General features: G+C 35.8%; 115 protein-coding genes and 1 pseudogene (1 of these 116 running past the window's edge). 95 read left to right on the top strand and 21 right to left on the bottom strand.

Translation table 11 applies throughout. The features are described from left to right. Positions 1-45 precede the first annotated feature (45 nt). From ID741_RS15960 to ID741_RS15920, 9 genes are all read left to right on the top strand, one after another. Positions 46-366, top strand: a complete 321-nt coding sequence (locus tag ID741_RS15960; RefSeq protein ID WP_438720723.1) for a DsrE/DsrF/TusD sulfur relay family protein — start codon at positions 46-48, stop codon at positions 364-366. Positions 367-380: 14 nt separating this feature from the next. Further along, positions 381-1,127, top strand: a complete 747-nt coding sequence (locus ID741_RS15955) for a sulfurtransferase (RefSeq protein ID WP_438720722.1) — start codon at positions 381-383, stop codon at positions 1,125-1,127. 157 nt (positions 1,128-1,284) lie between these two features. Beyond that, positions 1,285-2,085 (top strand): SDR family oxidoreductase, encoded by an 801-nt coding sequence (locus ID741_RS15950; protein WP_438720721.1) that lies wholly within the window; start codon positions 1,285-1,287, stop codon positions 2,083-2,085. Positions 2,086-2,103: 18 nt separating this feature from the next. Beyond that, the gene (locus ID741_RS15945; RefSeq protein WP_438720720.1) at positions 2,104-3,954 is read left to right on the top strand and encodes a BglG family transcription antiterminator; all 1,851 of its coding nucleotides are present in this window, start codon (positions 2,104-2,106) and stop codon (positions 3,952-3,954) included. Continuing rightward, positions 3,951-4,436, top strand: a complete 486-nt coding sequence (locus ID741_RS15940; RefSeq protein WP_218325717.1) for a transcriptional regulator GutM — start codon at positions 3,951-3,953, stop codon at positions 4,434-4,436. Before ID741_RS15945 ends, ID741_RS15940 begins: the two co-directional genes overlap by 4 nt. Next, positions 4,436-5,005, top strand: a complete 570-nt coding sequence (srlA, locus tag ID741_RS15935; RefSeq protein ID WP_218325718.1) for a PTS glucitol/sorbitol transporter subunit IIC — start codon at positions 4,436-4,438, stop codon at positions 5,003-5,005. Before ID741_RS15940 ends, srlA begins: the two co-directional genes overlap by 1 nt. Before the next feature lie 19 nt (positions 5,006-5,024). After that, entirely contained in the window at positions 5,025-6,029 is a 1,005-nt protein-coding gene (srlE, locus tag ID741_RS15930; protein WP_438720719.1) for a PTS glucitol/sorbitol transporter subunit IIB, read from the top strand. An 11-nt stretch (positions 6,030-6,040) separates the two neighbouring features. Then, positions 6,041-6,400 carry a PTS glucitol/sorbitol transporter subunit IIA gene (locus ID741_RS15925; RefSeq protein WP_438720718.1) on the top strand — a complete coding sequence of 120 codons (360 nt, stop codon included), beginning with the start codon at positions 6,041-6,043 and terminating at the stop codon, positions 6,398-6,400. 17 nt (positions 6,401-6,417) lie between these two features. Further along, positions 6,418-7,095, top strand: coding sequence for a fructose-6-phosphate aldolase (locus ID741_RS15920; RefSeq protein ID WP_438720717.1), 678 nt, complete (start codon positions 6,418-6,420; stop codon positions 7,093-7,095). A gap of 49 nt (positions 7,096-7,144) precedes the next feature. On the opposite strand, the gene ID741_RS15915 is transcribed toward ID741_RS15920, so the two are convergent. After that, entirely contained in the window at positions 7,145-7,687 is a 543-nt protein-coding gene (locus ID741_RS15915) for a DUF1697 domain-containing protein (RefSeq protein WP_438720716.1), read from the bottom strand. Positions 7,688-7,814: 127 nt separating this feature from the next. Between ID741_RS15915 and ID741_RS15910 the strand changes: the two genes are divergently transcribed. From ID741_RS15910 to dagF, 12 genes are all read left to right on the top strand, one after another. After that, on the top strand, positions 7,815-8,678 hold the full coding sequence (locus ID741_RS15910) for an SAM hydrolase/SAM-dependent halogenase family protein (RefSeq protein ID WP_438720715.1): 864 nt from the start codon (positions 7,815-7,817) through the stop codon (positions 8,676-8,678). A gap of 122 nt (positions 8,679-8,800) precedes the next feature. Further along, entirely contained in the window at positions 8,801-10,504 is a 1,704-nt protein-coding gene (locus ID741_RS15905) for an ABC transporter ATP-binding protein (protein ID WP_438720714.1), read from the top strand. Further along, the gene (locus tag ID741_RS15900) at positions 10,504-11,337 is read left to right on the top strand and encodes an energy-coupling factor transporter transmembrane component T family protein (protein WP_438720713.1); all 834 of its coding nucleotides are present in this window, start codon (positions 10,504-10,506) and stop codon (positions 11,335-11,337) included. The genes ID741_RS15905 and ID741_RS15900 overlap by 1 nt, the downstream gene beginning before the upstream one ends. 297 nt (positions 11,338-11,634) lie before the next feature. Then, positions 11,635-13,488 (top strand): BglG family transcription antiterminator, encoded by a 1,854-nt coding sequence (locus tag ID741_RS15895; RefSeq protein ID WP_438720712.1) that lies wholly within the window; start codon positions 11,635-11,637, stop codon positions 13,486-13,488. Between the two features lie 4 nt (positions 13,489-13,492). Beyond that, positions 13,493-13,825 carry a PRD domain-containing protein gene (locus ID741_RS15890; RefSeq protein ID WP_218325727.1) on the top strand — a complete coding sequence of 111 codons (333 nt, stop codon included), beginning with the start codon at positions 13,493-13,495 and terminating at the stop codon, positions 13,823-13,825. 19 nt (positions 13,826-13,844) lie between these two features. Further along, entirely contained in the window at positions 13,845-14,201 is a 357-nt protein-coding gene (locus tag ID741_RS15885) for a glycine-rich SFCGS family protein (protein ID WP_438720711.1), read from the top strand. Positions 14,202-14,212: 11 nt separating this feature from the next. Further along, positions 14,213-14,572, top strand: a complete 360-nt coding sequence (locus ID741_RS15880) for a DUF4312 family protein (protein ID WP_438720710.1) — start codon at positions 14,213-14,215, stop codon at positions 14,570-14,572. A 17-nt stretch (positions 14,573-14,589) separates the two neighbouring features. Next, the gene (locus tag ID741_RS15875; protein WP_218325730.1) at positions 14,590-15,369 is read left to right on the top strand and encodes a DUF4311 domain-containing protein; all 780 of its coding nucleotides are present in this window, start codon (positions 14,590-14,592) and stop codon (positions 15,367-15,369) included. A gap of 53 nt (positions 15,370-15,422) precedes the next feature. Beyond that, a complete protein-coding gene (locus ID741_RS15870) occupies positions 15,423-16,115 on the top strand; it encodes a DUF4310 family protein (protein WP_438720709.1) in 693 nt (230 codons plus the stop codon). Positions 16,116-16,133: 18 nt separating this feature from the next. After that, positions 16,134-17,240, top strand: a complete 1,107-nt coding sequence (locus ID741_RS15865) for an amidohydrolase/deacetylase family metallohydrolase (RefSeq protein ID WP_438720708.1) — start codon at positions 16,134-16,136, stop codon at positions 17,238-17,240. Further along, positions 17,230-18,321: a DgaE family pyridoxal phosphate-dependent ammonia lyase gene (locus ID741_RS15860; RefSeq protein ID WP_438720707.1), complete on the top strand. Its 1,092-nt coding sequence runs from the start codon at positions 17,230-17,232 to the stop codon at positions 18,319-18,321. Before ID741_RS15865 ends, ID741_RS15860 begins: the two co-directional genes overlap by 11 nt. Before the next feature lie 11 nt (positions 18,322-18,332). Beyond that, positions 18,333-19,070 carry a 2-dehydro-3-deoxy-phosphogluconate aldolase gene (gene dagF / locus ID741_RS15855; protein ID WP_438720706.1) on the top strand — a complete coding sequence of 246 codons (738 nt, stop codon included), beginning with the start codon at positions 18,333-18,335 and terminating at the stop codon, positions 19,068-19,070. A 41-nt stretch (positions 19,071-19,111) separates the two neighbouring features. Here dagF and ID741_RS15850 read toward each other — a convergent pair whose 3' ends face one another. Then, positions 19,112-21,019, bottom strand: a complete 1,908-nt coding sequence (locus tag ID741_RS15850) for a BglG family transcription antiterminator (protein ID WP_438720705.1) — start codon at positions 21,017-21,019, stop codon at positions 19,112-19,114. A gap of 174 nt (positions 21,020-21,193) precedes the next feature. On the opposite strand from ID741_RS15850, the gene ID741_RS15845 reads away from it, so the two are divergent. From ID741_RS15845 to ID741_RS15805, 9 genes are all read left to right on the top strand, one after another. Then, positions 21,194-21,508: a PTS sugar transporter subunit IIB gene (locus ID741_RS15845; protein WP_218325736.1), complete on the top strand. Its 315-nt coding sequence runs from the start codon at positions 21,194-21,196 to the stop codon at positions 21,506-21,508. A 12-nt stretch (positions 21,509-21,520) separates the two neighbouring features. Then, positions 21,521-22,789, top strand: coding sequence for a PTS sugar transporter subunit IIC (locus tag ID741_RS15840; protein ID WP_218325737.1), 1,269 nt, complete (start codon positions 21,521-21,523; stop codon positions 22,787-22,789). 14 nt (positions 22,790-22,803) lie between these two features. Then, complete coding sequence (locus ID741_RS15835; RefSeq protein WP_438720704.1) at positions 22,804-23,151, top strand: PTS lactose/cellobiose transporter subunit IIA; 348 nt, start codon at positions 22,804-22,806, stop codon at positions 23,149-23,151. Between the two features lie 83 nt (positions 23,152-23,234). After that, complete coding sequence (locus ID741_RS15830; RefSeq protein ID WP_438720703.1) at positions 23,235-24,026, top strand: histidine phosphatase family protein; 792 nt, start codon at positions 23,235-23,237, stop codon at positions 24,024-24,026. 79 nt (positions 24,027-24,105) lie between these two features. Next, the gene (locus ID741_RS15825; RefSeq protein WP_438720702.1) at positions 24,106-25,533 is read left to right on the top strand and encodes a glycoside hydrolase family 1 protein; all 1,428 of its coding nucleotides are present in this window, start codon (positions 24,106-24,108) and stop codon (positions 25,531-25,533) included. Positions 25,534-26,022: 489 nt separating this feature from the next. Continuing rightward, complete coding sequence (locus tag ID741_RS15820; protein ID WP_438721240.1) at positions 26,023-27,210, top strand: MFS transporter; 1,188 nt, start codon at positions 26,023-26,025, stop codon at positions 27,208-27,210. A 633-nt stretch (positions 27,211-27,843) separates the two neighbouring features. Next, the gene (locus ID741_RS15815) at positions 27,844-28,038 is read left to right on the top strand and encodes a hypothetical protein (RefSeq protein ID WP_438720701.1); all 195 of its coding nucleotides are present in this window, start codon (positions 27,844-27,846) and stop codon (positions 28,036-28,038) included. Positions 28,039-28,062: 24 nt separating this feature from the next. Beyond that, positions 28,063-28,815: an alpha/beta hydrolase gene (locus ID741_RS15810; protein ID WP_438720700.1), complete on the top strand. Its 753-nt coding sequence runs from the start codon at positions 28,063-28,065 to the stop codon at positions 28,813-28,815. Between the two features lie 22 nt (positions 28,816-28,837). Further along, positions 28,838-29,563: a dihydrofolate reductase family protein gene (locus ID741_RS15805; protein ID WP_438720699.1), complete on the top strand. Its 726-nt coding sequence runs from the start codon at positions 28,838-28,840 to the stop codon at positions 29,561-29,563. Between the two features lie 38 nt (positions 29,564-29,601). On the opposite strand, the gene ID741_RS15800 is transcribed toward ID741_RS15805, so the two are convergent. The 3 genes from ID741_RS15800 to ID741_RS15790 are packed head-to-tail and all read right to left on the bottom strand — an operon-like array spanning position 29,602 to position 31,564. Beyond that, positions 29,602-30,342 (bottom strand): hypothetical protein, encoded by a 741-nt coding sequence (locus ID741_RS15800; RefSeq protein WP_438720698.1) that lies wholly within the window; start codon positions 30,340-30,342, stop codon positions 29,602-29,604. Then, positions 30,339-31,199 carry an ATP-binding cassette domain-containing protein gene (locus tag ID741_RS15795; RefSeq protein ID WP_438720697.1) on the bottom strand — a complete coding sequence of 287 codons (861 nt, stop codon included), beginning with the start codon at positions 31,197-31,199 and terminating at the stop codon, positions 30,339-30,341. Before ID741_RS15795 ends, ID741_RS15800 begins: the two co-directional genes overlap by 4 nt. Next, the gene (locus ID741_RS15790; protein ID WP_218325745.1) at positions 31,196-31,564 is read right to left on the bottom strand and encodes a GntR family transcriptional regulator; all 369 of its coding nucleotides are present in this window, start codon (positions 31,562-31,564) and stop codon (positions 31,196-31,198) included. Before ID741_RS15790 ends, ID741_RS15795 begins: the two co-directional genes overlap by 4 nt. Positions 31,565-31,753: 189 nt before the next feature. Here ID741_RS15790 and ID741_RS15785 point away from each other — a divergent pair, with 189 nt between their 5' ends. The 7 genes from ID741_RS15785 to ID741_RS15755 all read left to right on the top strand — a co-directional run bounded on the left by ID741_RS15785 (position 31,754) and on the right by ID741_RS15755 (position 41,041). Next, positions 31,754-32,698: an AAA family ATPase gene (locus ID741_RS15785; protein ID WP_438720696.1), complete on the top strand. Its 945-nt coding sequence runs from the start codon at positions 31,754-31,756 to the stop codon at positions 32,696-32,698. Continuing rightward, on the top strand, positions 32,698-33,771 hold the full coding sequence (locus ID741_RS15780; protein ID WP_438720695.1) for a DUF58 domain-containing protein: 1,074 nt from the start codon (positions 32,698-32,700) through the stop codon (positions 33,769-33,771). The genes ID741_RS15785 and ID741_RS15780 overlap by 1 nt, the downstream gene beginning before the upstream one ends. Further along, positions 33,768-35,972, top strand: coding sequence for a transglutaminaseTgpA domain-containing protein (locus ID741_RS15775; protein WP_438720694.1), 2,205 nt, complete (start codon positions 33,768-33,770; stop codon positions 35,970-35,972). The genes ID741_RS15780 and ID741_RS15775 overlap by 4 nt, the downstream gene beginning before the upstream one ends. Before the next feature lie 2 nt (positions 35,973-35,974). Next, positions 35,975-36,412 (top strand): winged helix-turn-helix domain-containing protein, encoded by a 438-nt coding sequence (locus ID741_RS15770; protein WP_438720693.1) that lies wholly within the window; start codon positions 35,975-35,977, stop codon positions 36,410-36,412. Positions 36,413-36,896: 484 nt separating this feature from the next. Beyond that, the gene (locus tag ID741_RS15765) at positions 36,897-37,730 is read left to right on the top strand and encodes a PRD domain-containing protein (protein ID WP_438720692.1); all 834 of its coding nucleotides are present in this window, start codon (positions 36,897-36,899) and stop codon (positions 37,728-37,730) included. Between the two features lie 4 nt (positions 37,731-37,734). Then, positions 37,735-39,594 (top strand): beta-glucoside-specific PTS transporter subunit IIABC, encoded by a 1,860-nt coding sequence (locus ID741_RS15760; RefSeq protein ID WP_438720691.1) that lies wholly within the window; start codon positions 37,735-37,737, stop codon positions 39,592-39,594. 16 nt (positions 39,595-39,610) lie between these two features. Further along, the gene (locus ID741_RS15755) at positions 39,611-41,041 is read left to right on the top strand and encodes a family 1 glycosylhydrolase (RefSeq protein ID WP_438720690.1); all 1,431 of its coding nucleotides are present in this window, start codon (positions 39,611-39,613) and stop codon (positions 41,039-41,041) included. 411 nt (positions 41,042-41,452) lie between these two features. Here the strand turns inward: ID741_RS15755 and ID741_RS15750 are convergent, their stop codons facing one another. Together ID741_RS15750 and ID741_RS15745 are read right to left on the bottom strand one after the other, a co-directional pair. Continuing rightward, a complete protein-coding gene (locus ID741_RS15750; protein WP_438720689.1) occupies positions 41,453-42,691 on the bottom strand; it encodes a hypothetical protein in 1,239 nt (412 codons plus the stop codon). 101 nt (positions 42,692-42,792) lie between these two features. Continuing rightward, the gene (locus ID741_RS15745; RefSeq protein WP_438720688.1) at positions 42,793-43,869 is read right to left on the bottom strand and encodes an NAD(P)/FAD-dependent oxidoreductase; all 1,077 of its coding nucleotides are present in this window, start codon (positions 43,867-43,869) and stop codon (positions 42,793-42,795) included. Positions 43,870-44,005: 136 nt separating this feature from the next. On the opposite strand from ID741_RS15745, the gene ID741_RS15740 reads away from it, so the two are divergent. Together ID741_RS15740 and ID741_RS15735 are read left to right on the top strand one after the other, a co-directional pair. Beyond that, positions 44,006-44,329 carry a PadR family transcriptional regulator gene (locus ID741_RS15740; protein WP_218325755.1) on the top strand — a complete coding sequence of 108 codons (324 nt, stop codon included), beginning with the start codon at positions 44,006-44,008 and terminating at the stop codon, positions 44,327-44,329. 7 nt (positions 44,330-44,336) lie between these two features. After that, on the top strand, positions 44,337-45,296 hold the full coding sequence (locus tag ID741_RS15735) for a permease prefix domain 1-containing protein (RefSeq protein ID WP_438720686.1): 960 nt from the start codon (positions 44,337-44,339) through the stop codon (positions 45,294-45,296). Between the two features lie 166 nt (positions 45,297-45,462). Here ID741_RS15735 and abc-f read toward each other — a convergent pair whose 3' ends face one another. Beyond that, positions 45,463-46,953 carry a ribosomal protection-like ABC-F family protein gene (abc-f, locus tag ID741_RS15730; protein WP_438720685.1) on the bottom strand — a complete coding sequence of 497 codons (1,491 nt, stop codon included), beginning with the start codon at positions 46,951-46,953 and terminating at the stop codon, positions 45,463-45,465. Between the two features lie 616 nt (positions 46,954-47,569). On the opposite strand from abc-f, the gene ppdK reads away from it, so the two are divergent. The 4 genes from ppdK to ID741_RS15710 all read left to right on the top strand — a co-directional run bounded on the left by ppdK (position 47,570) and on the right by ID741_RS15710 (position 54,569). Continuing rightward, positions 47,570-50,197 carry a pyruvate, phosphate dikinase gene (gene ppdK / locus ID741_RS15725; protein WP_438720684.1) on the top strand — a complete coding sequence of 876 codons (2,628 nt, stop codon included), beginning with the start codon at positions 47,570-47,572 and terminating at the stop codon, positions 50,195-50,197. A 582-nt stretch (positions 50,198-50,779) separates the two neighbouring features. Further along, entirely contained in the window at positions 50,780-52,192 is a 1,413-nt protein-coding gene (pepV, locus tag ID741_RS15720) for a dipeptidase PepV (RefSeq protein WP_438720683.1), read from the top strand. 87 nt (positions 52,193-52,279) lie between these two features. Further along, on the top strand, positions 52,280-54,208 hold the full coding sequence (locus ID741_RS15715) for an OPT/YSL family transporter (protein WP_218325760.1): 1,929 nt from the start codon (positions 52,280-52,282) through the stop codon (positions 54,206-54,208). After that, on the top strand, positions 54,201-54,569 hold the full coding sequence (locus ID741_RS15710; RefSeq protein WP_438720681.1) for a PqqD family protein: 369 nt from the start codon (positions 54,201-54,203) through the stop codon (positions 54,567-54,569). The genes ID741_RS15715 and ID741_RS15710 overlap by 8 nt, the downstream gene beginning before the upstream one ends. Positions 54,570-54,619: 50 nt before the next feature. Here the strand turns inward: ID741_RS15710 and ID741_RS15705 are convergent, their stop codons facing one another. Then, on the bottom strand, positions 54,620-55,141 hold the full coding sequence (locus ID741_RS15705; RefSeq protein WP_218325762.1) for an HdeD family acid-resistance protein: 522 nt from the start codon (positions 55,139-55,141) through the stop codon (positions 54,620-54,622). 772 nt (positions 55,142-55,913) lie between these two features. Between ID741_RS15705 and ID741_RS15700 the strand changes: the two genes are divergently transcribed. The 4 genes from ID741_RS15700 to ID741_RS15685 are packed head-to-tail and all read left to right on the top strand — an operon-like array spanning position 55,914 to position 59,575. After that, on the top strand, positions 55,914-58,097 hold the full coding sequence (locus ID741_RS15700; RefSeq protein WP_438720680.1) for a hypothetical protein: 2,184 nt from the start codon (positions 55,914-55,916) through the stop codon (positions 58,095-58,097). 12 nt (positions 58,098-58,109) lie between these two features. Further along, positions 58,110-58,652: a hypothetical protein gene (locus tag ID741_RS15695; RefSeq protein WP_438720679.1), complete on the top strand. Its 543-nt coding sequence runs from the start codon at positions 58,110-58,112 to the stop codon at positions 58,650-58,652. Between the two features lie 28 nt (positions 58,653-58,680). Continuing rightward, on the top strand, positions 58,681-59,307 hold the full coding sequence (locus ID741_RS15690; protein ID WP_438720678.1) for a hypothetical protein: 627 nt from the start codon (positions 58,681-58,683) through the stop codon (positions 59,305-59,307). A 28-nt stretch (positions 59,308-59,335) separates the two neighbouring features. Then, a complete protein-coding gene (locus ID741_RS15685) occupies positions 59,336-59,575 on the top strand; it encodes a hypothetical protein (RefSeq protein ID WP_218325764.1) in 240 nt (79 codons plus the stop codon). A gap of 10 nt (positions 59,576-59,585) precedes the next feature. On the opposite strand, the gene ID741_RS15680 is transcribed toward ID741_RS15685, so the two are convergent. Both ID741_RS15680 and ID741_RS15675 read right to left on the bottom strand, forming a co-directional pair. Continuing rightward, positions 59,586-59,801 (bottom strand): hypothetical protein, encoded by a 216-nt coding sequence (locus ID741_RS15680; RefSeq protein ID WP_438720677.1) that lies wholly within the window; start codon positions 59,799-59,801, stop codon positions 59,586-59,588. A gap of 187 nt (positions 59,802-59,988) precedes the next feature. Beyond that, positions 59,989-61,715 (bottom strand): annotated as a pseudogene (locus tag ID741_RS15675) (Na/Pi cotransporter family protein). Between the two features lie 204 nt (positions 61,716-61,919). Here ID741_RS15675 and ID741_RS15670 point away from each other — a divergent pair. From ID741_RS15670 to ID741_RS15600, 15 genes are all read left to right on the top strand, one after another. Further along, a complete protein-coding gene (locus ID741_RS15670) occupies positions 61,920-62,237 on the top strand; it encodes a DsrE family protein (protein ID WP_218325767.1) in 318 nt (105 codons plus the stop codon). Then, positions 62,231-62,749 (top strand): GNAT family N-acetyltransferase, encoded by a 519-nt coding sequence (locus ID741_RS15665; protein ID WP_438720676.1) that lies wholly within the window; start codon positions 62,231-62,233, stop codon positions 62,747-62,749. The genes ID741_RS15670 and ID741_RS15665 overlap by 7 nt, the downstream gene beginning before the upstream one ends. Before the next feature lie 53 nt (positions 62,750-62,802). Then, positions 62,803-63,492: a response regulator transcription factor gene (locus ID741_RS15660; protein WP_438720675.1), complete on the top strand. Its 690-nt coding sequence runs from the start codon at positions 62,803-62,805 to the stop codon at positions 63,490-63,492. After that, positions 63,485-64,504 carry a sensor histidine kinase gene (locus ID741_RS15655; RefSeq protein ID WP_438720674.1) on the top strand — a complete coding sequence of 340 codons (1,020 nt, stop codon included), beginning with the start codon at positions 63,485-63,487 and terminating at the stop codon, positions 64,502-64,504. Before ID741_RS15660 ends, ID741_RS15655 begins: the two co-directional genes overlap by 8 nt. Before the next feature lie 100 nt (positions 64,505-64,604). Beyond that, positions 64,605-65,363 carry an ABC transporter ATP-binding protein gene (locus ID741_RS15650; protein ID WP_438720673.1) on the top strand — a complete coding sequence of 253 codons (759 nt, stop codon included), beginning with the start codon at positions 64,605-64,607 and terminating at the stop codon, positions 65,361-65,363. 2 nt (positions 65,364-65,365) lie between these two features. Then, on the top strand, positions 65,366-67,369 hold the full coding sequence (locus ID741_RS15645) for an FtsX-like permease family protein (protein WP_438720672.1): 2,004 nt from the start codon (positions 65,366-65,368) through the stop codon (positions 67,367-67,369). A gap of 125 nt (positions 67,370-67,494) precedes the next feature. Then, a complete protein-coding gene (locus tag ID741_RS15640) occupies positions 67,495-68,454 on the top strand; it encodes a DUF4097 family beta strand repeat-containing protein (protein WP_438720671.1) in 960 nt (319 codons plus the stop codon). Positions 68,455-68,468: 14 nt separating this feature from the next. Then, positions 68,469-69,131: a TetR/AcrR family transcriptional regulator gene (locus ID741_RS15635; protein WP_438720670.1), complete on the top strand. Its 663-nt coding sequence runs from the start codon at positions 68,469-68,471 to the stop codon at positions 69,129-69,131. Between the two features lie 78 nt (positions 69,132-69,209). After that, positions 69,210-69,854 (top strand): putative ABC transporter permease, encoded by a 645-nt coding sequence (locus tag ID741_RS15630; protein WP_438720669.1) that lies wholly within the window; start codon positions 69,210-69,212, stop codon positions 69,852-69,854. Positions 69,855-69,857: 3 nt separating this feature from the next. Beyond that, positions 69,858-70,502, top strand: coding sequence for a PAQR family membrane homeostasis protein TrhA (gene trhA / locus ID741_RS15625; RefSeq protein WP_438720668.1), 645 nt, complete (start codon positions 69,858-69,860; stop codon positions 70,500-70,502). Positions 70,503-70,966: 464 nt separating this feature from the next. Then, positions 70,967-71,659, top strand: a complete 693-nt coding sequence (locus tag ID741_RS15620) for a DUF969 domain-containing protein (RefSeq protein WP_218325777.1) — start codon at positions 70,967-70,969, stop codon at positions 71,657-71,659. Further along, positions 71,660-72,604, top strand: a complete 945-nt coding sequence (locus tag ID741_RS15615) for a DUF979 domain-containing protein (protein ID WP_218325778.1) — start codon at positions 71,660-71,662, stop codon at positions 72,602-72,604. A gap of 18 nt (positions 72,605-72,622) precedes the next feature. Continuing rightward, positions 72,623-73,267 carry a pyroglutamyl-peptidase I gene (gene pcp / locus ID741_RS15610; RefSeq protein ID WP_438720667.1) on the top strand — a complete coding sequence of 215 codons (645 nt, stop codon included), beginning with the start codon at positions 72,623-72,625 and terminating at the stop codon, positions 73,265-73,267. 13 nt (positions 73,268-73,280) lie between these two features. Beyond that, complete coding sequence (locus ID741_RS15605) at positions 73,281-74,216, top strand: 5-oxoproline transporter, DUF979 family subunit (RefSeq protein ID WP_438720666.1); 936 nt, start codon at positions 73,281-73,283, stop codon at positions 74,214-74,216. 272 nt (positions 74,217-74,488) lie between these two features. Beyond that, the gene (locus tag ID741_RS15600) at positions 74,489-75,535 is read left to right on the top strand and encodes an aldo/keto reductase (RefSeq protein WP_438720665.1); all 1,047 of its coding nucleotides are present in this window, start codon (positions 74,489-74,491) and stop codon (positions 75,533-75,535) included. On the opposite strand, the gene ID741_RS15595 is transcribed toward ID741_RS15600, so the two are convergent. Then, positions 75,466-75,909, bottom strand: a complete 444-nt coding sequence (locus ID741_RS15595) for an Lrp/AsnC family transcriptional regulator (protein ID WP_438720664.1) — start codon at positions 75,907-75,909, stop codon at positions 75,466-75,468. The two genes, ID741_RS15600 and ID741_RS15595, sit on opposite strands and share 70 nt — an antisense overlap. Positions 75,910-76,111: 202 nt before the next feature. Between ID741_RS15595 and ID741_RS15590 the strand changes: the two genes are divergently transcribed. The 3 genes from ID741_RS15590 (at position 76,112) to ID741_RS15580 (ending at position 80,204) form a co-directional block, all read left to right on the top strand. Continuing rightward, positions 76,112-77,293, top strand: coding sequence for an MFS transporter (locus ID741_RS15590; RefSeq protein WP_438720663.1), 1,182 nt, complete (start codon positions 76,112-76,114; stop codon positions 77,291-77,293). A gap of 11 nt (positions 77,294-77,304) precedes the next feature. Beyond that, positions 77,305-78,576 (top strand): kynureninase, encoded by a 1,272-nt coding sequence (kynU, locus tag ID741_RS15585; RefSeq protein ID WP_438720662.1) that lies wholly within the window; start codon positions 77,305-77,307, stop codon positions 78,574-78,576. Between the two features lie 113 nt (positions 78,577-78,689). After that, a complete protein-coding gene (locus ID741_RS15580; protein ID WP_438720661.1) occupies positions 78,690-80,204 on the top strand; it encodes a hypothetical protein in 1,515 nt (504 codons plus the stop codon). Positions 80,205-80,230: 26 nt separating this feature from the next. On the opposite strand, the gene ID741_RS15575 is transcribed toward ID741_RS15580, so the two are convergent. Then, on the bottom strand, positions 80,231-80,410 hold the full coding sequence (locus ID741_RS15575) for a hypothetical protein (protein WP_438720660.1): 180 nt from the start codon (positions 80,408-80,410) through the stop codon (positions 80,231-80,233). A 73-nt stretch (positions 80,411-80,483) separates the two neighbouring features. On the opposite strand from ID741_RS15575, the gene ID741_RS15570 reads away from it, so the two are divergent. The 5 genes from ID741_RS15570 (at position 80,484) to ID741_RS15550 (ending at position 83,561) form a co-directional block, all read left to right on the top strand. Continuing rightward, complete coding sequence (locus tag ID741_RS15570; protein WP_438720659.1) at positions 80,484-80,663, top strand: hypothetical protein; 180 nt, start codon at positions 80,484-80,486, stop codon at positions 80,661-80,663. A gap of 74 nt (positions 80,664-80,737) precedes the next feature. Continuing rightward, positions 80,738-80,917, top strand: coding sequence for a CsbD family protein (locus ID741_RS15565; RefSeq protein WP_218325786.1), 180 nt, complete (start codon positions 80,738-80,740; stop codon positions 80,915-80,917). Positions 80,918-80,992: 75 nt separating this feature from the next. Then, positions 80,993-81,526: an acyl-CoA thioesterase gene (locus ID741_RS15560; protein WP_438720658.1), complete on the top strand. Its 534-nt coding sequence runs from the start codon at positions 80,993-80,995 to the stop codon at positions 81,524-81,526. 69 nt (positions 81,527-81,595) lie between these two features. Next, the gene (locus ID741_RS15555) at positions 81,596-82,240 is read left to right on the top strand and encodes a bifunctional 4-hydroxy-2-oxoglutarate aldolase/2-dehydro-3-deoxy-phosphogluconate aldolase (protein ID WP_438720657.1); all 645 of its coding nucleotides are present in this window, start codon (positions 81,596-81,598) and stop codon (positions 82,238-82,240) included. A 91-nt stretch (positions 82,241-82,331) separates the two neighbouring features. Then, positions 82,332-83,561, top strand: a complete 1,230-nt coding sequence (locus ID741_RS15550; RefSeq protein ID WP_438720656.1) for a serine hydrolase — start codon at positions 82,332-82,334, stop codon at positions 83,559-83,561. A 16-nt stretch (positions 83,562-83,577) separates the two neighbouring features. Here the strand turns inward: ID741_RS15550 and ID741_RS15545 are convergent, their stop codons facing one another. Together ID741_RS15545 and ID741_RS15540 are read right to left on the bottom strand one after the other, a co-directional pair. Further along, positions 83,578-84,459 (bottom strand): helix-turn-helix transcriptional regulator, encoded by an 882-nt coding sequence (locus tag ID741_RS15545; protein ID WP_438720655.1) that lies wholly within the window; start codon positions 84,457-84,459, stop codon positions 83,578-83,580. Positions 84,460-84,586: 127 nt separating this feature from the next. Next, entirely contained in the window at positions 84,587-85,321 is a 735-nt protein-coding gene (locus ID741_RS15540; RefSeq protein ID WP_438720654.1) for an epoxyqueuosine reductase QueH, read from the bottom strand. Between the two features lie 163 nt (positions 85,322-85,484). On the opposite strand from ID741_RS15540, the gene ID741_RS15535 reads away from it, so the two are divergent. The 16 genes from ID741_RS15535 (at position 85,485) to ID741_RS15460 (ending at position 101,368) form a co-directional block, all read left to right on the top strand. After that, a complete protein-coding gene (locus ID741_RS15535; RefSeq protein WP_438720653.1) occupies positions 85,485-87,869 on the top strand; it encodes a Xaa-Pro dipeptidyl-peptidase in 2,385 nt (794 codons plus the stop codon). A gap of 13 nt (positions 87,870-87,882) precedes the next feature. Next, positions 87,883-88,236: a hypothetical protein gene (locus tag ID741_RS15530; RefSeq protein WP_438720652.1), complete on the top strand. Its 354-nt coding sequence runs from the start codon at positions 87,883-87,885 to the stop codon at positions 88,234-88,236. Between the two features lie 180 nt (positions 88,237-88,416). After that, positions 88,417-89,061 (top strand): TetR/AcrR family transcriptional regulator, encoded by a 645-nt coding sequence (locus ID741_RS15525; RefSeq protein ID WP_438720651.1) that lies wholly within the window; start codon positions 88,417-88,419, stop codon positions 89,059-89,061. A 66-nt stretch (positions 89,062-89,127) separates the two neighbouring features. Continuing rightward, positions 89,128-89,661, top strand: a complete 534-nt coding sequence (locus tag ID741_RS15520) for a GNAT family N-acetyltransferase (RefSeq protein ID WP_438721239.1) — start codon at positions 89,128-89,130, stop codon at positions 89,659-89,661. Between the two features lie 119 nt (positions 89,662-89,780). Beyond that, complete coding sequence (locus ID741_RS15515) at positions 89,781-89,906, top strand: hypothetical protein (RefSeq protein ID WP_281419018.1); 126 nt, start codon at positions 89,781-89,783, stop codon at positions 89,904-89,906. A 225-nt stretch (positions 89,907-90,131) separates the two neighbouring features. After that, a complete protein-coding gene (locus ID741_RS15510; RefSeq protein WP_438720650.1) occupies positions 90,132-90,722 on the top strand; it encodes a TetR/AcrR family transcriptional regulator in 591 nt (196 codons plus the stop codon). Positions 90,723-90,826: 104 nt separating this feature from the next. Further along, positions 90,827-92,185, top strand: coding sequence for an aldehyde dehydrogenase family protein (locus tag ID741_RS15505; protein WP_438720649.1), 1,359 nt, complete (start codon positions 90,827-90,829; stop codon positions 92,183-92,185). Positions 92,186-92,193: 8 nt separating this feature from the next. Then, on the top strand, positions 92,194-93,075 hold the full coding sequence (locus ID741_RS15500) for a phosphate acyltransferase (RefSeq protein WP_438720647.1): 882 nt from the start codon (positions 92,194-92,196) through the stop codon (positions 93,073-93,075). 4 nt (positions 93,076-93,079) lie between these two features. Further along, positions 93,080-94,141: a butyrate kinase gene (buk, locus tag ID741_RS15495; RefSeq protein ID WP_438720646.1), complete on the top strand. Its 1,062-nt coding sequence runs from the start codon at positions 93,080-93,082 to the stop codon at positions 94,139-94,141. Between the two features lie 13 nt (positions 94,142-94,154). Next, a complete protein-coding gene (locus ID741_RS15490) occupies positions 94,155-95,273 on the top strand; it encodes an NAD(P)-dependent alcohol dehydrogenase (RefSeq protein WP_438720645.1) in 1,119 nt (372 codons plus the stop codon). An 11-nt stretch (positions 95,274-95,284) separates the two neighbouring features. Beyond that, positions 95,285-95,956, top strand: coding sequence for a hypothetical protein (locus ID741_RS15485; protein WP_438720644.1), 672 nt, complete (start codon positions 95,285-95,287; stop codon positions 95,954-95,956). Between the two features lie 197 nt (positions 95,957-96,153). Then, on the top strand, positions 96,154-97,908 hold the full coding sequence (locus ID741_RS15480) for a carbon starvation CstA family protein (protein ID WP_438720643.1): 1,755 nt from the start codon (positions 96,154-96,156) through the stop codon (positions 97,906-97,908). Positions 97,909-97,990: 82 nt separating this feature from the next. Continuing rightward, positions 97,991-98,863: a LysR family transcriptional regulator gene (locus ID741_RS15475; protein ID WP_438720642.1), complete on the top strand. Its 873-nt coding sequence runs from the start codon at positions 97,991-97,993 to the stop codon at positions 98,861-98,863. Between the two features lie 79 nt (positions 98,864-98,942). Continuing rightward, positions 98,943-100,415, top strand: coding sequence for a UbiD family decarboxylase (locus ID741_RS15470; protein WP_438720640.1), 1,473 nt, complete (start codon positions 98,943-98,945; stop codon positions 100,413-100,415). Between the two features lie 9 nt (positions 100,416-100,424). Continuing rightward, entirely contained in the window at positions 100,425-100,982 is a 558-nt protein-coding gene (locus ID741_RS15465) for a UbiX family flavin prenyltransferase (RefSeq protein ID WP_438720639.1), read from the top strand. Continuing rightward, positions 100,979-101,368 carry an amino acid decarboxylase gene (locus tag ID741_RS15460; protein ID WP_438720638.1) on the top strand — a complete coding sequence of 130 codons (390 nt, stop codon included), beginning with the start codon at positions 100,979-100,981 and terminating at the stop codon, positions 101,366-101,368. The genes ID741_RS15465 and ID741_RS15460 overlap by 4 nt, the downstream gene beginning before the upstream one ends. A gap of 24 nt (positions 101,369-101,392) precedes the next feature. Here the strand turns inward: ID741_RS15460 and ID741_RS15455 are convergent, their stop codons facing one another. Genes ID741_RS15455 through ID741_RS15445 form a run of 3 tightly spaced genes read right to left on the bottom strand, consistent with a single transcriptional unit; the run spans position 101,393 to position 103,725 of the window. Beyond that, a complete protein-coding gene (locus ID741_RS15455; RefSeq protein WP_438721238.1) occupies positions 101,393-101,932 on the bottom strand; it encodes a GrpB family protein in 540 nt (179 codons plus the stop codon). A 35-nt stretch (positions 101,933-101,967) separates the two neighbouring features. Continuing rightward, positions 101,968-102,594 (bottom strand): response regulator transcription factor, encoded by a 627-nt coding sequence (locus tag ID741_RS15450; RefSeq protein ID WP_218325806.1) that lies wholly within the window; start codon positions 102,592-102,594, stop codon positions 101,968-101,970. 21 nt (positions 102,595-102,615) lie between these two features. Continuing rightward, positions 102,616-103,725, bottom strand: a complete 1,110-nt coding sequence (locus tag ID741_RS15445; protein ID WP_438720637.1) for a sensor histidine kinase — start codon at positions 103,723-103,725, stop codon at positions 102,616-102,618. A 114-nt stretch (positions 103,726-103,839) separates the two neighbouring features. On the opposite strand from ID741_RS15445, the gene ID741_RS15440 reads away from it, so the two are divergent. The 5 genes from ID741_RS15440 to ID741_RS15420 all read left to right on the top strand — a co-directional run bounded on the left by ID741_RS15440 (position 103,840) and on the right by ID741_RS15420 (position 109,601). Beyond that, a complete protein-coding gene (locus ID741_RS15440; RefSeq protein ID WP_438720636.1) occupies positions 103,840-104,775 on the top strand; it encodes an ABC transporter ATP-binding protein in 936 nt (311 codons plus the stop codon). 13 nt (positions 104,776-104,788) lie between these two features. Further along, entirely contained in the window at positions 104,789-105,928 is a 1,140-nt protein-coding gene (locus ID741_RS15435) for an ABC transporter permease (RefSeq protein WP_438720635.1), read from the top strand. After that, on the top strand, positions 105,915-107,105 hold the full coding sequence (locus tag ID741_RS15430) for an ABC transporter permease (RefSeq protein ID WP_438720634.1): 1,191 nt from the start codon (positions 105,915-105,917) through the stop codon (positions 107,103-107,105). The genes ID741_RS15435 and ID741_RS15430 overlap by 14 nt, the downstream gene beginning before the upstream one ends. Positions 107,106-107,299: 194 nt before the next feature. Beyond that, a complete protein-coding gene (locus ID741_RS15425; protein ID WP_438720633.1) occupies positions 107,300-108,022 on the top strand; it encodes an ABC transporter ATP-binding protein in 723 nt (240 codons plus the stop codon). Further along, positions 108,015-109,601, top strand: coding sequence for an ABC transporter (locus tag ID741_RS15420; protein WP_438720632.1), 1,587 nt, complete (start codon positions 108,015-108,017; stop codon positions 109,599-109,601). Before ID741_RS15425 ends, ID741_RS15420 begins: the two co-directional genes overlap by 8 nt. A gap of 5 nt (positions 109,602-109,606) precedes the next feature. Here ID741_RS15420 and ID741_RS15415 read toward each other — a convergent pair whose 3' ends face one another. Further along, entirely contained in the window at positions 109,607-109,924 is a 318-nt protein-coding gene (locus tag ID741_RS15415; RefSeq protein WP_438720631.1) for a hypothetical protein, read from the bottom strand. A gap of 607 nt (positions 109,925-110,531) precedes the next feature. Here ID741_RS15415 and yjeM point away from each other — a divergent pair. Both yjeM and ID741_RS15405 read left to right on the top strand, forming a co-directional pair. Next, positions 110,532-112,025, top strand: a complete 1,494-nt coding sequence (gene yjeM / locus ID741_RS15410) for a glutamate/gamma-aminobutyrate family transporter YjeM (RefSeq protein WP_438720630.1) — start codon at positions 110,532-110,534, stop codon at positions 112,023-112,025. Between the two features lie 82 nt (positions 112,026-112,107). Further along, the gene (locus tag ID741_RS15405) at positions 112,108-112,962 is read left to right on the top strand and encodes a MurR/RpiR family transcriptional regulator (protein WP_438720629.1); all 855 of its coding nucleotides are present in this window, start codon (positions 112,108-112,110) and stop codon (positions 112,960-112,962) included. Between the two features lie 38 nt (positions 112,963-113,000). Here the strand turns inward: ID741_RS15405 and ID741_RS15400 are convergent, their stop codons facing one another. Then, positions 113,001-113,561 (bottom strand): helix-turn-helix domain-containing protein, encoded by a 561-nt coding sequence (locus ID741_RS15400; RefSeq protein ID WP_438720628.1) that lies wholly within the window; start codon positions 113,559-113,561, stop codon positions 113,001-113,003. Between the two features lie 113 nt (positions 113,562-113,674). Here ID741_RS15400 and ID741_RS15395 point away from each other — a divergent pair, with 113 nt between their 5' ends. After that, positions 113,675-114,127 (top strand): LysE family transporter, encoded by a 453-nt coding sequence (locus ID741_RS15395; RefSeq protein WP_438720627.1) that lies wholly within the window; start codon positions 113,675-113,677, stop codon positions 114,125-114,127. Between the two features lie 173 nt (positions 114,128-114,300). On the opposite strand, the gene ID741_RS15390 is transcribed toward ID741_RS15395, so the two are convergent. Beyond that, positions 114,301-114,774: a GNAT family N-acetyltransferase gene (locus ID741_RS15390; protein WP_438720626.1), complete on the bottom strand. Its 474-nt coding sequence runs from the start codon at positions 114,772-114,774 to the stop codon at positions 114,301-114,303. Positions 114,775-114,935: 161 nt separating this feature from the next. Here ID741_RS15390 and ID741_RS15385 point away from each other — a divergent pair, with 161 nt between their 5' ends. Continuing rightward, positions 114,936-115,343: the beginning of a Gfo/Idh/MocA family oxidoreductase gene (locus ID741_RS15385; RefSeq protein WP_438720625.1), read on the top strand. Its footprint extends 630 nt past the window's final position; only the first 408 of its 1,038 coding nucleotides appear in the window; the start codon lies at positions 114,936-114,938; the stop codon falls past the right edge of the window.

The raw sequence follows: 115,343 nt of genomic DNA, 5'->3' as shown, positions 1-115,343 counted from the left end.
GTTTACTTTAATTTATTGAAGTTTACTTAAAAAGGAGAGAGCCAAATGAAACTAGGAATTATTTTAGAAACGAAAGAAGCGGAAAAAGCTTGGAATGCTTTTAGATTTGCAGTTACAGCTTTGAAAAAGGAGCATACGGTGAAATTATTTTTAATGGGTGAAGCAGTTGAAGTGGAAACCATAGCAGCTGAACCATACAATGTGGCGGATCAATTGGCACAATTTTTAACAAATGATGGTGAAATTTTGGCTTGTGGCACCTGTTTACGTTCGAGAAATTTAGAGGATCAAACGGCTTGTCCAATTTCAACTATGGTGGATTGTGTCGAATTAGTAGAATGGGCAGATAAAACAGTCACCTTTTAGAATAGGAGAAATATATGGATTTTTTGATAGATGCAAAAGATTTAATCGACGAAATTTTGATAGATGCAAGAAGCTTGCCAGCTTTTGAAACCATTAAAGGAAGTATTGCTTTGAACTTTGAAACGTTAGCAGACAAGTCTCCAGCAGAATTATCGTCGATCTTCAGTGAAACTGGTCTAAATCTAACAGATAAAATTGCCGTTTTCAATGACTTAACTACGGGTTTAGGTGATGATGCTCGGTTAGTTGAGATTATGAGGGCTTGCTGCTTTAGACAGGTAAAAATCGTTGATGGTGGTTGGAATGCTTTATTAGCTGCAGGCTTTGAAACTGCTGAAGAAAATTCTTCATTGCCAGTTAGCAAAATAAAAATTGCCAGAGTTGAAAAAAGTCATTTTATCTCTAAAGAAGTCTTACTTGAAAATTATGGTCAATATAAAATTATCGATGTTCGTTCTCAAGTAGAATATGATGGTGCGATTTTATATGGGGAAGCTCAAGGAGGACACTTGCCGCAAGCCTATTTAATTCCTTTTGAAAGTTTATTTCTACCAAATCAAAAGCTCCTTTCCAAAGAAAGCTTGCGAAAAATATTCACTGCTGGAGGTTTAAAGCCGCAAGATGAGATTGTTGTCTATTGTACAATTGGTGTACGAGCGGCCTATATGAGTTTAGTTTTACAAATGTTAGGCTTTGAAAGAGTAAAAAATTATCAGCAGGGCTTTTTAGAGTGGAGTAAGCAAGATCAGGTTGAAAAGTAATAAATAATTTTAGCTAGCTAATTGATTAAGCCAATCAGTTAGCTAGTTTTTTTAATTAATACAAAGATTTTTTAAGCAGTAGAAAAATGATTGTATTAATTATTTCTAATAAACCCCTTACACTGGGTTCAGCAAAGAAATGTAAGGAGTGATTTGATTGGAAAATTGGTTAGCAATTGAGAACAAAATTATTATTGTCACCGGTGGTTCTTCAGGAATTGGTGAAGTAATTGTTGAGGAATTACTAGACGTTGGGGCAAAAGTAGCGAATTTTGATTTAAATGATAATCAGAAGAAACATGATAATTTAATATTTCTTCAAACGGATGTTTCTTCAAAAGAAAATGTTGAACAATCTGTTGCAAAAGTAGTTGAAAGGTTTGGCACGGTGGATGGTTTAGTCAATAATGCAGGCATTAATATCCCTCGGTTATTGGTGGATTCAAAAGAGCCTAACAGCATGTTTGAATTGACAGAGGAAAACTTTGATAAGATGGTGAGCATTAATCAAAAAAGTCTTTTTTTAGTTTCCCAAGCAGTGGGACGGATTTTAGTTGCTAAAAAAGATGGCGTAATAATCAATATGTCTTCAGAAAGTGGATTAGAAGGTTCCGAAGGTCAAAGTATTTATGCAGCCACCAAAGCAGCGGCTAATAGTTTAACCCGTTCGTGGGCCAAAGAGTTAGGCAAATCAAATATTCGTGTTGTAGGAATTGCACCTGGAATAATGGAAGCAACAGGCTTGCGAACGATCGCTTATGAAGAAGCTTTAGCCTATACAAGAGGAATCACAGTAGAGGATTTAAGGGCTGGTTATAGTAAGACAACTACGATTCCATTAGGACGTAGTGGAAAATTAAAAGAAGTAGCAGATTTAGTATGTTTTTACCTTTCGAATCGGGCCAGCTATATTACCGGAGTGACAACGAATATTGCCGGAGGTAAGACGAGAGGGTAAGTTAGGAGTGAAAATATCTTGCCTTTAATTGATCGTTGGTATCAAATATTACAATTTTTTATGGTTCATCCACAACTAACGATAGATGATTTGAAGAAAGCAACGGGTACAAGCAGTCAGACAATCAAAAACTCGATCCAGATGTTGAATGAACAAATTGCTGACGTGGCAGAAATTATCCAAACGGGGAATCAGTTTGAGTTAAATATTATAGATTTTGATGCTTTTGACTCAATTTTGACGGGAAGCTTGAAGGAAGAGACGGATTTCAATTCGCCATCTAAAAGAACAGCTTACATTATAGATCAACTGATTTTTTCTGAAAAGCACTTGTTGATTGATGATCTGTCAGAAAGTCTGGGTGTCAGTCGTGGCACAGTTAACAATGATTTGAAAAGTTTAAAAAAATTATTATTAAATTTTGAACTGAGATTGGAAGGTACGCCCAATCGTGGTGTGAAATTGGTTGGTGATGAATTAAATATTCGGTTGCTTTATTCAAGTCAAGCATATGATTATTTTAGCCATGTTCCTTTGAAAAATGGTGTGGTAGAGCTGGCGAAAAAGCTAACTCTTTATTGGCAAATGGAAAGCAAGCATTTTTATTTTTGGCAAAAGGTGATTGATATTACCATCCAAAGAGTCAAAAATAAGCAGAGTCTGACGGAGCCCATCTCCCATTACATTAATACAGTTGAACGTAATCAATTGGTAGAAGAATTTATTGCTCAAATTGAAATTGATTATGGCATTTTATTAGGTCAATCTGATTTAGCTTTTTTATTTTTTCCCATTAACCTGCATCATTTCGGTAAGAATGTTAGTCAGTTAAATGAATTAGAAGATATTTTTCAAGAAATGATGCACAAAATTCAACAAGTGATGATTGTTGATTTAGACCTTAAGCAAATGTATGAAAATGTCAAACAGCATTTATTATTTTTAATCAATCGCTTGGTTTTTCATATACAGCCAACTGATATTTTTCAAGATGAAATTGAAAAAAATTATCCTTTTGCTTATCAGCTGGCGTCAATCGGTATAGGTGTCTTGGAAAAACAAATCAATCGTACAGCTGGGAAGGCTGAAATCAGTTATTTAGCGATATATTTTGAATTGATTTTAAGAAATGTCTCGCAAAATGATCAAAAAGAGGTAGCAATAGTTTGCACAACGGGACGAGGAACGGCAGCTTTGATTAGGCGTCAAATTGAAAATGTTTTAGGGCCAGAGGTCAAGATTCAGCAATTTTTAGAGAACGAATATGAAAAAGTTGATTTAAATAAATTTTTTGCGGTGTTTACAACTATTCCTTTAAAACAAATTAATCCCAATGTACCGGTGATTCGCATTAGTAATCTTTTTAATGATGATTGGATACGTAGCGAATGGGAACGGGTGAATCATGAACAGTTAAGTAAGTTTGAACATGTTTTGTTTTATTTTAATCAAGTGAGTCAAAAGCAAAACTATCAAGAAATTTTAGTCCAACTGCTTAATCAATTTGAAGCTGAAGCAGTCGTTGATTTGGGCTTTGCTGAAAGGATATTTGAGCGGGAAGCCAAACACACTACGATTTTTAGTCAAGGAGTTGCTTTTCCTCATGCTATTTTAAAAAATAGTCAGAAAATTTTGTATTCAGTCACAATTTTACAAGAGCCGTTAATCACTGACGAAGGTGAAGTATCCGTCATTTTTTTAGTTGGCATACCGGAAGAAACGACTGAAGAAAACGAAAGCGAGTTACTAGTTTTATACGATCTTATTTTTGCCATTGCGGCTCGTCCAAATTACAAAAATGAATTATTGGGTTTGTCAAATGGTCTTGAGTTTAAAGCTTATTTAAAAAGGGAGGGATTAATCTCATGAGTTTTATGATGATTTTTGGGATATTTGCATTATCAGCCTATGGTTTACAAATTGTGTTTTCATTAAAACAAATCAAACATTTTAATCAAATTTATCGTCAATTGAGGCGAAAGGGGAAAGTCGCCATTGGTCGTCGTTCAGGTAAAGTAAAAGCAGGTACGATTATTATGTTTGCAGTAGACAATCAGGGGTTGGTGATTGATTGCTGGAAAATGCAAGGGATTTCAGTGGTTGCTAAATTTAAACAACTACCGGAATTTATCGGCGAAGATATTCATTATTTAGATAAATTTAATCCGATAGTTTATCAACAAAATAAATTGTTGATTCAAGCAATCGAGGACGCAAGAGAAATATATCTGCGGGTAGAAGCGGGCAATTATGTTGAAGAAAAACCCATGTCGCCACTTTCTGGATTAGTTTTACAAGCAAAAATATCAAAAATGAATCTTCAAAATAAATTAAGAGGAAGTGTTAAGTAATGGAATATGTAGTTAAATTTGCAGAAGGATTTATGAATTTGTTCCAAACAGGGGCGGAAACTTTTATTAGTTGGATGACTAGTATCGTTCCAGTAGTATTAATTTTGATGGTATTGATGAATACGATTATCGCCTTTTTAGGGGAAGAAAGAATGACTAAGATTGCCAAAGCATCTTCAAAAAATCCTTTGACACGTTATTTGATCTTACCCTTCTTAGCCGCTTTTATGCTAGGGAATCCGATGTCCTTTACTTTGGGACGCTTCATGCCAGAATTTTATAAGCCTAGCTACTACGCTTCGTTAGCACAATTTTGTCATACTAGTAATGGGATTTTTCCTCATATTAATCCCGGTGAATTATTTGTTTGGTTAGGGATTGCGCAAGGAATTACTACTTTAGGATTAAACACAACAGAGCTTGCGATTCGTTACTTATTAGTTGGTTTAGTGATGAATGCATTAGGCGGCTGGGTAACAGATTTAACCACTGCTTATGTTTGTAAGCAACAAGGAATTGAGTTAAGCAAGTCAGTTGAATTAACTGAAGGCAAAAAAGCTGCAGCATAAAAAATAAGGAGTGAAAATCATGGAATATAAAAGCATAAGAGTAACTAAGGGTTCAGGCGGATATGGTGGCCCATTAACGATTACACCGACAGCAGAAAAACATAAAGTTGTTTATATTACCGGCGGAGGAGAAAAACCGGCGATTGTTGATAAAATTGAAGAATTAACGGGAATGGAATCAGTAAATGGTTTTAAAACATCGATTCCAGATGAAGAAATCGCTTTAGCAATTGTCGATTGTGGAGGCACATTACGTTGCGGAATTTATCCTAAAAAAGGAATTCCGACAATCAATGTCTTGCCCACTGGAAAAAGCGGACCATTGGCACAATATATTAATGAAGATATTTACGTTTCTGCAGTTGGTCCCAATCAAATTCAAGCAACTGATGAAACGGCAGTAGTTGTTAAAGCCGTAGCAGATGAAAAAGAAAGTAATACCAGCACAGGAACTTATGATACGAGTAAGAAAATTACCCAACAAAAAGCTGAACAAGGAAGCTTTATTGCTAAAATCGGAATGGGTGCAGGTAAAGTCGTAGCGACATTTAACCAATCTGCCCGCGAAGGTGTTCAAACCATGATAAACACGGTTATTCCTTTTATGGCCTTCGTATCATTACTAATCGGAATTATTCAAGGATCAGGAGTTGGCGATCTTTTTGCAAAAGTAATGTCACCTTTGGCAGGAAACGGTATTGGCTTAGTTATTATTGGTTTCATATGTTCGCTACCATTTTTATCTCCACTTTTAGGACCTGGTGCGGTTATAGGACAAGTAATTGGCACTTTAATTGGTGTGGAAATTGGTCAAGGAAATATTCCGCCACATTTAGCATTGCCAGCACTATTTGCCATTAATACTCAAAATGCTTGTGATTTTATTCCAGTTGGTTTGGGATTAGAAGAAGCGAGTGCTGAAACAGTTGAAGTAGGTGTACCATCGGTTTTATATTCCCGCTTTTTAAATGGTGTGCCACGAGTAGCAGTTGCATGGTTAGCAAGCTTTGGATTGTATAGTTAGGAGAGAAATGTATGTCAGTATTTGAAACTGAAGTCACAAAGATTGGCCCAGAAGCCGAAATGTTTAGAGCAGAAAAAATGTTGATTTTATTTGGAGATAATGCCCCCGAGGGTTTAGCGGAGTATTGCTATAATATTGTAATGGCTAAAAGCGCTAGTGATATTACGACAGAAATGGTTTTAAATTTTGATGATAAATCTTATAAAATTACCGCAGTTGGTAATGTCGTTGACAAAAATTTAAATGAACTAGGGCACATTACTGTAAAATTTACTGGTGAAATGGAGGCTGAGATGGCAGGAACCTTGTATGTTGAAGCCATCGAAATGCCTCAGCTAGCAATCGGTACAAAAATTTCTATTACAAAATAATTTTAGGAGCTGAAATGATGGAACTATTATTAGATACAGTTAATCTTGAACAGATTGAAAAATTTGTGGCGAGTATGCCAATCGCTGGTGTAACGTCTAACCCTTCGATTATTAAACAAGAAGTAAAAATTGATTTTTTTAATCATATGAAAAAAATTCGCGAAATCATTGGCTTTGAAAGAACGCTACATGTTCAAGTGGTAGCCACCAATTATGAGGGAATATTGGCTGATGCCAAGGCCATTAAAGAAAAGATAGATCCTGAAGTCTATATTAAAATACCTATCAACGATGAAGGCTTACATGCAATAAAAACTTTAAAGGCTGAGGGCTATAACATTACAGGAACTGCTATGTATACTAAAATTCAAGGCTTATTGGCAATTAGTGCTGGTGCAGATTTTATCGCTCCATATTTTAATCGCATGGAAAATCAAAATATTGATTCATTTGATGTCTTAGCGGCTATGAGCCAAGAAATTGAACGAACTCAAGCGAAAACTAAAATTTTAGCAGCTAGCTTTAAAAATATTCGGCAAGTAACTGAAGCTTTTGAAGCTGGGGCGCAAGCAGCAACTGTCGGAACAGACATTGTTAAAACGGCATTTGCCATGCCATCCATCAATCAGGCTGTTGTAGATTTTAATGCCGACTGGGCTAGTATTTATGGTAACGTCACGATTGCAGAAATGTAGAAAACTGTTGAAAAACTTCTCAGGTTTAGGAGTTTTTCAACAGTTTTTTTCAGTCTTGACACAAAGTCATTAATTTTTTTACAGTATTGCTATTTCGAATCGTTACTTGATTGTTTACTTTTGAACTGGCTATTTTTGACCAACGGGCTTTGTTAAAAGTTTTTCGCGGAGCACTCCAATAAATGACGTTTTCACCAAAGTCGATTTGTTCATATTCAGGAATTATTTCACCAACCGCCGCTGAAACTTCATCAGTGGTAATTGGCGGAATTAAAAAAATAGCATAATGAATCGTTTCATCAGCCTGATCCCACCAATCTGGTGCATTTTTGAGGGTATCATTTATTTCAGTGGCGGTAACGATTGTGACAGGAATATTCAATTGAAATTCGTCTTGGATTAGTGTTTCAATTTGTTGAATCAAAGCTTTTTTATCGGTCATTGGACTACTAAAAATAATATTACCACTATTAATGTAAGTTTTGACTGATGAAAAGTTGGCATCTTCAAAAATCTTTTTTAATACAGGCATAGGGATTTTATTTTTGCCACCTACATTAATCCCTCTCAATAAAGCGATATATTTTTCCATTTTCCACCTCGGAATGCAATTATTTTTACCTTATTATAGCCTATTTTTGTGGGAAAGATTCTGATTGCTTTTTTCTAGTAAAAATTATAATATGATTGAGTGATTTAAAGAATTTAAGGAGGATTTTATGGGTAAATACTTAGTTTTACAGACAGATTTTGGATTAGGTGATGGAGCCGTTAGTGCAATGTACGGGGTCGCTCATATGGTGAGTGATGAAATTACCATCAATGATTTAACGCACGACATTCCTCCTTATGATATATGGACAGCTTCTTATCGTTTATATCAAACAGTTAAATACTGGCCTGCTGGGACTGTTTTTGTTTCAGTGGTAGATCCTGGCGTAGGGAGTCATCGCCGTAGTGTAGTAGCAAAAACAGCATCTGGCCATTATATTATTACACCGGATAATGGTTCTTTGACGCATATTCGGAATTACCAAGGAATTACCGAAGTCCGTAATTTAGACGAAGTGAAAAGTCGTCTGCCTCACTCAGAAGAGAGTCATACTTTCCATGGACGAGATATTTATGCCTATAATGGTGCTCGTTTAGCTAGTGGTGAAGTGACTTTTGAAGAACTAGGTGGCATTGTGCCGACGGATAGTATTGTTGAAGTTCCGTTAGTTGAAGCAAAATACGACGGTAAAATTTTCAGCGGTAGTATTGATGTCTTGGATGTTCGTTTTGGTTCATTGTGGACCAATATTCCGTTAGATTATTTCAAAGAAGCCAAAATTGATAGTGGTGATCGTCTGCAAGTGACGATTTATCATGACGGTAAAAAAGTTTATCAAAACATCATGCAATTTGTCCGTTCTTTTGCAGAAGTAGAAATTGGCGAGCCGTTAGTTTATGTCAATTCATTGATTAATATCGGAATTGCGGTTAATCAGGATTCGTTCTCTGATTTATACAATATCGGTACTGGGACTAGCTGGCAAATTGAGTTGCGTAAAGCAGCCAAAGTTATTTTCGAAGAAGATTAATCTTTGAAAGGATTGCTTGTGTTGGTGCGAACGTTTATTATATGAATGAAGCAGTTTAGAAAAAGGTCCGGGGTGGGTACATGCACTTCTCCTGACCTTTTTTCTGATTGAAGGAGAAATAGATGACAAAACCAATGATTGATTTTAAAAATTTTACTTTCCAATATCATAGTCAAGCTGAGCCAACCTTAAAAAATATAGATTTATCGATTCAAAAAGGTGAAAAAGTGCTGATTGTCGGACCTTCCGGCAGTGGAAAATCGACTTTTGCCAACTGTATTAATGGTTTAATTCCCAATCAATATGAAGGGAAAATCGAAGGATCGGTAGAAATTGATGGTCAAAATATTGCCGACCGTTCACTTTTTGATTTATCTTTTAGCACTGCAACTGTTTTGCAAGATACCGATGGGCAATTTATTGGCTTAACGGTAGCAGAAGATATTGCCTTTGTTTTAGAAAATGATTTGGTTTCCCAAGCTGAAATGAAAAAACAGGTAGCTCATTGGGCTGAAGTTGTTGATATTGACCAGCATTTGGAAAAACGCCCACAGGATTTATCTGGCGGACAAAAGCAGCGGGTGTCGATGGCCGGCGTCTTAGTCAATGAAGCACCGATTTTATTATTTGATGAACCATTAGCAAACTTGGATCCGAAAGCTGGTAAAGAAGCAATTGCATTAATTGATCAACTACATAAGGAAACCGGCGCAACTATTTTGATCATTGAGCATCGTTTAGAAGATGTTTTAGACAAGCCAGTAGACCGGGTAATTGTTTTTAGCGAAGGGGAAGTGGTGGTTGATACCACGCCAGATGCATTACTGAAATCGACTACTTTGGCAACTCATGGTATACGTGAGCCTCTCTATGTAACGGCTTTGAAATATGCGGGTGTTGATTTAAATCAATTGACCCAAATTGACCAATTGGAAAAAATCGATGGGCCAGCTGTCAAAGAAAAGATGGAAGTTTGGCAATCTGCCCACTTCGATTTGCCAAAATTAACTGAAAAAGCCCCATTATTGGAATTAAAAGATTTGATTTATTGCTACGGTCAAAATGAACCGCTTGTAATTGATCATTTAACTACCACCATTAATAAAGGTGAACGAATTGCAATTGTTGGGAAAAATGGTGCTGGAAAATCAACTTTGTTTAAAGCAATCTGTGGCTTCATTAAACCTCAAGGCAGTCTAAAATGGGAAGGTCAAGAAATTTCCAAAGAGTCCATTAAAGAACGGGCTGATAAAATTGGTTACGTGATGCAAAATCCCAATCAAATGATTTCAAAAAAATTGATTTTTGATGAAGTCGCCTTAGGTTTAACCTTACGAGGCGTTAATGAAATTGAAATCAAAGAACGGGTGGAAAAAGCCTTAAAGGTTTGCGGCTTATATCCATTCCGGAAGTGGCCGATTTCAGCTTTGAGTTATGGGCAAAAAAAACGGGTAACGATTGCAGCGATTTTAGTATTAGAGCCGGAAATGATTATTTTAGATGAACCAACTGCTGGTCAGGATTTTCGCAATTATACTGAAATGATGCGCTTTATTGAAGAGTTAAATCATTTAGGTAAAACGGTAGTCATGATTACACATGATATGCATTTGATGTTGGAATATTCAGATCGGGCCCTCGTGGTTAATCAAGGGAAAATCTTAGCTGACACTACACCGATTGATGTTTTAACTTCACGGGATTTGGTTGAACAAGCATCGCTAAAAGAAACTAGCTTGTTTACTTTTGCGGAAAAAATCGGTTTAGCCGATCCAGTCGAATTTACCCGGAAATTTATTCATTATGATCGTGAGGTGAGACGTTAATGGAAAATAATCAGACCTTAGGTTATCATCCCGGTGAGACAATGTTGCATCATTTAAATGCGACAGCCAAATTGATTTTTCTATTATTAGTCTCGATTGCCTGCATGACTACCTATGATACCCGCTTTTTGATTGTCATTAGTATTTTATCTTTGGCAATGTTTAAAGTGGCTAATGTGAAATGGTATCAAGTGTCATTTGTGATCAAATTTATTGTCTTCTTCTCGATTTTAAATTTATTAGCAGTCTATATTTTTCAGCCAGAATATGGGGTGCAGTTGTATGGTACTCGCCATGTGATTTTCGCTGGTTGGGGACGTTTTACTTTGACGCAAGAACAATTATTTTATTTGTTTAATCTAGTATTAAAATACTTTTGTACAATTCCTGTGACGTTGATTTTCTTATTTACCACTAATCCTAGTTCTTTTGCTTCTAGTTTAAATAAGATTGGGGTCAGCTATAAAGTCAGTTATGCAGTGGCTTTAGCTTTACGCTATATTCCTGATATTCAAGAGGATTTTCAAAATATCTCGCAAGCGCAACAAGCTCGTGGTTTTGAAATGTCTAAAAAGGGTAAGTTGATGCAGCGGGCAAAAGGAACAGCTCAAATTGTTTTGCCATTGATTTTTTCTAGTTTAGATCGAATCGAAATCATCAGTACGGCAATGGAGCTACGACGTTTTGGTCAAAAGAAAAAGCGCACTTGGTATGTAGATCAACCGTTTCAAATGAAAGATTATCTCTTGATTGCACTTAGTATTCTACTCGTTTTAATTACGATAGCTTTATTTCATGTCAATGGCGGACGTTTCTATAATCCATTTAAATAAATAATTTTTACAGACGGAGCCTTTATGGTTTCGTCTTTTTTATTTTTCAAGAATAAAATTTAAAAAAATGAAAAAATAATAGTGAACATAACAATAATTTTTAATCAAAAATATTTCTATTAGTGCAATAATAAAAGGAGAGAACGCGCGGTTTTACACTAGAAAAAAGCGGGAAAATTTAAAATGCACGAATGATCGTAGTAAAATCAAGGTTTGTTGCACTAACTAAAGTGCAAACATTTCATATTGTCGTAAAAACAGAAAGCGCTTATATTAAAGCCATAAGGAGCGAGAAAAATGCAACAATTAAGTAAGAGAGAACTTAGAATCCTGCTTTACTTATTAGAAAATTCCGAACCAGTGACGACGCAAAAGTTAGCTGATGAAGAAGCAGTCAGTGTTCGAACGGTGAAATACGCTCTAGATAATATTCGACTATGGCTAAAAGAACGGCGCTTGCAATTAGGCAGCAAACGCAGTCAAGGAATCTGGATTGAAGTCAACGGTTCAGAACGGATGAAACTAAAAAGTGAAATGATGGCAGTTGACCGCTTGGAGTTATTTCCTGATCAAGGCTTGCGGTTAGATCGTTTGATTATTCAATTATCATTGAGTAAGTCAGCCACTACTGCACAAGAATTAGCTGATCGTTTGAAAGTTAGTAAAGATACGATCATGAATGACTTTGTTGTTTTAGAAGAGAAGCTAGCACGAAGAGAGATGGAATTATCACGTCAAACGGGAAAAGGTTTTTCAATCACGGGGACTGAAAGAGAAATTCGCTTATTGATCGAAGAAGTCTTGCAACAAGGTTTCACCGATTACGACATCTATCGCATCATGGAATTATTGTTGCAGGGAGAAGAATGCGATCGTTATGAGATTTATTCAGCTTCCCAAACCTTATTGCAAGAAGTTTTTAATCAAGCCATTGTCAGTTTAAGAGAATTATTGGCTGTGGAAAATTTAGATGAATTAAATTATTCTGAGCTATTAAATATGCTGATTCGCGTTTCTGTTGCTGCTACCCGAATCCAGTCAGAAAACACGATTGGCGGTTATCAATTATTGCAAACGGATCAAATTAATCGCGAAGAATTGGCATATCAATTAATGTCGGTTATCTCAGCTAAGTATCATTTACCTCTTTTTGAAGACGAATATCGCTATATTTACAGTGATACTTTTGATAGCGGACCGCAACAAGATGTGATGACCTTGACGAAAGAAATTATTTCACAGGTTAGCGAAAATCAAAATTATCCATATAATCAAGATCCAGTACTATTAACCAATTTATATGCCCATCTGTCTTTGCGTTTTACCCGCAAACAAAAATATGTCAATGAATATAATCCTTTCAAAGATGAAATCAAAGCCAATTATCCCAGCTTATTTGCCGCAATTGAGAGGGCCGTAAAAAAAGAGATGATTGATGAAAGTCTATTGGTGAACGATTCATTTATTGCTTATATCGCTTTACATTTCTTGGTTTCCTTTGAAAAAGAAACAGATTCACGACGTGTCAGAGCAGTCTATGTTTGTTCCACTGGTTTAGGTGTCACTAGTTTAATCAAACAAAAAATTTCAGAAGAGCTATCAAATCTTGAAGTGGCTGCCTTTGCTTCGGTCTTAAATGCTCAAGAAATAGTCAAAAAGAAAAACCCTGATTTAGTCATTAGTATTTTTCCGATTGAAGGCGTTGATCGACCTTTTGTGAAGGTACATCCTTTGCCAACGAAGGAAGATTTGAGAAAAATCCAAGTTGAAATTAAGCGAATTCTTGGTCAAGACAATCAAAAAACACCAAATAAACTTGGCTTAACCAGTGGTCCAATCAATCATGATTCGGCTGAATCTTGCAGTAAAGATTTGATTTTAAAAGGGTATACAGTTTATGAGCGTCTATTGGTGTTATTGAAAGATCACTTAATTATTGAATATCGAGAGGGCTTTTTACTCCATGTCTTGTTATTAGTGCATCGGATTACCTTCGAGCAACAATATATCTTAGAAGGTGGCCACGAAGATCAACGAATCATGCAACAAAAAAATTTAGTTGAGCAAATTGAAGCTTTGTTCGCTGAAAATAATTTAGCCATTAATAAATCAGAAATTCATGCGTTATTTGCGTATCTGAGAGAGGAGTAAATCATTGGAATTGTCAGTCGATGCCAAAAAAATTATCGCTGAAAGTCAGCAAAGAAAAGCTCTAGAGGAACTGATTGATTTTGTCGAAGAGCAGTTAAAAACGCCAGCGATTGAATTATCAGAATTACAGTGGACGGTCTTAATTAATCACTTGAATGAAATGTTAAAACGCTCGGAAAATCATGAGGCAATTCAAGAAGTTGATGCCAGTATGTTTAATGAAGTATCAGAAGAATCATTAATGATCGCCAAAAAAGTTGTCGATTTTATCGGTCAGCTACCAATTGATGAAATGTATGTCTTATCGATTCATTTTGAAGCAGCAAAAAACAATTAAAAATTAGGAGGAAACAAAAATGATTACAGTAGTTATCGCAGATCGCATGGGTAAAGGACAAAATGTCGCAAAAGAAGTAGAAGCAGCAGGTGGAAAAGCAGTAGTTGTTCCAGGTATGGGTGCCGATATGCGGCTAGGTGATGTGATGCAACAAGAAAATGCAGATATGGGAATTTCATTTTGTGGCAGTGGTGGCGCAGGTGCTTTAACCGCCGCAACAAAATATGGTTATCCTGAACGTCACGGCATGCGTTCAGTTGAAGAAGGCTTGACTGCCATCAATGATGGAAAAACGGTTTTAGGCTTTGGTTTTATGGACCAAGAAGAATTAGGCAAACGTTTGACGGAAGCTTTTGTTAAAAAACACGGCTTATAGGAAGTGATGAAATGACTGCACAAAAAACAACTCAAAAAAAAGTCATTGTTAACGGCAAAGGTAATTCAAAGCAACATGCCTTTGCGGCAGCATTAGGTGAAATTCAGCAAAAATTAATGCAAGAATCAGAGGTTCTGTTACGAGTTGAACCGTTTGAAGTCGAAGTTTTGGCAGCAACCGAACAAACTTTTACCGAACGATTTTTATTTTTCTTTTTTCCGCGAAAACGGACCAACTATCAAGTTCAGTTGGCAGTAACGGTGGAAGTCAGTGAAATAGATTTGACACTGGTTCCTTTCATGCAAGAAAAGATTGCTGATCCGGAAGGGATTAACCTGCCTTTTGTATCCAAAAAAATAAAAACTAACTAAAGAGAGGAAGTTATTTCGTGGATTTTGCAATTATATTAATTAAATCAATCATCATTGGCGGATTGTTAGGTTTTTCTGCATCAGTCGGTGCGGCTCGAATGTTTCATGCCCCAAGTACTCAAGGTTTAGGTGCTTTTCGGACATTGGGAGAAATGAATGCCTGCATGGGTGATCCTGCTTCGCATTTTTCTTTCGGTTTAGGGTTCTTCTTTAATGCTTGGGCATCAACTGTTGGTGCCGGTGCCTTCACACAAGATGTGACCCACCGGATCGTTCCCAACTGGGCAGCCGCAGCTTTATTATTCAAAAATAAAAATGTTGGCGAAACCGTCCATAATCCTAAGAAAATGGGGATTGTCGGTGCCGTGATCGGGGCTGTCGTAGTAGCCTTTTTAAATTCAACCGCTGCAGCTATTCCAGAATCTTTACAAGTCACAGCAGTCGCAGTCTTAGTTCCAGCAGCAACAATTTTAATTAATACCGTCATGCCGGTTATTTTCTGGCTAGCAGCTTTAGACGCAGGCAAACGAACTGGTTTCTGGGGAACTTTATTTGGCGGACTTGCACAATTAATCATGGGTAACGCGGTACCAGGTGTGGTATTAGGGATTTTAATCGGTAAAGGTGTTGACGAAATCGGTTGGAACAAAGTTACTAAGAGTATGATGGCAGCAATTATCTTACTGTTCGTGTTAAGTGGCTTCTTCCGTGGTTTCGATTTACAAATGTTGGAAAGCTTCAAACTTTCAGCACCAAATTGGTTAGATAATCTGCATGGTATTTTTAATATCGAATAAACAAAAGAGGTTTCTGAAGAGAAGCTTTATGCATAAAAATTAGGAGGAGAATCATGGAGAATACGGAACAGTGGAAAAAAGAACAAGAAGAGATATTGGCCGCACAAAAACAAAAAAGTTTCTGGTTTGCGGATTGGTCGTTTCCGATTATTGTAGGCTTGATGTCGGCAGCTGTTTTTGCGGGAACGCACATGTATGTTACTTATGGCGTGGGCGCCTTTAATGAAGTATCGATTGTAGCAATGTTAAAAGCTGGCTTAGATGGCGGATCTTATGGTGCGGCAGCGGCTTTTGGCGCTAGTTTCTTATTTGCTAGAATTTTAGAAGGTTCATTAGTCGGTATTTTAGATTTAGGCGGTTCAATTTTAACAGGAATCGGGATTGGGATTCCAGCGATTTTTCTTAGTATGAAAATTACTGCACCAATTGATAACTTTGCTTTGTCATTAGCGACAGGTTTAATTTTAGGTGCGTTAGTCGGTGGAGTGATAATTTTGATTCGTAAGTTTACGATTAATCAATCAAATTCGACTTTTGGCGCGGATGTGATGATGGGTGCCGGAAATTCATCGGGTCGTTTCTTAGGACCATTGATTATTTTAAGTGCTTGTCTAGCATCTATTCCTATTGGGATCGGTGCAACTTTAGGAGCATTAGCTTTTTATGCATGGAAAAAACCAATTGCCGGTGGTGCAATTTTAGGTGCAATGATTTTAGGTGCACTTTTCCCTGTAGCGATTAAATAGAAGGAAGGCAGTTCATAAATGTTTGATAAATTAGTCAAAAATGGGAAGCAAATCGACGGTAGTAAAATTGAGATTGCAATTTCAGCTGGAAAAATTGCCAAAGTCGACACAACGATTACTGATGAAGCAAAAGAAGTCATTGATTTAAAAGGCGATTATTATGTTTCAGCTGGCTGGATTGATGATCATGTTCATTGCTATCAAAAGATGAAATTGTATTACGATTTTCCTGATGAAATTGGCGTAAAAAAAGGGGTAACCACAGTGATTGATGCCGGAACCACCGGTGCTGAAAATATCAATGACTTTTATCAGTTAGCTAAGGCGGTAAAAACCAACGTTTATGCATTACTTAATATTTCAAAATGGGGCATTGTCGAGCAAGATGAATTAGCTGATCTTACCAAAGTGCAAGAAGATTTAGTTCATCAGGCTTTAATGGAGTTGCCTGAATTTATTGTAGGGATCAAAGCTCGCATGAGTAAAACAGTTGTGGGAGAAAATGGGATTACACCACTAGAATTGGCTAAAAAAATCCAAGCGGACAATCATGATTTACCTCTGATGGTGCATATTGGATCAGCACCGCCAGAATTACAAGAAGTATTGACAGTGATGTCAAAAGGTGATGTCTTAACCCATTGTTTTAACGGAAAACCCAAGGGCATTCTTGATCAAACAACCCAAGAGATTAAAAGTTTTGTTTGGGATGCTTATCATAAGGGCATCATTTTTGATATTGGTCATGGAACAGATAGCTTTAATTTTAATGTTGCAGAAAAAGCATTTGTAGCAGGAATGAAAGCTCACTCAATTAGTACCGATATTTATGTTCGTAACCGTGAAAATGGCCCTGTTTTTGACTTAGCGACAACACTAGAAAAACTAAGAGTCGTTGGCTATTCTTGGGAAGAAATCATCGAAAAAATCACAGTTGCACCGGCTAAAAATTTCAATTTAAACAATAAAGGGAAAATAGCTGTCGACTATGATGCTGATTTAACCATTTTTGAAATCATCCCAGCAGACAAAGAATTAATTGATTCTAACGGTTTTACTAGAATGGCAACCGAACAGATTAAACCCCATCAAACAATCATTGGAGGCGTCCTTTATGACAATTAATTTTGAAAAGTTAGGCTTGAAAGAAGTTATTAATGCCTCAGGTCGCATGACTATTTTAGGGGTTTCAAAAGTTTCTGAGAATGTTTTGACAGCGCAACGTTTTGGTGGTGAACATTTTTTTGAAATGAGTCAGTTAGCCATCCAGACTGGGGCCTATTTAGCTAAATTATTAAAAGTGGAAGACGCACAAATTGTTTCTTCCGCTTCAGCTGGAATTGCCCAATCAGTGGCGGCCTTGATTGGTGCTGGAGATTTATATCATGCTTATCATCCGTATACTGAAAAAATCAGCAAAAGAGAAATCATTTTACCAAAAGGTCATAATGTTGATTATGGGACACCAGTTGAAGTAATGGTGGAACAAGGTGGCGGACAAGTGATTGAGGCAGGTTATGCCAATATGTGCGGACCAGACCACTTAGAAATGATGATTACAGAAAAAACAGCGGCGATTTTATACATTAAGAGCCATCACACTGTTCAAAAAAGTATGTTGACGGTTGCTGAAGCGGCAACTGTAGCGAAAGCACACAAGATTCCACTAATTGTCGATGCAGCAGCGGAAGAAGATTTATTTAAATATATTCAAGCGGGCGCAGATTTAGTGATTTATTCTGGTGCCAAAGCGATGGAAGGGCCAAGTGCTGGTTTAGTCATCGGTAAAAAAGAATATATTGAGTGGATTCGGCTGCAAGGCAAGGGAATCGGTCGCGCCATGAAGATTGGTAAAGACAATATTTTAGGTTTTACACAAGCGGTGGAAGATTACTTAGTCCATGGTAGTGAAGCCGGCAGTGAAATGAAGGCGAGAATGCTTCCTTTTATCGCAGATCTTAACGAAATTTCAGGTTTATCCGCCGAAGTCGTTCAAGATGGTGCCGGTCGCGATATTTATAGAGCCAGCGTCAAAGTCAGCGGCGAAAAAACTGCGAAACAAGTGATTGAAGAACTGAAAGAAAAAGATCCAGCGGTTTATACGAGAGAATATCAAGCTAATAATGGCATCATCGAATTTGATGTACGCTCAGTGAATCAAAGTGAAATGACAAAAATTGTCAATCGATTAAAAGAAATTATGTAGGGAGTTTAATTATGTCATTAAGTCCAAAATATTATCAAGAACGGGTTTGCTTAAATGTTTTAGCAAATTCAGTTGAAAATGCAAAAGATTGTTATGAAGCTGCTGAAGGTTATGTAGTTTTAGGTGTATTGTCAAAAAATTATGCCAGTGACGAAGCGGCCATTGAAGACATGAAAAAATATCAAGCAGCGACAGAAAATGCTTTATCGGTGGGACTTGGTGCGGGTGATCCAAACCAAAGTCAAATGGTTACCCGCTTATCTGGAGTTTTACAACCGCAACATGTGAATCAAGTATTTACTGGCGTTGGTGCTTCACGAGCATTATTAAATCAAAATGAAACAGTTATAAATGGTTTGGTTTCTCCAACCGGAAAAGTTGGTTTTGTAAATATTGCGACTGGCCCGTTAAGCTCAAAAGCGCCAGAAGCGATTGTGCCAATCGAAACAGCCATTAAATTATTACAAGATATGGGCGGTAGCTCGGTAAAATATTTTCCAATGAAAGGCTTAGCTCATAAAGATGAATTCAAGGCAGTGGCTGAAGCTTGTGCCAAATATGATTTCTATTTAGAACCAACTGGCGGGATTGATTTAGAAAACTTTGAAGAAATCCTAAAAATTGCTTTAGATGCTGGTGTGAAGAAAATCATTCCTCATGTATATAGCTCGATCATTGACGGAACAACTGGCGATACTCGACCAGAGGATGTAGCAACTTTACTTTCGATTATTAAAAAAATCGCTTAAAAAAGCAGCAGCGACGTGAAATTTTCCGTCACTGCTGCTTTTTAAATTTTGGCTAAAATTAATTTACGGAAACTTTCAAAATCTTTGACTTCTTTGATTTCTTGATAGATACCCGCAGAATCAAAAACCGATATCAAGGCTTCGTAAATTTCGGTAAAATACCGTCGGTCAACTTCATTAATGGCAGCTAATAAAACCAATTGAACTTTTTTTGCTCCCCATTGAATCCCATCTTTGGCAATAAAAATCGAAATTGTCGTTTTTTCAGCTTCCATATAGACGGAATGGGGTATCGCCACTGCTTCAAAAGCTGTAGAAGAAGCCAATTCTCGTTCTAAAACATGGGTATAAAAATCTTCTGAAACAATTTCTGCACTTTCTAATTGCTGACAAATTTTCTTCAAGACGGTCATTTGATTGGTTTCATTTTTTTGACAGGTAAAGAATTGTGGATCAAAATAATCATCGAAATTCTTGGCTAAAATACGATGTTTTCTATGTAATCGTATTTGCCCAACTTTAGATAGAAGTAACAAGCGCTGTTCTTCAGTGAAAATAGGCGAAATTTGAATGGTTTGAAAACTTGAGCTGACAGGTACCGGTAAGGTCGTAATTAATAACTCAATTTCAGATATTTTTAATTGATTATAATCGGATATCACCGCTTCAATTTTTAAATCATTGCCAAATTGCTGGTGCAGTTGCTCATATAATTTTTCATCTAAATTCATATATTGAGGACATAATAAGACGGTTGAAATTTTAAACAAATCTTTTTTCTGTTGTTCTAATTCCGAACCCACATGCAAGGCAATATAAGCCGCTTCATCCTCAGCCACGTCAATCGCCAGATAATGATTTAACCGCAAAGCAATAAAAACTGCGATATCATAAACAATCGGAAAATCTTTTTTCATGGAAGGCAACATTGGGTTTTTTAAGGAGGTTGCTTGTTTTGCTCGGGAAAAAAGTCCGCTAATATGCAACGAAAAAGGCACTAAGAAAGATTCACTAGTTAAATTGACACCAAAAGTCTGGCAGGTGTCACTGACGATATTTTGCACCGCTGTCATAATATCAGCACCGACAATTTGCTCCAATTCATCCAGATTATGGGAAGGAATATAGTTGACATTGGCTTGAAAAATCATATGAATTTCTTCTTTTTCATGATGGTTCAAGATTAAATCAAAATCTTTTTCAATCGCATGAATCATTTGCGTCACCAATTTGGCTTTGTCTTCTCTCAGCCAAGAGCTAAACCAGTTACGACTGATGAGAGAATGATCATTACGAACTGACTCCAGTAAAATCAGTAGATGCAACATCAAATTAATAAATGAAAAATCATTGAGGCGGTATTTAGTCGATTGCAAAGTTTCAGTAATAATATTCGCCAGCTTGGTTACGTCATTTTGGTTAAAGTTTTCTGCTAAAATTTCTTGATTGATGAATTGATGGGGGACTTCCTCAAAAATAACGTATGAAAGTAATTGACGTTTGTCTTTCTCCTCACCGATGATCTGTAAAGTGTCATTTTTAATCATGAATTTGACGTGGTATTTGGCAAAGGACTGGTTCATTTTAGCGACGTCAGTTTTCAAAGTAGCGTAGCTGACAAATAATTCCTCACTTAAGTCAAAAATATTCAATTGGCGATTTTCAATCAGACTTTTTTTAATCAAATAAAAAGAGCGCTCTTTAAAATTTTGTGGGAGGGCTTCTTTTTGCGGTGTCTGACTCAAGATTTTTTGTCCCGTTTGATGTTCGATTTGATAGCCTAATTGTGAGGATAAAATAACGGGATTTCCAGATGATTGATTGATTTCATAGATATAATTTTTAATTGTTCTGACGGACACACCAATTTTTTCAGCCAAAATACGGGCCGAAGTTGGGTGCTGTTGTTGTAAAAGATAATCAATCAATTGTGCTTGTTTGGCTTTCATAGGTGGCCTCCTTACAACACTTTATAAATATTATAACGTGGATTAAAACCAGATGATATATTTTTTTGCACGGGGGTGTGCAATTGTTTAGTTGAGGGTGTAAGTGCAAATCAGCCATAATACGAAGTGTAAAGAACAACGAGTTAAATAAAAAAGATACTGGAGGACAGCAAAATGAAAACGGTTAATATTATGTTATGTTGTGGCGCAGGAATGTCGAGTGGCTTTTTAGCTCAAAAAACTAGAAAGGCAGCAAAAAAACGTGGCATCGGTGGTTCTATTGAAGCCCGCAGTGAAAGCGAGATTAGTCAATATCTTGATAGCATCGATATTTTATTATTAGGTCCACATTACGCTTCTTTTAAAGAGGAAATGACGGAACAAGCAAAACCTTTTAATGTCACAGTCGATGTGATTCCGCAAGATATTTACGGCATGTTAGATGGCGATGGGTTATTAGATTTTGCTTTAGCTAAATTAGAAGCATAAGGAGGCACAAACATGAAAAAGTTTATGGATTGGCTAGCGAATTCCTTTGCACCTAAGGCCAAGATTTTAACTCAAAAACCTGCAGTAGCTGGATTGTCCAGTGCGATGCAAAAGTTAATTCCTTTTATCATGACTGGTTCGATTGTATTTTTCTATAATGTTTTTCGTTCGTATATTCCACAGTTGCCAGACCTAGGAAATATTTCTAATTATTCTTTTGGAATGATCGGTTTGATCGCCTCTTTCATGGTAGCCAATCAATATATGGAAAAGTTAAAACATCCTAAGTATGCCATTACCGCAGGAATCGTTGCAATTTGTTCGTTAATGATGACGCTACATCCGGTGGGTGCTGAAGAAGGCTTTTATGATATGGGACGCGTTGGACCGACTGGGATTTTAATTGGTGTCATTGTCGGTGGTGTCGTCAGTATTATTTTCCATTTATATTCGAAATTGAATTTATTGAAAAACAGTGAAATGCCAGATTTTGTCATTGAGTGGATTCACAATATTATTCCAATCTTCTTGAGTTTGGCATTGTGGTCAACCTTAATCTTTAGTTTCAAATTAGATATCTTTGACATTATTTTAAATCTTTTTGAACCGATTCAAAGTTTCGGTCAATCCTTACCAGGTTTAATCTTATTAGTATTAATTCCCGCTTTCTTCTATTCAATGGGAATTTCGACTTGGTTGTGGTCAGCGATTCAAAATCCGATTTTTATTGCCGGAATTGCTGCCAACGCTTTAGCAGTGGATCAAGGCAATGCGGCTATGAATATTGTTACCAATGAAACTGTTTATAGCTTAGGTTTAATTATGATGGGCGGTACAGGTGCGACATTGGCCTTAAATTTATTAATGTGTTTCTCAAAATCAAAAAAATTAAAAACGTTAGGTCGAATTTGTATCGCCCCTTCGATTTTTAATATTAATGAACCAATTGTCTTTAGTACGCCGGTGGTGATGAACCCGATCTTAATGATGCCAATGTGGATTAATTCCATTACAGGTAGTTGCGTCGTTTGGTTTGCGATGCGTGGTGGTTTACTGAATATTCCAGAACAATTGATGCAAGTAGCTCAGATTCCGGCACCGATTTCTAGTGTCATGATTTTACAAGATTTCCGAGCAGTTCTTTGGTATATCTTATTGTTCGCGATGTATCTAATTACTTGGTATCCATTCTTTAAAGTGTATGAAAGAGAACTTTTAGCTGATGAAATTCAAACAGAAGAAGCGCCAGCAATGCCTGCTGCCTCTGTTAGTCCACAATAAATGAGGTGTAAATTATGATGGAAAAAGAAATGACAGAAAATGAATTAATCCCAGTAGCAATGCAAATTATTTTACACGCTGGTAATGGTCGAACGAAAGCCCAAGAAGCCATCAAATTGGCGAAAGAAAATGATTTTGTGGCAGCAAAAGAAGCTTTAAAAGCTGCCAAAGACAATATTGTTTTGGCCCACAAATCCCAAACTGCAGTCATTCAAAATGAAGCAGCCGGTAAAAGCTATGAGCCCTGTTTATTGTTTACTCATGCGCAGGATCATTTAATGACGATTTCAAGTGAAGTAAGTTTAACAAAAGATTTGGTCGAGTTTTTCGAGTTGATAACCAATAAGCTTGAAGCAAACTAACTGATATGGGGTGAGAATCCTCCGTTTCTCACCTCATAAATATTTAAAAATTTTTCAGATACAAATTAGAAGGAGTTTTGACTGTGAAAAAATTTGGACTGGCTTTATTAGCTATCGTAGCAGTTAGTTTTAGTTTTTTTGGTGGAGTAAATAATGCTGAAGCCAAAGGAAATACCAATAATCAAGAAAAACCAATCACGATTTATTTAGTCCGCCATGGAAAAACTTGGTTTAACACAACTGGGCAAGTGCAAGGTTTTGCTGACACCCCATTGACAGACGTAGGGATTGATCAAGCAAAATTAGTTGGTGGATCTTTGGCTGATGTTAAATTTTCCGGTGCTTATTCTAGCGATTTAGGACGACAAAGGAGCACTGCGCAATTAATTTTAGCTGAAAACAATAAAAAAACACCCACGTTAACTGAAAACAATGGCTTCCGCGAGAAAAACTTTGGCGGTTTTGAAGGTCAAACCAATGAGATTATGTGGAATACAATTATGACACCTCATGGACTGGCGTATAAGGATGATTGGTCAGATTATCCAGCATTGGTAGAAGCGTTAGGTGGAGAGGCTGGCGTTGTCGATGCGATTGCCGCAGCCGATGAAACTGGTACGGCAGAAAATTTTGCCACTGTCCAAAAACGTGGACTGGCTGGTATGAAAAAAGTTATTAAGCAAACAGAGAAAAAAGGTGGCGGCAACGTATTAATCGTTTCTTCCGGTGGCATGATTCCAATATTGTTAGAAGAAATCGTCCCAGGTCAATATCAAGGTGAAGATATCGGCAATTGTAGTATTACGACTTTGAGTTATCAAGCTGGAAAATATACATTAGAAAAGTTAGCTGATACGAGTCATTTAGATGAGTAGTTTTTTAATCAAGGTAAATTGATGTAGTCCGTTATTGACTCATCCTTAATTTAAATAAAAAGATGAGGAGCGAAACAACATGCAAAAAGAATTTCCAAAAGATTTCCTATGGGGGGCTTCAACTAGCGCCTATCAAGTAGAAGGGGCCGCAGCTATCGATGGCAAAGGCGTTTCACAACAAGATGTGATCAACCAAGAGCGACACGAAAAATTTGGTTTTGCTGATGCCAGTGTAGCCAGCGATCATTACCACAAATATAAGGAAGATATTGCCTTGTTTAAAGAAATGGGATTCACTAGCTATCGTTTTTCGATTGCTTGGTCAAGAATTTTTCCAAATGGAGATGGTGAAGTCAATCAGGCAGGGGTTCAATTTTATCGGGATTTGATCAATGAATTGAAAGCCAATGATATCGAACCAATCCCAACTTTGTATCATTATGATTTGCCTTGGCCTTTGGTAGAAAAATATGGCGGCTGGTTATCCCGGGAAGTGGTAGATGATTTTGCGGTCTTTGCGAAATATATTATTAATGAATTTAAAGATGATGTGAAATATTGGATTACCATTAATGAACAAAGTATTATCGTGCAATACTGGACGCAAAAATGTTATATCTTGCCAGAATATCAAGACAATAATCAGTTGCGCTATCAAATCAATCATCATATGAACTTGGCGCAAGCTATTGCTGTGAAGTATGTTCATGAAGTAGGTGGTTTAGCAGGTCCGGCTTTAGGTTATTCACCGATTTATGCCAGAACTTGTAAACCAGAAGATCAAATTGCGGCTTTAAATGCCAATGATTTAAGAAACAGCTACTACTTGGATGTTTATTTCAAGGGTTACTATAATGTCGCAGCTTTAACTTATTTGAAACAAAATGACTTGGCACCAGAAATGGCTGCTGACGATGAAAAATTATTCGCTGAAAACTTGTCAGATTTCTTCGCTATTAATTATTATGACAGCAATTGTGCTCATGCTTGTCCAGAAGGGGCTGAGCGACGCTGGTCCGGATATAATTTAACTGGTAAAAAAGGTGATATGTCTGGTTTTGAAACCCATCCTGGATTTTATCAAATGTGTTCAAACCCTGAATTAAAAACAACAGACTGGGATTGGGCAATCGATCCGATTGGTTTGGAATATGTTTATCGTGATTTGTATACTCGCTATAAGATTCCATTTATGATTACTGAAAATGGCTTAGGTGCTTACGATGAATTAACGCCTGATGGCAAAATTCACGATGATTATCGAATTGATTATTTACGGGAGCATATTAAAGCCACCAAGCGAGCGATGGATCTTGGTGTTGAAGTGATCGGCTACATGCCTTGGTCAGCTTTAGATTTACTGTCTACAAGTAACGGCTACAAAAAACGCTATGGCTTGATTTATGTCGATCGCACAGATGACGACGAAAAGGAATGTGCCCGTATCAAAAAAGATTCTTTCTACTGGTATAAAAATGTGATTGCTAGTCAAGGAACTGAATTATAAAAAGTAGCAGACGGATTTTCCGTCTGTTATTTGGTCTAGCTAGTAAACAGCGAGTCCAAATAACCCACGTTGACACTGGGAAAGAGAGTATAGTATAGTTATCGAGAAGAATTTAAGAGTGAAGCAAAGTTTATTTGATGAACGGGGTTGTATTTTTGAGCGTAACAATGTCTATCTAGATGAATTTAATAGCCGATAAGCAATTGTTTATTTGGCGTGTCTATAGATATTCTTACATTCTCAATCATCATTCATATGAACTTGCTTATAACGAGTGTCAGTTGAATCATACTATTGAGGGCTAGGAGAAATCCTAGCTTTTTGTGTGCTTTTATTTGACGACGTTCAGTAGACATCCATAAATAAACCATTGCCTGAAGGCGAATCCGATTTTAAATTTCAGGAGGTTTTACTTTGAAACAAAGTAATACAAAACGCCAATGGCGCGTCAATGTTCAATTATTTTTAATGAGTTAATTTTTAACAGGGATCACCAGCATGACTGTTCAGTATGCCATCATCTGGTATCTGACTGAACAAATCAAGTCAGCAACGATGCTGAGTTTTGCGACATTATTAGGTATGCTGCCGATGGTTGTATTAAGTCCTTTCGTGGGTCCTTATGTGGATCGTTTGAATAAAAAAGGATTGTTGATTGTACCAGATTTGATTGCGGCTTTATTTGCGATTATTCTATCTGTCACCGGGGTGGTTACCGGAACTTTCCCATTTTGGCTGATTTATGTTTCTTTATTTGTTCGCGCGGTGACGCAAACATTCCAGACACCGACGATCTTATCGATTCTGCCAACGATTGCGCCAAGAGAAGAATTAACTAAAGTCAATGGACAACTAGGCATGGTGCAATCCGCCAATAAAATCATTGCTCCAGGAATCGGCGCGTTTCTTTTTGCCCTTATGCCGTTGCATTTATTGTTGCTTTTAGACGTTTTAGGAGCATTCTTAGGTCTAGTGTTGTTACTTTTTGTAAAAATACCGAAAACTGCAACGCATTCCGGCAATACACTGGCACTTGAAGATACAAAACAAGGGATTAGAGACCTGCGCAGTAAAAAAGGCCTGTGGATCACCGTGCTGATTGGCGCCGTGTCTTCCATCTTTATTATGCCAGCCGCCAGTATGTATCCATTAATGACGATTGGTTATTTTGAAGGGACAGTCAGTAATGCGGGCTTTGTCCAAATTATATACTCAATCGGCATGTTGGTAGGTGGAACAATTATTGGTGTCTTTGGAAACTGGAAAGACCGCATGAAACCATTAATCCTTGCTTATCTAGTCATCGGAATCACGCTAGTGGCAAGTGGTCTTTTACCTGCAAATAATACTGGATTAATCTGGTTTATCATTTTTAGCGCCTTTACCGGGACAGATGCACCATTTTTTGACACCTTATTAATGGCAATGATCCAGCAGACTTTTCCAATCGATCAGCTAGGAAGAATCATGGGTGTAGTCATGGCTTTATTAAGTTTACTAGCATCAGCCGGTCTAATCTTCGCCGGTCCAATCGCTGATCGCATCGGGGTAGAAAAATTATTTATCATTGCCGGATGGGGAATTATCTTATGTGCCATTATTAATTGGCTGATTGCTCCAGCAAAAAATTACGATAAACAGTTACAAGAAAAAGGTGTAATGGAACGTTATAATTAAATCGATTTTTCATGAATAATTTTCTATTTTAATTGATTTAGTAGGAAAAAAATAAAAATCTAAAGTTAGAAACCATTTATCAAGGCTTCTAGCTTTTTTGTCTGAAATTAGTTTAGTCGTTACTGATTCGGCGGAGATTACAGGTGAGCAATGAAGTGGGGAGACCTGTCCACCGTCTTTACAACTAAAAGTATGACGAACATTTCTACATGCTAGATGCTTGTGAATATGAAAAATATTGCAAACGCTGGTTGTGAAAAAGAAAGGATGGCATTCTACGCTTGAGAAGACATAGAAATTCCAATCTAGCGCGTGTTTAATCCGAATCCCAAGATGTGGGATCGGATCATTATACGTTGAGCATCGATGGAAAATCTTGGTTGATTACAGAAGGTTGGAAAGCAGAAGGCACCGCTTCTTAAGGAAAATAAGTGTATATAAAAAAAATCAGACTGTCTGATCTTTTTTCGTTTTTATCATAACCAACAAGCATAACAGTGTATTCTTTATAAGTATTAGCTATTCGACTGACGGGCTTTTATACTAAATGTAACCAGCAGGAAAATATTTTTCTTGACTTAAAGTCAAGGTGAAGCTTTAGACTGCATTTATCAAAGAAAAGAGGTCATCATCATGGAAGAAAAATTAAATTTAACAACTGAATGGGATAAAGTTTTCCCGCAAAGTCAACTGGTGAATCATCGTAAAGTCACCTTTCACAATCGCTATGGTATTATTTTAGCAGCGGATTTGTTTGAACCGAAAAATAGTTCAGGGAAATTACCAGCAATTGCCGTTAGTGAACCGTTTGGCGCGGTCAAAGAATAATCTTCTGGTTTATATGCCCAAAAAATGGCGGAAAATGGGTATTTGACCATTGCTTTTGATCCATCTTTTACTGGTGAAAGTGGCGGGACACCGAGATATGTGGTGTCACTCGATATTAATACGGAAGATCTTCAAGCGGCGGTGGATTTTTTATCGGTTCAAGACAATGTTGATCCAGAAAAAATTGGGATTATCGGAATTTGTGGTTGGGGTGGTATGGCGCTGAATGCGGCGGCGATCGATACCAGAATCAAAGGGACAGTAGCGGTCACTATGTATGATATGTCACGGGTTAATGCCAATGGTTATTTTGATGCGATGGACCAAGAAGCCCGTTATCAAGCCCGTCAAAATTTAAACACCCAAAGAATTGAAGATTACAAAAAGGGTGAGTATGCTTTGGCTGGTGGTGTAGTGGATCCATTACCGGAAGATGCGCCTTATTTTGTGAAGGATTATTTTGACTATTATAAAACCGACCGCGGCTATCATCAGCGTTCGTTAAGTTCAAATAACGGTTGGAATGTCACTTCGGCTTTATCATTTATGAATATGCCTTTATTACAGTATATTCATGAGATTCGCAATGCTGTTTTACTGGTTCACGGGGAAAAAGCCCATTCGCTATATTTTAGTGAAGATGCTTATAAAAGTCTTACTGGCGACAACAAAGAATTAATGGTGATTCCAGGCGCGAGTCATACCGATCTGTATGATCAACTAGAGATATTTCTTTTTGAAAAAATCACCCAGTTTTTTGATCAAAATATTAAATAGGAAAAAAAAGAGGCAGCATAACATGACGAAACCAAGGGTTACTTTACATATCTTTAGTTCCATCGATGGAAAAATTACCGGCAGCTATGGAGATACGCCAGAAGCAAAAGAAGCTGTAAAATTCTTTCAGTCGATTGGTTTTAAGGAAGATCATCCAGCAAGTTATCATTTTCAAGGTTGGATTTATGGTAGTGGGACTGGAAAAGATTTTACGGATCACCGTGAATTAGTATTAAAGGAAACTTCAGAAAAAGTTCCTGCTGGAGATTTTGTGATTAACCAAGGGGAAAAACGGTATTATATCTCCTTTGACCGGACAGGGAAATTAGATTGGCAGAACAATACGACTTCTTATGCCGATCAAGAGGCATATGTAATTGAAATATTAACGGAGCAAGTCTCCGATGCTTATAAAGCACTTTTGCGGGAAAGAAAAATTCCTTATCTCATTTGCGGTGAAACGGAGATTGATTTACCGCTAGTGTTATCCAAATTAAAAGAACTTTATCAATTGGAAGATCTGCTACTAGGCGGTGGCGGGATTTTGAATTGGAGTTTTATTGAAGCCGGTTTAGTGGATGAAATTAGCTTAATTATCGCCCCAGCGATTGATGGAAATCCGGCTGATACCGATTTATTTAACGCCAGTTTCTCAGGAAATGCCCGACCAATCGGCTTTCAATTAAAATCAGCCGAAGTTCTCTCGGGAGATACTTTGTGGTTGAAATATTTGCCTAAAAAAGACTAAAAGAAACACGGTGATCAACTAGCGATCACCGTGTTTTTCTATGCATTCAAACGTCGAACTTCCCGACGAACATTTAATAAATAGGTAATACCTAAGCAAATCACCATACCAACTAAAAGTGAAATACTCATTGGCAATAGATGGAAACGACCATTTTGCAAGCCTATAGTAAGTTTCATAAATGTTGCTACCCAAGGACTAAGGGTCGTGCCAGTAGCAATCGGAAACAAAGTTAACAAACCAGTAGGAATCATAATCAATAATAAAATAATGACAATTTTTTTCATTCCTTGTACCCGATCATTAAAGGTGCCAGCTAACAAAGCAATACATGTACCAAAGAACAGGATCCAAGTGAAAATAAACAAAGTTTTTAATAAATTTCCATCAGAATAAAAATCCAAGAAGAAGGTACTTAAGGTAAAATTCTCAAATATTGGTAGTGAATCAACCACTTTTTTAAGTAGTAAACAGATTGCTGCTAATCCAAAAGATTGTAGTAAATTAGAAATAATATTGGTGATAAAAATTGTTCGACGAGAGACACCATTTTGAATAAATAATTTGAAATCAGAATTTACCCCAATAAAAGCCATAATGAAACCATAAATTAACGGACTGAATAGAAGATCCGAGTAGACTTGTTCGTGACTACCACCTATCGCTATAACTCCCAGTAGTGGAAAAATAATGGCAAAAGCCACGAAAAATCCAAAGTAAATCCCACCGGAAATGGCTATATATTTTAATCTATATCTTAAGGCTGTTGTCAGTTTCATTTTGCTTCCCCATTTCTTTTTGTTAATTGCACAAAGTAGCTTTGTAAATTCATCGGTCCTAAGCGAATTTCTCCGGGTAATTGGGCAGGTAAATCACCAGTCACAAAAGCTGTTGCTTGGTTACCTAATAAATCAATATTTAAAACATGTAAATTTTCAGTCGCAGCTAAAACCAAATCCTTCGGTCCAGTTAAAGTTTTTCCCTCACCTAAAATATCCTCGACCGTTGCTTGTTTGATCAATTTTCCATGATCAATAAAGATCACTTCTTCTAACAAATTAGCGATTTCTTCGATTAAGTGAGTAGATAATACAAAAGTTCGTGGATGTTCTTCGTAAGTTTCTAATAAAAACTGATAAAACAATTCTCGGTGATTGGCATCTAAACCTAAAACAGGCTCGTCAAGAAAAATATAATCACATGGGACTGATAATGCAGTGATTAACTTTGCAATACTACGATAACCAGTAGATAATTTGCGCATTTTTAATTTAGGATCCAAGTCGAAAGCTTTGATCATATGATTGGCTAAATCCCAGTCGAAGTTACCATAAAATCCTTCACTTAATTTAAAGACATCTTTGACTTTCAAAGGTGAAGGAAAGAGATTGTCTTCACTCATTAAATAAATATTGTCTAGGGCATGTTCGTTATCAGTCACTTTTTCACCATCGAGATTGACCGATCCCCGACTAGGAAAAGCGCGATTGCTGATAATATTTAGTAAAGTACTTTTACCAGCACCATTTCGTCCTAATAGACCATAAATTTTTTCTTTTTCAAAAGTTAATTGAATATCATCTAAAGCATTTTTTTCTTTATAAATTTTAGTTACCCCATTAATCACTAAACTCATTTTTGATACCCTCTTTCAATTAAGGCTTGCAGCTGTTCTTGGCTGATGCCGATTTTTTTTGCTTCTTCGACTAAGTTAGCAACTTCTTTCGATAAAAATTCTTCTCTGCGATTGGCGCGGATTTTTTCTTGTGCCCCAGCTAGTACAAACATGCCAATACCTCTTTTCTTTTCGATTAAATTTGTTTCAACCAGTAAATTCATGCCTTTTAAAACTGTGGCAGGGTTGATTTGATAACTCTTAGAAATTTCTGTGGTGGAAGGTATTTGTTCCCCTTCAATAAAATCACCATTTAAAATCCCTTCAGAGATCTGATCGGCTACTTGCTGAAACAAAGGTTTTGCATCGGTGTAATTAAATTCCAAAATGTTCACCTCAGTTGTTTGGTTAGTTACTTGTGTAATTAACTATAAAACTATATAACGTCTCTGTCAAATAAAATTTTAAATAAATCAAAATTTTTTCCTAAAATCGCTTTTTTTTGGCCTAAAAGATTGACTTAAACTCCACTCGAAGGTCTAAACTAAGGTCTATCAAACAGCGAGGAGCATTCTATGAATAATCAAGAAAAGATTTGGCGTTTGATGGAAAAGTTAAATACGGTTATTTTGGGGAAAGAAAATTTAATTATGTCAGTTGTGGCGGCATTTTTAGCCGATGGACATATTTTGTTGGAAGATATACCGGGGGTAGGAAAGACGACTTTGGCGACGGCCTTGTCGAAAGTTTTTGCGTTGAAGAATAATCGCGTGCAGTTTACACCAGATGTTTTACCATCGGATTTAACAGGTTTTTCGATTTATCAAAAAGATCAGGATCGTTTTGTTTTTCAAGAGGGAGCTGTTTTCTGCGATTTATTATTAGCCGATGAAATCAATCGAACATCACCGAAGACCCAATCAGCTTTATTAGAAGTAATGGAAGAAAAACAAGTGACAGTTGACGGAGAGACTAGAAAGTTACCGCAGCCATTTTTTGTAATTGCGACTCAAAATCCGCAAGGGACTGTCGGAACGCAATTATTGCCGCCGGCTCAAATGGATCGTTTTTTAGTTTCATTATCAATGGGTTATCCCAGTGAGGCCGATGAAATTATTTTAGCGAAGCAAGTTGCCAATGGTCGCCGTACAGATAGTTTAAGGAACCTTGTCACCAAAGATGAATTATTAGAAATACAAGCCGAAGTCAATCAAATTTATATTCATGATGCCATTTATCAATATTTAGTCAAATTAGTTCGTGAAACACGCCAAAGTAATGAGATTGAAATAGGCGCTAGCCCGCGAGGAGTCTTAGCATTAGTCAAATATGCCCGAGCAATGGCATGGTTAAAAGGGAATCAATTTGTTCAGCCCGCTGATGTGGCGGATTATTTTGAAGCGGCGATCGCCCATCGAATCGTCTTAAGTCCCAAAGCACAAGCTGATGGTCTAACAAAAAAAGCAGTGTTGCAAAAAATCGTCGCTCAAGTCGATAAACCGGTATTGAGGAGGATTTAATGCGAAAAATATTTTATTTGTTAGTGACAATTGCCAGCTTCTATTTCGCCGGACGTTACCATTCAAACTTATTGATGATTTTTTCTTTAGTATTATTGCTATTTTTTCTTTTTTCTTTTCTACAAGTTTGGTGGATTGGCAATCGGTTAGATATAAAAATTGAAAATCAGACGCAAAAAGTATTTCAAGGAACTGCTGGTGAGACAGCTTTTATTGTAAAGAATCATCAGTTTTGGCCGGTGCCAAATTTTAAAATCTTGGTGACAGCTGGAAATACCAAAGATCCAGAAAAAAAAGTGACCCAATCTGAGCTGTCTGGTTACGTCGATGGACGATCCGAGACGATTTTAAGTTTGCGTCTAACTTCTGAATACAGCGGTGAAATTGCTGTGGCTGTCGAAGGAATTGTTTTTTATGATTATTTAAAATTATTCAGTCATCGCCGTAGTGTACAAATCGGCAGTGTACAAAAAGTTTTCCCGCGCCCTTTAGAGATGACAATTGTTTATCAAAGTGCAACAAATACAACTTCAGATAACCAACCACTTGCTGAAATTCGTGGAAATGACGGTCCAGATATTTTTTCTGTTGATGGTTATCAGGTGGGAGACCATCCGAAAAATATTCATTGGAAGCTTTCGGCACGTACCGGAGAATTAATGAGTAAAGTTTATTCTTTAGAAGAAAATCGGCAGGTTGTTTTGTGGCTGGATTTATTGTTAGAAGACCAACAAAAACTAGCAGATGTTGATCGCTTTTTAACTTTGACGGCTAGTTTAGTGAATCAGTTGATGGTTCAAGGAATTTCTCAGGAAGTTCATTTAATTAATGGACTGTTGCCGATTTCACCAATCACTGTCAATAATCCTCAATCTTATCAGCGTTTGATGGCCGAAATCATTAATCAATTGTCGATTGAAAAAAAGGTCGAGCAAACAACTACGCCACATGCTTATGGTAGTAATAATCTTTCATTGAATTTGAAAGGGGAATTGTATGTGAATCAAAAATTATTAACCACTTTCAGCGAAGATTATCAGCAAAAACTTCCACAGCAGGTGATTTACCTATGAGGTTATTTAAAGCAAAAGAATCGGAAAATGGCATTGCCTTTCAGCAACAATATACAATTAGTGGTAAGCAAAAAAAGAATCTTAGCTTTTTAGTGATTTTCTGGTTAAATTTTTTTGCGGGCAGTTTATTTGGTTTTGAAATTTTAAAAAGTTTGTTATTGAAACAAGTTACCAATTATCAGAACTGGTTAGTCATAACCATCGGTGTCATTTTTAGTCTGCTTTTGTTGTTACGCTTTTTCAGTCAAAAAAAAGGTTATGATTTGGCTGTTATAGCTTTTTTTACGACTTATGGCATCCTTTTTTTACTCATTTATCGTCAATTTAGCGGGCTCATTACTGGAACGAGCTTAAATAGTCCGACGACCTTATCGGTAAGTTTGTTATTTGTATTCGTTGTAAGCTTGATTTATTTAATGGTGGTCGTTTTGCGACAACGCTTTATTTTTACCATTTTAGCAGCCGTGGTCTTGTTTGTATCTCCTTATATTGGTATCGAGACTACAGGTTTTTGGTATGGATTGTTGTTTTTTATTATCGTCACTAATTATGTATTAACCGGCAGTAATTTAGCAGGAAATAAAAATAATATCAAAGCATTTCAACGAAAAACCAATATTATCGGCAAGACAACGATTATTATTAGCCTGTTATTTAGTAGTGTGTTTTTGGCTTTTTATCTGCTACTTCAACCGCAAATGAGTCGCTTATTGGAGATTCCGATCCAATTGGAAACACGGGTTAGAGATCTTTCTTTGCAACTATTAAATATTAATCAGGAATCAATCAATGGTCGGATCAATCGCGGTAATAATTATCCTTCTGACCAAGAAGAATTCAGAGTAACGGTCAATCAATTACCGACCGAGGATCTATATTTAAAGGATCAAGCTTGGAGCGATTATCAAGGTGATCAATGGTCGGAATTAAATGAACAGTCTTTTTTTGATGAATTAAACGCCGCTTATGAACGCAATGGCTGGGGGACAAATTATTACGCAAACGGGAATTATTTTGACGGCCGCTATACCTATTTATTGGATTATGGGAATGACTGGGATTACGCAGCCAATCAAGCAGCTAGAGATAGCAGTTATGATCTACAATTAGAAAAGTTGAATCAAAATTTGCAATCTTATTATCAACCTTATTATGCTTTAAATAATTACGGTACAGCAGACAATGCCAGGTATCGATTACTCAGCCAAACAGATTATCTGACGGCTTTGAATCAAATTGATCCAAATCAGATTGATTGGTTTGATCGAGTTGAGAATTTATATAGCCGCTATGTCCAATCGGAATATACGAAGATTTCTACTGAAGAAGTGCCGCGAATAGCAGAACTTGTTGCTAGCCAAAACTTAACTGAAAGAAGCGAAATCACTGCTTTTATCATTGATCAGCTCCATTCTCGAGCGAGTTATTCTCTTACACCTGGCGTGATGCCTTTTGGAGAAGATATTGCAGAAGGATTTTTATTTGATACGAGACAAGGTTATTGCCAACACTTTGCGACAGCTGCGGTAATTATGTACCGATTATTTGATCAGCCGGCCCGTTATACGACGGGTTACAAGGTGCCTGTTTCAAGTTTTGAAGAACAAGAAAATGGTCAATATGTGGCAACTGTCAAGGATGGTGATGCTCATGCGTGGGTGGAATTGTATCAGGAAAATTCTGGCTGGTTACCGGTGGAAGTAACACCTGATGCCACTAATCAAGCGAGTCTAACGAATCAAGAAAATGCGACCAATGTAACCAATACTTCGACTAGACAAACTACTTTTCTTAGTCGTTTCGGTGTTTTATTGGTAACAATCTTTTTAGCAATCAGTTTGGTAATAGTATCGTTTTGGTTGCGCCATAGATACAATAAAAAAAATGCTGAAAAAAATCAACAGACAGCAGACCAGGCTTTCCAAAATATGTTGTCAGCTGTTAGATATGCTAAAAAAATACCCTTTTCTGGAAATGAAGCAGATTTTCCTAAACAAATGCATGTGCTTTTTCCAATGATTTCTGAGGAGAAATTCACCGAAATATTAAGACTCATCATTCAGACCAGCTTTAGTCCGACTGAATTATCAGCCTCTGAAGTAGGTCTGGTAAAAGAAACAGTCCAGCAAGTCATCGAAAAAAATTATCAAGAAATGACGAGAGTGAAGAAATTTATAGCTAAGTATTGGTATGTCTATTAAGAGTGAAAATCGTCAAAAATATCAATCAAAAAAATACAATCATTATTCATTTAAGTGAAAACAATCAAGGCGATAGTGAAGTCCTGACTGGGGCAACTTATTTATCTCCCACAGCTTCTTTGGAAAATATCCGCGAGACACTCTGCCTCGAAGAAGAGGTCCCAAAAGAAGAGTTCCGTCAAGAATCTTTATTAGAAAAATTGGTTCTGACAAAAGGGGAATTTCGTGTACTCCAAGAATTAATCAAGGCAGATGGTCGACCGCTTTCACAAGAAGAATTATGTCGACTTGTCTGGGACAAAGAAGTGCTGACCACTTCAATTAAATGCCAATTATCTACTTTAATCCGAAAACTACGAGATAAGATGGATCATGCTGGTTTTGCCAGCGACAAACTAAAAACCGTTCACGGTAAAGGTTATCAATTAATAAAAGAATAGGTGAATTCATTGAAATAGATAATTTATTAGTCGAGGAAACTCGGCTTTTTTAGTAGCTTTGGTTAAAGGGGTTAACTGAAATAGTCGGTGAAGAGATTTTATATAATCTGAAAGTAGTTGAGCTTGCAAGAAGATCATTCCAGATTCACTTTCAAGAAGAGCCAGTATTGATGAGAGCACATTACTGGCTCTTATTGATCTAGAAGGATTGTCTAACACAGAAAAAGATGTAGACATTCTAGTGATATTTATGAAAGGTGATCAAAAAAACAAAAATCAGAAAAAGAAAGCGTTGACAAATATCAGGGTTTGATGCTATTCTTTTTTTGTAAGTAAGAAAAAAAGCTAGGAATGACAAAGTAGTCATTTTTAGAGTGATGTGACTGGTAATGCAGGCAGAACTCAGATTATGCACTAAATACACCGAAAAATTTCGGTTTGTTTAGTCTGTAATCTGAGTTTTTTTTCTGGAAAGGGGTAAATGATGAAAGTAGTAAAAATCTTAAATAATAACATAGCAATTATCGAAAAAGGCGGACATGAGTCCATTGTTTATTCTCCAGGAGTTTCATTTAAAAAAAAAGTTGGCCAACGAATTAATGATTCTGAAATAGAGAAGACTTATGTTTTAGACTCCAAAGATCGCTTAGAGCACTTTAGCTATTTGCTCACCCATTCTGATGAAAAAATGATTTATCTTTTAAACGATATCGTGGCGTATGGAGAATCAGTCAATCAACAAAAAGCGAATGATTATTTATATTTGGCGCTATTAGATCATCTTACTTTTGCATTGAGACGTGGAAAGAAAGGTCAATTCATTTTGAGTCCGTTAACTTGGGAGGTTCAGAAATTTTATCCGAAGTTTTATGAGATTGGTACTTATGCTGTTGCATTAATGAGAAAAACTTTTCAAATTGATTTTCCAGATGAGGAAGCCGTTTCGATCGCCTTACATTTTGTAAACATTAATGAAAGCCAGTCATTACTAGCTGAAACTGTCGAAAGTATGGAAATTTTGCGAGACATTTTAAATATCATAAAATATCATTTTCAGATTTCATTAGATGAGTCGTCAATGAATTATATGCGCTTGGTTACCCATCTGCAATATTTTATCGAACGATTAAGAAAACAAGAAGTCTATGATCAAGAAAGTTCTTCTTTGTATGAACAAGTAAGAATGCTTTATCCTGAGGCTTATCTAGCAACTGAAAAAATTGATATTTACGTAAAGGGCAGGTTCAATCAGTATCTGACACCAGATGAATACACTTATTTAATGATTCATATTAATCGTGTAACTGAGAGGAAGTAAAAAGATGAAATATCAAAATTTTAATCAAGAGATTATCGAATTAGTCGGTGGAAAAGAAAATATTCAAGCGGTAGTTCACTGTATGACAAGGCTACGGTTTACCTTGAAAGATCGTTCTAAAGCGGATACAGAGGGACTAAAAGCTTTAGACGGAGTAATTGATGTAGTCAGTAATCAAGTAGCCTATCAAATAATTGTTGGTACGCATGTTAGTGAAGTGCATAAAGAATTAACGACCATGCTAGGGATCAATGACGATGCGCCAACCCAGCAACCAAAGGCCAAGAAAAATTTTGTTAAAGCGGCTTTAGATGTTGTATCAGAATCAATGACACCGATTTTAGAGCCAATAATTTGTGCGGGTCTTTTAGCGGCAGTTCTATCCATTTTATCGTTAACGGGATTGATTTCGCCTGAGAGCTCAACTTATATCATTTTAGATACATTAAGAAGTGCGGTCTTTTATTTCTTGCCAATTTTTATGGCTATGAGTTGTGCTAAACGGTTAGGTGCAAATCCTTATTTAGCCGTTGCTTTAGCAGTTACCATTTTATCAGATTCAATCAATGGCGTTTCTGGTTTAACAATGTTCGGCATTCCTTTACCAGAGATTACTTATTCAAATAGTTTTGTACCGATTTTGCTGGCTGTTTGGGTGATGGGATACGTCACAAAATTTATCAAAAGAATTGTGCCAAATTCTTTACAATTGTTTTTAACACCGTTATTAGTGATGTTAATCATGTTACCAGCGACTTTGCTGGTTTTTGGACCAATTGGTTTTTATTTGGGTGAAGGCATTATTGGTATTTTTACTTGGCTATTGGATACGGTAGGTGCGTGGTTTGTAATGATGCTTTATGCGGCCTTACAACCTTTCTTAATTATGTTGGGTGCTGGTAATTTCATCATGCCGGTGGTGGCTTCGTTAATTGCTGCCAATGGTTTTGACCCAGCTTTTATTACCGCATGTACAATATCAGATATTGCAGTAGGTGGTGCGATGCTGGGCTATTTCTTAAGAACACGAAATAATAAGCAAAAACAATTATTCGGGACGGTTACATTATCAGCAATTTTAGGAATCACTGAACCAGCTATTTACGGAGTTTTTGTAAAATACCGTCGACCATTTATAGCAGTTATTATTGGTGGGGGATTAGGCGGTTTATTTGCAGGAATTACCGGTGTGAAAGCTTATTCTGTTGCTTGGGGACTATTTGGTCTTCCTTCTTATATTGGTGAAGGTGATTTTAGCAATTTATGGTTCATGGTCGCTTCAGTAATAATCAGTTTTGTAGGTGCAGCAGTGGCAGCTTTTCTATTAGGTGTTCCTGCTGAAGAAGATGATTCCCAAGAAGAAAATGCTAAAAGCAATCAAGAATCAGAGGGTAAAATTAACTTACGTACAATTCCTTTGAAAAGTGTAGTGAAAGGTCAATTGGTACAACTTTCTGAAGTAAGTGATCAGGCTTTTTCATCAGGTGCATTAGGTAAAGGTGTGGGCATAATTCCTGAAGCTAATGACATTTTTTCTCCAGTCGATGGAGAGGTTACTGTTGTTTTTCCGACAAAACATGCTGTGGGTATTAAAGGGAAAAATAATGAAGAAGTATTGATTCATATTGGAATTGATACTGTTGAATTGGACGGCATGGGTTTTGTTATTGATGTCAAAGCTGGTGATCAAGTAAAAATCGGTCAAAAAATAGGTACTGTTGATTTTAAAAGTATAAAAGAAGCAGGGTATGACACTACGACAATTGTGGTAGTGACGAATACTAATGATTATTTAGACGTTATTCCAGAAACCAATCGAACGGTTTGTGACAGTGATTTATCAATGAATATTATTTTTGAATAGAAGTCGAGGAAAGTAAATGAAATTAGATAGTAATTTTTTATGGGGCGGTAGTATTGCCGCTCATCAATGTGAAGGTGCTTTTCAAGCAGATGGAAAAGGAACGGGAATCATGGATTTAGTGACAATTGGTTCTTATCAGCAGCCAAGAGAAATTGATTCTGAAATAAATCCTAATAAACGGTATCCATCTCATCAAGGAATTGATTTTTACCATCGATATCGAGAAGATATTGCTTTGTTTGCAGAAATGGGTTTTAAGGCTTTGAGAATCTCAATTGATTGGTCCAGAATCTATCCCAAGGGGGATGAAGAGCAACCAAATCAAGCGGGTCTAAAATATTACCAAGATGTTGTGGATGAATTATTAAAACACAATATAGAACCGATTGTTACTTTGTATCACTTTGAAATGCCGGTTCACTTAGTTAAACAATATGGTTCTTGGGCGAATCGAAAAGTAGTTGATTTTTATTTGAAATTTTGTGAAACAGTTTATCAAGCACTAAATCATAAAGTGAAATATTGGGTGACCTTTAATGAAATGAACCATATTGATCCCCAAACTGAGGCCAGTGACATATTTACTTATATCATTGCCGGACTAAAATACTCTGAAATAGAAAATAAAAAACAAACGTTAGCAACGATTGGTTACAATATGACTTTAGCCAGTTGTCTAGCTGTAAAAATGGGCCATGAAATAAATCCTGATAATCAAATTGGCTGCGTGTTTGGCATTGAGCCAGTTTATCCAGTTGATTGCAATCCAGAAAATGTTCTAAATGCTTTTCAACAGATGGATCGAGATTTTTATCAGATTGATGCCATGTGTAATGGAGAGTTTCCTAAATATAAACTAAATGAATACCAAGATTTAGGTATCGAATTGCCAATTAATCCTGAAGATTCTCAAGCATTTGAACACGGTCGTCTAGATTTTATTGGCATGAACTATTATGCATCTTCGGTGGCAGAGTATGAAGGTTCTGACGCAGATTCGAGTGCATTATTTGGTGGCTTACAGAATCCATTCTTAAAAACTAGTAAGTGGGGTTGGACCATTGACCCAATAGGTATTCGTTATCTATTAAATTATACTTATCGTAAATATGGGTTACCAATCATTATTACTGAGAATGGTTTAGGTGCAGTGGATGAAGTAAATCAAGCAGGAGAGATTGTCGATGATTATCGAATTGCTTATTTATCGGATCATATTTCTGAGATAAAAAAAGCGGTTGAACTTGATCAAGTAGCGTGTTTTGGCTATTTGATGTGGGGACCAATTGATCTGGTAAGTGCAACAACAGGACAAATGAGCAAACGTTATGGCTTTATTCATGTTGATTTGGATGACGAAGGTCGGGGAAGTTTGGCTCGTACCCGAAAAAAATCTTTTGATTGGTATCAACAGGTGATTACTGAAAATGCAGAAAATTTGAAATAAACAAAAGGAGAAATGCCGTTCATATAATGGATGGTGTTTCTTTTTTGTTCATCATAAGGTTATTTTGAGTGATCGAAGGGAAGTAAGGGGGAAATAATATACTTCTTTAATCATTTCAGCTTGAAAAAGTGAAGTTTAACAGATTAGATAAATGGTCATGACACGCTATTAGCTTTTATTATTGCTTTTTTAGTACCAAAAAAGAGGGATGAATTATTAAAATCATCCCTCTTCTTGTTAGTTAATTAGTTTCACTGAAAATATAAATTATTCTGATGTGACAAAAGATTTCGACAAAAATATTCATCAATCATTATCTATGATCTCCAATTAGTTCGATTGATCGCGATTACTTTTATAAAAGTAATTTTTTTTGAGAGAAATGGTGACAGATTAAGAAGTTTTTGTCACTTACATTTTATACAAAATCACTTTTGAGTAGCCAGTGTTTGAGTAGATATTGCTAATCCGATTAACAGGGTAGACTTGGTGGAAAGCTACATTTTCATGAGGTGTATTGCCCCAGAAAAAGCCGATGTGACAATCGAAGTTGACTTCACCAAAGTTAGGTTCGAAATAGAAGATATCTCCTTTTTCAGCCAATCCACTGTTTAATAAGGCGGCAACGTTTGGAAATTCGTGACGCGTGGTTCCTTGATTCAAGGCATTACGCCAGTTATAACCATTAGCCCAGCTACCCCAGTTGTTTGAAATAGCAGAAATTCGGTTTAAATCGCCACCAGCATTTCTGATAGCTGCAGCGACAAAACCGGCACAATTCATACCAGAACCTGGTTGCATATAAAGCTCCGGATTATTAGAAGCAACGCCTCTAAATGGTGTGCCCAGGTAGCGACCGCCATTAACGTTAAGTTCATCAATAATTGCTTGTCGTGTAATTCCGAAAAAGTTTCTCTGTGGTGCGGGATTATTAATCGGATCACCTTTAGCGACCACATAATAAGCAATGCCTTCATTTTTCCAGCCAGCTTTAACTAATCCATCTCGTTCACCAGCATCCGTGGTGTAATGATGACTGCCAGCATTTCTAGCATTTTGATTGAAGAGCCGATACATGGGGATCCCTGTATCTGGTGTACTCCAAGCATTACCTTCATATACCCAACCATTTCTTCTTAAAGAATCAATTTCACCTTGATTAGCAGTCCAAAAGTGTTCACCAGAGTTAGGATTATAGACCCTAAATAAAGCATTGCCGGTCATGTTAACTTTCATACTAGTGCCTTCATAATACCAGCCGATGCTGACTAAATAATCTTTTTCACTGGCACTTTGTGTATGCAGATGCTCGCCATTATTAGGGTTATAGATCCGATGAATTACGATTAAGGCTTCATTTGCTGCCATCGCACTTCTAACTTGTGGATCAGCAACAGCTGTATTTGATCCCGGATTTTCAGCAAATGTTTCCGGTGCCATTTCTTCAGCTTTTCCTTGACGGTCTAGATAAACTTCTGGAACGTTACTGGTAATTGGATATTCCTCGCTAGAATTTTCAATGATTTGTGTTTCTTCTGATTGAATATCTTCGGCAGAAGCTTCATTCACAGATGCTAAACTAATACCCAAAATAGTTATTGTAGATAACAAAAGTAGACTGCCATAACGAAATTTCCCCGACTTTTTCATTATTTTCTCCCCCTTAATTATAATCATTTTCATTTCCTAATTTTATTATAACTGATTTTTCCAATAGTTCAAAAGCAAATCAAAAGGATGTAATAATTCTATTATTTTAGATAATTAATAAGAGGTTTTTGATAACTATCCCATTTTTTCTCGTGATTATTTAAAAAATTTGCTAATAAATTTGCAATCATTGGTCCAGTAGTTAAACCAGAAGAGCCTAAACCACTGGCGACAATTATGCCATCTGGAAGTTCACCAAAAAAAGGCGCAAAGTCACTGGTGTATGCCCGTGTACCAACTCGTTGGCTATGAGGAAATTGAAATAATTTTTCTGGTTGGATTAAAAAGCTAGCTGCACCTTCAGTTAATTGATGAAAGGCGGCATTCGTTGGTTCCAAATCCCAATTAGCATCATTCTCGTGGGTGGCGCCTAATAAAATTTTTCCATTATTAAAAGGAATCAAATCACTTTCTCCTGCTAACATTGCTACTGGCCAATCGTCACTAGTAAAATTTGTTTCAAAAACAATTAATTGACCCTTTTGCGGACGAATATCCACCTGATAATTTAGTGGAGCTAATAATTCTTTTAAATGAGGCCCCACTGCTAAAACAATTCGATCGTATTGTTCCGGGCCGTGATTCGTCAGCAAAGTTTCAGGATTTTTTATCTGTATCTTTTCATTGCGAAATTGAATATTGGTGGCAATTTTTTTTAAATGATTCAAATAACCTAAACCATCTAATCGTGCGCCTCCGGTAATAAATAAACTTTTTTGCGGTTTTAATAAAGGGAGCATTTCAGCTGTTTCTTGGTTAGACAAAAGATGAATGTCACCAATTTCTGGCGCATCAATTTTTCGGGTCTCAGCTAATTCTGTTAAAGCTGCTAAATTTTCCTCAGGTTGTAAAATTAAGCTACCTACTTGTCGATAGATAGCTTCATCTAATTGGAAATCTTGCGCTAATTTAGGTAATAAAGCAGCGCCTGCTTTTGCTAATTGATACCATTGTTTATTCCGCCTTTTGGAAAGCCAAGGGGAGATGATACCGGCACTGGCTTTGGTTGCTTGACCAGTGGGCTCATCAAATAAAGTAATCTCAAATTTTTCAGACGGCAGGATATTGGCTAAAGTTAATCCGATGATTCCACCGCCGACAATTGCTATTTTTTCCATCGTCATCCTACTTTCTCTATTCATTTTCCCACAGAAAAAAATTTTTTCAAAACATCTTGAATTTTACTTTACCTGTCGTAGTAATTAAGCTATACTAATTACAACGACAGATGAAGTAATTTTAGGAGGGAACAAAATGATCTCTAGCGACGGGATTCGCGGCTATAATGACGTAATCATTTTGTCCATTCTAAACGAAGGGGATTCTTATGGCTACGCCGTTTCAAAAAAAATTCGAGAGATAACCGAAGAGCTTTATGCAATTAAAGAGACCACCTTGTATTCAGCCTTTAATCGATTAGAGAAAAATGGATTGATTGAATCTTATCCTGGCGAAGTTACCCACGGGAAGAAGCGTACGTATTATCAAATTACCGCAGCTGGACAAAATTTTTTGGAAGAAAAAAAACGCGAATGGCAGCAAACAAAAAAAGTTGTGAATCGTTTTATGAAAGAGTGAGGGTGCTATGGATACAATAAAAAATTATTTAGAGACATTATTTTTAGAATTGCCGAAAACAGAAGCCGTCGAAAAAGCTAAAGCTGACTTGTTGGCAAATATGGAAGATCATTATTTTAGTCTAATCGATGAGGGAAAAAGCGAACACGAAGCAATTGGTGCAGTAATTAGTGAATTTGGTTCAGTGGATGAATTACGCCAGACTTTAGAAATTGAAGAGGAACCTGAAGCTGATTTTTTCGAGGATGAAGATGAATTAACCTTGCCAATCGATGAAGAAGAGATGCTGACCTTTTTAGCTGGACGAAAACAGATTGCATTAGGCCTAAGTTTAGGTATTATGTTTACCATCTTAGCTGTAGCTGCCATGATTCTATTTTCCGAAGTAGGGGAAGCTTTAGGAATGTCGATCTTCTTCATTTTTGTGAGTATTGGTGTCGGATTAATTATTTATTATGGTATGCAGTTTCAAAAGATTGATGATCCTTTAAATGACCGAATGATTTCACGAAACCTTGTAAAAAAAGCACAAGCCCTCAAAGGTGAGTACACCAAAAGCTTTACTATTGGCTTAATTTTAGGAATTTGCAGCTGTATTTTATCAGTTGTCCCAATATTTGTTTTTAGCTATGCTGAAAATTTTGGTGCCGCATTATTAATGGCAATGATTTCTATCGGTGTCTTTTTAATTTGTTATAGCAGCATATATTATACTGGTTTCGATAAGTTTGTTGAAAGTCGTTTTTTCGTTGGTGATGAAGACAAGTTAGGTCCCAATGCTAGAAAAGAGAAATATGGAAACAATGCTGAAAAAAAGTACGTAATTGAAAAAATGTATTGGCCAGTTATTGTTGTGACTTATTTTATTTGGTCATTTGTTTTTGATGCTTGGCATATTAGCTGGGTCCTTTTAGTGGCTGGTGGGATTTTATGGAGTGGGATTGAAGCTGTAATAAAGAAAGTATAATAATTAAAGCGCGATTCCGACTTGATTGCCGGAACCGTGCTTTTTTTTAGTAAATTATTATTTAATTGGATAACGAAAAGGCTGAATTGAGATTTTTTAGTTAGCCATTTTTACAATTTTGACTAGAAAAAGAATCAGCTAGGGAACTTAACTGATATTTCTAGGTTTATCCTAACTTAACGATACCTGCGCCGACATTTTTTAAAAACCGTTCATCATGTTCTACAATCAGCATAGTCGGATTGATCCGTACCAACAATTCTTCTAACTGTTTCTGGTTAAAGACGTCCAAATAATTTAGTGGTTCATCCCAAATATATAACTCTGCAGGTTGGGCAAGTGATTTTGCTAGCTCGACTTTTTTTCGTTGTCCCATGCTCATTTGTTCGATTTTATTATGGAAGACATTTCGTTCCATTCCTAGTTTCCGTAAATTATTTAGAAAGGAAGAATAGTCTAATCTTTCTTTTCCAGCAAAAGCTTTTAAGGTACCTTGGTTATCTTCATAATTTTGCCGAACATAACTAATTGCTAGTTTTTGTGGACGTAAAACTTCACCATCTGAAATGCCAGTAAAATTCTCCAGCAAATATTGAATCACACTGGATTTTCCCGAACCATTAGCGCCGGTTAATGCGACAATTTCGCCTTGATTTATTTCAAAGGAGAGGGAAGAAAAGAGGGATTCCATCCCGTAAGATAAACGCAAATTTTCAACTTTTATTAATTGTTTGTGATATGTTGGCTGATAATTCAGACTTAGCTGATCGACGGTCTCAATATTTTTTAATAATCCTTCTTTAGATTCAATCTGACTCTGGATGCGACCTTCCATTTGCTTCGAACGCTTCATCACACGGGCGGCACGAGCACCAATAAAACCAGTATCACCAATCGCACCACTACCTTTTTCAGAAGGCTTACCATATTTATCCTTTTCTCGAGACTGTGACCAAGCTGCTTTTTCAGTAGCGGTTTGTTTAAGGCGACCAATTTCTTTTTTTAATTTACTATTTTCAGCTTGTTCGTAGGAATCTTGTGTTTCTTTTTGTGTTTCGTAAGTCGAAAAATTCCCTTGATAAAGAACGATTTGATTTTTTTCGATAGCTAAAGTGTGGTCGCTTACCTCATCTAAAAAGTTGCGATCATGACTAATAACAATATAACCAGCTTTTTGTTGCAGGTATTTCGCGACTTGTTGGCGGCCTGCTGCATCTAGATGATTGGTGGGTTCGTCAATTAATGGAAAGAAATTTTCTTCAGTAAATAAACAAGCCAGCAATACTTTTGTCTGTTCGCCACCAGATAATGTACTGTAAGGTTGCCATAATAAATCTGGCGATAAGTTTAAATGATTCATCTCTCGCTCTAACTGCCATAGTTCAAAAGAACTGACTTCAGTCAACGCGTCATAAGTTAGTAAATCTTCATTTTGAATGTTCAACGGAAAATAAACCGTCGATAAGGGGATAACGATATCTCCTTGATAAGTTAAGTGTCCCTGCAGTAAACTCAGTAAAGTTGTTTTTCCTCGACCGTTTCGTCCGACTAAACCTAGTTTCCAACTAGAGTCCATCACTAAGTTGACATCATCAAATAATAAATCCCCTTGACCGTCATAGCCAAAAGTTAAGTGTTTTAATTCAATTGTACTCATCTATTCACCCCATTATAAAAAGCCCAAAAACTATTTTCAGAATTTGGGCTTAAGCAGGCGAGTACACAAAAATAGACCTGTCGTTAAATCCCTAAGCCAATCCTGAAAATCTGCCGATAAATCCCTTGGTATTAACCAAAAATTTATATTACTGACAGCTTTCAACATTCACTTAGATTTTCAACGGCAGATCCCTCGTTTCTTTTAATTTCATCACTATTTAAACAAATTTGGGAAGGATTGTCAAAAAAAAGATGGACGTAGCCGCTTCCCCAAACAAACTACGCCCTGGAGTGACCCCCGATAAACGAGGTGAAGAAAAATTCTTCTTCACTTATTATAGTAGCATATTTCAAGGAAAAAAGAGGTTTTAAAGCTTCCTAAATGAGAAAAAAATATCATTTTTTTTGAATAAGTCATAAATCTTTTATAAGTATTGAAAAATTAAAGAACAAAAGTTATCTATAAACTTTTATGAATATTGAATTAATCGATTTTCCAAGGGATAAAAGAGATATATATGTGACGTAATAAAATTATTAAACATCTTATTGACTTTATATAATCATCGTATTAAACTGATGTCAGATCAAATAAACAAATAAAGGAGAATTTTATGAAACGCTGGGTTTATTTATTTTCAGAAGGATCAAAGGAACAAAGAGATTTACTAGGAGGCAAAGGCGCCAATCTAGCTGAAATGACTAAATTAGGCTTGCCGGTACCGACTGGCTTTACCGTAACAACGGAAGCATGCTTACATTATTTAAACAATGGTAACGTGTTAACGGATGATATGAAAGATCAAGTAATGGCATCAGTGATGCAGCTAGAAGAAAAAACAGGAAAATCTTTTGGCGATTTCAAGAATCCATTATTGGTTTCAGTACGTAGCGGCTCAAAATTCTCTATGCCTGGGATGATGGACACCGTTTTAAATCTTGGTTTGAATGACGAAACAGTTGAAAGTTTGGCTCGTAATTCCGAAAATGAACGTTTTGCTTATGATTGTTACCGCCGCTTATTACAAATGTTTGGTGATGTGGTAATGGGCATCGATAATAGTAAATTTGAATCACGGATTACTCAGTTGAAACAATCAGAAGGTTTGAATTTTGATAATGAATTAACTGCTAATCATTGGAAACGAATTGTAAGCGAGTACAAACAACTGTATCGGGAAAATTTAGATCGTGATTTCCCGCAAGATCCTGTTGAACAACTTTATTTAGCTATTGAAGCTGTCTTCGGCAGTTGGAATAATAATCGGGCAAAAACATATCGCCGCTTGCATGACATTTCAGATGATTTAGGTACGGCAGTAAATATTCAAGAAATGGTCTTTGGTAACTTTGGTGAAACTTCCGGCACTGGTGTAGTATTTTCTCGCAATCCATCAAATGGTGAGCCGGGATTATTCGGGGAGTATTTAATCAATGCCCAAGGCGAAGATGTGGTGGCAGGTGTGCGCACGCCAAAACCAATCCAAGTTTTAGCTGAAGATATGCCAGAACAATTTGAACAACTAGATACAATTTGTAAAAATCTCGAAAAACATTATAAAGATATGCAGGATGTCGAGTTTACGATTGAGCGGGGTAAATTATTTATTTTACAAACCCGCAGTGGAAAGCGAACTTCTAAAGCACAATTGACGATTATTCTAGACTTATTTAATGAAGGAATAATCGATGAAGAAACCTTGGTACAACGAATTGAAGCTAAAGATCTAGAAGCAGCTTTGCATCCTAGCTTTGATGTAAAAGCATTAAAAAATCGGGTTCATTTCTTATCTGGTTTGGCAGCAAGTCCTGGTGCAGCAGTCGGCGCGGCTTACTTTACAGCTGAAGCAGCTACTGAAGCTAAGGACCGCGGTGAAAGAGTTATTTTGGTGCGAGAAGAAACTTCACCAGAAGACATTGAAGGAATTGCAGTCGCTGAAGCGGTTGTTACTAGTCGTGGTGGAATGACTTCTCACGCCGCAGTTGTTGCTCGTGGTATGGGGATTTGCTCAGTAGTTGGTTGTGAAGCATTAACAGTTGTTGATGGTGAAAATCGCGGAACTGTTGGTGAAGAAACGATTGAAGAAGGGACCATTCTATCCGTGGATGGGACAGCTGGAAAAATTTATTTCGGTGAAATTCCGATGGAAGAAGTAGCAAATACGGTTGCTTTAGATGATTTACATGAAATTTGGGATCGTCATGTAACCATTAAAGTTCGGGCCAATGCAGAAACACCAAATGATATTGAAACAGCTATGGCCTTAGGCGCGGTGGGAATTGGTTTAGCGAGAACGGAGCACATGTTCTTTGAGAAAACTCGTTTATTGCAGTTCCGTCGCTTGATTTTAGCGGATACTTTGCAAGAACGCCAAGAAGTTTTAAAAGAATTAAAAGAAGTCCAAAAACAAGATTTCAAATTTATGTATCAAGCGGGAGCTGGTAAATCAGAAAATGTTCGTTTACTGGATCCACCATTGCATGAATTTTTACCGAAAACAACTGAGGAATGTCGTGAAGTGGCCAAAGCTTTAGGTAAAACATTAAATGAAGTGAAACGTAAATCGGATAACTTATCTGAAACAAATCCAATGTTAGGTTTCCGTGGATTACGTCTTGGAGTGGCTTACCCAGAAATTTATCAAATGCAAGGAGAAGCAATTGTCGAAGCTGCTTATGAAGTCATGGCAGAGCAAGGATTTGAAATAAAACCAGAAATCATGATTCCATTTACAATTGATGCGACAGAATTTGCGACTGTCCGTCATTCAATTGAAGAAGCAGTCCAAAAAGTCATGGCAGAAAAACAATTGCCGTTAGATTATCAAATCGGTACGATGATTGAAATCCCGCGGGCTTGCTTTGTGGCTGATGAAATTGCTAAACATGCTGATTTCTTCAGCTTTGGTACCAATGACTTAACTCAAATGGTTCTAGGTTTGTCCCGTGATGATTCACCAAGAATTGTAACGCAGTACCTAGATGCTGGCATCTTCCAAGATGATCCTTTCCAAGTTATCGACGAAGCAGGTGTGGGTGCGATGATTAAGATTGCGATTGAAAATGGTCATAAAACCAATCCTAATTTAAAAATTGGTATATGTGGTGAAGCAGCTGCACATCCGAAGTCAATCGAATTTTTAAGTACGCTACCAATTGATTATATTTCTTGCTCGCCATTTAGAATTCCGCAAGCAAAAATGAAATTGGCTCAAGTTCGCGTAGAAGAAACTATCAAATAACAATTGTCAGACAATTCAAATAGCTTGTATAAAAATTGAAAGTTTATTCAAAAAGAGATGGAAGAAATTTTCATCTCTTTTTCTTCGTCTTCTTACGATTATTTAATTATTAGAAGAATTTCACTTTTTAAATGAAAAAATTAGATTTTTTCTCACCAAATCCAGTAAAAAGTAATTTGTAAACGGTGCCAATATCCGATATAATTATAGTTAGGGCGATAACGATGCTAATGAGCAAAAATAGCTCTTTAGTATGCTAGCTTTGGTAACTGAATAGGTTTAATTATCATAAAAATGGGAAATTAAAATTTTTTTATGAGAAATTTGTTATTTTCAGAATGACACAGAAAACGATTTAGCGTATAATGTTTTGCGGAGGAGGTGAACTTTTCTGCGACTTTGGTTAGGAGAAATAACAACGTTTGTTGTATTATAGTCAGTTGCTCATGATTTTTTCATGACTGAGGTGACTAAACAAAATTAATCTTTATTCAGTCAGACTAGCGGTTTGACCCAAGTTTTTTTCTTATGATCTAACAAGTAGCTTAACTTGTTAAATAAATATGGAAGCAGGGATAGACAATGACAATCGATTGGCAAAAAGAAGTAGAAGCACGCAAAGATGATTTACTTCGTGATTTAGGCGACTTAATCAGAATTAATAGTGTGCGAGACGTGGAACATGGAACTAAAGAAGAACCTTTAGGACCTGGACCATCTAAAGCGTTATATGAAATGTTGGATATCGCTAAACGTGATGGTTTTGAAACGAAAAATGTTGCCAATGTAGCAGGACACATTGATTACGGTGAAGGCGATGACATGGTAGGTTTATTAGGTCACGTGGACGTAGTACCAGTTGACGACAATTGGGATACAGATCCTTTCGAACCAGTAATCAAAGATGGTAAATTATACGCTCGTGGTTCTAGCGATGATAAAGGTCCATTAATGGCTTCTTATTATGCTATGAAAATTATTAGAGACTTAAAATTACCAATCTCTAAAAAAATCCGCATCATCATCGGTACAGATGAAGAAAGTGAATGGTATGGTATCCATCGTTATATGGAAACTGAAGAAATGCCTAAATTTGGATTCTCACCAGACGCTAACTTCCCAATTATCAATGGTGAAAAAGGAATTTTATCTTATGTCGTAACATTTGCTGACAAAGCAGCTGACCACGGTGACTTTGATTTAGTAAGCATGAAATCTGGCTTACGTACAAACATGGTACCAGGGGATGCTACTGCTGTTCTTAAAGTGAACGAAGGTAACGTTGCTGACATGAAAGCAGCTTTTGAAAAATTCATTGCTGACAACAGTCTAAAAGGTGAATTTAAAGAAGAAGGCGGAAATGTAACAATCACTGTAATTGGTAAAGGTGCACACGCACAAGAACCTAAATTCGGTGTGAACTCAGCTACTTTCTTAGCAGACTTCTTAAAAGGCTACAAATTAGATTCAAATGGTCAAAACTATATCAACACAATCGCAAATTACATGCACTTAGATTACACAGGTAAAAAATTAGGTGCTTATCACAAACATGATGTAATGGGTGAATCTACTGCATCAGCGAACTTATTTGATTACACAAACGACGGTGTGAAAAACATTACTATTAATGTCCGCCATCCAGAAGGTATCACTAAAGATGAAATCATGGACAACATGGTAGGAATCTTAAAAGATGCTGATGTATCAATTGAAATCGTTGGCGATATTAAAACACCTCATTATGTACCAGGTGACGATCCATTAGTTCAAACACTATTAGCTGTTTACGAAGATCACACTGGTGAAAAAGGACATGAAATGACAATTGGTGGCGGTACTTACGGCCGAATCCTAGAACGTGGTGTTGCTTATGGCGCAATGTTCCCTGGTGAAGAAAACGTAATGCACCAACCAAATGAATATATGCCGATTGATAGTTTATTAAAAGCGACAGCGATCTATGCGGATGCTATTTATCGTTTAGCTAAATAAAAAGGGAGTTCTGTGTGGAGTCCTTTTTTCAGGGCTCCTCACTTTTTAAATGAAAAAAGGTAGGGTATGAAAGAAGGGATAGGTAAAATGAAAAAATTGTCAAAAGGTGCATATGGCGGTGTCGCTGGTAAGGATTATGTACCATACGTAGAAGAAAAGCCTAAAAAGGCTGGTTCTACCATCATCTTAATTTTAGGGATTTTATTAGCTGCTTTATTTGCCGCTTCAACTGCTTACTCAGGGATGAAAGCCGGTTTAACAGTAGCAGCAGGGATTCCAGGTGCAATTATTGGTTCAGGTCTAGTGGCCGTATTAGTAAAACCTAGAACAATCCTAGGAAAGAACTTATTACAATTAATGTCAAGTGGTGGTGAATCTGTAGCCTCTGGTATGATCTTCGTATTACCTGCCGTAGTTTTAGTCGGTGGTAAAATCAACTTTATCCAAGGTGTCGGTTTAGGTGTCGGCGCAGTATTACTTGGTGTTGGTGTGTTCTCATTAGTTCAAGAATACATGTTAGTTGAAGAACATGGTAAATTGGTCTATCCAGAAGCAATGGCGATTTCTGAAACGTTAGTTGCCTCAGATACTGGTGGCGATTCTCTTAAATATATGGGAATAGGTTTTGGTATCGGTGGGGTAATTACTGCTTTAACTGGTTCTGTATTTGGTATTATGAATAACGTTATTGGTTATACAAATGAACAATTCTACAAATGGAATTTCCAAATGGAAGTTAATCCACTGTTAGCTGGTATTGGTTTCATCGTAGGGATGGACGTATCTTTACTAATGTTTGCTGGTTCAATCTTAGCTAACTTTGCAATTGCGCCATTATTAGGTTATTTCATGGGTATGGCTGGTCCTGGTGCATTTACTTGGGACAACGCAAGTCAATTATTAAGTGCAGCTGACTTTTCAGTAATCTCTGGTTCTTATGTACGTTACATCGGAGCTGGTATGATGATTTCTGGTGGTTTAATTGGTGCAATTAAATTAATTCCGACTATTGTAACTTCAATTTCTGCAACTTTAAAAGGTCGCAAATCTGAAGGTGCTGAAGCAAATGAAGGCGGCGGCGGAATCTTACCATTATTAATTGGTGCAGTTGTTGCAATCGTAATGGGCTTCGTTATTACTGGAAGCATTTCAATGGCACTTATTGGTGGTATTTTATCAATTATCTTAAGTTTACTATTCGTTATCGTAGCCGGACGTTTAACTGGTACAATCGGTACATCTAACTTACCGGTATCAGGTATGACAATCGCGTCAATGGTTATCTTAACTTTAGTATTCGTAGTAATGGGCTGGACTTCAGCTGAAAATACGCAACAATTACTATTATTTGGTACCTTTATCGTGTTGGCAATCTCTGTTGGTGGTGGTTACTCACAATCACAAAAAGTTACTTTCGTTATGGGTGGTAACTTAAATGAAGGTCGTCGCTACTTCATGATCGCTGGTATCGTGGGTGTTGTTATCGTTACTGGTATGATGGTAATCTTAACACCTCAATTAGCTATTACAGGTGCGAACCCACCATTTGGTTTACCACAAGCGAACTTAATGGCAACATTAACTTCAGGTATTATTTCAGGTAGCTTACCATGGCACATGGTTATCGCTGGTATCGCAATGGGTATCGTATTAACATTGATGAAAGTTCCAGTAATGACATTTGCGATTGGTTTTTACTTACCAATTTCTACGACTTCAATCATTTTAGTTGGGGCATTAATCCGTGTATTAATCGAACGATTAAACAAAAAAGAAGCTGTCGAAGTCGGCGAAGAAAGAATTACTTTGGGTGTCAGCTTATCATCTGGTTTAATCGCTGGTGGTTCAATCATCGGTTTAATCGGAATTATCTTACAAGTAACTGGTATTGTTACTCCAGGAACACCAACTGGTTTCTTAGGTGGTAATGGTGCAGGTGTCCTTATCTTGATCGTCTTAGTAATTGCGATTATCGTTCCATTATTAAGCGTAAAGAAAGTGAAAAGTAATGACTAATCAGCAACCTGCTGTGAATGAAGAAACAGCTCGTTTGCTGCAAAGAGTTTATCGTATCAAAGATACAATTCATTATGAAGTTCGGGATGGCGTGGTTTTTATCATTAAAGAAAATAATGCCAAAATCCAAAAAGTCTTACGGAAAATTCGCTATAAGATTCCAAAAACATCTGAGATGGAATTGGATGAATATGGTAGTTTCATTTTTCAACAAATTGATGGCGTTAGAACAGTTGGTGAAATTGCTGAATTGCTAGGGGATGCAATCGAAGAAGCAAATAACCAATTGTATGATCGTCTGATCATTTATATGCATCATTTAGAGAAAAATGAGAAATATATTGAATTGGTAAAGAAATAAGAAAAAAAGGCCGTTCTAGCCAAAGCTAGAACGGCCTTTTTGCGGTTCAGTTAGAATGCTGCAATTAAAAAGTCGATTCCTGAAATCATAAAATAAAAACCAACTAAAAATGAAATCGTAAGTGCTGAAGCAGCGGCATTGAATAATAGCATGAAGCCTAAGACAACCCCTAAAATATTGATAATTATTTTAAACCAATAATAACCAGTACTCATTTCCTTAACCGCCCCAGCCATCAATAATTCTCCAAGAGAATCAATAATGAACCATGCAGCAAAGACATAAGGTAAAGCAATAATTCCAGCAGTTGTGTTAAATAGTAGGAAAATACCCAAAATGACATCAATAATACCTAAAACTAATAACCAAGTCGCTTTTTGACCAGTAAATCTTGCCAAACGACGACGTAAGCCAATTTGAAAAATCCCTTCTAAAATGGCTGAAATAGCGAATAAGAAAACAATTGCTAAAAGACTACTCAAAGGGTTTTTAAAAACCATTAATGAAGTCAAAATAAACAAAATTCCTAACAGAAACTCTCCCCAATTAAATTTGCGTTGATTTGCTACCATAATAAATCATTCCTTTCCATCTCCATAAAATAAGTGTAGCCCTAAAAAAGAATTCTGGAAAATATAAACCATTGAAATGAAAATCAAATGAGAGAAAAACTAAAAAAACAGTGCCTAAACAAGATTTAATAAATCTAAAAAAAATACTGATAAATGAATAATTATTAAGGAGAAAGAGTATATTTAGTTGGCTGATAAAATCTCATTATTTATAACTATTTGAAAAATATTTCTTAATGTTTCATATTCGAGAAACAATTAGTCTTAAAACCAAATAATCATGGTATTTACGGATATCCATCTCTTTATGTGCTAAAAGAGTTCTTATTTAAAATGTGGATAACTCTATTCACTAGAGTGTCTTTTAAGGAAGATAATTGAGATAAAGTAGTGACCATTTCTATTATTAAAATTAACGAATATATCAAGAAAAATAAAATATTATTTTGTAAATTATTTACTTAGATTTATTTCCCCCAATTTTTATATTCAAATAATTTTGATAGCTCAGTAAATTATTCCTTAAAATATAAATATTAAAATTTCTATTCTGAATATATTTTTGAAAAACAATCGTTATTGATATTTTTTTAGCATAATCTAATAATTTATTTATAAGAGTTGATAAGCATAAAATAATATTGTTTAAAAAAAGTCATAATGTAAATATTATTAGACTTTTTATGATTTAAAAATAATAATAATTAGGGCAGGGGGAATAAAATTTGTGATAAAAATAAGTTATCCGTTATTATTGTTTCTTCTTTCTTTTATGGGGATATCAGAGGGAGTAGCAGCTGAAAGTACTGAGGTTGAAAGTTCCACTACACAGACGACTGAAGAGATACAACAAAGTGAAACAAAAACAAGTCAATCAAAAAAGAAAGAATCAGAAGAAACAACCCAATCTACTTCATCGGAAGAATCTCATAGCGACGTAATAGAAGGGGATAACATTGGCACACAAATAATAGGTGATGGGACCCAGATTAATCCGTTTGAAGTTTATTCTACTACTGATTTAGAAGATGCTATTAGCAGTGGCAATGTCGATCCTGGTACGGGAATAAAGTATGTTCAATTAAAAAATGATATTCTCATTAGTCGAGATAACACGCCTAATTTAACAATTAATACAAATATTGAATTGAACGGAATTAAGGATCCTGCTCAACTAAGCTCACCTGAAAATTATTATACGCTAAATTATTCTGCGGCTGTTACTGGTACGATGATTAAAACTGGAACCGCATCGTCGGGCTTAAATGTCACTTTTAAGAATTTAAATATTGGATCAGAACAATACCCTAATAATACTAATTGGGGATTTGTCAGACTTTATGGACCAAACCATACTCTGAATGTTGAAAATATTAATTACAATATCACACAGAGAGGTAGTCAACCTTTTAAATCTCATGGACAAGATTGTACATTAAATATTAGTGGAACGAATTTATATAATAGTCCTAATTACACAGCAGCTTCTGGAGGTGAATTCGTAGAAGGTTATAGATATGTAAATTTTAAAAAAGGTAGTAATACCAAGATTATTAATTACACAGCTGAATACACAGCATTTTTTTATATGTATACAGCTTCGAAATTAAATGTGACAGTTGAGGAAGATGCTAATGTAGACATCGATTCCGCAAGATGGTTCATGTTTTATACTGGGAGAACTGGCTCCGGCGTACCTAGACAAAGACTTACTCTGGAAAAAAATGCTAACTTCACTTATAAGGTACGCGATAATTTTCCAACTATGAGAAACGAACTTATCGAAGGAAATGAGGGAGTTGATTTATACATGTATGAAGGTTCCTCATTTAAATACTTAACTAGGGACAAACCCATTAATATAAAGGATGGTCTCTACGTGCAAGCTTTTGATCCGGCTAGCATGTACATTGGTAAATCTGATGACGCTACTTATAGTGGTGGAGCACTTGTTGGAAATGGTAGGGCGAATAATCAAGTAGTTGTCTGGAACAGAGGACGAAATTTTTACCAAGCGATTACTAGTAATAACGTAATCAATAGCACAGTTCCATCTTGGCATGCCGATCCGATTAATAATAGTGTGTACTTTATCAGAACTGATGGAGGATTCATAGGTAAAGACTGGATAGAATATTTACCTTCCATGTCATTAGATAGTGTTTCTGCTACTTCAGAAGTAGGGAATAAGTTGAGTAGAGTCTTAAGTAATGTTTATGGCTTTACAACTGGTTTACAAGGAGAGTGGACGTTCAAAACAGAGTACGTGTTATCAAAAACACCTTATTCTGATAGTGATGGTCGTCTTGATTATACAGGATTAAACGAGGTTTTTAACGCACAAGATAAACCGGGGGGCGTGTATACATTCACAGGAACTGATAAGGACACTCAGGGGGGTTTCGAAGATTTATTGGCTCAAGATTATTATATTTACGGACGTGTCACAGCTACTAGAACAAGTGATAATTATTCAAGTTCCACGTTATGGGTAACAAACACTGGTTTAGGAGTTGAACTTCAACCTGTCAATGTACCGCAACACATCGCAACAGTCTTTCCAATGTCTATGCGATTTCATAGTTTAGAAGGACCAGTAGTGACTAGAAAAGAAGATACTTATCACGTAGAAAGTTACAGTAATGTACCTACGTATATTAAGATGACAGACGTGTCTGTTGGTGATAATAGTGATCCAACCGTATCCCTCGTGGAAAATGTAACAGAGGACGCAAATTTCTTAAAGCTAGATCTTTTGGCAACCTTACCGTCAACTTCTGAGGTAACTTGGCCTGCATATAGCAAAGGAAATGGACAGGTACTTCAACTATCGCCTTATTTTGAAACTGATGCTAAAGCTGAAATCAAGTTTAGTGGAGACTACTCAGGACCTTATTATTCTGTTAAAAAGGTGAATTACAATATTAAGTTTAACATTAGCGATACCAATTCTTAGGGGGAGAAGTAAGTGCAAGATACTCATCAACAATCAGAAAATCAGGATAATAAAAAGAAGAAACGACTCTTGCTTTTACTATTAGCTTTGTTGCTTTTAGCGGCGGGCTATCTGATTTATGATCATTTCTTTAAAGCAGAGATATCAACGACAGTGGTTGCAGGTGATTTCTTACCGGATGGTAAAGATGCTTCAAAAATGACTGAAAAAGAAATTTCAGATTTTGCCCAATCGGCAGTTGATAAAAGTCAATTTAATATGCGTATTGTATCAGAAGCTAACATTGATCAAAATACAATGACAGGTGAATTAGCGATTCAAAATCCACCTAGTAATGCACAACCAGTCAATGTTGTTGTGACAGTCGATGATACAGGTGAGGTAGTTTATAATTCTGGTGCAATTCAACCAGGAGAAGAAATCCGATCAGCCACATTGGAAAAAGAGCTTGAACCTGGAAACTATCCAGCTACAGCAACCTTCAATGTTTATGATCCAGATTCAAAAAAGAAACAAGGCGAAGTTCAATCGGTATTAACCTTAATGGTTCAATAATATAATACAAAAAAAGGAGAGTTTTACAATGAAAAAATTTTTAACAGGTGCTATTTTATTTTCAGGAGTTTTAGGATTTGCAGCAGGTGCCTCAGCGGTCGAAACTCCTGATAATCCAAGCGCGGGTTCAAAAACCGTAATTGACCAATCAGATACAACGGTTGAAGTTGAAGGAACTTTAGGAATGGATAATACTGATCCTACAGCTCCAATCCCAGAAGATGATATAAAATGGGTGAATGTGACTGTTCCAATGAAAACAATTTTCTACAGTGTGGGTAGTTCAACTAGTGTCTCATCTCCAACTTATACAATTAAAAATAATTCTGGTCGACCTGTAACAGTTACAGCAAATAGTTTTGCAACACAATCATCAGGAGATCTTACTGCTGTAACAAGTCTAGATGTTGCTCTAAATGTAACAAATGGTCCGACAGTGAACGTTATCACTGATGGTGCAGCTAATATTGCAACACCGACTGATCTAGGTGAATTAGCAAATAGCGAAGGCAAATTAAATGAAGCTGATGCTGAAGATTCGGAATCACAAGAATTAACTTTTGGATATTCAGGTAGTTTTACTGCAGGTGACGTAACAAGTACAATTACTGAAACTTACGATCTTGGATTGAAATTTGCTCCAACTGCATGGTAATTAGCATTTTTTAAGAGGGGGCAACAAGATGGATAGCCAAATTGAAGTTCATGGCACATTGGGCGTTGCACCAACTGAAGAAAAGTTACCTGTGACGAATGTGAGTAAACCAACGCGTACATTCCAAGAGGTAAAAGTTTATCAAGGTTCGCTACCAAAAACCAATCAATTACCAGAAAGCAGTTTATTGTTTTTAGGCGTAATTTTGTGTTTGATAGCGATTGTGCTAGGAAAACTTAAAAAAATTCAGCAGAAACCAATTTGCTGAACGATCTTTTTTAGTTAAGTGATTGATTTGCTGAAGAGTGTAATTGACGATAGTATTTAATATTTCTTCCAAAGAAATCATTATGGAACTCGTCAAATGATTTGAAAGAAGTAGGATATTGATTACGCTGGTCACGCCACATTTTTAAGGCATCCGTTTTTAACTTATTGTGTAATTCTTTTTCGGAAATGATTTTGCTGCTGTTATTGTTTATAAATAATTTCATTAATAATAACCCCTTTGACATTTTTTCTAACTTTTATTATACATTTTCACACTGGAAAATAAAAGTTATATAACATGTCATATCTTAGGTTTTTTGATTATTATTATATCAATAAAAGAATTTGTCGATGATATTATTAATTTATAAAAATAACTCAACTACATTTTTATTTGAATTACACTCGTTATTATATAGAATCGTTTTGATAATTAAAATTGGTAGTATCATATTTGAAGTTGTATTTATTGCCTAAAATATATTTTGCAATATGCAGGCTACGATCACTGGATCTTTCTAAGTTGGAGCTGATATCAATCAATAATACCCCATCGGCTGCACGACCTTGGCCGGTATTCATTAGCTTGACATATTTTTCGCGTAATAAGTCAACAATCTGATTAATTTCTTGCTCTCGTTGTAACATTTTTTGTGCCAATTCAGTGTCATCATTTCGTAAAACAGCTAAAGCATCGCGAATATTTTTCGCTACTTTTTCAAATAATTGAGTCAAATCTTCATCTAATAAAAGATAGGTTTCACGATTATTGTTGCTAGTTTTTTTCGCACGTTTTTCTTTTTGCCGCTGTTGAGTTTCTAATTCGATCGATTCAGCTAAGTCTTGAATAATATTTTTACAGTGATCGCCCATTCGCTCAAAATCTTTGGAAAATTCTAGTAGCATCGCTTGTTTTTGACTTTCTAGTGGAGAAAGGGAAGCCGTTGAAATTTTGGCTAAATAATCGGTTAAGGCGACATCGTAATGGTTAATGGCATCCTCGTACTGCATAACGTCTTCGTAGTATTCATCTTTATTTAAACGATAGTATTTGTGAGCGCCTTCCAAAGCTTGGAGGACATAGCTGCCCATTTGTAAAATTTCTGCGGTAGCTTGTTCAATCGCCATAGCTGGAGCAGTTTGAATCAGTTGCTCGTTTAAAGTAACTGTTCGAATATTTAAATTTTTCTCGGTACCTGGGACTATTTTTTTCACTAATTTTTCAATCTGTGGAATAAATTTAAACTGTAGTAATAAGTTGGAGATATTAAATAAACCGTGAGCAAAGGCAATTTGCATCGCTGGGTTTAGATTTAATTGACTGGTTATCGCCATCACCACTTGAGTAAAAGGTGCCAATAATAAGGTGAATATAATGGCGCCAACTAAATTAAAAAAGACATGTGAGGCAGCTGTACGCTTAGCAGCGACACTAGCACCTAACGCAGCAATTACTGCGGTAATCGTTGTTCCAATATTATCACCAAATAAAATCGGTAAAGCGGCAGCTAAATTTAAACTACCTTGCATATAAAGCTGCTGTAAGATCCCGATGGTAGCACTGGAACTTTGCAAAACCATGGTTTTAAAAGGGTTCCAATTAAGACACCTAAAACAGGATAGTCAGCGACATTTAGCATTAATTGATGGAATTGTGGTAAGTCTTTTAAAGGAGCCATACTATTTCCCATTAATTCTAAACCGAAAAATAATGCCCCAAAGCCAAATAATACTTGACCAATATTTTGAAAATTTTTCCCTCGAGTAAAAAATAAAAGTAAGGCTCCAACACCGATAATTGGTAAAGAATAGGCACCTAAATCAAAACCAATAATAAAGGCGGTGACGGTTGTACCGACATTGGCGCCCATAATGACGCCAATCGCTTGTTTTAAGCTCATAAAGCCGGCGCTGACTAATCCAACTGCTAAAACGGTTGTACCAGAACTACTTTGAATTAACCCGGTTACGATGATTCCTGCTAACACAGCTCGTAGTGGAGTAGAAGTAAAGCGGTTCAAAATTTCTCTCAGACGATTACCAGCAGCTTTTTGTAAACCATCCCCTAAATATTTAATCCCGAATAAGAAAATTCCTAATCCCCCGAGAAAAGTAAAAAACATCTCTTGATATGACATGATTACCTCCATTTAAAAACGTTCTATCTATAAAATAATAAAAATCGGAGCAAAATGAAAGCCTTTTATTAAAAATAATTTTGTGAATTTTTTGTTGTTTTGACTTGAGAATTATTTATTAAAGAATGTTTTGAAATCTTGCTGGTTTTCTTATATCATTAAAGTAAGAAATGAGATAACGTAAATTGATCGGAGGAGATTTTAATGAAAGTCGTTTTTCATGTTGATGAGTTAGAGAAATTGAGACAAGCCCGCCACAGTATCGAAAGTTTGCTGTTAGATGAACCAAAATGCCAAGTTATTTTAGTGATTAATGGAGAAGCTATTCAAGGCTATTTGTTGCCAAAAATGACAAAATTTATTAAAGAGTATCCGAATGTAGAATTTCATGCATGTCACAAATCAATGCGCGGTTTCCAAGTTCGAACCAAACAATTATCTGAAAAAATTAAAGTTGTACCAGCTGGCATTACTGATTTGGTTCGTTTGCAGGCTGAAGGCGCCCACTATATCAAATGCTAACTAGTCCAAGATTAAGTTATCGCGAATTTACTGATAATGATTTCGATAAGCTAAAAGAAATTTTGCAAAATCCAATGTTAATGTTGCTGGGATGGCAAAAAACTTTTGATGATGAGGGCGATACCATTTGGTTAGAAAAGATTCAAGCGCAATATCGAGATTTTGGTTCCAGCTATTTTTTAATTGAAGAAAAAGAATCTGGAGAGTTTGTAGGAATGATTGGTGTGCTACCAATAGATTTATTCGAACAGCAGCAAATCGAAATGGCGTATCTAATTAAGCCTGAATTTCAAGGTCGAGGTTATGCATTTGAAGCAGCCCAATCAGCGGAATCATTTATTTTTCAAGAACTGCAGGCTGAGGAATATATTGCACAGTTTGTGGTAGAAAATATTTCTTCAAAAAGAATCGCTGAAAAGTTAGGAATGCATTTTTGGCGAAGCTATGATCGGACAGATCAAGCGGAAACGCGTAAACATCTAATTTATCGTAAAACAGTAGGGCAAAAATAAATCATCTGTTGATTATTTTTGCCCTATTGATTTTTTAAAAGTAAGGAGAATATATGGTACACAATAAGATTTTGATTGTAGAAGATGATCAAAAAATCAGCCAAATTATTCAATCAGAGTTGAAAAAGTGGAATTATCAAGTACAAGGAATTAATGATTTCCAAAATGTTTTACAAGAATTTGCAGCTTTCCAACCTGATCTGGTGTTATTAGATATCTCATTACCGTATTTCAATGGGTATCACTGGTGTCAAGAAATCCGTAAAACATCTACAGTACCAGTTATTTTCCTGTCTTCAGCTAATGACAAAATGAATATGCTGATGGCGATGAATATGGGCGGAGATGATTTTATCGGAAAACCAGTTGATTTAGAAATATTGACAGCAAAAATTCAAGCAACCTTTCGACGGGCTTATCAGTTTAACGAAACACCACAAGAAATGGTTTATAAAGCAGTGAAACTGAATGTGTTAACTGGTGAACTTTTTTACAAGGGACAGTTGGTTCGTTTAACGCCGAATGAAACGAAAATCGTGGCTATCTTGTTTCAGCATCCTGAACAGGCCGTTTCAAAAGAAACCATCATGGAGAAACTATGGGAAAGTGAAGAATTTATCAGTAAGAATACATTGACTGTCAATCTGACCCGCTTAAGAAAAAAACTAAGCGCCAGTGGCTTACCGGTATTGATTCATACGATAAAAGGGGTCGGTTATATGCTAATGATGTCTGATGATTAGAAAAAATATGTATTTTATGAAGCAGCTTCTTAAAGAAAACGCTGGTGTTATTTGGCTCTATATTTTAGTAGTTGTATTATTTGCCAGCACTTTTTTTCTTTATGATATTCCGACAAATGTTTATCAAGATGCCATAATTTTTACTTTTCCGTTGTTAATCATATTTCTGTTAATTCGAGGAATCAAATTAACTAGGAAACATCAAAAATTGCAGCATTTGTTGCAAGAACCGATTTTAAATGATTGGCACAAACAAGAGGAAGAATTTTTAACTATTCTTGAAAGTGACTATCAAGAAATTATTACAAAAGTGACCCGGCAAACCCGAGACATGCAGGAGCAACAAGAAAAACAAGAAAAAGAGTTGATGGATTATTACAGTCTTTGGACCCATCAAATAAAAACACCACTGGCAGCCTTGGATTTAATGATTCAAACCTTTGATCAGCCGCAAAAAAACGCTATGCAAGAAGAAACATTCAAAATTCAGCAATATTTAGAGATGATGCTGCAGTATTTGAGAATGCAGTCGATTCAACAAGATTTTCGTTTCGAAGTTATCTCGATCGAAAAAGTAGTTAAAAATGTTGTGAAAAAATATGCTCGTTTTTTCATTCATAAAGATTTAGAAGTAGATCTGACCCAGTTGACTGGTGAAATTATTACTGACGAAAAATGGTTTAGTTTTATCTTGGAGCAAATCATTTTTAATGCGATTAAGTATACGCAAATTGGAAAAATCACGATTTATACACCGGTTGATCGTCCTCAAGAAATCGTCATTAAAGATACCGGACAAGGGATTTTAGCGGAAGATATTCCCCGTGTATTTCAAAGAGGTTTTACTGGATATACTGGTCGACAAAATCAAAAAGCCAGTGGGTTGGGTTTATTTATGAGTCAAGAGATTGCCCAAGAACTGGGATTAAATCTGCGTCTAACCTCAAAAGTCGGTGTTGGTACAGAAGTAACTATTGACAGTTCGAAGCTGCAGACCTTTTCTTTAGAGTAAGCTTACAAAAATGTAGGATTGGAGCAATTGATTGTCACTGTTTTTTACCGTTGATCGCCCTTAAACTAAAAGTATCAATAAAAAGAGAAGGGGCAAACAAATGACATTATTAGAAGTAGAACATTTAAAAAAAGTTTACCAACCTAGACTTAGTAATTTACAAGTAGCAGCCTTGAAAGATATTACATTTACGGTCGACAATGGAGAATACATCGCCATCATGGGAGAATCAGGCTCAGGAAAAAGTACCTTGTTAAATATCTTGGCGACTTTGGACCAAGCTTCTAGTGGTCGCGTACTACTGCAAAAAAAAGATCTAAGTCGGATTCCAGAAGGAGAGTTAGCGAAGTTTCGACGGGAACATTTAGGTTTTGTTTTTCAAGATTTTAATTTACTCGATACCTTTAATGTGAAAGATAATATTTTTCTCCCCTTAGTGTTATCGCGAGTGGCCGTCAAAGAAATGAAAAAGCGGATTGAACCATTAGTGAAAGCCTTACAAATTGATGAACTATTAAACAAATTTCCTTATGAAATCTCTGGTGGACAAAAACAACGTGTAGCGGTGGCAAGAGCTTTAATTACAAAGCCAGACTTAGTGTTGGCTGATGAACCAACAGGTGCTCTAGATTCCCGCTCGGCAGATGCTTTACTGCAATTATTTGATCAAATCAATCGTCAAGGTCAGACAATTTTGATGGTGACCCATAGTGCCATTGCAGCAAGCCATGCACAACTTGTCTTATTTATTAAAGATGGCCAAATTTTTCATCAGCTTTATCGCGGTGATAATAGTCAAGAGGAATTTGTCACTCGAATTACTGAAACGACGACCGTCCTGTTAACAAAGGAGGTCTAGCGATGTTTTATTTTAAATTAGCTTGGGGAAACTTACGAAAAAACAATACAGTCTACTTGCCATTTTTAGCTTCAATGACTTATTTAGTAATTATGAATTTATTGATGCAAGTGATGGTGAATAATCCTGGAATGCGCTCGATGCCAAGTGCTATGACAGTTCATTCGATGTTTAGTTTTGGTAATGTTGTGATTATTATTTTTTCAATTATCTTCTCCTTTTATACCAATAGTTTTCTGATAAAACGGCGCCAAAAAGAGCTAGGATTATATAACATTTTAGGGATGGACAAAAAATCGTTAAGCTTCATGCTAGCGATTGAGAGCTTGTTGAGCTTGATAGCTGTTCTGCTTGTTGGATTGATTTCAGGAAGTATTATTGCAAAATTTTTATTTTTAGTATTGAAGAAAATGACTGGCTTTGGTGAAGATTTCGTTTTTCATCTTTCGCTATCAATGTTTGTAGTAGTGACGGTATTTTTTGTGGTTTTATTTTTATTATTGCTGGTAACAAATATTCTTCAATTGATGAAAACAAACCCTATTGAATTAATGAAAAAGGGAGAAGCAGGTGAAAAAGAGCCGAAAAGTCATTGGTTCCTCACTTTAATCGGCTTAATTTCTTTAGGCAGTGGTTATTATATTTCTTTAACATTAGAATCACCCATTGCAGCACTTAGCGTCTTTTTTGTAGCAATCATTTTGGTAATCATTGGAACATATTTATTAATGATTACAGCTAGTGTGACAATCTTGAAATTTTTAAGAAATAAGGAAACTCTATATTATCGTCCCAAACCATTTATCAATATTTCTGGAATGATTTATCGAATGAAACAAAATGGCGCTGGCTTGGCAAGTATTTGTATATTATCAACCATGGTATTGGTGACCGTAGCTTCCACAGCTGGCTTATATTATGGTAAAGAAGATATCGTCAAACAGCGTAATCCTAGCGATGTGAGTTTTACTACCCAATTGGTCAATGATCAGGTCCAACCGCAATTAAATCAACTTGCTAAAGAACATCAGCTGAAGGTTGATGATAGTTTGAAAGTGGATACGCCTAATATTAACTTAGTCCAACAAAAGGGAACCCGATTTCAAGTTTTTAATGGTAACGATCAAACGCAAAATGGGTTGGTGGCTTTGAAGATCTGGACTGAAGATGATTATTATCAGATGACTGGAAAAAAAGCAAATTTAACAGAGAATCAGATATTGTTTTATCCAGTTACGGGAGAATATTCAGGAAAAACAATCAGCTTTGGCGATGAAACCTATTCGATAAAAAAACAAATTGAAAGTTTAAAGCTACAACCTAAAATAAATGATATTTACAATTCCTATATTTTGTTTGTAAAAAATACTGAATCTGTCGAAAAGATATATTCGGCTTTGGAAACAACGGGAGCACAGGAACCATTAGCCTATTCAACCGAGGTGATGATGAACGTGTCTGGTAGCCAAAAAAATCAAAAGGAATTCACTGACGGAGTATTTAGTTATCAAGAACAGCTAAATCAAGAACTCTCACAACAAGAATTACCAAGTCCTTCTATGCCATATGCTAGAGCCTCCGAGATAGAAAGAGACCGACAAGAAGCTAATCAATTTACGGGCGGATTTTTATTTATTGGCGTTGTTTTCGGGATTAGTTTTACTGTCGCCGCTGCCTTAATCATCTATTACAAGCAGGTATCTGAAGGTTATAGTGATGCCAACCGTTTTGAAATTATGCAAAAAGTTGGTTTAAGTCACCGAGAAGTCAAACAAACGATTAAAAGCCAAATTCTAATGGTCTTTATTTTACCAATTCTATTAGCCGTCATTCATTTAACTATCGCCTTGCCGATCATTCGCAAATTGTTAATTCTCTTTGGTTTAACCAATAATCAATTGATTACGATTGTAACGGTGATTGTGGTGGCAATATTTACACTATGTTATCTATTCTTTTATTGGCAGACATCAAAAGTTTATTATCGTATCGTGAAAAGAAATTAGTCGTACATTTACCGAAGTGAAAATCGCTTCGGTTTTTTTGCGGATCAAATTGACAAGTGAAAATAATACTTTTATAATATGATTGAATGAATGGTTCAATTAATTTAAGAAAAGAGTTGATCTGAATGAAAAAATTTTTTGTACTGTGTCTGACGGGTTTCATGTTGTTTATTTTAACCAGTTGTGGAAAAAACGCTGAACCAAAATTAGTGAATACTGTTGAGATCAAGCAAGTTGTCAATCAGATCAAAGTGGATTATGACGCAGATGATTTGAAGGTAAAATATCATAATAAACCTTCGATTATTCTAAAAGAATATATGAATGAAGACAATCAAAAGTATTATGCAGAAATTGACTCGAGTCAAAAAAGCGTGAAAATTACTGAAGGTAAACGACCGAAACGGACAAGTTTTAAAGCTTTTGTCGAACTAATCTTACCTGAGGAATTTGATCAAAACCTGACGTTGCATACTACTAGCGGAGCCATTGATCTGCTAGAAACTAAAAAAGAATTTGATAGCATTTCTTTAGATACAACTAGTGGTGAGATTCAACTGAGAAATAGCCAGGCTAAATCAATCAAGCTAACGACGACTAGCGGGAAACTAACGGCAGAAAAACTGGCTGCAACAGATGAAATGATTGTTGAAAGCACAAGCGGGTCGGTCGAATTTAAAGATATCGCTGCTGAAAACTATCAGATAAAAACGACAAGTGGAGAAACAAGTTTAGAAAATGTAACGGGTAATGTGCATTACACAACCACTAGTGGAAAGTTAAATAGTTCAGACTTAGTCGGTGGCGGCAAATTTGAAGCAACAGGTGGTGGAGATATCCAGTTAGTGTATAAAAAAGTAGAACAAGATATTTCTATGGATGCTAAAAACGGTCAAGTTACTTTAGATTTACCAACAAAAACCAATTATCAGATTAAGATCAACACAAAAAATGGAACAATTGAGAGTAATTCAGAATTTAATTTGAAAGGAAATCAACAAGAAAAAATTGGTGGGACAAAGGATTCAGAATATGTAGTAAAATTGGCTACAAAAAATGGTAACATAGATCTTAAAGGTCACTAAAAGGAGTGAATCAGATGAAAAATCGTTTGGATTTATTTTATGGAGCAGGCAGCCATTTATTTATCAACAAAGGCTATGCCCGCACGCAAATGAAAGACATTGCTCAACAAATTGGTTTATCAACTGGCATGATTTATCAGTATTTTAAGGGTAAGAATGATTTATTAGATTTTATTATCAAATGTACGATTGAGCCTAGTTATCTGCATCAAGATTTTGACTATCCGATTCAAGGTCAGTTGTTTGAACATCTAGATCAGGAAATAGATGCTGCTTTTGAAAAAAATGCTGCAGACTTTAATAAAGGCATGGAAAATCCCAATTATACCTTGGTAGAAATGTTTTCTGATGCCTTTGATGTGATTGCAAAATATGGAGTGGGTTGTTTAATTATTGAACATAATGTAGATGATTTATCTAAGTTAGCTGAGTCTTACCGTGATTTTAGAAAGATTTATTTTAAACAAGTTTATCAATATGTTGAACGATTTATTAATGAAGGTCAGATGCGAGAAGTTGAGGATAAACATTATACTACTCGGACAATTATTGAACTCTTGGCTTTTTGGGGAATGCATATTATGAACGATGCTTTTGAGCGAGACGAAGCTTTGACCCATGAAAAAGCCAAAAAAATCTGTTTGGACAATCTTATACCTGCTTATAGTAAGAAATAATCTGGATGATTGACTATCCAGATTGTTTTAGCACAGATTTATGAATGAATGGTTCAATTAATTCGTGGAGGTGATAAAATGATGAATAAAAAAATGAAGATACGACAATTTTTTTGGCTTTTTGTAATTGGTTCGGTAATTGGCTTTTTAATAGAAAACTGTTATAGCTGGATTCTTTTAGGAGACTTGAGTTTTAGAAGAGGCTTAGTTTTAGGACCATTTACCCCAATCTATGGTTTTGGAACGGTCATATTTACTTTATTTTTAAAACCACTTCGGCGAGAAAACCCAGTGATTATTTTCTTTTTCTCTAGTTTACTTGGAGAAATTATTGAATTTACAGGTAGTCTAATTGAAGAACTAATTTTAGGAATAAAAATGTGGGATTTCAGTCAACAGCCATTTAATTTAGCTGGTAGAACTAGCTTGATATACATGTTCTTTTGGGGTGTGATTGGAGTATTTTATTTGAAATTTCTGTATCCATTTTTAATCAGACTCATTAATCATTATTTAATCCAACAACGAATGATTTATTTTATATTTATTGCTTTCTTTATCATGAATTTCACCTTATCAGGATTAGCTATCAACCGTTGGACGGAAAGACAATCTTATCAAAAAAGTGACAATCAAATCGATAAAAAATTAGATCATCAATTCCATGATGATTATTTGACTGAAATTTTTCCCAATTTAGAATTAGCTGAACAGGAGGAGTAGAAAATGAAACAACTTTATTGTGATTCGGAAAGTATCACTAGTGGCTTAATTCATTTGTGGGGAACCATGTTGGCGATTGGTGGCACAGTTTTATTAATTTTAAATGCCAAAAGTTCTGAGGCAATCGTAGCTGCCTGTATTTACGGGGCTAGTTTAATCGGATTGTTTCTTGCATCGACAATTTTCCACATTTTTTATGTATCAACAAAGATTCATCGCATTTTACAAAAAATTGACCATTCATTCGTATTTTGTTTAATCGCTGGAACGTATACGCCTATTTGTTTATTGGTTTTAAATAAAACCATCGGACTAGTATTGTTAGTGAGCATTTGGTCATTGGCACTGGTAGGTATTTTAGGAAAAATCATTTGGTTTCAGCAAAGTAAGTGGTTTTCGACGATTATTTATTTGCTAATGGGATGGGGGATTGTTGCATTTAGTGGGCCTTTGATGGATAAACTTCCGAGAGAAGCGATCTTGTTTTTACTTACTGGTGGAATATTTTATACTATCGGTGCAATTATTTATGCGACAAAACCTTTACAGTTTCATTTTAAAGCCTTTGGAAGTCATGAATTATTTCATCTTTTTGTGTTAGCTGGAGCTATTTGTCATTATTATTTGATGTATCAATTCATTATCTAATCTTAGAAAATGAGAGAAGAATCTCTATATGAGGTTCTTTTTTTGTGTTTAAGACAACAAAAAATATAGTGATCCGTTATTTTAAATACACTTATTTGTAACGAAAAAGGAATCTTACTTAAATCATCTGGTGGTCTCTTTTAAAATATCACATGAAGGGTATGAATAATCTGATAATTATTATATATTCAAATTTTTATTTCTAAAAAACAAAGTATGTTTATAGTAGATAGAATGAATAATTAGTTATTTTCTGCGAAGAACCAATTATCTAACATTAATAAAGAATTTTTTGTCGTACCAATCTAGCAAGCCTTCATCTCAATAAATAGGTAATATAAAAAATGTTATCTATATTTATTCAATAATTATTAATATTAAGTAATTGATTTTAAATTAAACGATTGATATTTTTGTGAAAATGAGCTAAAATCAATCTAATTTATAAGAAGGTAGGGAACAGCTTGGACGGAAATATTTTAAGTTTAATTGGGGTACTGATTGTTATTGTTGGATTCGCCCTGAGATTAGATTCAATTTTAATTGTAGTTGTCGCTATGATTGTGACAGCTCTAGTAAGCGGTTTAGGGATTGAAACGATGCTAGAAACTTTGGGTAGTAGTTTTGTCGCAAACCGAGGAATGGCAATTTTTATTATTATTATGTTAGCAACTGGGACTTTGGAACGTAATGGTTTGAAAGAATCCGCTGCACGAATGATCAAAAAATTCAAACGGGTGAATACAAGTGCTATTTTAATGATTTACGGTGTATTCAGAACTGTTTTTGCGGCCTTTAATGTTAGTTTTGGCGGCGTAGCTGGCTTTGTGCGTCCAATTGTTTATCCAATGATGGAAGGTGCAGTTGAATCAAAAGGCTTGCCAGATAATGAAGAATATTTTGAAGACTTAAAAGGGATGTCTTCCGCGATGGAAAATATCACTTGGTTCTTCGGACAAAACTTATTTATTGGTGGTGCCGGAGCGTTGCTGGTACAATCTACTTTGAAAAGCTTAGGCTATGATGTTTCATTGGTTAGATTAATGGTAGTAGAAATCCCAGTAGCATTAGTAGCATTAGTCGTAGCGTGTATTTATTTCCATTTTAAAGACAAACGATTAATGAAAAAATACTACGGCGACAAGGGGGTTAAGTAGATGTCATTTTTCTTAGGCTCAGAAGCTTTACTTAGTGAAAAATTATTAGAAATTATTTATATCGTAATGGGACTCATTGCAATTGGGACGGGTATCTATAATTTAATGGACAAAACCAACAAAAATCGCTATGGCTCAGGGCTTTTCTGGCTGGCGATGGGGATCGTTATCGGTTTTGGTCGTTTTATTCCTAGTTTATGGACAGGTATTATCATTATTATTATGACAATTCCAGCTATCCTACAAAAAGTAACAAAAGGCAAAAGCAATGCTGCAAGTCGTGAATATATGGAAAAAATGTCTGATAAAATTGGCATGCGTATTTTTATTCCAGCTTTAACTATTGGTTTCGTGGCAATTATTGTGGCATTATTTACCGATTTGGGAGCTTTAGTCGGTGTGGGAATTGGTGTCTTACTATCAATTATTATTTTGATGCTATTTTCTAGAGACAACAAACCATCTGTTTTCTTTAAAGATGCGGTAGATATGTTGGGAACAGTTGGTCCATTATCAATGTTACCAATGCTTCTAGCTTCTCTTGGAGCAATCTTTACAAGCGCTGGAGTTGGTGAAGTGATCTCAAGTGGTGTAAGTAGTGTGGTTCCAGCTGGGAATTTACCGCTAGGAATCACGATTTATGCGATTGGCATGGTGATCTTTACGATGATCATGGGTAATGCTTTTGCGGCGATCACTGTAATGACTGTTGGAATTGGCGCACCTTTTGTTTTAGCTTATGGTGCTGATCCAGCATTAATCGGAATGATTGCTTTATCATGTGGCTTCTGTGGTACTTTAATGACACCAATGGCAGCTAACTTTAATGTCGTACCTGTCGCGATTTTAGAAATGAAAGACAAATATGGCGTTATCAAAAATCAAATTTTCGTTGCGTTATTTATGCTAGTTTTCCAAATTTTTTATATGATTCTATTTAGTTAAGAAGGGAATTGATCTTTAATGAAAGTTTTAGTTACCGGATTCGACCCATTTGGCGGAGAAAAAGTAAATCCTGCCTTTGAAGCAGTAAAATTATTACCGTCAGAAATCGCTGGCGCAGAAATTATCAAATTAGAAGTACCAACAGTTTTTGGTGAAAGTGGTGAAAAAGTTGCAGCAGCCATTAAATCAGAACAACCTGATCTCGTAATCTGTGTTGGACAAGCTGGCGGACGAGCTTCTGTTTCATTTGAACGGGTAGCAATTAACTTAAATGAAGCCCGGATTGCAGACAATAAAGGCAATCAACCATTAGGTCAAGCGATTCAAGCAGATGGAAAAAATGCATACTTCACCTCATTACCAATTAAAGCGATGGTTCAAAATGCCAATGATCATGGCTTACCAGCGTACATTTCTTATACTGCCGGCACATTCGTCTGCAACGAAATCATGTACAATTTATTGTATACGATCGAAAAAGAAGGCTTAGATATCAAAGGCGGATTCATTCACGTACCTTTTGAACCAAGCCAAACAATCGGTAAAGCAGTCGACGTACCATCAATGCCAATTGAAACAATTTCTAAAACAATTGAGTATGGTATTGCAGCAGCGGTTACCAATAAAGATGATATTGAAATCAATCTTGGCACCACACATTAGAAAGTAGTTGCTTATGGAGTTCTTTTTAAATTCAGAAATACCTATGAATGATAAATTATTAGAGCTCATGTTTATTGTGATGGGCCTCTTATGTATTTATCTTGCTTTAAAACATTTAAGAAGCTGGCGAGGATTCGCCAGCTTTGAAGCTTTTTTATTCTGGTTCTTATTGGGTGTGGTTTTGGCAGCGGGACGTTGGTTGCCTAGTTATATAACTGGTATTTTAATTTTGATCATGACCCTACCAGCGATTCAACGGAAAAGTCAGCCTTTTACTGGAGTAGCGAAGAAAATTAAGTTTGATCCCCAACTATTTCAAGGAAATAAGATTTTTATTCCCGCTTTATCCATCGGTACAGTCGCTATTTTATGTTCTTTTTTCACAGATATTAGTTCGCTGGTCGGCATTGGGATTGGCGTCGTTTTAGCGATGTTCATTTTATTCATTTTTTCGCGGAAAAATACTCCACGGGTCTTCTTACGAGATGGCGCCAATATGTTAGAAACAATCGGTCCGTTGTCGATGTTACCGATGTTGCTAGCCTCGTTGGGAGCCATTTATACCGAAGCTGGTGTTGGCGTAACGATTGCAGAAATCATGCAAAACATGGTGCCAAAAGGAAATGTCTATGCAGGGATGATTTTACTTTCTGTCGGCATGGTAATTTTCACGATGATCATGGGAAATTCTTTTGCTTCGATTACAGTGATGTTAGTAGGAATTGGTTATCCTTTTGTTTTGAGCTATGGCGTAGATCCGGTGATTGGCATGATTGCTTTAAGTATCGGCTCCTGCGGAACGTTAATGACACCAATGGCGGCAAATTTTAACATTGTCCCGGTAAATATCCTAGAGATGAAAGACAAGTATGGCGTGATAAAAAACCAGATTGTGGTGTCATTAGCAATGTTTGTTTGTCAGTTGTTGTATTTGTTTATGTTTATATAGTGAGAAGTCAATTCAATTTAGTTTGAATTGGCTTTTTTGTTGTCTAGTTTAAGAAAATTTGAGATGTTATCCTTTAATGAGATAAAACAAAGGCATCTCTAATGATGCGCCAATATGAAGCCAAGAGATCAAAAGAATAAAAAGTCGCAAGATGATTAGTTCGTCAATGCTGTATTTTCATGCCTTTTAAGCATGTTTGAAAATTTAATAAGTATTGGCATCAAATGAATCTCTCCGTTAAAGTTGAATAAACATTAAAAGGAGAATTTGCGATGGAATATACAAAATTAGGTAATACAGGATTAGATGTCTCACGAATTTGTTTAGGAGCGATGAGTTTTGGTGATCCGGTGAATTGGGTGCATAAATGGGCTTTAGAGGAAGATGAAAGCCGGCCGATAATTAAGAAAGCCTTGGATTTAGGAATTAATTTTTTTGACACAGCCAATGTTTATTCGATTGGTCGCAGTGAAGAAATCTTGGGTGCAGCCTTAAAGGATTACGGTAAGCGCGATGAGCTTGTTTTAGCCACAAAAGTGCATCAAAAAATGTTTGATGGGCCAAATGGCGCAGGACTTTCGCGGAAACATATTATGTCGCAAATTGATCAAAGTTTGGCGCGTTTGCAGACGGATTACGTGGATTTATACATTATTCATCGTTGGGACTACGGCACGCCGATCGAAGAAACGATGGAAGCTTTACATGATCTAGTAAAGGCTGGAAAAGTGCGTCATATTGGTGCTTCAGCGATGCATGCCTTTCAGTTTCAGCAGGCCAATCAGGTAGCCGAAAAAAATGGTTGGACCAAATTTGTATCGATGCAAAATCATTTGAATTTGATTTATCGTGAAGAAGAACGAGAAATGATTCCGTATTGTGAATCTGAAAATATTGCCTTAACGCCGTATAGTCCGTTAGCTTCAGGTCGATTGGCGCGAAGTCAGCAGGAAACTTCTAAACGTTTAATCACTGACAATGTTGCACGTTCTAAATACGATCAGACAGCAGATAAAGATCAGTTAATTATTGATCGAGTTGGTGAATTGGCTGAAAAATATCAGGTTAGTCGTGTGGAAGTATCTTTGTCGTGGTTATTTAGTAAGCCGACTTTAGCAGCGCCAGTAGTTGGTGCGACAAAGTTATCCCATGTTGAAACAGCCGTAAAAGCAGTTGATTTAAAATTATCTATTGAAGATATACAATATCTTGAAGAACCTTACGTGCCGCATAAAATTGTTGGCTTTTTTTACATTAAATCAATAATTTTTTTTCCGGCAGTTTCTTCCAAAATAATTGAAGTTGATACTTTGCCGTAATGCATCAGTGCAGCTAGTAATTTTTCTATTTCTACAATCGTTTGAGCGCGTCCCTGTATAATATAGTTTTCTTCGCCAGTCACTGAGTCAAAAGATAGAGTGGGGTTAATTTGTTGTGCCTTTTTTATAAAATCGGTGAAAGAGATGGTTAAGTTACTTATTTTTACATAAAAAGGGATACTGTAACCCAATTTGCTATAGTCTATATCAATCGTAAAAGTTCTTAAAATTTTAGCATCTACCATTTTTTCAATTCGGCGTTTGACACTGGGCTCTGACAATTTAACGGCTGTTGAAAGATCTTTGATGCGCATGCGGCTATCAGTCGATAGTAATTTCAAAATTTTTAAATCAGTTTCATCAATCGTCTCCATAAGTTGGCTCCTTCAAGATAAAAATTGTGTTTTTTTTCGAATAATGTCATTTTCTCTAAAAAATGATGGGTCATTTGTATTTTAAACGAAAAATTAGTCGAAAGAAACTTTTTTAAGGCATATTCAAACAAATCAATCATTCGATATAATAAGTCCATAGTTTGAAAGCGCTTTTAAATTAATTAAAAGAAGGAGGATGTCAGTGAATAAATGGATGAAATTTTTCTTACTTTATTTGGGTGGTACCTTAATCGGAATGTCTCAATTAAAAATTGCGCCAGTTATTAATCCATTGTCGCAATATCTCCACACCTCTTTAACTCAGATGTCACTACTAACATCAGTATTTACTATTTCAGGAATTTTTATTGCGATTCCTGGCGGCGCATTAGTTACTAAAATTGGTGCGAAGAAGCTGCTTTTGGGGATTATCGCTTTGTTGGCAATTGGTAATTTCTTAGGAACTGTTGCAGGCTCGTTTTCAATGTTACTAGTCACACGTGTTATTGAAGGGATCTCTTTTTCGACAATTGTTATGACGGCAGTCGTTTTAATTAGTTACTGGTTTAGAGATAGTCAGTATTCTGGCACGGCGATTGGTATTTTTACTACTTTTCCGGCTTTGGCTTCATTAATCTCAATGAATTTGTTTTTACCTCTATCCGAAAGATTTGGTCACTTTGCTAGTTGGTATTTAATTGGTGGGCTTTCTGTTATTCTATGGTTTTTATATTTCTTTTTCTTAGATGCACCGAAGGCAGAAGATCAGTCAGTAGAAGAAAAAATTACTGCACCTTTTCGTACGGTTTTAAAAAATAAATCAGTTTGGATTTTGGGGGTTTTACAAGGTTGTATGGCGTTTGTATTATATTCTTACATCGCTTTGTATCCAGTATTGTTTAGTGATTATTATCATCTTTCGCAAGGTACAGCCAATTTTTACTCTGGTTTATTTGGTTTATTTGGGATTCCTTTTGGTGTTGTGGCAGGATTTTTATTGGATCGAGTGAAAAAATCTGGTTTAGTGATTTTGGTGGCTTTTTCTACGATGGCATTGGCGTGTTTAGCAGCACCTTTTTTAGGTGGAGTTAGTGGTTTGATTATTGCTCAAGTCTTTTTCTTATCAGCGGCAGCCATGTTGGCTTCCTCTTCCATCACCATTTTAGTACCAAGAGCGGCAGGAAAAGAACAGTTGATTGGTTATTCAATGAGCTTTGTCAATTTATTTTATTATACGATGATCGTGATTGGTGCCCCTTTAATTTCTAAAATAGTTGAACAATTTTCTTGGTTGACAGGATTATCAGTTTTAACTGGGGTGGCTTGTATCGGCGTGATTGGATCAATTATTTATTTAGCAACAAATCAGACAATTAAAAATTAGGAGGAATTATTGTGAACACAAATTTTGAAACAGGTTTAAATTATGCCAAAGATTTAGATACTAAGGATGAGTTACATCAATATCGTGAAGGTTTCTTTATTCAACCGGGTGAAATTTATATGGATGGCAACTCTTTAGGAATGGCTTCTAAAGCTGCTGTAGAAAATATTGATAAAATGATTGAACGTTGGAAAAAAGAAGGTGTCAGAGCCTGGAATGATTTATATATTTATGGCGAAAAAATTGCGGCTTTAATGGCGCCAATCGTGAATGCTTCGCCTCAAGAGATTACTGTGACTGGCAGTACAACTTCAGATATCCATTCGGCTTTAGCAACATTTTATCATCCGACAAAAGATCGTTATAAAATTTTAGTTGATGATTTGAATTTCCCAACCGATCGTTATGCTGTCGATAGTATTGTAGAATTAAAAGGATATTCTATTGAGGATGCAGTGAAAGTTGTCAAAAGTCCAGATGGTGAATTTATTGATGAAACAGCTGTGATTGAAGCGATGACAGATGATGTAGCGGTGATTTTATTACCAACTGTTTTATATCGAAGCGCACAAATTATTGATATGAAACGTTTGACTGAAGAAGCCCACAAACGCGGAATTATTATTGGTTTTGATTTATGCCATGCGATTGGCGCGATTGAGATTGACTTTAACGATGTGCAACCAGATTTTGCTGTTTGGTGCACGTATAAATATTTGAATGGCGGCTTAGGTTCGACGGCTGGCTTATATATTAATCAAAAACATTTTGATAAAAAACCTGGATTAGCTGGCTGGTTTGGCAATCGCAATGATACCCAATTCCAGTTAAAACATCAATTCGAACCACAACCTGATGCCAGCGGCTGGCAAATTGGTTCTCCAGCAATTTTTTCAATGGCTGGCTTAGAAGGCTCGTTACAAATTTTCAATCAATTAGGGATGAAAAAAATCCGTGAAAATTCTTTAAACAAAACAGCCTATCTTATGTATTTAATCGATCAAGAATTAGCAGAATATGGCTATTCTTACGGAAACAGCATCGATGATCAAGTTCGCGGCGGCCACGTTTGCTTACAACATGAAGAAGCCTATCGGATTGCGGCAGCTTTGAGAGACAACGGCGTAGTACCAGATTTCCGTGAACCGAATGTGATTCGCTTAGCACCTATTGCTTTATATACTTCATATGAAGAAATCTATCAAGTTGTTCAAACCTTGAAAAAAATTGTTACAGAGAAAATTTACGAAGATTATAGTAATGTGCGGTCTTCGGTCGTTTAATATAAATAAAAAGCAAAAAAATTTAATATTTTTTTTGCTTTTTTTATTATAATTATATATTTTTTTTAAAATTAATGATATTATCCACTTAGAATCATGAGAGGGGTTTCATTATGAAGAAGAAACTATTTTGTTGGCTCGGAATGTTTTTTGTCAGTTGTTTGTTTCTTTTTGGACTAACTTCAAAAGTTGATGCAGAGAAGTTTTTCTATCAAGAAAATACACCGGAATATAGTAATCCAAGTGCACCTCTTAAAATTCAGACGAAGGATAACCATTATCAAAACTCTCCTGCTTATAGTAATCCTGATGGGAAGATTAGTTATCGTGGAATATATCAACAGAGTGAATTAAATAAACTGGCAGAGATTGCAGGAGGTGACGATCAGTATTTAGGAAATTCTGGTTTAAGATTAGCAGCAACAGATTATTTTTATGGGATGAAAGAAGGAGTTCCATATTACAATGTTATTGGTCCTGATGGCGTATATCAATTATATAATGAATCAGAATTCATGAGTGATCAACAAGTTAGATTTGCTGCAGATTATTGGAATAAATTAGCTAGTCAGACCATTGTAGAAGTAGTTGAAAATCGTGAAGAAAGTGATCAAGTCATCTATGATAGTGAATGGATAGGTTCTGGCGGAGTCCCTCTGGGTGGTCAAACCTATACAAATGGATTGAAATTTTATCCTGGCAATTGGAAACCCGATCAATTTAATGAAACACAATTAGATCAGCAGAAAGTGGCAACTTTAATCCACGAAATTGGTCATGGATTAGGGATTCCTCATTTAGGTGGGGGTGTTGATGGGGCCAATGCATCAAGAGATATTCAATGGGGTAGTGAATTTATGGCACCGTGGAGTCCCTTTAGAAATCCAGATGGAATAGTTAGCTCTGATGAAAATGCAGCTAGCTTGGCATTAGCTGGTATGACTTATCAAACGCCTAAAAAGTTAGCCTTCTGGATATTAGGCAAAAAAAATGATTATAATGTGGTTTATACACCATCAAAAGAAGTTGTCTCAACAATTCCGATTGGAGTTCAAATTAATTTTCCTGGTCACTTTTTAAATAAACGTTATACAGCTAAGGCACAGGTGAAAATAGTTGAAAATTATAACGTTTATCAATTCGATAATGGAATCATTGAACGAGGAGAAACTGGCATTGCGAATCAGCCGGGAATCACTCAATCTTATGGAATGATTGGTCAAGTAGTATCGGTTACCGACTTGTACACCTCAAATTACGATAGTGTGGCTTATTATCGTTTTGATTTTAATGGTGACAGCTATATTGTTGATTCACTAGCTTTTGAAACGAAAATAGAAAAAACAGGAATAAATCTTGATTTTGATAATAATTATTTAATATCAGTTGAAAAAATCAATAAAAAAATAAGAGTCACCAAAAATATTATCGTTTCAACTATTGATGACATCTTACTTGAAAATACTTATAAAGATGATGCGACTAGAGCGGGCTCAACGTGGTCAGCAGGTTTAATGGGAGGTGAGTTGACAGCTGACTATTTATATCAGTCAAATAATGGTTACTACTATTACGGTGTTTTCCATAATAGAAAACTACATGTATTTAATATTATTGGAACACAATAAGTAAAGCCAAACTTATAAGTTTGGCTTTACTTTTCCATTTTTTCATTCCATTTATTAGGGCTCCAAATATTTCCTTCTAACGCAATTTGTAAAGATTCGTTATCGTCTTCTAATTGCTCGATATATTTGATGGTCTCTGTGATAGCTAAATTATTTTCGCTATTTTGTAATTTCGTTAATTCTTCAGCTAACCATGTATTTCGCATTTCCTTCACCTCAAAAAGAGTGTATCATGGATATTGGGAGTCCAATAAAATAATGCTTGTTAGGAGAAATACAATGAGGCTTAATGAAAACGTTATCAAAGAAGTTCAAGCTGAGATTGAAAGTGTCAAAGAGGAACTGGCTTATATAGAAAGCAGTAATTTTTCTGGTGAGTTAAAGGATCAGCGGATTTTAGCATTGACGAAAGCATTAGAAGAAGCAGAAGATTTTTTGGCTGCACAAGCAGAATCTTAGTCTAAAAAAACCTACGATGGTATACTCAAATGGTAGTAAAATTATTAAAAATTTGAGAAGTGGGGGACAGAATTATGACAAACAAAGATGAACTAAAAGGCAAAGTAAATGAAGCCAAAGGTAAAGTGACTGATGATGAGTCCACTGAATTAAAAGGGAAAGTACAACAAAAATTTGGTGAAGCTAAGGATGCTGCGAAAGATAAAATGAACAAAGCTGCTGGCAAAATCAATGAAAAACTAGATAAAGAATAATATTTTACCTGTCTCCTTTAAAGAGGCAGGTTTTTTTCGTATAATATTGCTTAAGACAAAAATTAAGGAGATAGCATGGTAGACTTTAAATATTGTAAAGATTCATTCGCAATTCAAACTCATCGGATTTTCCCATTAGATTTAAATACATACGGTTTCTTATTTGGTGGAAAATTAATGACATTAATTGATGATACAGCGTCTATTTCAATTTCTAGACATTGCCGCCGAGCTGCAGTAACAGGTTCATTGGAGGAATTAAATTTTTTAAACCCACTTCATAGCAATCATTCCGTCTGTGTGGAAAGCTATGTTTCAGGTGCGCATCGTAAATCAATGGAAGTTTTTGTTAAAGTGATTGGCGAAAATTTAATGACAGGAGATCGCTATCTAGCGGCCACTTGTTTTATTAACTTTGTAGCAATTGCTGATTCAGAACATCCAGATAAAGATTTTGTCGTGCCTCAAGTTCAACCACAATCAGAGGAAGAAAAATTGATTTGTGATGGTTATCCAGCAAGACGGGCTGAGCGCTTAGCGAAAAGAACCGATTATAAAGAGTTTATTGAAAAGCTTTCAATTGCTTTACCATGGGAAACTGAAGCTTAATTTGACAAACAAGTAAAACTTTTCAATAATACTTGAGAATACAAATCCAAATGATTGAAGGAATTTTTGATGCAAAAAGTTGAAATATTAAAGCGATTAGAAAAAGCTGGTGTCATTGCTGTTGTTCGTGGTAGCAGTAAAGCTGAAGCGTTACAAGCAGTAGATGCAATTGTTTCTGGTGGGATGAATGGTATTGAATTGACTTTTACTGTTCCTCAAGCAGATCGAGTAATCGCCGAATTAGTCTCAAAATACCATGATCAGCCGGAAGTGGTCATTGGTGCGGGGACAGTTTTAGATGCTGTAACAGCTCGCTTAGCAATTATGGCAGGTGCGCAATATATTGTCAGCCCGAGTTTTGATAAAGAAACCGCTAAAATTTGTAATTTATACCAAATTCCTTATTTACCAGGTTGTATGACAATCACCGAAATGAAAGAGGCTTTAACTTACGGTTCAGATATTATCAAACTCTTTCCTGGCAGTGCCTTTGGTCCAAGTGTGATTAAAGCATTTAAAGCCCCATTGCCTCACTTGAATATTATGCCAACAGGCGGTGTCAGTTTAGATAATATGCAAGAATGGTTTGATGCTGGCGTGATTGCTGTTGGTGTTGGTGGAAACTTAATGGCACCAGCTACCCATGGCAACTTTTTAGAGGTCACCAATATGGCGGAAAAATATATGGCTAAATTTAACGAAATTAAAAAATAATTTTTTGAGCTGAAGATGAAAATCTCAGCTTTTTTTGTGTCCAATAAAGAAATCATTTACAATAAAAGTAATATTAATTTAGGAGGATATAATGAAAAATTATTTGTGGGGATCGATTATTTTTTTTACCTGTTTATTTATAGGGGGAACTGTCTCGGCTAATGCAGAGGCACAAATGTATCGTTTATACAATTCTAACTCGGGAGAACATTTTTATACAAAAGATGCAGGGGAACGGAATCATTTGATTACTTCTGGTTGGGATTCAGAGGGGATTGGTTGGATTGCGCCAGACAATGGGGAACCAGTTTATCGTGTTTATAATGCAAATGCTGGCGATCATCATTACACCATGAATCTGAGTGAAAGAGATTATTTAATTTCGGTGGGCTGGAAAAATGAAGGAACTGGCTGGTTTTCTGATGAGAATAAGCGAGCACCTATTTATCGAGCCTATAATCCAAATGCGAAAGCCGGTAGCCATAACTATTCAGCACATTCTAGTGAACAACAAGGCTTGATTTCTGCTGGTTGGCAAGATGAACAAATTGGTTGGTATGCTGTTGCGGCTGGTGGAAATTACAGTGCTGCTGAAAAAATAGCACAAATAAATGCATTGTCTCAACGCTATAGCAATCGAAATGTTAATATTTATTATGAAGGTTTAGTCGATAACAATGCTGGTACAGCTGGAATCAATCCTGACCGACAAATTTTTGCTGCCTCAGTAGCTAAATTACCGATTGCTGCTTATGTACAAGATCGAATAAATCGTCAATTATTGGCGCCATCGGCTGAACTTTTATATTTAAATTCAGCCAATTATGTAAATGAGGCCACTTCAACTGGTGGGACTGGTTCAATCCAATTTGAACCAAATTTTTGGAACAAACACTATACTGTCGATGATTTAATGCGGCGTTTATTTGTGAATTCAGATAATTTAGCTAGTAATCAACTACTCGCGCAAATTTGTTACAATAATATGGAAGATTTTCAGCGTTATATCAATAACGTTTATGGAGTCAGTCAATATTCAAGAATGATGACGGCTGGAGAAGCAGGTAAATTAATGGCTGCTATTCATCGACAAAATGGGATCGCTAATCAGGTCATGTCAGAAACAGATTGGAAAAATGATAAAATTGGCGCTTTACCAGTAAAAGTCGATCATAAAGTGGGTATGGCAAATCGTTACAATCATGACGCTGCAGTTGTTTATGGCAGTCAGCCGTTTATTTTGGTAGTATTAGGAACAGATATTAGTAATCAAGAAATTACCAAAATAGCTCAAGGAATATATCAAATTGTTCAAAGTTAAAAAAAGATCTCAAAAGCTAGACTAGCTTTTGAGGTCTTCTATTTGGGAAAAAGTCTTTTTTCATTTGGATTAAACCATAGAGTAAAAAACTGACTGCGAGTAAGACGATAGTTACCAATAAAATAATGCCACCAGATAACAATGCAGGAGACTGTAAAACAGTGAGTAATGGATTGATTAAAAAGATTGAGCCACCTTGCTCTTTCAAATTTTCTAAAGCTCGAATCACATCATTTGTTTGAAAATGATTAGGCATTGACTGACTTAAACTGGCTAATGGACGATTGGCGATGGCTAAATAACCAGCAGCGAAATTTCCCAAGGCCAACAGACCTAAACCAAAATTCCCCATGCTTAATATGCCAATCGAAAAGTTACCAAAGCCAGCTAATCCAGCTGTAAAATTGCCAAAAGCCAGTAAACCGGTAGAAATGGCACCGATGGAAACCAATCCAAAAGAGAAAACACCAAGACTGAAAATTCCTTGAGAAACGATGCCAAAGGAAACAATTCCCCGTGAAAATAAAGCTAAACTAAAAATGCCAGTGGCTTTTGGCAGTTCTCTTAGCTGATGAAACAATTCTTTTTTAGTAAAGTTTTGCCGATAAAACCAATTAAAATTAGGAATGACTATATGAATTAATGGAAGCAGACCAATCATAAATGAACTGCAAAATTCAAAATAAGTGGGTGGCGCTTCTGGATCTAACAATTCGTCAAGCGATATATTTAATAAATTCGAAATTTGTTTCAAAGTTGCAATATCCGGTAGACCTGCTTGACGTTCCCATTTTGAAATTGTTTTATCTGACACATGTAAAAGGGCAGCCAACTCTTTTTGTGTCAGATGATGATTTGCGCGATAATTTTTTAATTGTTGACTTAAATTATTTTCCATATGCTGCCTCCTCTTTTTTGAAAGTTTAGCAAAATAAACTCGAAAAATGAATAGTTTTTAAGGAATTCATGACTCTACTCTTAGTAGAATACCGATGTAACAGCAAAAAACGGCAGATCAACTGCCGTTAGAAATCTATTTCATCTTGATGTTCAGCAACATAAGCTTTGGCTTCTTTGTTGATTGTTTTCAAATCAACACCTTGTTGTTTTGCCGCAAAAACACAACCACAATAACATTGACGATAGACGTCATATTCTTTGCACATTTCTACCGAACGTTTATAGCCTGAATTTTTCTTAAAGTCGCTTGGCAAATAATTAGTATCGTAAATTTTTTGGATATCCATTCCAATTTGATTAATCAATTGACTGTTTTTCTTTGGAGAAATTGTTAAAGCTGAACCAAAGTAATCATAACCCCGCTCAACAGCTTCCTTAGCAGCTAAATCTAGACGCATATTAAAGCACGCAGAGCAACGGGCTCCACCTTCACGTTCTTCAGTCAAATTATTTTCAATCACCATTTTAACAAATTCATTTGGCTTATAATCATCGACGATTAAATCAACTGTATTACCAGTATTTTCATTAAAATCATCAATAAATTTCTTTTGAACTAAAACGCGCCGTTGATATTCACTTTCTGGATGAATATTTGAATTGGCAAAAAAGATCGTTACATCGGCATATTCAGTTAAAAATTCCAAAGTATAAGTGCTGCAAGGTGCACAGCAAGAATGAATCAAAATTTTGGGACGGGCTACTTGTTTTTCCCAATCTTGAATCATTTTATGTAACACACGGTCGTAATTGACCTTTTGATTTTTCATTTTATCTACAATCGTTGTTGCATCTATCATTCTCATCACCTGTTGGTATTATAACAAAAATAAGAAAATTTGAAAGTAGCATCCTCAGCCCCGTACTTTCTTAAAAAAAAGAAAGTGTTTTCATCAAACTTTAAGGCGAGTACCTGCGGTTCTTTGATATAATTGACTTGTTAAAATTAAAGGAGGACATTTCATGAAAATCAATCAGTTTGGTTTGAAAAAAACTTCGTTAGCTGATGCTAAGCAGGAATTGCAAGAGCTACAGTTTCTAACTGGAAGTGCAACAGACGGTACAGCATTATGGTTTGAATTTTTACAAAAAAGTTTATTAAAGGTTAAAGACGAGAGTGGTTTTATCGCAAAACTTGGTAATTTCTTGGCGACTGAAACTTCTGATTTAGCAAATTTTTATCAAGAAAAACAAGTATTAACAAAAAAAGTTTTCTATACTGTAGCTTTACAACAGTTGGAATTCTTTAATGAAATTGATTTCAATGTAGAGACTTTAGAAGAAGATTTAGTTAAAATCAATATCCCAGTTGTAGAGGGCGATTTTACTGATCCAGATGTATTAATCGAAGCTTGGTATTTATTATTAAATACGCATACTAAAAATGGTTTGGCTTTCATTGATAAATTAGCAAATCAAGGTTTTTATGCTGACAAAGAATTACCTAAACCTTACTTTTTCAATGGAAAGGCCCAAGCTGTATTTGCGACAGATAAATTAATCCGTGAGGTCGTCTATGTAGAAGCACCATTAGATACTGATTTAGATGGTAATCGTGATTTATTAAAGCTAGAAATTTTACGGCCATCAGAAACAGAAACTGGTTTAAAAGTACCTACATTATTTACCGCTAGTCCCTACGCACAAGGAGTAAATGGTCCTGCCGGAGAAGCTTTAACTTATGATGTAAATGTTCCATTAGAAAGAAAAGAACCAAAGGATACTCCTTATGAGCAAATTCGCTTTAAAGGAAAAGATGAAACGATTCCTGCTGAAAGAGCAGTCAACGGTGAAAGTAAATATGCAACTGAAACTTTCACACGAGAAGGAAGCTATACACTAAATGATTACTTCTTAGCTCGTGGTTTTGCAGTTGTTTATGGTGCTGCAATCGGGACACAAGATTCAGATGGTATTCAAACTTGTGGCTCAGTAGCACAGACTACAGCAATGGTTGCTTATATTGAATGGTTAGCAGGAAATCGTCGGGCTTTTACCAATCGAATAGATAATATCGAAATTAAAGCTTGGTGGTCAAATGGAAAAGTTGCCATGACTGGGAAATCATATTTGGGCACTTTAGCGACTGCTTGTGCGACTCGACAAGTAGAAGGCTTGGAAACAATTATTTCTGAAGCAGCGATTTCTGATTGGTACCAATATTATCGCGACAATGGGTTAGTAATTGCACCAGGTGGATTTCCAGGAGAAGATGCCGATGTATTAGCGGTTGAAACTTTCTCTAAAATGCATAATGCAGGAGATTATTTACACACCAAAGATTTCTTCAATAGCTACTTGAAAGAAATGGCGGTATTGCAAGATCGTACCACTGGAAACTACAATACTTTCTGGGATGAAAGAAATTACTTGCCATTTATTAAAGATATTAAATGTGATGTAGTCATGGTACATGGCTTAAATGATTGGAATGTGAAACCACGTCAAGTTGGTGATTTGTGGGATGCGCTAAAAGATGTACCAGTATCGAAAAAATTAATTTTACACCAAGGGCAACATATTTATATTAACAATATGCCATCGCTTGATTTTCACGATATGATGAATTTGTGGTTTTCTCATAAGCTTTATGGTGTCGAAAATAATGCTAAAGAAATTTTACCAGATTTATTGGTTCAAAATAATACTAAAGAAGATACTTGGGAAACGTTCAACGATTGGAAAGGCATGGAAGAAAAAGTCTATTATTTCGATAAAAATGAATTATCGGAAAACGAAACCAATGGTGAAACAACTTTCTCTGATAAATTACCAATCGCACAATACGAACGGTATAGTAAAAATAACCCATTATGGGAAACAGAAATGCTGACAGATGATGCAATGGAAGGTCATCGATATTTAGCAAAAACGTCAGAATTAAATGAAGAATTGCTGATTAACGGCCGAGTAAAAGTTAAGGTTAGAGTGTCTTCTTCAGTTGATTTTGGCATGTTGAATTTTGAGTTAATTGATTTTGGTACAGCGAAACGATTAAAACCTGTGCCAGACACTTTGGCATTAAAAGGACTACAATTAGGACAAAATTGGCGAGAAGACAACTTAGTTGAAATGAAACTAGGGGCACCAACTGAGTATAAAGTTATTACCCGTGGTCATATCAATTTACAAAATCGTGAAAATCCATGGAAAGTCAATGATTTAATCGCCGGAGAATTTGTTGATGTAGAAATTGATTTACATCCAACGATTTATCGACTAGTCAAAGGACATAAGTTAGGCTTAGCCATTTATGGAACAGATTTTGCGTATACTGTTCGCGGCAATCAAGACATTGATTACACGATTGATTTTAATGAATCACGTTTAACTTTACCATTGGATTAATTGAGGCGAAAAAATGACAGATTTTGAGGATTTTCAGCAAAAAATGTCGCGTGACTTTGCCAAGCGGCTTCAAAAACGTCAATCTGATCGAACCTTGTGTCGAAAGTATTGTCGCTACGCTTTTAAAGGTGTGGGCTACGAGGACAACAATCAAATTATCTATCGTTTTCCTAACCATTATGGTGCATCCGTCATTGATGGTTTTGGTAGTCAGGGTTTGGAGTTGATGCCGGTTCATTTTTTTGGTAGCGACTATCATCATTATGAGAACATGGCTGATTTTCCTTTGACGTACTTGTCTGATGAAAATTTGCAATTGGTTTTGACTGAAATTTTTGAAACAGGTTACACAACGAAAACAATTTAAAATAAAACCGATACAATTTATTAAATAAATTGTATCGGTTTTTTAATTTATTACATAAATGTTAAATAAGTTACTATTATTTTAGAATTTTGAATAAATATCAATGAATAAGGATTTAATTTATAATTTATATATGTTATATTTATTTGTAATTAAGAAAGCTAAAGTGAGGGATTTGTTGTGAGTACTAAAAGAGAGATGATTTTTAATACAGCGCTTTCGATGTTTAAAAGTGAAAAATATGGGAAGGTTACGTTAGATAAAATTGCTGAAGCGTCAGATACAAGCGTATTTGCCATTAAACACAACTTTCATGATAAAAAAGAATTATTTAGGTTGATTATCTTATTAATGATCGAGCCGATAGAAGAAGAATTAAGTGACATTTATGCTACAACAATGGAGTATTCTCAAAAGTTGGTTAAAGCTATTGAATTAATAAATAATCAACTATCAGTAATTATTGAACGCAATTTTGAAGATCACATCTTATCAGACCTTGCTTCAGTCAATCAGATTCAAGAAGAAGTTGAAAAATGGGTAGACTCAGTTTATTTAAGATTTATCAATTTAGGATACAGTACTCATGATATTGACAAAAAAATTCAACGAGTAACCATTTTATCTTATATTCAAGCTGCTGTGAATATTCAGAAGAATAAAAAATTTAAAGCAGAAGGCTTCCATTTCAATCATCAATTACTACACTTATTTTTATATGGTTTAGTAGGTATTCCTGAAATTGATTATCAAAATGTTGACTCGCTCCAACTATTAGAAATACTAACGGAAAAAGCCAGAAGAGAACAACCGTCCTCAAATTAATTTTTGAGGGCTTTTTATATGATGTTATTCATGTTAGAATATTCAAAAAATAAGAGGTGAAAAATGATAAAAATTCGAACTGCCACAATAAAAGATGCCACTCAATTATTAGAAATATACCGACCTTACGTCCTTAATACCAATATTACTTTTGAATACACAGTACCAACCATTGCCGATTTTACCCAAAGAATCAGTGGAACTTTACAGCAGTTTCCTTATTTAGTAGCTGTTGAAGAAGAAAAAATTGTTGGCTATGCTTATGCTCACTCCTACAAAGAAAGAGCGGCCTATGATTGGGCCGTGGAAGTGACTGTCTATGTGTCAGTAAAAGATCAGGCAAAAGGAACCGGAAAAATGTTGTATGATGCTTTAGAAAATGAATTGAAGAAACAAAACATTTTAGTTTTGACGGCTTGTATAACGGGTGGAAATGATAATAGTGTCACCTTTCACGAAAAATTTGGCTATCAAAAGGTTGCTGAATTTAAGAAAATCGGTTACAAATTTAATCAATGGCATGATGTCATTTGGATGCAAAAATTTTTACAAGAACCAAAAAACCAAGTTGAGGCAGTGATTCCTTATTCTGAACTGTAATAAATGATAAAGTTGCCACTGTATTCTCATGTAAAACATGTTGAATTACCCTTTATTATTTTTCTGAAAGAGTGGTATCCTTACATCGTCAAGTAAATTGAGGAGGGCAAAAACAGACCATGAAGAAGAATGCGTTAAAATCGCAATCACCGGTCAAGACTAGCGACATTTTAATTGAAATGTTAGGTTTAGTTATATTGATCTCTTTAGCAGTCTATGCCGTTTCTACCGGGAAAATATTCTAAAGGAAGTTGGGGCTTTGGCCGTCAGCTTATTTTTGTTTTTTCCGAGAAAAAGCTTCAGTTAGGTCAAACTTACCTAGTTGAAGCTTTTTAATTTGATCTATGTTATAGTCAAGTAAAACGCTTGCACATTTTTCACAGAGTAAAAATGAATTCTAAAATTTTTATCATAATTCTCCACTTTTTTTCCACATGCTAAAAAATTTTTTGTTATAAAAAGGAGTTTCTATGTCACGAAAAGAAGATAGTTTGCAAACAAGAGAACGTTTGTTAACAGCTGCATTTAATAATTTTTATGAATTTGGTTTTCAAAGTCCTTCTTTGGAAAAGATTTCACGGTCAGCTTCAGTCAGTCGTGGAGCAGCTTATTGGCACTTTGAGAATAAAAGTCAAATATTTAAAGAAGTGATCAAAGAGGTATTAAGTAAAATTCAATTGGAAAAAGAAAAAATTATTCAAAATGACCAATGGGATTTTCAAGAAAAGACAGCTCGTTTGATTCATGTACCAACCAAACATCTCAAAAATTTTAAATTCCTGCAACAATCCATGCAAACCTTGGAAACAGAGGCTGAGTTTTCTGAAGTGTATCAAGAGATTCAAGCTTCTAAACTACGGTTGTATCAATTTTTTGAAACAGGTTTATTGACAATTGGATGCGAAGCTTCTCAGGCCAGCGAGTTAGCCAGTCTTTTTTATACTTACTTTGAAGGAATGTATGTCTCTGGCATCCCTAAAGAAGTAAAACCGACCTATAAATTATCAGTCATTAATAATAATTTAGAAATTATTTTTTCTCAGTTGAAAAAAATTTTGTAGCTTGTTGAAGTTAAATTCGACAAGTTTTTTTTTTCACTTTATTGACAACGCTTTCAATTACTTGTTAGACTAAGTTTGTAAACATACAGTGATGTATGTCAAAAATGAAAGGAGCTTTTAAAATGACAATTGAAGAGATGGTTGCAAAAGCCCGCACAGCAATGGAGGAAATTGCTAATTATGATCAAAAACAGGTGGATGATATGCTTTATACGATGTCAAAAGCAATTTTTGAACAAGCAGAACCTTTAGCAAAACTTGCAGTGGAAGAAACAAGGCTTGGTCGTATCGACCACAAAATTGGTAAAAATCAAGATATGGCGGCGAATATTTTTAGCTCATTAAAAAACAAACCATCGGTAGGTATCATCAGAGAAATACCAGAAGAAGGTCTGATTGAAATTGCACATCCAAGAGGAGTCATCGGTTCAGTTACACCAACAACAAATCCAACTATCACACCGCTTGGTAATGGCTTAATGGCATTAAAAGGAAAAAATGCCATGATTGTTTCGCCACATCCTCGCTCAAAAAAGACAACGAAAAAAACAATTGACATTATGTGCGATGCTTTAGAAAGCATTGGTGCACCCAGAAATTTGTTGCAAGTAATTGAAGAACCAAGTATTGAGTTGTCTCAAGAATTAATGAAAAATGTTGATTTAATTGTGGCAACTGGTGGGCCAGGTCTTGTTCGTTCTGCTTATTCCAGTGGCCATCCAGCCTATGGTGTTGGGCCTGGGAATGTTCAAGCAATTTTGGATGAGGATTTTGATGTGGCAGCAGCAGCGGAGTTAAGTGTTATTGGACGCTCATTTGATAATGGGATTGTCTGTGCTTGCCAGCAAAGTTTGATTTATCCAGCAGAAAAAGAAGCCGAAGTTTTTGCAGAATTAGCTAAAAATCAAGCAGCAGTCATTTCCGATCCAGCTGAGGTTGATCGTTTGAGAAAAGTTGTCTTTCCAGAAGGGGTAGCTAATCCAGAAATGATCGGTCAGGATCCTGATATTATTGCTAAAGCAGCTGATGTTTCATTACCTGAAGGTAGTCAAATTATTGCTGTAAAAGTCGAAGAAAATGGCAAAGCAGAATTGTTCTGTAAAGAAAAAATGGTTCCAGTTCTAGCATTGAAGAGCTATCAAAGCTTTGAAGAAGCAGTTGGTTTTGCAAAAGAAAATCTACAATTAGAAGGCGCCGGTCACTCAGCTGGTTTGTTTAGTCACAATAAAGAACATATGATTTATGTTGGTGAGGCATTGCCAGTGAGCCGATTAGTCATTAACCAACCAACAATTGATGCCGGCGGCTCACCTGCAAACGGCTTAAATCCAACTGTTTCATTAGGTTGTGGTTCATGGGGAAATAACATTATTTCAGAAAATTTATATTACAAACATTTAATTAATATTTCACGAATCGCAATGCCAATTGAAGCCAAAGATACAGGATCACCTTGGGATTAGGTGAGAAAATGGATAAATTTAAAAGTCTCTTAAAAAAAATTGACGTAAAACAAAAGGTCCGGATCGGCGTAGTTTGTCCCCATGATAAAATCAGTATTCAAGCAGTTTTTAATCCTTTAGTAATTGATTATGTCCAGCCAGTTTTAATCGGTGATAGTCAAATTATCACTGATTTATTAGCTACATTTGATTATCATGCAGAAGTTGTTCCTTCAGAAAGTGAAGAGGCTAGTGCAGCTCTTGCAGTTCAATTAGTTAAAGAAGGAAAGTTAGACTGTTTAATGAAAGGGCATTTAGCGACTCGCACTTTTTTAAAGGCGATTGTCAATAAAGAACTTGGAATTGCTGAACAACTACTGACTCATGTGGCAGTTAATGATATTCCCAATTACCATAAATTATTATTAACAACAGATGGTGGCATGGTCTTACAACCAACTAAAACCGAAAAAAGAACCTTGATTGCTCATGGTGTGAAAGTTATGCAAAAACTGGGTGTCAAAAAGCCGAAAGTTGGTTTATTGGCAGCTGCAGAAATTGTCAATCCGAAAATTACCTCTAGCGTTGAAGCACAAGAATTAGCAGCCGAATTTGCTGAAACAGCCGATTTTGAAATAGTTGGTCCGATTTCTTTTGATTTAGCAACCAATCGTGAAATTGCTGAAATTAAACACTACGAAAATCCAGTTGCGGGTGAAGCAGACGTGTTAGTTGGACCAGATATTACCACTATGAATGTTTTAGGAAAAAGTTTAACTGGCTTTTCGAAAGCTACCATGGCTGGAATTGTTATGGGGGCCAAAGTACCAATTGTCATGGTATCTCGTGGATCAAATGAAAAAGAAAAAGCTTATTCAATCTTAGTCGCTATGTACTGTAGTAAGGAGTGATCTTGTGAAAATTTTAGCTTTAAATCCAGGCTCTACCTCTACAAAGATTGCCTATTATGTTGATGGTGAAATTATTGAAGAGATGAGCATTGATTATCCGGTGGAAGAATTACAAGATTTTAAATATGTCAGTGATCAGCTTGATTATCGACGAAATCATATTTTGTCATTCTTAGCTGAGAAAAAAATTGATTTAACTCAATTAGATACAATTGTTGGACGCGGCGGTATTTTACCGCCAGTGACTGCTGGAGCTTATGAAGTTAATCAACCGATGTTAGATTACTTAACTAAGAAAACAAAAATTGATCATCCATCAAATTTAGGCGCCTTGCTGGCTTATGAATTAAAAGAACAAGCCAACAAAAGAACGATTGCGATGATTTATGATCCTGTTTCAGTTGATGAATTTGATGACGTAGCACGTGTTTCTGGATTAAAAGGTGTACCGCGTAAAAGTATTGGTCATGCATTAAATATGCGGGCAGTTGCTATGAAGGTCGCACGAGAAGCTGGAATTGATTATCAAAATGGCAATTTTATTGTCGCCCATTTAGGCGGTGGGAATTCAGTCAGCATACACAGCCAAGGACGGATGATTGATTCAATTTCTGACGACGAAGGACCTTTTTCAACTGAAAGAACCGGGGGATTACCTTTAAAATATGTCTTTGATTTATGTGAAACCCATAGTAAAAGTGAAATGCTCCGGTTATACAAAAGAGAAGGTGGTTTAAAATCATACGCTGGAACTAGCGATGCCAGAGAAATTGAAGCAGAAATTTCAGCCGGAAATCAAGAATTAGCGATTGTTTATGAGGCTTTTATTTATCAGATAGCCAAAGCGATAGGTAGTCTAGCAACAGTAACTGATGGGAAAATTGATCGAATTGCTTTAACAGGTGGTGTGTCCCACTCACAAAAAGTAGCGAGTGGTGTCAGTAAAAGAGTCCAGTTTATTGCTCCAGTAGTCATTGAAGCAGGAGAACATGAAATGATTGCTTTATCAAAAGGTGGGGAACGTGTCGTCTTAGGGGAAGAAGAATTACAACTATTTAATTATTGAAAGGAGCTTGTTCATGAAAATCAAAGCAGCGGTCGTTAAAGAAAAAGGTGCCCCTTATGAAATTAGCGAGATTGAATTAGCTGAAGTGGGACAAACAGATGTGTTAGTCAAAATTGTAGCTAGTGGATTGTGTCGTTCTGACTACGGAGAAAGAAACGGCAATAGTATCGAATTTCCCAATGTTTTAGGTCATGAGGGTTCAGGCATTGTTGAGAGAGTCGGCGACGCAGTTACTTCAGTTGAACCAGGTGATCATGTAATTTTATCTTATGCTTATTGTGGTGAATGCCGTCATTGTACAGACGGTCATCCTTCCAGTTGTGAAAAATGGTTCACAGTTAATAATATCGGAAAGAACCCACGTGGAGAATATGTTTTACACACTGACGGGGGAGAAGCAGTTAATAATTTCTTTAATCAATCTTCCTTTGCTACTTATAGCTTAACGGATGAATCGAATGTAGTAAAAGTATCAAAAGAAATTGATTTACGTTTATTAGGTCCTCTTGGATGCGGGCTAGGTACTGGTAGTGGCGCAGTTTTAAGAGTTTTGAATCCTTCTGTAGGTGAAGGAATTGCGATCTTTGGAACAGGTGCAGTTGGTTTTGCGGCAGTTATGGCGGCAAAAATCGCTGGTTGTTATCCGATTGTGGCAATTGATATCAATGATCAGCGTTTGGAAAAAGCCCAAGAATTGGGAGCAAGCCATATTTTAAACAGTAGTCAAGCAAATCCGCAAGACTTTATTATGGAATTGACTGATGGTAAGGGTCTAGATTATGTGATTGATTCAACTGGTGTGCCACCAGTAATGACTCAAGCTTTACATTCGCTAGCAAACTCGGGCACCTTTGTACCTTTAGCGGTGACTAAAAAAGAATTTGAAGTGAATACTTTCTTTGATTTAGTTTTCGGAAATAAAAAAGTGCGAGGCGTTTTAATTGGCGATACGATTGCTAAGTATCATTTGCCAAACCTAATTGATTTTTATCAACGAGGAGAATTTCCTTTTGACCAATTTGTAAAATATTATGACTTTGAAGACATCAATCAAGCTGAAGCTGATTCATTAAGCGGTGAAGTGATTAAAGCAGTAGTTGTCATGGACAAAGCTTATCAACCACCTAGTTAGGAGGCTCGCTAATGAAAAAAGGAGATGTTATTTGGCTAGCAATCATGGCTAGTTTAATCTTATTATTTGTCATTCCTGCTACCCGAGCGGCGATTATGGCGCAAAGTGGTGCTCATCCTTACCTTGGTGGATTTATCCAATTTGGCATTTTAGCAACCATGGGTGATTTATTAGGCAAACGAATTGTGACAGGGAATTACCAACTTTCTAAAGAAGTTTTTTCCCGAGCGGTAGTCTGGGGTGTGATTGGTTTAATGGTCACTTTGGTTTTCCCAATCTTCATGGGAGGAGCCGGTTTAGCTCAAATGGAAGGCTTATTACCATTCTTCGAAGTACCATTAGCTCAAGCATTGTTTGGTTCATCAATCATGAATCTGACTTTCGCACCAGCAATGAATACTTTTCATCGTGTCTTGGATGTATTGATTGATAATCGAAGCCAAAACAAAACCAGCACTTTAAAAGGGATTGTTAAACAAATTGATTGGCCAAGCTTTGTGACTTTTAATTGGTTGAAGGTAGGAATTTGTTTTTGGATTCCAGTTCATACGGTTGTCTTTCTATTACCTGAAAATGTTCGCGTAGTGGTAGCTGCCTTCAGCTCGATAGCTTTAGGGATTATTTTATCTTTTGCAGCTAAGAAAAGTAGTCAAATGAGTGATGATGACGGTGCAATTGCATAAATATTTAAGCAAGAATTTTCGGATTCTTGCTCTTTTTATTATTTAGCTTTAGTTCACACCACCTTGTTAATTAGTAGCCCAGCTAGAATTGATGGAAATACGGCAGAAATATTCAGAAAATTTGTAAAATTCTCTTTACATTCAAAGGTAAATATGAGAATATCATGAACATATCATGTAAAAAGGGAGTGAATTTTATGAACGGAGTCGTATTATTGGTGTTTGCAATTATTTGTTTTCTAGCAGCTTATTTTGGGTATTCTCGTTGGTTAGAAAAGAAATGGGGCGTTGATCCGAAAGCTCAGACACCTGCTTATGCATTAGAAGACGGCGAAGACTATACGCCAGAACCAGCGTTTGTGGTATTTAGTCATCAGTTTTCTTCCATAACGGGGGCAGGTCCGGTGACTGGTCCGATTATCGCCGCGATGTTTGGTTGGGTACCAGCATTTTTATGGATTTTATTTGGCGGAATTTTCTTTGGCGCCGTTCATGATTTTGGTGCGATGTATGCATCAGTTAAAAATGAAGGTAAATCGATTGGACTAATTATTGAAAAGTATATTGGTAAAGTTGGTAAGCAATTATTCTTATTATTCTGTTGGCTTTTCTCTTTATTAGTTATTGCAGCCTTTGGGGATATCGTAGCAACAACATTTAACGGTTTAACACCAGATGTCGCACAATCAGTTAACAATGCGAATGCTTCAGCAGCTTCAATTTCAATGTTGTTTATTGTTGCGGCAGTAATCGTTGGCTTGATCATGAAACGGGTTCATCTTAGTGGTTGGAAAATGCATGTTTTTGGTATTGTGGTATTGTTAATTACTTTAGCAATCGGTATGAGTTTCCCAATCTTTGCAGATAAAAGCACATGGTTGTTGATTGTTTTTGCTTATTTATTTTTAGCTTCAGTCATGCCAATGTGGTTGTTAATGGCACCTCGTGATTTCCTAAGCACATATATGCTGTTAGGAATGATCATTGCTGCTGTATTAGGTTTAGTTATGCAAAATCCAACGATTGAATTGAATGCATTTAACGGATTTGCAATTGCCGATGCTAATGGCAATATGAACTACTTATTCCCGATTCTTTTTATTACTGTCGCTTGTGGAGCGGTATCTGGTTTCCATAGTTTGGTTTCTTCAGGAACGTCATCTAAACAAGTAAAAAATGAAAAAGATATGCGACCAATTAGTTATGGTTCTATGATGTGTGAATGTGTTTTAGCTGTCGTAGCATTAGTCGTAGCTGGTGCAGTAGCCAAAAATGGTCAATTACCTGAAGGTACACCATTTCAAATTTTCTCTGGTTCAGTTGCTGGATTCTTAGCAAACTTTGGTTTACCAATCACAGTTGCTCAAGCGTTTATGACGATGTGTGTATCTGCCTTGGCATTGACTTCATTAGATTCAGTAGCAAGAATTGGTCGTATGAGTTTACAAGAATTCTTTATGAATACTGAAGGTGAAACCACTGGTATTGCTAAATTATTAACTAATAAATATGTGGCGACAATCGTAACTTTAGCAGCTGGTTTTGTGCTAGCTTTGGGTGGTTACAACAGTGTTTGGCCATTATTTGGTTCAGCCAATCAATTATTAGCCGCAATGGTAATGATCGCCGTAGCTGTTTATATGAAAACAGCTAAAAAATCTGGCGTGATGTTTTATATTCCGATGGCTATTATGTTAGCTGTGACTTTCACAGCATTAGGAATTTCGTTGTATCGTTTAGTTGCTAAAATGATGTCAGCGACACAATTCTTAATTACGATTCCTGCAGAAGCACAAGCGGGCCAATTTGTTTTATTATCTGATGGTTTGCAACTAGTGTTTGCATTATTACTATTAGGATTGGGTATCATGGTAGCGGTCAAATGTCTAAAAGCATTGTTTGCAGTTGATACTAAAGAAAAAGTAAAAGATGTTGCACCAGAAGTAAAATAATTTTTCACTAGCTATCTCGATTGTATTCAGGTAGCTAGTTTTTTTGTGTTAAAATATTCTAAAATGGAATAGGAGAAAATAGATGGATTTCCAGAAGCTTCAATTATTTGTAGATTTGGCTGAAACGTTAAATTATAGTGACACTGCAGCCGAAAATTTCACTACTCAAAGCAATGTTTCAAAAAAAATTACTGCTTTGGAAAAAGAATTAGATAGTCAATTATTTGAGCGTAAGCATCATGTTCATTTGACTGAAGCTGGCGAACTCATTTTGCCCTTTGCCCAACAAATATTAAGAGATTATCAAGGCCTGCAACAGCAGTTAATTACTTTTAAGCAACAACAAGATTTATCCTTAATTATCCATGCTATTCCTACTATGCCTAATTATCAAGGGTTCGCTAGCTTGACAACATTCTTAGTGAAACATCCACAAATTCAGCTGCAATTACATGAAGCTGAAGCCGATGATCTGGCCTTACCCGCTGCCAATAATAGTCTGAGCTTCCTGCGATCACTGACATTACTTGAAGGAAATGAGTATTTATTGACAGAAAAAGATCGATTAGTAGTGGTATTACCGGCAAAACATCCATTGGCTCAAGAAAAATCAATTCAACTAGGACAGTTAAAAAATGAGAATTTTTTATTTTTAGGAAACCATAAGGAAATTTATTATTCTGTAATTGAACTTTGCCAGCAAAATGGCTTTACACCTAAAATTGGTTATCAAGGAACCCGGATCGAATTAATCTTAAGTATGGTAAATCAAGGGATTGGTGTTGCTTTAGTGATGGAGAAAACGACTCAAACGAAACAATCTAATGAAATAAAAACTATTCCAATTGCACCAGAACAAACCAGTTATCTTTATTTCGAGAAGGGTCCAGAAGGAAATGAAGCAGTCCAAAAATTTTGGCAGTTTTTGAAAAAAGAATATTCCAATTTGGAATAGAAAATAAATAAGTCGAATTGAACTTTCTTCACTTGCCTCTTAAACTATAAACATAGAGAGCAAGAAAGAAGGTTTTTTGATGAGTGAATTATACGATCTACGAAAAGTATTAGCCGAATTAAAAGAAATGCCAGGACAATATCATGAAACCGATGAACTAGTTGATCCTCATGCTGAATTAGCTGGTGTTTATCGCTATATTGGCGCAGGTGGAACGATTATGCGACCAACTCAAGAAGGTCCTGCCATGATGTTTAATAATGTTAAGGGATTTCCTGATACTCGAGTTTTAACAGGTATTTTAGCTAGTCGCAGACGGGTTGGAAAAATTTTTCATCATGATTATCAAACATTAGGTCGACTTTTAAAGGATTCTGTCCAAAACCCAGTCAAACCAGTAAAAGTTTCTCAGAAAAAAGCACCCGCGCAAGAAGTAATCCACTTAGCAACGGATGAGGATTTTGATATTCGCAAAATTTTAGCGGCACCAACTAATACGGAATATGATGCTGGGCCTTATATCACAATGGGGGTTGTTTACGGATCTGATCCCGATAAAACTATGAGTGATGTGACGATTCACCGGATGGTATTAGAAGATAAAGATACAATCGGTATGTACATTATGCCAGGAGGTCGGCATATTGGTCATTTCCAAAAACAATATGAAGCATTAAATAAACCAATGCCTGTAACGATTAATATTGGTTTGGATCCTGCTATTTCGATTGGGACAACTTTTGAGCCACCAACTACCCCACTTGGCTACAATGAATTATGGATTGCCGGAGCTTTACGAAACCAACCAGTTCAATTAGTTGATGGTGTCGCAGTGGATGAAGTCGGTTTGGCACGAGCGGAATTTGTGATTGAGGCAGAAATTTTACCCCACGAAACGATTCGTGAAGATATCAATACCAATACAGGTAAAGCGATGCCGGAATTTCCTGGTTATAATGGTGATGCGAATCCTGCCGTAAATGTGTTAAAAGTCAAAGCGATTACACATCGAAAAGACCGTCCAATCATGCAAACAACAATTGGTCCCAGTGAAGAACATGTATCGATGGCTGGGATTCCAACTGAAGCTAGCATTTTAGACTTGGTGGACAAAGCAATTCCGGGAAAAGTGGTCAATGTTTATAATCCACCAGCTGGTGGCGGTAAATTTATGACAATTCTACAAATTCATAAAGAAACTGATGCGGATGAAGGAATTCAGAGACAAGCAGCAATTTTAGCGTTATCTGCCTTTAAAGAACTGAAAACAGTAATTTTAGTTGATGATGATGTGGATATTTTTGATATGAATGATGTAATGTGGACTCTAAATACTCGGTTCCAAGGAGACCAAGACATTATCGTTTTACCCGGTATGAGAAATCATCCATTAGACCCATCTGAACGACCAGAGTATGATCCAAAATCGATTCGGGTAAGAGGAATGAGCTGTAAAACAATTTTAGATGGTACGGTACCTTTTGATTTGAAAGATCAATTTGAACGGGCACAATTTAAAGAAGTACCAGATTGGGAAAAATATTTGAAATAGGTGAGTAGGATGAAAAAAATTGTCGTGGGAATTACTGGTGCGTCAGGCACAGTTTATGCGGTAGATTTGTTAAGAAAACTGCAAGTTAACCCTGAAATTGAAACTCATGTGATCATCAGTAATTGGGCAAAAGAAAACTTAAAGTTAGAAACTGATTTGAAAATGTCAGATTTACGTGCCTTAGCTGATGTTGTCTATGACAACAATAATTTAGGGGCTGCAGTTGCTAGTGGTTCTTTTTTAACTGATGGGATGATCATCGTACCAGCTAGTATGAAAACTGTTGCTGGAATTTCAATTGGTTTTGGTGATAGCTTAATCGCTCGTGCCGCCGATGTAACTTTAAAAGAACAAAGAAAACTTATTTTAGTGCCGCGAGAAACGCCATTAAATGCGATTCATTTAGAAAATCTGACTAAATTGGCGCGGCTAGGGGTGCAAATCATTCCACCAATTCCAGCTTTTTATAATCATCCAGAAACAATCGCTGACATCATTAATCATCAAACCATGAAGCTACTTGATGCATTAGGGATTGAAAATACCGGTAGAAGGTGGCAAGGATGAGAAAAAAATTTTCAGTCACACAGGCTGGTTATCAAATCAAGCTGACTGCAGAATTTATAGGCAATGATTTGTTATTGGTAATCACTGGCGGAGATACACCACATTTGGGAACGATTTCGATTTTTAATGCAGAAGGGCAAGACGTTTTACGGTTTCCCAGTCATGATGGGCGATTTCATAAAGACGATTTGTTGGCAGAAAAGCTGATCGAAAATCTGACCGAACAACCAATTGGAAATATTGTGGTCACTAGCGGTGTGCATGTCAATCAAATTACAAAAGAGCAAATTATCGCCAGTTTTCAAATGATTGAAAAGCTAGCTGACCAATTGTCTGGCTGGCTTAAAAATAACCAACCAAAATTACCAGAAGCAGAATATTATTAATAGTAACAACCCACAACATCGTTCTCATTGTTGTGGGTTGTTTTTGGCCAGTTGAGTATACTTTTGAATAAAATCTGTTTTGGCATTTGTATAACCATCACGGTCATGTTCAAATTTTTGCCAAAGGGTTAGTTTCAACTTTTCATATTGTTTCGCAACAGTTGGATGAGTGTTTAGATAATCTTTAAAGTAAAGTTCATCACGATCTCCTAAATAACGCAAATGAAGGTGAAAAACCTTTTCAGCAAAACCATTCTCGGTATAGCCTTTATTAAAAGACAATCTACTATCAGACTCAGACATTAGAAGATAGTTCGCTGAGAGAAGGGTCTCTTTTACGCAGATGATATTAGTTTTAGCAGGAATTTCAACTAATATATCAATAATTGGTTTGGCCCAAATCGTATCTATCGCGGTACTGCCGATGTGATTGATTTGAAGGCCGGAGATATTTTTTAGGGAATTTTTTAATAAATTTTTTTCAATTTGATACCAATCGTTCCATTGAGGCTGGTGCTCTTGTAACTGAATCGGAAATAATTGCCATAATTCTGTTAAAGACATTTCTGCTAATGGTTTCGTCAAAAGATCCCTCTTTTCTATTGATATTCTTGGTAATAAAAAATTGCTAGCTGAGTACGATCACGAACAGCAAGTTTGTCCAATAGCTGACTAATATAATTTCTAACGGTGCCTTCACTTAAAAAGAGTGCTTTAGCAATTTCCTTGTTATTTTTGCCGCGCGCAACTTCTAATAAGATTGCTTCTTCCCGTTCAGATAGTTGAAAGGTCGCTGCTTTTTTTTGAGGTTGTTGCTGTAGGACTTCAGATAATTTTCCTGCAATTTCTGAACCAAAAACGGATTGACCATTGTAAACAGCTTTAATTGCAGGTACGATGGCAGCTAAATTTTGTTTAATTAAATAACCTTTCACACCTAATGATAAAGCTTCGCGGATGTATTCATCATCTGAAAAAGTGGTTAATAATAAGATAATTGCGGCTGTGTCTTGTTGCAATATTTCTTTGGCAGCAGTAATACCAGTGCTATCGCCCATCCGAATATCGCTAAGCAGAACATCTGGTTTTTCTTTTAAGTATAAGGTCACTGCTTCTGAGGCGGATTGGCCAGTTGCAACTACTTTTATTTCACCGCTGGCTTCTAAAATAGTTTTTAGTGATTCGGTTACTAAGCGATCATCGTCAACTACCACTACACGTATCATAAATAAGGCTCCTTTTTCTTACTAAGTTTTTTTAAGAGTGCGGGAATCAGAATGTTTAGGTAAAATAATATTAATTTGAAAGCCTTTATCGGAGGCTTTAATGTGCAGCTGACCATTGATTCGTTCAATTCGTTGTCGCATGCTAGTTAAGCCAATTCCATCATTTAAAGCTAAATTGGGTCGACCGATTTTTCCATTATCAAGGATTTTCAAACGATAAAATGCTGGCAACTCATCAAAGACTAGCTGAACTTGTGTTGCTTGACTGTGTTTCATGACATTAGACAAGGCCTCTTTAATGACAGTTAAAATAACTTTTTCTTCGGTCTGTTCTAAGGAGCTAGGCACCTTTCCGATAATGTCTACCGTGCAAAAGTGAAAGTCCGCAAGCAGTAAATCTACGGATTTTTCCAAATTGAGTGAATCAGCGTGCAAATCGTGAACGCTTTTTCTGACGCTGTTCATTCCAGTATGAATTGTTTCTTCCAACTTATCTAACAATTCTGAGATGACTTGATTGTTATTAATTGCTTTAATAGCTCCTAGTTGAATAATGGCACTTGAAAGTAAATGACCAACATTATCATGAATATCTCTAGCAATCCGATTTCGTTCTTCTGCTATTTCTAAATCAAGAAAAGTTTCTCGACTGTCAATCAATTCCTCGTTTTTCTGTCTTAATAATTCTTGCTTTTCCCAGCTATCATCTTTTAATTGCAGTAATTCTCGGCTTAATTGCAAAAAATTTCTTTCACGCAAAGATAAGTATAATGTCAGAACAATTAAGCAAAATAATAATCCGCGCGTCTCCCAAGGCATCGGGACAACCAAGATCAATATGCCTGAACATAATGGCATCAGCCAATCGTATTTTTTCCTTTCGCGCCAAACAATTCTTAAAGTTGCTGGTAGAAAAAAACTAAACTTCCAACTCAAAATAACTGCAATAAAAATAAATACAAAAGAGTACCAATTGCTGATCTTATTGGTCATTAAGCGAGCTGGTGCCACCAATAAAATAGCTATTAATAAATACCAGATATTCTCAGGTTGAAATTGATCAGCAAATAGTAGAATTGAACCAATGATAAAAAGCCAAAGATATTCCAACCAATAAGTGTATTTTGTCATAAAAACTCCTTGAATGTGACAATTGTCATGTCGTCTTTAGCAGATTTTCACTTTTTTCACTGCTTTATTTCCATTATAGTCATGGTATTAAGAAAAAGAAAAGGAGTTTTCAAGATGAAAATGATTGAGATAGATAATTTAGTTAAGCGGTATGGCGATTTTTTAGCCATTAATCATTTAAATATGAACGTTGAAAAAGGGGATATTTTAGGATTATTAGGTCCTAACGGCAGTGGTAAATCGACCACGATCAATTGCATTTTATCGTTATTGTCTTATGACCGTGGTGAAATTAAAATATTTGGGGAAAAAATGGGACCAGAAAAATATGGTATTAAACAAAAAATTGGTGTCGTGCCGCAAGAGATTGCTGTCTTTGATGAATTAAATGTTCGTGACAATATTGATTATTATTGTGGCTTATACATTAATGATAAAATGATTCGTCATCAGCATGTAGATGAAGTGATTGAGTTAGTCGGTTTAGAAGATTTTTGTAAATTCCTGCCGAAACAATTAAGTGGCGGTCTAAAACGCAGATTGAACATCGCTTGCGGAATTGTTCATAAACCAGAATTAATTTTCTTAGATGAGCCGACTGTGGCTGTAGATCCACAAAGTCGGAATAAAATTTTAGAAAGTATCAAAGAATTGAATCGCCAAGGAGCAACGATTGTTTATACCACTCATTATATGGAAGAAGTCGAAATTTTGTGTAACCGAATTGTGATTATCGATCAAGGCCAAGTAATTGCTGAAGGTAGTAAAGAAGAGTTAAAAAATATGGTTCGTTCAAGTGAAAAAGTTGTGGTAGAGGTTCCTGAAATTCAACAACATCAACTGACTGAGCTGAGCCAATTACCTGGTATATTGGAGATTAGTTATGATGAATTACATTTGGTTGTTTATACCGAAGAGTTGAGAATTAGTATGTTACCTTTATTAAGTTATTTTGAAGCTCAGAATATTCCTTATGCTAATTTAATAACTGAAGAAGCGACATTAAACGATGTTTTCTTAGAAATAACTGGCAAAGAATTGCGGGATTAGGGAGGAAAAAAAGATGTTTTTACGTTTAATTATTTATCGGATTAAAGTTTTATTGAAAAATCGAGTATTGCTTTTTTGGACCTTTGCTTTTCCAGTGGTTTTAGGTTTGCTATTTAATTTTGCTTTTAGTGGTCTAGATGATCAAGGGCAATTGGAAACGACGAAGATCGGAATTGTTTCATCTGATGCAGAAAAAACTGAAAATTTCGAAACAGTTTTATATAGCTTGGAAAATGATGGGAAGCCAGTTTATCAAGGGAAACAGATGAGCAAAAAACAAGCAGTCGCACAGCTTTCTGATGAAAAAATTGCTGGTTATTATGAAATAACACCAACGGATATTTCTTTAGCAGTCAGCCAAAGCGGCATTCCACAAACCATCATGGAAGAATTTTTAAATCAATATCTTCAACAAACGACTGAGATTGAAAATTTAATTGCTAGTGGTTCCGTCAATCCACAAGCTATTTCAGAAGATTTATTTGCTTCAACAAAATATGTCGCTGAAGGCCATCAAGCCAGTAGTTATAGCGTGAAATCGTTTTACTTTTTCACCTTGGTAGCGATGGCGATTATGTATAGTTTCATGTGGGGGTTGAAAAATGCCAACGACCAGCAAGCCAATCAATCAGCAAATGGCATGCGGCTATCGTTACTGCCGAAGAATAAACTAACGGTTGCGATAGCGAATTTATTAGCCAGCTTCGTTTTATTTTACAGTCAAAGCATGATTATCTTAGCGATTTTCCACTTTGTCTACCAAGTTGATTTTGGCAATCGTTGGGGCTGGATTTTACTGATTTACGGCGTCGCATCTTTAGCGACACTTTCCTTAGGGACTTTAATAGGAAATGCGCTGCCGAAATTAGGGTTACAGCAAAAAATATCAATTGGTGTAGGGCTCAGTATGGCAATGAGTTTCTTTGCAGGCATGATGGGTTCTCAATCATTAAAATATTGGATTGATGTTAATTTACCGTTATTAGGCAAATTAAATCTCGTCAACTTGATTAGTGATAGTTTATATCAATTATTTTACTATCAATCACTTAATAGTTTTTATATTAATCTGGCTTGGTTAGCTGGTTTTACCATTGTCTTTATGCTTTTAAATTATTTCTTTGAAAGAAGGGTGCAATATGACCATCTATAATGCGATTATTCAAATTATTAAAAAAAACAAAGGGGTGCTTTTATTAGGATTGCTAATCACAGTGGTCATTACTTTCTTCTATGCCGGACAATTAAAAGAAGAGCAATCTGATTTAACTGGAGCTAAGATTGTGATTTTAAATCAAGATAACTCTGAAATTAGTCAAAGTTTAGTCACACAACTGACCCAGCGTAATCAGCAAATTCAATTGAAGGACACTAGCCAAAAAGGTTTGGATGATGCTTTGTATTTTGAGAGAGTCGACTATATTTTGACGATTCCTAAAAATTTCGGGTCAGATTTATGGGCAGGAAAAAAAGTAACCGTCGAAAGCCAAACAAAACCTGGTACCTTTTCTAAAACTTTGGTGGATTCGAATATCAACAGTTTTCTAAATACATTTGAAACTTACCGCTCACAAATGGCTGGAAGTGATCAGGCCGACATTCTAGCTTTAACTAATGACACTTTGGTTCAAAAAGGAACAGTGAAATTTGATCAGACTTATCAGCAGAAAAAACGCCAAGGCTTAGTGGGAAATATTTTCAATTTATTGGCTTACGGTTTATTTAGTACTATATTTAGTGGCTATGCAGTGATTAATTTAGCCTTTAATCGTAAAGAAATTCGTGATCGAAATAGCTGCTCACCAATATCTCGTAGAAAACTAAGTCGTCGAATTTCAACTGCTAGCTTGGTATATTCAATGATTTGTTTTCTGATTTTCATGGTGTATATGGTGATTGTGACGGAAAGTGGATGGGATGTAATTACCGGATACTTTATTTTAAACAGTTTAATTTTCCTATCAGTCATGGTGAGCTTTTCTATTTTAGTCACTAGCATCATGAAAAATAGTGAATCGATTGCCGGAATTAACAATGTATTTATTATGGGAAGTTGCTTTATTGGAGGGATTTTTGTTCCAAGCGAAATTCTACCTGATTTTGTCTCAAAAATTGCTGCTTTTACCCCGACTTATTGGTTTGCTCAGAATAATCTCTTGTTAGGAAAAACAGTCGTCTTTAATCAAGCATTTAAAGAACAATTTCTTCAACAATCTCTCATTTTATGTGCTTTCACTGCTGTCTTTTTAGTCATTCATCTTATTAGTATGAAAGAAAAAGGTGGATTAAAAATATTCGGGAAAAAATCAACCGTCTCTTTAGAATCATAAACCCAGCCTCCTCACAAAAGAGGAGGTTTTTGTGAATTTAGAAAAAAAGTCTAGTCGAAAAAAATAGTCTCTTGAAAATTCAAAATCAACAACTTAAGAGAATAAATTTTGATCATCAAACAAAAAAATACCAAATATAGCAGTTTTTTTACTTGTTTTAGGCTAAAATAAAAGCTAACTTAGGAGGTTATAAAATGATTGAACTAAAAAATGTCACCAAGAAATATGAAAATAAAACTGCATTAGACCATTTAAACTTAGAAATACCAGCGGGGAAAATTTACGGTTTTCTCGGTCATAATGGTGCAGGGAAAAGTACAACAATTAAAAGTTTGGTTTCAATTATTGAGCCAACAAGCGGAGAAATATATTTTGATGGCAAGCTTTTACCAGAAAACCGTTTAGATATCAAACGAAAAATTGCTTATGTACCAGATTCACCAGATTTATTTTTACAATTAACTGCTAATGAATATTGGGATTTAATAGCGGCTGCTTATGAAATTACCGATACTTCATCTTTGACAGAATTAATGGCTTTGTTTGATATGACGGGTCATCAAAATGAAACCATCGAGAGCTTCTCTCACGGAATGCGCCAAAAAACAGTCATTATTGGTGCTCTTTTAGCGGATCCAGCGATTTGGATTTTAGATGAACCAATGCAAGGTTTAGATCCTCAAGCGGCTTTTGATTTAAAAGGGATGATCAAGAAACATGCGGAAAAGGGCAATACCGTCATTTTTTCTACTCATAATTTAGATACGGCGCAACAATTGTGTGATGAATTGGCGATTTTAAAAAAAGGTGAGCTGATTTATAACGGAACCGTAAAAAATTTATTAGATCAGCATCCTAATGAAAGCTTGGAAACAATTTATTTAGGAATGGCTGGACGGGAGGCGACGGATGAATAGACGTTTAATCCAAAAATTAGTCGGCATCAATATTCTGTACACCAATCCTAAAGCCACCAAACAAGCTCGAGACAAGGGAAAAAAAGGTGCACAAGTTATTAAAAGCCTGATGTGGGGATACATCATGTCTGGTGGGATTTTCTTAGTTGTTTATGGTCTGATGATGATTTTTATCGATTTTGCCAAAATGCCGGGAAATTTCACTTACTACATGGCTTTATTTGCATTAATCGGGTTTACACAAGGTTTATCGGCAATTTTTAATGTCTTCTTTGACAGCCGAGATTTAATGGACTATTTACCTCTGCCGATTTCCCAAGGAGCCATTTTCATTGCTAAATTTTTAGCCGTTGGTTTAACGATCGTGCCTTTTATTTTACCGTTACTGATTTTATTTTTCTTAGGTAGTCTAAATTCGTTACCGATTGTTTTAGCAGTTGTTTGGTCAATTCTTCTCTTTGTAATTTTCTTTTGCTTACTTTTTGGCATTTGTACTAGTTTAATCTTTGCATTTGCTAGAACAAAATTTTTCCAACAGCATAAAAAAACTTTGACCAGTTTAATGTTAGGTTTTTCGATGATTATTTCAGTGGCAGGGATCATCATGATTAATGCCACGAATTCTAGCAGCTCAATGACTGCAGCCGATCGTCCAGCATTGGCAATATTTATGCCCTTTTATTATGTAGCAGCAACACCGTTTTCTATGAATGGTTTATTATCAATTGCCGGAACCATAGTTGTTTTATTGCTTTTGTTTATCTTACTTAAGAAAATGGTTGTCCCAAGTTTGTATCAACAGATGAGCCAATCTGCAAATGACACACCTAGAAGTAGCCGTAAACATAAAAAACAAGGGAATCTAGTTCAAATTATTCGTAGCTATAATCTACAATTACTTAAAAATCCAAATTTGGTAATGCAAGTAATGAGTGCGACTTTGATTATGCCAGTGGTCTTTATTATTTCTTTTTCCTTGAATGGCGGTATCGCTTTTGACCAATTACCTAATTACTTCTTTGGTGTATTTTTTCTAGTCGGTTTATTTTTAGCAGCCATGATGACCACTCAAAGTTCTTTTGTAGCCAATATGATTTCATTGGATCGAGAGAATTTTTTATTTATCGCTTCATTACCAATTTCATTAAAAGGATATTTAAAAGAAAAATTTCGCTTAGGATTGTTTTTACAGTGTTTAATGGTAGGATTAGTGACGATTTTAAGTGGTGTTGTTTTTAAATTAACTTTTGTATTAATTGTATCAACACTGGTTGGCGGTCTTTTAGGGAGTTATTTATTCTCATTAAGTGCCTTTGCCGGTGATTATCGACATTTAAATTTAAATTGGAACAATATCAGCCAATTATTTAGTCGTGGTGGTGGTAGTTTTCGCTTGATGTTCCGGTTATTTGGAACGATGTTCGCTGCGATTATTGTCGTTGCTCTTTATACCATGATTGTGATTTTTACCAATGGCTTGATGATAGTCAACCTGCTTTTATTTTTAGTGGTGGCAGCGATCTCTGCTTTTTGGATTTGGCGGAATCAAAAAAACTTTTGGCAACGATTGTCAAATTAATTATATTAGCTAGCCTTTTGCTTGAGGCTAGCTTTATTTTTCCGTTGATTTTCAATCACTTCTTTGGCATAATTACGTAGTTTTTCTTCAATTACCGTTTCGCATTTTCCAGGCAAAACAGCAATGTTTATAATCTTGCTAGTGGAAAATAAGCCTCTTTGAATTGATGCGCTGCCAATTACTTGATCATGATAAGTGGCGATAACCGTCAAGTATTTTTGTTCTTTAAAATAGTCTATTTTATCCTCTAAAACATTCTTCCGTAAATGAATGCCTTCAAAGTATTCTTTACTCATAGGTGTCGTTAAATGTAATTGAATCATCGAACCCCTCCTTATTAATGAAATAAATGTACACCTTAAAGTCCACTTTAAGTCAACTATAAAGTTTAATTAGCACTTATTTTCGTGAAAATAATATGGCGAATTTATTAAATGACGATGGTGGATTGATAAATTTTTTTGTCCAATAAAAACATGAATACAGAATTGTTCCTTGCAAGATCAATTATTTTTATTTACTTATGTGAAAAAATATTGTACTTTTTTAAGATTTACTTGAGATGTTTTGATGAAATCGCCATCAATTTTCTGCAAAAAATAGAAAATTCTGACAAAAGAACTCAGGAAATAACAGCGATAGAAAAACTAGATACAACTATATTAAATTTTAATTAATTTATGGTGTCAAAACGAAATGATTTTAATTCATTTGTTTTTGTTATTATAAATGTCTCGATTTAGTATTTTTGACTTTAATATTCCTTGATTTGAAAACAAAAACGCCTATAAATTCTACTTTTTTGGTTTTCAAAAAGTATTGCATTTTGTCTTTTTTAGGTGTAAATTTAACGTTGGGGGAATTTTACATAGTCATTTTTATATTTATTTGATTAATAACGAATAATTTTTTCCCAAATAAAATTAAGGAGTGATTTCATTGGATAAAGAAAAAGGCATGAAGCTGGGCGCCTTAGTCATGATGATTTTCACATCAGTATTCGGGTTTGCTAACGGACCAGTAGCTTACTACTTGATGGGTTATGGCTCAATCGTGTTTTACGTAGCTGCAGCAATTCTGTTCTTTATTCCATTCGCTTTAATGATGGCTGAATTTGGTTCATCAATTAAAGGCGAGAACACTGGGATGTACAAATGGTTAGAAGTGAGTGTTGGACCACGTTTCGCATTTATCGGAACATTTATGTGGTTTGCTTCTTATGTTGTATGGATGGTATCAACTTCATCAAAAGTATGGATTCCATTTACAACAACATTTGCCGGTAGTGACCAAACACAAAAATTAGCTATCTTTGGCTTAAACTCAACTCAAGTAGTTGGCTTATTAGCTTGTTTATGGATGGTTATTGTAACTTTAGTCTCTATTAAAGGGGTTAAAGGTATCGTTAAGGTAACTAGTTTAGGTGGTTTAGCGGTAACAAGTTTGAATGTTGTGTTAATCGTAATTTCAGGTATTATTTTAGTTGCTAATAAAGGGCAATTGGCACAACCTTTCACAAACATCATGCATTCACATATTCCTAGTTACCAAGGTGGTACAGGGATGTTAAGTTTCGCGGTGTTCGCAATTTTTGCCTTTGGTGGAATTGAAGCAGTTGGGGGTATGGTTGATAAAACGCGTAACCCTGAGAAAACTTTCCCTAAAGCGGTTGTATTTTCTGCCTTAGTTATTTCAATTGGTTACGCTCTTGCAATCTTCTTATGGGGTGTAAGTGCAAACTGGAATGATGCCTTATCAGGTGATACAACAAACTTAGGAAATATCACTTATGTCATGATGAACAACTTAGGTTACACATTTGGTGATGCAATTGGCATGAACCATAGTGCTGCTATGAGTATTGGTAACTGGTTTGCTCGTTATGCTGGTTTAGGGATGTTCTTATCATACAGTGGAGCCTTCTTTACTTTGACGTATTCACCATTAAAAACTTTAATCATGGGTACACCAAAAGAAATGTGGCCTAAGAAATTTACTGTATTAAATGACAATGGTATGCCATCTGTTGCAATGTGGACACAATGTGCGTTAGTTGTTGGCATTATCTTAATCGCATCATTTGCGACGCCAGATCCATCAGCTTTCTATAACATTTTGACTTTAATGGCTAACGTTTCAATGACCTTACCATATCTATTCTTGATTTATGCATTCCCTAAATTCAAGAAAAAAGATGGTTTGGATCGTCCATTCGAAGTTTATAAAAATCAAAGTATGACTGTTTTAATAGCCGTAGTAATCTTTGTTTTAGTATTGGGTGCGAATATCTTTACAATCTTCCAACCAATCATCGAAGGTGCTGGTGTGCGTGATACATTATGGATGATCGCTGGTCCTGCAGGATTCTCAGCCTTAGCAATTATCTTGTATCAAATTTACGCTAACAAAACAAATAAAGCCTAGTCATTTTCCTAGAAAACAGTAGTCAATAAGACTGCTGTTTTCTTTTTTTGGTTCATCAGTTATCATTAAACGGGGTGAAAAAATGACCATAAGCGAAATTTTATATCAAAAAGAAAATTTTACTGAAACTGAAAAACGGATAGCCGATTATATTTTGGTTCATTTAAGTGAGACCTCAAGATTAAATGTGCAAGAATTGGCACAAAAAGCTTATGCTTCCCATTCGGCAGTTATTCGATTGACACAAAAAATTGGTTATAGTGGCTTTCGTGCCTTTCAGACGGCTCTAATCGAAGAAGTTTCGGCCAACCGCTACCTAGGTCAAAGTGTTGATCCAAATTTTCCTTTTAATCCTTATGACAATGCTGAAAAGATTGCTCAAAAAATGTTGGATTTAAGTGTTCACTCATTACAAAGAAGTGCGGCGAGCTTACAGTCTGATAGTTTAGAAGAAGTGGCTAAGAAAATGTTGTCAGCTAAACGGATATTTTTATTTGCCACCGGAGATTCTCAAATTCGGGCACGTAGTTTTCAAAATAAGTTTAATAAAATTAATCGCTACTTGATTATTGCCGATGAATATGGGGAAAATGATTGGGCGGCATTGAATTTAACTAAAGATGATTATGCGATTTTCATTAGTTACAGTGGAGAATCAGTTAACTATGAGAAATTTTTGCGATTATTGGTGCAACGAAATATTCAGCATTTATTATTGACTAGTCGTAAAGATTCATCTTTAGCCAAAATAGCCCAACAAATGATAGAAGTTCCTAGCGGAGAAGAAAAAAATGTTAAAGTTGCCACTTTTACTTCTCAGATTGCTTTTGAATACATCTTAAATACGCTATATAGTATCTGTTATGCTAGAAATTACACAACCCATTTAGTAGATTTAAAAGATAAAGAAGAGACGATGGATAGCTGGTACAATTAAATACAGAAAAAAGATGGCGCATGAAGGCCATCTTTTTTTTAAACTTTTTTATCGTACCAAATAATCATATTTATTACGGTTAGTTCTTGGGAGGGGTTCTTATAAGAATGCTTTTGATCCGCTTTAAACTGGAGACTTTCCTTTTCCGAAATAGTTAATTCGTGGGTATTAAAGGCAATTTGAAGACTGCCAGAAAAAACAGTAATGAATTCTTCTGTGCCGAAGGGATGGGGATCAGCTGCTAAAAAAGCACCAGGCTCAAGTTCAATAGTATAAACTTCAAAGTTTCGGCTATCGGCAAAAAGAAAGATGGGAAAGTTACGGTATTTTCCATCATTTTCCAATAATGGCTGGATGTCATTTTGTCGCACAATTTTATATTCTTCCTCGGGTGCGGCCATTAATTCGGTAAAAGAAACTTTCAATCCATTGGCAATTTTCCAGACAGTATTTATCGTAGGATTGGCAGTTCCTTTTTCAATTTGGGCTAAGACACTTTTACTAACGCCCGTCAGAGCACTAACATTATCTAGGCTTAAATTTCTTTTTTTGCGAAAAAGTTTTAGATTCTGAGCAAATGTTTGATTTATTTCAGACAAAATTTCTCCTCCTTGTTGACATTATAAAGAACGAAATGTTCTATAAAAGAAATAAATCGTTATATAGAACATTTTGTTCATTATATCATATTTGAATAAGGAGGAGAAGATTCATGTTTTCAATTGCATTTTTTTCGTATATTTTCTTAACTGCTTTTACTCCCGGGCCGAATAATTTCATGGCTTTAGCGAATGCTGCTAAATATAGCTTAAAAAGAGGTCTGATTTTTTGTCTAGGTGTTTTCTTTGGATTTTTAATCGATATGACATTATGTGCGGTGCTTACTTCGGTGATGTATAACTCCATTCCAATCATTGAACCTTATATGAAAATATTAGGGGCTTTATACATGTTGTTTTTGGCATTTACGGTTTATCGTGATAAACCTAAAGTAGAAAAGAAGAATCGTCAATTTTTGAATCCTAGTAGTTTGTTTACTGGAATGGTTATGCAGTTGGTCAATGTGAAAGTAATTATTTATGGTATCACAGCTATGACATCTTTTGTCCTTCCAAATGTATATTCAGTATTTGATATTATTGTAGGAATTTTATTACTGGCGTAGGTTTTTTGGGGACTTGTACTTGGGCAATTTTTGGTTCAGCCTTTCAAAATTTGTTTATTAGATACCATAAACAAACCAATATTATCATGGCTTTATTATTAGTGTATTGCGGGGCAATGGTTTTGAAATAGGGATTAAATAAGGAAGCCAACTAGCTAAATTGTTTGGCTTCCTTATTTGTTTAAATGAAAGATCATTAAATATTCTTTATCATTTTCGTCAATAATTTGAAAGCCAAGGCTTTGGTACATTTTTAGAGCATAATTATCTTTTTGAACTGCTAGTGAAGTATTTTTATAGTCTTTTTCTTTCAGTAATTGCAACATCTCTGCCATCAATTTACGGCCAAGCCCAAGTCCTCGATAGTCTTTGAGTACAGATATAGCAAATTTAGGGGTATTTTTATTAATTTGACCAAACCCAGAAATGATTCTTACCCATACTGCGGCAACAATTTTCCCATTGTGTTCTGCGCATAAGCAATAGTCATCTTTTAAGCTGCCAAAATCTTTAATGTAGATAAATAATTCAGGTTGATAGATTATATTTTTGGGTAGCAAATCTTCTTGGTTACGCTGGAAGATAGCTTCGTATAAAAATTCTTCCAATAAATAATATTCTTCTGTTCTCATTTCGCGAATCAGCATATTTTTCCTCTTTTTAAACAAGTATACTATTTTATTGAACAAGATGTTCAGAGTTAAAAATATTCACAAGAAAATCCTGCACATTTTGACCCAAATATTAAAAAAAAGTTCGATGGGTCCCTTTTCTAGTTATAATCAAAGAAAATAAAGGAGGGCATCACATGCTAAAAATCGCTTATATTGGAAACGGGAAAAGTACCAATCGTTATCACCTACCATTTGCCTTGAAAAATCCTCACGTGGAAGTTAAGACTATTTATTCGCGTAATAATAACAGTTCTTGGGAAAAAATCGAAGGTGTTCATTATACCAATGAGATAGAAGATATTTTTAATGATCCGGAAATTAATCTAGTGGTGGTAGCGACGCCTAGTGAGCAACATTATCCTTGGGCGAAGAAAGTCTTATTAGCAGGTAAAAACGCATTGGTAGAAAAACCTTTTGCTGAAACCTCTGAACAAGCCAAAGAATTATTTGCAATAGCAGAAGAAAAGAATCTATTTTTACAATGTTACCAAAATCGACGTTTCGATTCTGATTTTTTAACAGTCCAAAAGGTCATTAAAAGT

This window comes from Enterococcus sp. AZ103 (assembly GCF_051714685.1).
Classification (GTDB): domain Bacteria; phylum Bacillota; class Bacilli; order Lactobacillales; family Enterococcaceae; genus Enterococcus_A; species Enterococcus_A alishanensis.
This window is presented reverse-complemented; position numbering and strand designations above follow the sequence as displayed.

Excerpts from the sequence above, each read along its gene's own strand:
- pepV (WP_438720683.1), top strand. The coding sequence starts at position 50,780 with ATGACAATCGATTGGCAAAAAGAAGTAGAAGCACGCAAAGATGATTTA.
- ID741_RS15615 (WP_218325778.1), top strand. The coding sequence starts at position 71,660 with ATGTCATTTTTCTTAGGCTCAGAAGCTTTACTTAGTGAAAAATTATTA.
- ID741_RS15905 (WP_438720714.1), top strand. The coding sequence starts at position 8,801 with ATGACAAAACCAATGATTGATTTTAAAAATTTTACTTTCCAATATCAT.
- ID741_RS15755 (WP_438720690.1), top strand. The coding sequence starts at position 39,611 with ATGAAATTAGATAGTAATTTTTTATGGGGCGGTAGTATTGCCGCTCAT.
- srlE (WP_438720719.1), top strand. The coding sequence starts at position 5,025 with ATGGAATATAAAAGCATAAGAGTAACTAAGGGTTCAGGCGGATATGGT.
- ID741_RS15670 (WP_218325767.1), top strand. The coding sequence starts at position 61,920 with ATGAAAGTCGTTTTTCATGTTGATGAGTTAGAGAAATTGAGACAAGCC.
- ID741_RS15800 (WP_438720698.1), bottom strand. The coding sequence starts at position 30,342 with ATGAAACTGACAACAGCCTTAAGATATAGATTAAAATATATAGCCATT.
- ID741_RS15415 (WP_438720631.1), bottom strand. The coding sequence starts at position 109,924 with ATGATTCAATTACATTTAACGACACCTATGAGTAAAGAATACTTTGAA.
- dagF (WP_438720706.1), top strand. The coding sequence starts at position 18,333 with ATGTCATTAAGTCCAAAATATTATCAAGAACGGGTTTGCTTAAATGTT.
- ID741_RS15565 (WP_218325786.1), top strand. The coding sequence starts at position 80,738 with ATGACAAACAAAGATGAACTAAAAGGCAAAGTAAATGAAGCCAAAGGT.
- ID741_RS15655 (WP_438720674.1), top strand. The coding sequence starts at position 63,485 with ATGATTAGAAAAAATATGTATTTTATGAAGCAGCTTCTTAAAGAAAAC.
- ID741_RS15740 (WP_218325755.1), top strand. The coding sequence starts at position 44,006 with ATGATCTCTAGCGACGGGATTCGCGGCTATAATGACGTAATCATTTTG.
- ID741_RS15760 (WP_438720691.1), top strand. The coding sequence starts at position 37,735 with ATGAAATATCAAAATTTTAATCAAGAGATTATCGAATTAGTCGGTGGA.
- ID741_RS15435 (WP_438720635.1), top strand. The coding sequence starts at position 104,789 with ATGTTTTTACGTTTAATTATTTATCGGATTAAAGTTTTATTGAAAAAT.
- ID741_RS15840 (WP_218325737.1), top strand. The coding sequence starts at position 21,521 with ATGAAAAAGTTTATGGATTGGCTAGCGAATTCCTTTGCACCTAAGGCC.
- ID741_RS15845 (WP_218325736.1), top strand. The coding sequence starts at position 21,194 with ATGAAAACGGTTAATATTATGTTATGTTGTGGCGCAGGAATGTCGAGT.
- ID741_RS15425 (WP_438720633.1), top strand. The coding sequence starts at position 107,300 with ATGATTGAACTAAAAAATGTCACCAAGAAATATGAAAATAAAACTGCA.
- ID741_RS15795 (WP_438720697.1), bottom strand. The coding sequence starts at position 31,199 with ATGAGTTTAGTGATTAATGGGGTAACTAAAATTTATAAAGAAAAAAAT.
- ID741_RS15550 (WP_438720656.1), top strand. The coding sequence starts at position 82,332 with ATGAAAAATTATTTGTGGGGATCGATTATTTTTTTTACCTGTTTATTT.
- ID741_RS15650 (WP_438720673.1), top strand. The coding sequence starts at position 64,605 with ATGACATTATTAGAAGTAGAACATTTAAAAAAAGTTTACCAACCTAGA.
- ID741_RS15390 (WP_438720626.1), bottom strand. The coding sequence starts at position 114,774 with ATGCTGATTCGCGAAATGAGAACAGAAGAATATTATTTATTGGAAGAA.
- ID741_RS15465 (WP_438720639.1), top strand. The coding sequence starts at position 100,425 with ATGAAAAAAATTGTCGTGGGAATTACTGGTGCGTCAGGCACAGTTTAT.
- srlA (WP_218325718.1), top strand. The coding sequence starts at position 4,436 with ATGGAATATGTAGTTAAATTTGCAGAAGGATTTATGAATTTGTTCCAA.
- ID741_RS15865 (WP_438720708.1), top strand. The coding sequence starts at position 16,134 with ATGTTTGATAAATTAGTCAAAAATGGGAAGCAAATCGACGGTAGTAAA.
- ID741_RS15660 (WP_438720675.1), top strand. The coding sequence starts at position 62,803 with ATGGTACACAATAAGATTTTGATTGTAGAAGATGATCAAAAAATCAGC.
- ID741_RS15605 (WP_438720666.1), top strand. The coding sequence starts at position 73,281 with ATGGAGTTCTTTTTAAATTCAGAAATACCTATGAATGATAAATTATTA.
- ID741_RS15745 (WP_438720688.1), bottom strand. The coding sequence starts at position 43,869 with ATGGAAAAAATAGCAATTGTCGGCGGTGGAATCATCGGATTAACTTTA.
- ID741_RS15580 (WP_438720661.1), top strand. The coding sequence starts at position 78,690 with ATGAAGAAGAAACTATTTTGTTGGCTCGGAATGTTTTTTGTCAGTTGT.
- ID741_RS15715 (WP_218325760.1), top strand. The coding sequence starts at position 52,280 with ATGAAAAAATTGTCAAAAGGTGCATATGGCGGTGTCGCTGGTAAGGAT.
- ID741_RS15445 (WP_438720637.1), bottom strand. The coding sequence starts at position 103,725 with ATGACAAAATACACTTATTGGTTGGAATATCTTTGGCTTTTTATCATT.
- ID741_RS15870 (WP_438720709.1), top strand. The coding sequence starts at position 15,423 with ATGGAGAATACGGAACAGTGGAAAAAAGAACAAGAAGAGATATTGGCC.
- ID741_RS15880 (WP_438720710.1), top strand. The coding sequence starts at position 14,213 with ATGACTGCACAAAAAACAACTCAAAAAAAAGTCATTGTTAACGGCAAA.
- ID741_RS15835 (WP_438720704.1), top strand. The coding sequence starts at position 22,804 with ATGATGGAAAAAGAAATGACAGAAAATGAATTAATCCCAGTAGCAATG.
- ID741_RS15920 (WP_438720717.1), top strand. The coding sequence starts at position 6,418 with ATGGAACTATTATTAGATACAGTTAATCTTGAACAGATTGAAAAATTT.
- ID741_RS15940 (WP_218325717.1), top strand. The coding sequence starts at position 3,951 with ATGAGTTTTATGATGATTTTTGGGATATTTGCATTATCAGCCTATGGT.
- ID741_RS15910 (WP_438720715.1), top strand. The coding sequence starts at position 7,815 with ATGGGTAAATACTTAGTTTTACAGACAGATTTTGGATTAGGTGATGGA.
- ID741_RS15705 (WP_218325762.1), bottom strand. The coding sequence starts at position 55,141 with ATGGTAGCAAATCAACGCAAATTTAATTGGGGAGAGTTTCTGTTAGGA.
- ID741_RS15555 (WP_438720657.1), top strand. The coding sequence starts at position 81,596 with ATGCAAAAAGTTGAAATATTAAAGCGATTAGAAAAAGCTGGTGTCATT.
- ID741_RS15735 (WP_438720686.1), top strand. The coding sequence starts at position 44,337 with ATGGATACAATAAAAAATTATTTAGAGACATTATTTTTAGAATTGCCG.
- ID741_RS15765 (WP_438720692.1), top strand. The coding sequence starts at position 36,897 with ATGAAAGTAGTAAAAATCTTAAATAATAACATAGCAATTATCGAAAAA.
- ID741_RS15645 (WP_438720672.1), top strand. The coding sequence starts at position 65,366 with ATGTTTTATTTTAAATTAGCTTGGGGAAACTTACGAAAAAACAATACA.
- ID741_RS15680 (WP_438720677.1), bottom strand. The coding sequence starts at position 59,801 with ATGAAATTATTTATAAACAATAACAGCAGCAAAATCATTTCCGAAAAA.
- ID741_RS15960 (WP_438720723.1), top strand. The coding sequence starts at position 46 with ATGAAACTAGGAATTATTTTAGAAACGAAAGAAGCGGAAAAAGCTTGG.
- ID741_RS15900 (WP_438720713.1), top strand. The coding sequence starts at position 10,504 with ATGGAAAATAATCAGACCTTAGGTTATCATCCCGGTGAGACAATGTTG.
- ID741_RS15885 (WP_438720711.1), top strand. The coding sequence starts at position 13,845 with ATGATTACAGTAGTTATCGCAGATCGCATGGGTAAAGGACAAAATGTC.
- ID741_RS15700 (WP_438720680.1), top strand. The coding sequence starts at position 55,914 with ATGGGGATATCAGAGGGAGTAGCAGCTGAAAGTACTGAGGTTGAAAGT.
- ID741_RS15505 (WP_438720649.1), top strand. The coding sequence starts at position 90,827 with ATGAAAGGAGCTTTTAAAATGACAATTGAAGAGATGGTTGCAAAAGCC.
- ID741_RS15595 (WP_438720664.1), bottom strand. The coding sequence starts at position 75,909 with ATGGAGACGATTGATGAAACTGATTTAAAAATTTTGAAATTACTATCG.
- ID741_RS15475 (WP_438720642.1), top strand. The coding sequence starts at position 97,991 with ATGGATTTCCAGAAGCTTCAATTATTTGTAGATTTGGCTGAAACGTTA.
- ppdK (WP_438720684.1), top strand. The coding sequence starts at position 47,570 with ATGAAACGCTGGGTTTATTTATTTTCAGAAGGATCAAAGGAACAAAGA.
- ID741_RS15430 (WP_438720634.1), top strand. The coding sequence starts at position 105,915 with ATGACCATCTATAATGCGATTATTCAAATTATTAAAAAAAACAAAGGG.
- ID741_RS15775 (WP_438720694.1), top strand. The coding sequence starts at position 33,768 with ATGAGGTTATTTAAAGCAAAAGAATCGGAAAATGGCATTGCCTTTCAG.
- ID741_RS15780 (WP_438720695.1), top strand. The coding sequence starts at position 32,698 with ATGCGAAAAATATTTTATTTGTTAGTGACAATTGCCAGCTTCTATTTC.
- ID741_RS15635 (WP_438720670.1), top strand. The coding sequence starts at position 68,469 with ATGAAAAATCGTTTGGATTTATTTTATGGAGCAGGCAGCCATTTATTT.
- trhA (WP_438720668.1), top strand. The coding sequence starts at position 69,858 with ATGAAACAACTTTATTGTGATTCGGAAAGTATCACTAGTGGCTTAATT.
- pcp (WP_438720667.1), top strand. The coding sequence starts at position 72,623 with ATGAAAGTTTTAGTTACCGGATTCGACCCATTTGGCGGAGAAAAAGTA.
- ID741_RS15710 (WP_438720681.1), top strand. The coding sequence starts at position 54,201 with ATGACTAATCAGCAACCTGCTGTGAATGAAGAAACAGCTCGTTTGCTG.
- ID741_RS15810 (WP_438720700.1), top strand. The coding sequence starts at position 28,063 with ATGGCGGAAAATGGGTATTTGACCATTGCTTTTGATCCATCTTTTACT.
- ID741_RS15515 (WP_281419018.1), top strand. The coding sequence starts at position 89,781 with ATGAAGAAGAATGCGTTAAAATCGCAATCACCGGTCAAGACTAGCGAC.
- ID741_RS15540 (WP_438720654.1), bottom strand. The coding sequence starts at position 85,321 with ATGATAGATGCAACAACGATTGTAGATAAAATGAAAAATCAAAAGGTC.
- ID741_RS15575 (WP_438720660.1), bottom strand. The coding sequence starts at position 80,410 with ATGCGAAATACATGGTTAGCTGAAGAATTAACGAAATTACAAAATAGC.
- ID741_RS15665 (WP_438720676.1), top strand. The coding sequence starts at position 62,231 with ATGCTAACTAGTCCAAGATTAAGTTATCGCGAATTTACTGATAATGAT.
- ID741_RS15490 (WP_438720645.1), top strand. The coding sequence starts at position 94,155 with ATGAAAATCAAAGCAGCGGTCGTTAAAGAAAAAGGTGCCCCTTATGAA.
- ID741_RS15500 (WP_438720647.1), top strand. The coding sequence starts at position 92,194 with ATGGATAAATTTAAAAGTCTCTTAAAAAAAATTGACGTAAAACAAAAG.
- ID741_RS15955 (WP_438720722.1), top strand. The coding sequence starts at position 381 with ATGGATTTTTTGATAGATGCAAAAGATTTAATCGACGAAATTTTGATA.
- ID741_RS15530 (WP_438720652.1), top strand. The coding sequence starts at position 87,883 with ATGACAGATTTTGAGGATTTTCAGCAAAAAATGTCGCGTGACTTTGCC.
- ID741_RS15860 (WP_438720707.1), top strand. The coding sequence starts at position 17,230 with ATGACAATTAATTTTGAAAAGTTAGGCTTGAAAGAAGTTATTAATGCC.
- ID741_RS15440 (WP_438720636.1), top strand. The coding sequence starts at position 103,840 with ATGAAAATGATTGAGATAGATAATTTAGTTAAGCGGTATGGCGATTTT.
- ID741_RS15825 (WP_438720702.1), top strand. The coding sequence starts at position 24,106 with ATGCAAAAAGAATTTCCAAAAGATTTCCTATGGGGGGCTTCAACTAGC.
- ID741_RS15785 (WP_438720696.1), top strand. The coding sequence starts at position 31,754 with ATGAATAATCAAGAAAAGATTTGGCGTTTGATGGAAAAGTTAAATACG.
- abc-f (WP_438720685.1), bottom strand. The coding sequence starts at position 46,953 with ATGAGTACAATTGAATTAAAACACTTAACTTTTGGCTATGACGGTCAA.
- ID741_RS15460 (WP_438720638.1), top strand. The coding sequence starts at position 100,979 with ATGAGAAAAAAATTTTCAGTCACACAGGCTGGTTATCAAATCAAGCTG.
- ID741_RS15560 (WP_438720658.1), top strand. The coding sequence starts at position 80,993 with ATGGTAGACTTTAAATATTGTAAAGATTCATTCGCAATTCAAACTCAT.
- ID741_RS15685 (WP_218325764.1), top strand. The coding sequence starts at position 59,336 with ATGGATAGCCAAATTGAAGTTCATGGCACATTGGGCGTTGCACCAACT.
- ID741_RS15485 (WP_438720644.1), top strand. The coding sequence starts at position 95,285 with ATGAAAAAAGGAGATGTTATTTGGCTAGCAATCATGGCTAGTTTAATC.
- ID741_RS15915 (WP_438720716.1), bottom strand. The coding sequence starts at position 7,687 with ATGGAAAAATATATCGCTTTATTGAGAGGGATTAATGTAGGTGGCAAA.
- ID741_RS15470 (WP_438720640.1), top strand. The coding sequence starts at position 98,943 with ATGAGTGAATTATACGATCTACGAAAAGTATTAGCCGAATTAAAAGAA.
- ID741_RS15450 (WP_218325806.1), bottom strand. The coding sequence starts at position 102,594 with ATGATACGTGTAGTGGTAGTTGACGATGATCGCTTAGTAACCGAATCA.
- ID741_RS15895 (WP_438720712.1), top strand. The coding sequence starts at position 11,635 with ATGCAACAATTAAGTAAGAGAGAACTTAGAATCCTGCTTTACTTATTA.
- ID741_RS15545 (WP_438720655.1), bottom strand. The coding sequence starts at position 84,459 with ATGGAAAATAATTTAAGTCAACAATTAAAAAATTATCGCGCAAATCAT.
- ID741_RS15570 (WP_438720659.1), top strand. The coding sequence starts at position 80,484 with ATGAGGCTTAATGAAAACGTTATCAAAGAAGTTCAAGCTGAGATTGAA.
- ID741_RS15420 (WP_438720632.1), top strand. The coding sequence starts at position 108,015 with ATGAATAGACGTTTAATCCAAAAATTAGTCGGCATCAATATTCTGTAC.
- ID741_RS15455 (WP_438721238.1), bottom strand. The coding sequence starts at position 101,932 with ATGTCTTTAACAGAATTATGGCAATTATTTCCGATTCAGTTACAAGAG.
- ID741_RS15805 (WP_438720699.1), top strand. The coding sequence starts at position 28,838 with ATGACGAAACCAAGGGTTACTTTACATATCTTTAGTTCCATCGATGGA.
- ID741_RS15640 (WP_438720671.1), top strand. The coding sequence starts at position 67,495 with ATGAAAAAATTTTTTGTACTGTGTCTGACGGGTTTCATGTTGTTTATT.
- ID741_RS15690 (WP_438720678.1), top strand. The coding sequence starts at position 58,681 with ATGAAAAAATTTTTAACAGGTGCTATTTTATTTTCAGGAGTTTTAGGA.
- ID741_RS15925 (WP_438720718.1), top strand. The coding sequence starts at position 6,041 with ATGTCAGTATTTGAAACTGAAGTCACAAAGATTGGCCCAGAAGCCGAA.
- ID741_RS15535 (WP_438720653.1), top strand. The coding sequence starts at position 85,485 with ATGAAAATCAATCAGTTTGGTTTGAAAAAAACTTCGTTAGCTGATGCT.
- ID741_RS15480 (WP_438720643.1), top strand. The coding sequence starts at position 96,154 with ATGAACGGAGTCGTATTATTGGTGTTTGCAATTATTTGTTTTCTAGCA.
- ID741_RS15510 (WP_438720650.1), top strand. The coding sequence starts at position 90,132 with ATGTCACGAAAAGAAGATAGTTTGCAAACAAGAGAACGTTTGTTAACA.
- ID741_RS15630 (WP_438720669.1), top strand. The coding sequence starts at position 69,210 with ATGATGAATAAAAAAATGAAGATACGACAATTTTTTTGGCTTTTTGTA.
- ID741_RS15750 (WP_438720689.1), bottom strand. The coding sequence starts at position 42,691 with ATGAAAAAGTCGGGGAAATTTCGTTATGGCAGTCTACTTTTGTTATCT.
- ID741_RS15815 (WP_438720701.1), top strand. The coding sequence starts at position 27,844 with ATGGAAGAAAAATTAAATTTAACAACTGAATGGGATAAAGTTTTCCCG.
- ID741_RS15395 (WP_438720627.1), top strand. The coding sequence starts at position 113,675 with ATGTTTTCAATTGCATTTTTTTCGTATATTTTCTTAACTGCTTTTACT.
- ID741_RS15600 (WP_438720665.1), top strand. The coding sequence starts at position 74,489 with ATGGAATATACAAAATTAGGTAATACAGGATTAGATGTCTCACGAATT.
- ID741_RS15405 (WP_438720629.1), top strand. The coding sequence starts at position 112,108 with ATGACCATAAGCGAAATTTTATATCAAAAAGAAAATTTTACTGAAACT.
- ID741_RS15850 (WP_438720705.1), bottom strand. The coding sequence starts at position 21,019 with ATGAAAGCCAAACAAGCACAATTGATTGATTATCTTTTACAACAACAG.